We start from the raw sequence: 115,343 nt of genomic DNA, 5'->3' as shown, positions 1-115,343 counted from the left end.
AGGACTCCCGAGGACATGCGGGCTCTCTACCGAAATTTCCCGTGGAGGGCGAGGCGTCGTTTTCGGCCGTCAGTTGGTGAGGCCGATCTCGCGCATCTTGACATAGACGATCTCGTCGGGCTCGCCGGTTTGCGGCAAGCCGAACAGCGACTGGAACTCCTTGATCGCCGCCTTGGTGCGTGCGCCGACGACGCCATCCAGTTGCATGTCGTCATTGCCGAAGGCCTTCAGCCCGGCCTGGATCTTGACGATGCGGGGGTCAGGCCCCTGCAAAGCGGCATTCGCCTGTGCCTCGTTGGTCTGCAGGGACACGGGAACGGCGGCTGGCGGCATGTCAGGACGGGGTTGCGGTTTCGGCACGGCAGCCGTCTTCGGCGTTGCACCCAGTTGATCCAGGAGCAGCGCGTCGATCTCGCCCGATGCGTTCAGTCCGACCTTCTGTTGATAGGCCTGTATGGCCTTGCGCGTGTTCGGGCCGGAGATGCCGTCGACGGTGCCGGAGTAGAAATCAAGGTCCTTCAATATGCCTTGCACCTGCTCGACCACCGGGTCGCCCTTTATCGGGGCGGGCGCGGCATTGGACCTCACGATGTTGATTGTCGTCTCGGGCTCGTCCGCGCCAGCGTGCGGAAAGCCCTGGAAATTGCGTGTGGCGAAAAACGCCCCGGCGTGCGGGAAAGGCTGATACCATAGCGCATTCGCCGAGACGTAGAACAGCGTCACCAGGAATGCGGTCGATCCTCCCACCAGGACAGGATTGCGCGAAATCATGCCGCCGACGGCGATGGCGCCGTCTTGAAAGGCATTGCCGCGGCGTTTGACCGCCTTAGCCTGTTTTGCGGAGCGAGCCATTTCCGTCCCCTTTCGCTCTCGTCACCGGCATTGTCAGCACTCCGGTCGGGTTGGCGGGGCGCCCCTTCGGCCCGCCGACCGGCAGGCTAATGGTCACCGTGGTGCCCTCGCCCGGCATGCTTTCGATCGACATGGTCCCTTCATGCAAGGCCACCAGCCCCTTCACCAGGGAAAGGCCAAGACCCGTGCCCTCGAAACGGCGGGTATAATCGTTCTGGATCTGCGTGAAGGGTTTGCCGAGATTGGCGAAATCCTCCTCGGCAATGCCGATACCGGTGTCCCTCACCCAGAAATGCAGACGTGAGCCGATCCGCTTGGCGCCGACGACGACATCGCCACCGTCAGGGGTGAACTTGATCGCGTTGGAAACGAGGTTGATGAGCATCTGCTGTACGGCACGGCGATCGGCATTGATATCGCCGGCGTCAGGGGCGATCTGCGTCTGCAGGTCGATATTCTTGGCCTGAGCCTGCAGCCGCATCATCGACTGGCACATGTCCACGGCTTCCACGAAACGGAACGGCTCCGGCTCGGTGGCGTAGACGCCCGATTCGATCCTCGATACGTCGAGTATGGATGTCACGACTGCCAGCAGATGCTGGCCCGAATCCCGCACCAGACCGACATATTCCTTCTGGCGCGGATCCTTGAAGGCGCCGAACATCTCGTGCAGCAGCATGTCGGAGAAGCCGATGATGGCGTTCAACGGCGTGCGCAGTTCATGGCTCACGACTGCCAGGAACCGGCCCTTGGCCACTTCGGCGGCGGCCGCCGTCTCATTGGCTTGCGCCAGTTCTTCGCGCAGTCGCGCCATCTCGTCATTCTGGCGCAGGACAAGCGTGAAGACGTCGCCTTGTTTCTCGCCACGCACCAGTTCGAGCGCGAATTGCTGGTAATTGTCGGCCACAAAGCCGTTTCCGTTGTGGGCGCCGTTGCCACTCTGGGGCAGCCTGATGCGCAATTCGAGGCGGCGCGACCGTGCACCGTCACGCATGTCGGCCAGGGCGCTGAGATAGGAGACACGGTCCGACAGGTGGACCCGGTCGAAGAGGCCCGTTCCAGATAACAGCTCAGGCGGCAATTTCAGAAGCGTACGCGACTTGGCGGATGCAGCCACGACTTCGCCGTGGCGGGCGACCCGCAAGACCACCGCGTCGATGATGTCTTCCAGTCGGTCACCCGAATGGAGCGTATCGGCCGCGCCGGAAGTGCCGCGAAAGGCCGATGCGCGCGGGATGAGGGCCAGCGCCCAGGCCAATGGCACCAGCCAGTGCCAGGCGGCGATGTGCGCGTCCGCGAATGGAAGGAAGGCAGCCGACAACGACGGAAGGGCGATGGCGATGACGGCTGTTGCGCCCCCCCATAATGCCGAACGCCGTGACGCGCCGATCCACCAGGCTTCGAATGGCAGCGCCAGGGCAAGCATGGCGACAGGTGAACTCAATCCGCCGGCGGCACCGATGAGACCGGCAAGGGCAATCGCCGCCATCGCCAGGGCGACCGGCCCCGCGGCAGCCATCTTGCCGGTCGCGGCTACCAGCAGGGCGACGAACCAGCACAGGCCGAAGGCCGCGAAAATGGCGGCCATGGTAACCGCGGCGCCCATCCCCGATGTAACCAGCGTGACCGCGGCACCCGCGGCAAAGAACGGCGCGGCCAGCATCACCCCGATGAAACGGCGCTGGCGCTCGCGGTCGCTCCGTTCGAGAACGCTGGGATGAACCATGCGCTCACAACCGGCCGCCATTGCACCAGGCAATTCAGCGTATCTGGCCTCGATCGGCATCAATTCAACGCACTCGCACTCGTCGTGAACAGCTCTGCTTTTGCAGATTGTCTTGATTGGCTTTGAAACTCGCATCCAGCGTTTAAGGAATGGATAAGGCAGGGCCGACCAAGGCCCGCCCTGCGGCAAATATCGGGATGGCGGCGGCCGAAAACCCGGTCAAATGCAGCCATAGTAAACGGAGGGTTATCCCGGCAGGCCTGTCATGGGACCGCCGGCCAAGTCACCGAAGCCGCTTTGTTTCATCAAAGACACAATTCATTCAACGGGATAGATGGTTATCGAATGGTGAGGAGAATCGTCCCGATATGAAACAAATCCGCAGCAAAACGTTTCGTTTCGAATTTGCCTAAAATTTGAGGAAAATTCTCGGCGATCATGCAAGCCGTCCTTCGTGCCTCTGTGCCAACATCCTGCCCATAAAAGAGGTCATGCCATATGATGCATGATCCGGTCACGACGAGAGGCAAGGCATGTTCTTCCTGATAAGAATGGCTTTCTGGTTTTCACTGGTGTTGCTGGCGCTGCCGCTGGGTGTCGGGTCCGATGAAACGGGCCAGGAAAGCGTCGGGCCGATCCAGGCTCTGTTCGCGGCGCGAGATGCAGTCGGCGACATCGCCGGTATCTGCGAACGCAAGCCCGATGTCTGCGAGACGGGTAAGTCGGCGATGCACACCATCACCGCACGCGCCAAGGAAACCGCCAAGATCGCGGCTGCCATGCTGGACGACAAATCCGCCGGTCCCGACACCTCGACAATGACGGGCAGCGTACCGGAAGTGGTCCTGCCTGAAACGGTCAACCTGCGGATAGACAATTAAGCCGTCTCGACGGCGCACCGCGGGCAGTCTGCCCTCTCGACGCCCGCGGTGTCCTTGTTTTTTCCGTGACGTGGCGCCGCCGCGTGACTATATCCGGGTCATGACGACCACGATCCAGACCATCCGCGACGACTTCTCGTTCCTTGACGAATGGGAGGATCGTTATCGTTACGTCATCGAACTCGGCGAAGCGCTGCCGCCCTTTCCCAATGCGGAGCGCAACGCCGCTAACAAGGTGCCAGGTTGCGTCAGCCAGGTCTGGTTGACCACCGAACGGGGTCCGGGCCCCGACCCCGTCATCACCTTTACCGGCGATTCGGACGCCCATATCGTGCGCGGACTGGTTGCGATCATGCTGGCGCTGTTTTCCGGAAAGACGGCCAGCGAAATCCAGAAAACCGATGCGGAAGCGACGCTGAAGGCACTCGGCCTCGACGAGCACCTGTCGCCCCAGCGTGCCAACGGCCTTCGCTCGATGGTCAAGCGCATCAAACGCGATGCCGAGATGGCGCTCGCCCAGACTGCCTGACCGACCGGTCGATCTTCCACCCACCCCCTGAAATCAAACGGCGCCCGAAGGCGCCGTTTGATTTCAATCCAATCTGGCAAGTAGCGACTACCGCGCCGCCTTGCGCTTGCGGCCGAGACCCATCTTCTTGGCAAGCTGCGAGCGGGCCGCCGCGTAGTTCGGGGCAACCATCGGATAGCTTGGGTCCAGGTTCCACTTTTCACGATACTGATCGGGCGTCAGATCGTAGTGGGTCATCAGGTGACGCTTGAGCGACTTGAACTTCTTGCCGTCTTCAAGACAGACAATGTAATCGTCATGAACCGAACGCTTCGGGTTGACAGCCGGCTTCTGCTTGTCCGCAGGCGCCTGTTCGACGATTCCGCCCACACGCCCGAGGGCGGCATGGACATCGGATATCAGGTTCGGCAGTTCGCCGACCGGCACGGGATTATTGCTGACATAGGCTGCCACCACATCGGCGGTGAGCTCGATCAGCGCGTCATTGTTTCTGGAAGGTGTTTCGACAATATCCATGGTCTTCAGGCCCCAACAAGAGTTACGTCGGTCTGTGCCCCTTTTTACAGGCAGGGCATCGCACGAATTTGCGCACATAGAGCTGCTGCGATTCGTGTCACGGGGACATCAATGCGGCCGCAGGTCAAGTAAGTCAATTCGCTGTGTGCATTATATTTGTGAATGTTGGTCAACTATTACGCGATCAGCTTCAATCTTTCGTGCATCATGTAATTTTTCGATATTTCGCCCGCCAAACCGACAAAGCCTGACGTAACGTCAGCCCACCATTACATTCGGGATAACTCACAAATCAGGTTTCAATGCTCTCGTTTGCTTTGCCGTCGCTTCGGCAAACTTGGTTGTTCTCATCTGTCCTCAAAACCACAGGTTGCCGCTCATCTCTGTCGGGCGGGCAACTAGGCGACATGCCCGCCGGCCGAACCCGTCGGGGCCAAAATCGGTGGTGTTCAATACGGGATAATGTATCTGCCATAGGCCCAGCCGGTCACGAAGGTGCCGTTCTTGGCCGGCTCATGCCAGATTTCGCACCAGCGATAGCGAACCGTCTGCTGCTGTTTCCATGCCGGTTGATTGGCGATATCGAGCAGGTTTACGCCGCCGGTGCATCGCCCGGTCATCTGCAGGACGGTCCCGTTCGGATAGGCGGCCTGCTTCTGGGATGTTCCCGACGGATATTTGCGCACATTCAGCGTGTCGCCGAACGGCACATTGGCCACTTGCCAAGCCGAAAATACGGTCGCATGAGACTGGCCGGCAAAGGCCAGACCTAGCGAAGCGACGGCGAAAACCGCAGCAATACGAGACCGAATGCTCATCTTCTCTCCTCCCGGCCGTCACATGGGCCGACACCACCTCTACGCCACGGCTCTTGAACCTGCCCTGATCGGCGTGTTCATTCGTCATTCAAGATATTTCCAGAGCGAGACGCAATGACCAGGACTTCCCGATTTCCAATCGCCAGCGCCCCTGCCCCCGAGAAAAGGCCCGTCTCGGACACGCATCACGGCATCACGCGAACCGATGAATATGCTTGGCTGCGAGCAGATAACTGGCAAGAAATGTTCAGGGATCCTTCCTTGCTCGATCCTCGGATCCGCGCCGAACTCGAAGCCGAGAATACCTATCAGTCGACGCTGATGGCCGACACGTCAGATCTGCAAAAGCAGCTTTTCAAGGAAATGAAGGGCCGCATCAAGGAAGATGATTCTTCCGTTCCCATGAAGGACGGGCCTTATGCCTACGGCTCTTCCTTCAAGCTCGGCGGCGAGCAGCCGCGCTATTTCCGAACGCCGCGCGGCGGCGGACCCGAGCAGATCCTGCTTGACGGCGACGCCGAGGCCGAGGGCAAGGCCTATTTCCGGCTTGGCGGCGTCGATCATTCGGCCGATCATAGCAAGCTCCTGTGGGCCTTCGACGACAAGGGTTCGGAATTCTACACGCTGCGTGTGCGCGACCTTGCCGACGGCAAGGAACTGGCGGACCAGATAAAGGCCACCGGCGGTTCGGGGGTCTGGGACGCGGGCAATGACGGGTTCTTCTACACGCGTCTCGACCCCAACCACCGGCCGTCGAAGGTGCTGTTCCACGCACTGGGGCAGACCCCTGAAAACGACCGGCTGATCTATGAGGAAACCGACCCCGGCTTCTTCATGAACGTCGACGGGACCCGCAACAATCAATGGATCATGATCGGCATCAACGATCACGAGACTTCGGAATACCGCCTGTTGAGCGCCAGCGATCCATTTGCCGAGCCGAAGCTGGTTTCGGCGCGCGAGACCGGCCTTCAATATGAACTTGAGGAAGGCGGCGACATTTTCTTCGTGCTGACGAACGCGGACGGTGCCAAGGACTTCAAGATCATGACGGCGCCGGCGAGCGACCCGGTCCGCGCCAACTGGCAGGAACTGGTGCCGCATGAACCGGGCCGGCTGATCCTGTCGGTGATCGGCTTCAAGGACCACATGGTCCGGCTCGAGCGCAAGGAAGGCCTGCCACGCATCGTCGTGCGGGATCGGGCCAGCGGCGAAGAGCATCTGATTTCCTTCGATGAGGAAGCCTTCTCGCTCGGCCTTTCAGGGTCGCTGGAATACGACACCGAGATGATGCGTTTTTCCTACTCGTCGATGACGACACCGTCGCAGATGTTCGACTACAACATGCGCACTCGTGAGCGTGTGCTGCTCAAGACCCAGGAAGTGCCGTCCGGCCACGACCCGCATCTCTACGTCACGAGGCGGCTGATGGCGCCAGCGGCCGACGGCGAACTGGTGCCGATCTCGCTTCTGCATCACCGCGACACGCCGCTGGATGGCTCCGCGCCATGCCTGCTCTACGGTTACGGCTCCTACGGTATCACCGTGCCGGCGGCCTTCAACACCAACTGGTTCTCGCTGGTGGACCGCGGGTTCGTCTTTGCCATTGCCCACGTGCGCGGCGGCAAGGACAAGGGATATGGCTGGTACGACGACGGCAAGCGGGCGCGCAAGATGAACACCTTCACCGATTTCATCGCCTGCGCTCGTCACCTCGTTGCCGAGCGCTATACCGTGCATGACCGGATCGTCGCGCAAGGCGGCTCGGCCGGCGGTATGCTGATGGGCGCCATCGCCAACATGGCGCCGGATTGCTTCGGCGGCATCGTAGCCGAGGTTCCCTTCGTCGATGTACTCACCACCATGCTCGACGCAACCCTGCCGCTGACCCCGCCGGAATGGCCGGAATGGGGCAATCCAATCGCGTCGGCCGACGATTACCTTACGATCGCCGCCTATTCGCCATACGACAATGTCGCCGCGCTCGACTATCCCCCGATCCTGGCGCTCGCCGGTCTCACCGATCCGCGCGTCACCTATTGGGAGCCGGCCAAATGGGTTGTGCGGCTGCGCGACCGCAAGATCGGCGACAATCCGGTACTGTTCAAGATCAACATGGATTCCGGCCATGCCGGTGCCTCCGGCCGGTTTTCACGCCTGGAGGAGATCGCCTATACTTATGCCTTCACGCTGAAGGTTACGGACAAGGCATAGCTCACGGAGGAACGCCGCGATGATCGATCTGTCCACAGCGATAGCCTACATGGCGGTTGTGTTCGGCTTTGTCTTCATTCCGGGCCCGGCCACGCTGTTGACGATCGCCCGCGCAACGAGTTCGGGGACGAGGGTCGGGATAGCCACCGGCGGTGGGATCGCGGCCGGCGATGTGTTTCATACCGTCATGGCGATGGTCGGGATCTCGGCGATCATCGCCACATCGGCGACGCTGTTCAGCATCGTAGAGTATATCGGCGCGGCCTACCTCGTTTACCTCGGCATTCGGGCCATCATCGAGAAAGTGCCAACCGATCCGACCGCCGGCGCGCTTGCAACCTCCGCCGGCAAGGCGTTTCGACAGGCTGTCCTGACCGAGGTGCTCAACCCCAAGACCGCGCTTTTCTTCCTGGCGTTCCTGCCTCAGTTCGTGCGGCCCGAAAACGGATCAGTGATGGTTCAATTGGCCGTATTTGGGATCATCTTCGTCATGCTGGGGCTTTTCAGCACGGTCGTGTTTGCCGTGAGCGCAGGGCGGCTCGGCGGTTTCCTGCGCCGAAATCCGACAGTGCTGAAATGGCAAGGCAAGGTTGTCGGCGGCATCTACTGCGCCCTGGGTGTCCGCCTCGCCTTGCAACAGCGCTGAGGTCAGGCGACCCACGTCGGCATGATCATCATTTTTGAATTCCGCGCGGCTCATTTCCGCTCGCAATTGCGACGGTCGCGCGCTACCCAAAGCACGATTTTCCCGGGCACGACGCCCGCACTTGCACAAGGGTCCACTATGCTGCTCGTCGACGTCTATCTCGACAAATCGCCGATCCAGGGCATCGGTGTGTTTGCCAAGAACCATATTGCCAAGGGCACGCTGGTGTGGAAGCTCGACCCCCGGTTCGATCGGATCATCGACGTCGAGACCTATGAGGGCGAAACCGGGCCGGTGAAGAACTATCTCGACCGCTATTCCTACCCCGACCGTCGCGATCCGGCCTATATCGTCTTCGAAGCCGACGACGCCCGCTACATGAACCATGACGATGAGCCGAATTGCGATGTCTCGTCGCCCGAGGAGACCTACGCCTTGCGCGACATCGCGCCTGGCGAGGAGATGACCTGCAACTACAACCTTTTCTTCGAAACGGGCTTCGATTTCCTCGGCGATCGCCACCTGCAGTCCGAGGATTAGTTCGTACTTTTCTTGCGCGCCGGATAGCCGTTGGGATGCGGCGGCACCGCCTTGAGATAGGCAGCAATCGCCGCACGGTCCTCCGCCGTCAGCTCGGCCATGTTGCGCTGAACGTCCACCATGGCGCCGCCGACGGAATCGAAATCCGGCGTGAATCCGGTTTCGAGGTAATTTGCGATGTCGGACGCGGACCAGCTGCCGATACCTCCCTCGCCCGAAGTGATGTTCGGCACGACGCCCGAGCCCTCGGCGGCCACCGCACCGGCCAGCCATTCGCTTTTCCTGGTGCCGCCAGCCAAGTCGCGCGGCGTATGGCATTCGCCGCAATGACCCGGCCCTTCGACCAGGTAGCGGCCTGACATCACAGGGTCTGACGGGCCATCAGGCAGGGGCACGACAGGCTTGTCACTGAGATACAGCCGCTTCCACAGACCAATGCCGCGCCGGATGCTGAACGGGAACGCCAGCGAATTGCCTGGCGCCTTGCCGGCGACGGCGGGAAGCGTCTTCAAGAAAGCATAGAGGTCGGCGACATCTGACGGTTTCATGCGAGCATAGGAGGCATAGGGGAATGCCGGATAGAAATGCTCGCCCGAAGGCGACACACCTTTCAGCAGGGCGTTAGCGAGATTCCCGACCGACCATGCGCCGATGCCGTCCTTGGGATCTTGCGAAATATTGGGCGGAACAAAGGTGCCGAATGGCGTCTTGAGTTCAAGCCCGCCTACGAGCTGAAGGCGTGCGTCGCCCTGCGACCCGGGCTTGGCATGGCAGGAGGTGCAGCCGCCGGCATAGAAGATACGCTTGCCCCGGGCAACATCGCCTGGGCCGAGTTGCGCCAGGGTCGCCGCATCAAGCGTGACCGGTGCCGACAGCAGCCACCCCGCCGACGCGCCGGCGACGCCCAGGACGAGGGCCGCGCCGACGAGTTTCTTCAGCCATGCCATGGCTGGCGATCAGCCCTTTTTGACCCTGTAGCCCTGGTGGCAGGTACCACAGTCCGAGCCGATGGTGCCGATCTGCGTCTTCAGTGCATCGACGTCGGCCGGAGCCGCCGCGACCGCAGCCTTGACATCGGCGAGATACTTATCCTCGGCCGCCTTGAAGCCAGCCATGTCTTCCCAGATTTTTGGCGACGCCGTGGTGTCGCCGCTGTCGGTGCCCTTCGGGAACAAGGCCTCTACATCGAACTTCTCGGCATTTGCCTGCAGTGCCTGCAACTGGGTCAGCACCGCGGCGGCGTCAAAGGGCTCCTCGCCCTTGACCACTTTCGACAGGCCGCCGACGATCTTTCCGCGTTCCTTCATCAGAGCCTGCCGGTCGAGGATCGGATCGGCAAAGGCCGCCGATGCGGCGAGTGCGAGCATGGAGATGGCGATGACAAGCTTTCTCATTCATTTGGCTCCGTGGTGAGGCATTTCAGGACACGACGTTAACGGATGCGGAGGTGGAATATTCCCATTCTCCCGCATGAAATTGCACGACCCTTGCCGTGGGGTTCGAAACGAAAAGAAAAGGCCCGGGGGTGCCGGGCCTTTCGGAAGACTGATCAGGCATTCGCCTTTTCGTAGAGTTCGAGCACGTGATCCCAGTTGATAAGGCTATCTACGAAGGCCTCGAGGTATTTCGGCCGGGCGTTGCGATAATCGATGTAGTAGGAGTGCTCCCAGACGTCGACGCCGAGGATCGGCGATGCGCCATGAACCAGCGGGTTCTCGCCGTTCGGTGTCTTCGAGATCGCCAGCTTTCCGTCCTTGACCGAAACCCAGGCCCAGCCCGAACCGAACTGCGTGGTGCCGGCGGCAATGAAATCAGCCTTGAACTTGTCGTAGCCGCCGAGATCGCTCTCGAAAGCCTTCTGCAGCGCGCCAGGGAGCTTGTTGCCGCCGCCGCCCTTCTTCATCCATTTCCAGAAATGGATGTGATTGTAGTGCTGGGCGGCGTTGTTGAAGAGACCGGCATTCTTGCCGAACGATTGCTTCACCACCTCTTCGACCGAAAGATCCCCAAGGCCGGCTTCGGCGGCGAGCTTGTTGCCGTTGTCGACATAGGCCTTGTGATGCTTGTCGTGGTGATACTCCAGCGTCTCTTTGGACATATAGGGCTGCAGGGCCTCGTAGTCGTAGGGCAGAGCGGGCAATTCGAAAGCCATGGGTAGTACTCCCTCGTGGAAAATCCGGTGTGGATACCGGAGTAAGATAGGTCGGGATTGAGCTGGAGCAACTCCGGAAGTGAAGCGCCGGTTCCCTTTCTAAGCGGGTTCCCCGGAACTGTCACACGCTTTTCCTGCGACCAGCCGCGCGGCGACAAAAAGGCCGGCTATCTCAGCCAGCCGAGGTCGAATGCGCCCACTCCCAATAGAGTTCACGTGCTTTCTTGGCCACCGGGCCGGGTTGCAGATCGCGGCTCTCCATGCGGGTGACCGGCACCACCTTGGAGTGGTTGCCGGTCGAGAAGATTTCGTCCGCTTCGAGGAAATCCCGCACCGACAGCGTCTTTTCAGTCGTCGTGAACCCATAGTCGCCGAGCAGCGTCATCGTGCGCGCGCGGGTAATGCCGGACAGGAAGGTTCCGTTCGGCGCCGGCGTCAGCACATGGCCGTCCTTGACCAGGAAGATGTTCGAGCTTCCCGTCTCCGCGACATTGCCCAGCATGTCGAGCACAAGCGCGTTGTCGAAGCCGCGCGCCTTGGCCTCTAGGATGGCGCGACCGTTGTTGGGATAGAGGCAGCCGGCCTTGGCGTTGGTCGGCATGGTTTCGATGGTCGGGCGCCGGAATGGCGACACGGTCACCGAAAAGCCGGTCGGCGAGATCATCGGCGATTCATAAAGGCAAAGGCAGAAACGGGTCGAGGCGGGATCGGCCGGCACGCCCATGTAGCCGCCATGCTCGGCCCAGTACATCGGCCTGATGTAGACCGCCGTCTTGCCATCGAATCTCTTCAACCCGTCCCAGGTCAGCCCGACGATCTGCTCGGGCGTCATGTTCGGCGCCAGCCCAAGCGCGATCGCCGAGGCATTGACGCGTGCGGCATGAAGTTCGAGATCGGGCGCCACGCCTTCGAACCAGCGCGCCCCGTCGAACACGCTGGTGCCGAGCCACATGGCATGGCTGCGCGGCCCGAGAATGGCGACATTGCCTTCGTTCCAATCGCCATCGACGAAAGTCCATGTCGCGGATTGCGCCGCCGCCGCCAGTGTCATCGCGTTTTCCCGTTCCGGTCAATCTTGTGTGACAACATTGGATGATGCTTTGACCGCCGCCGTCAACCAGCATTGGGGAGTTTTGTTGAGGCCAGCGACGGGTGCGCTGCAATCAAGGCTTGCACCTTGTCCCGCCTCGCCTCAAAACTGTTGCCATGCAATACGCCGCCTACGTGTTCGATGCCTATGGCACGCTGTTCGACGTGCACGCCGCCGTGCGCCGCCATGCGGACGCGATCGGCCCGGACGGCCAACTCCTGTCCGAAATCTGGCGCGCCAAACAGCTCGAGTATTCCTGGGTTCGCACGCTGATGGGCGCCTATGTCGATTTCTGGCAGCTGACCGAACAGGCGCTGGACTTCGCCTTGCGCAAGGTTCCTTCGGCCGATCCGAGCCTCAAGGCGAAACTGCTGGAAGCCTATTGGCGACTGGACTGTTATCCCGAAGTGCCCGCCGTCCTGAAAGCGCTCAAGGCTTCGGGCGCCAGGCTGGCGATCCTCTCCAACGGTTCGCCCGAAATGCTGGAGGCAGCGGTCAAGTCGGCGGCACTCGACCAGGTCCTGGACGACATCTATTCGGTCGATGCGGTGCGTCGCTTCAAGACCGATCCTGTTGTCTACGACGTGGTCGCCACCGGATGGCGCCTCTACCCCGGCGCGGTCTCCTTCCAGTCCTCCAACCGCTGGGACATTGCGGGCGCCACCAAATTCGGCTTCCGCACGGTCTGGATCAACCGCTCCAACCAGCCGGAGGAATACCAGGACTTGCCACCGGCCCTGATCCTGCCATCGCTGGAGGCCCTCGTATCGGGCGCCTAGCTGGCCTGTGGCCCCAGCGCCACAGTGGCGGCGCAGTCACAGCTTCGCCTTTGTTTGTCCACGTTCGGGCCAGAATCGGAACCGCCTATCGCCTCAGGTGTTGTCAGGCACCCGCAGCGAACGTCGGCGTGTTGACGCTTTGTTGCTATTTGAGTCTTAAAGAAGGCAGCCATGTCCATAACCGAAATCGAATCCTATCGCCTGAGCCGTCGCGGCTTCCTCAACGCCGCAGCCCTGGGCGCCGCCTCGATCGCGGTTTCCGCATGCGCCACTACCGGACCGGGGCCAGCCGAGCCGCCGCCACCAACCTATGTCGAGCCTCCGCTCGCCGACTATGCGTCGATGTACGCGGCGGTCAACGATGGCGGCTTCGATCTGCCGGCCATCCCCGTCGACAGGATCGATCCGCAGTTCCTGCGCCAGATCGTCCCCGACCCGACCGGGCAGAAGCCGGGGACCATCGTCGTCGATACGACAGGCCACTTCCTCTATCTGGTTCGCCCGGGCGGCCAGGCCATTCGCTATGGGGTCGGCCTTGGTCGCGCCGGCTTCGAATGGTCGGGCGACGCCGTCGTCCAGTGGAAGCAGAAATGGCCGAAATGGACGCCGCCGGATGAGATGATCGCCCGCCAGCCGGAATTGAAGCAGTACAGCGCCGACAATGGCGGCATGCCTGGCGGCTTGAAGAACCCGCTCGGCGCACGTGCGCTCTATCTCTTCCAGGGCAATGTGGACACGCTCTATCGCCTGCACGGCTCGCCGGAATGGCGCTCGATCGGCAAATCGGTGTCGTCGGGCTGCGTGCGCCTGATGAACCAGGACATTATCGACCTTTATGACCGCGTGCCCTCGAAAACGCCGGTCATCGTGACCAGCGACGCTCGCCAGCCGATGGTGGCGACGGCCAACCACAAGGCGATCCCGATCGATGCCGGCGTGCCGGATGGATCGGTGCTGCTCGGCCCAGTCAAAGCGGTCACGAACGCGATCTTCTGAGTTTCAGGGGACAGCGGCGTTGCCGCTGCCCCGATCTACCGCCCCCGCGACAGGCTGCCCAATATTCCGCGCACAATGGCACGTCCGACCGACGAGCCGACCGAGCGAACCACCGACTTGATCGCCGCCTCGGCCACTGTCTGGCGATTGGAGGGGCGCGGCGCCGGCGCGCGCCGGCCACCGGACCGCGGCGCCGGATCGTCATTGCCGAAGCCTGGAATGGTCCAGCGCGAGCCGCCGGTGCCGGTCTGCTGCGCCTGCGCCTCGGCGTCCTGCGCCTGCTTGGCCTTCTTCTGCAGCATTTCGAAAGCCGATTCGCGGTCGATAACCTGGTCATACTGGCCGGTGACCGGGCTTTCCCCGATCAGCTTCTGCCGCTCGGCCGGGGTGATGGGTCCAAGCCGCGATGACGGCGGGCGGATCAGCGTGCGCTGGACCATGGACGGAATGCCCTTGGCCTCCAGGGTCGACACCAGCGCTTCGCCGGTGGCGAGTTGGGTGATGGCGGTGCCGCAGTCGAAATCGGGATTGGGCCGGAAAGTTTCGGCCGCCGTCCTCACCGCCTGCTGCTCGCGGGGCGTGTAGGCGCGTAACGCGTGCTGCACGCGGTTGCCGAGCTGGGCCAGGACCTTTTCGGGGATATCCAAGGGGTTCTGCGTCACGAAATAGACGCCGACGCCTTTCGAGCGGATCAGGCGGACCACCTGCTCGACCCGGTCGATCAGCACCTTCGGCGCCTCGTCGAACAAGAGGTGCGCCTCGTCGAAGAAGAACACCAGCTTCGGCTTGTCGGGGTCGCCAACCTCGGGCAGTTCCTCGAACAGCTCCGACATCAGCCAGAGCAAGAACGTCGCGTAGAGGCGCGGATTCATCATCAGCTTGTCGGCGGCCAGCACGCTGATGGCGCCGCGCCCGTCCCGGGTGGTGCGCATGATGTCGGCAATGCGCAAAGCCGGCTCGCCGAAAAAGTTCGCCGCGCCCTGCTGCTCAAGGACCAGAAGCGTGCGCTGAATCGCCCCCACCGACGGCTTGGTGACGTTGCCATAACGGGCGCTGATTTCTTCGGCTCGCTCCGCGATGTTGGCGAGCAGCGCCTGCAGGTCCTTGAGGTCGAGGAGAAGAAGGCCCTCTTCATCGGCAATGCGGAAGGCAATGTTCATGATGCCTTCTTGCGCGTCGGTCAGGTTCATCAGCCGCGACAGAAGCAGCGGTCCCATTTCCGAAATGGTCGCGCGGATGGGGTGGCCCTGCTCGCCGAACAGGTCCCAGAAGATGACGGGAAATTCCTGGAAGTCGTACGGGTCGAGCTTGACCTGTTCTGCCCGCTTGACCAGGAAATCCTGGGCGGTGCCCATCATGGCGATGCCGGAAAGGTCGCCCTTGATGTCGGCGCAGAAGACCGGCACGCCGGCGTTGGAAAATCCCTCCGCCAGGATCTGCAAGGTGACGGTCTTGCCGGTACCGGTGGCGCCGGTCACCAGGCCGTGGCGATTTCCGTATTGCAGCAGCAGGTTTTCGGCGCGCTGATAGCTGTCGTCGGGTTTGCGGCTGGCGCCGATGAAAATACTAATGTCGTCAGCCATAGGTCGGGTCTCCGCAAAACTGATGTGGTCCAAAGCCAGCCTTTGCCCGAAGGTATAGTGAGGCCGCCGCACAGCGACAATGACAATTGTCCAAGGCGGGGCCAATCAGCCAATCAGGGCTATCGTCCAAATCGGACCAGTCGCCAAAATCGGATTTTGGAACTTGCGGATTTCGATGGTGTTTGGCAATCGTTCATGGTCCGTCCAGGCAAGCGACCTATATCAGGTGGATCGAATATCAGGTGGGTCGAATTCAAGCCCTGGGCGTGCATTGCGATAACTTGCCGGGAACCGTAGATTGAGCTGCCCGGGCTGGTGCGGCCATATAGAACGAGGACGATGAATGGGCGCCGGAGCCTTGACCAGGGATGTTGAGCCAACGAATGCGGAGCGTCAGCGATGGCTGACCCTGGCGGAAAAAGCATTGGCCGGCGCAACCTTCGAGGAAAAGCTGGTCTCGCATACCGACGACAGTATCCGCGTCGAGCCGCTCTATGAACGCGCGACCGGAACGGAACCGATCGTGCGCGCCAATCCTCAATTGCCGTGGATCGTCAGCCAGCGCGTCGACGACCCCGATGTCGAACGCGCCAAGAGCCAGGTCCTGGAAGATATCGCTCAGGGCGCGACGGGATTGTCGCTCGTCTTCGAGGGTGCCCCGAACGCGTTCGGCTACGGCCTGCCGAGGACGGCGCAGGCGCTCGAGACGGTGCTGGAGGGCGTGCCACTCAACCGGGTCCAGATCCGTATCGACACCCACCCCTGGAGCCGCCCCATGGCCGACTGGCTGGTGGCGTTCCTGAGCAAGCGCCGTTCGGATCCGGCAAAGCTCAACCTGTCCTTCGGCATCGATCCGGCTGCTATCCTCGCCGGCACCGGCCGGCTGCGCATGTCGATCGAGGCGCTGCAGGAATCCATGCCGCAATCGCTGGCGCATTTCTTCGCGATGGGCGTTCCGGGTGTGCTTCTGGAGGCGGACGGTCGCGTCTTCCACAATGCCGGCGCCACGGAATCGCAGGAACTCGGCATTATGCTGGCCTCGGCGGTCTCGTATCTGAGAATGTTCGAGAAGGCACGGCAACCGCTCGTCTATGCCGCGCCTCATATCGGTTTCGCGCTCAGCGTCGACCAGGACCAGTTCCTGTCGATGGCCAAGGTGCGAGCCCTGCGCAGGCTGTGGGCACGCGTGCAGGAGGCCTGCTCGATCCCTAATTCCACGGCCAACATCCATGCCGAGACATCTTTTCGCATGATGACGGCATTGGATCCCGAAACCAACATCCTGCGCACGACGATCGGCTGCTTCGCCGCGGCGGCGGGAGGCGCCGATTCAATCTCAATCCTGCCGCATACGATGGCGCACGGCCTGCCGGCGGCGTTTGCCCGCCGCGTCGCGCGCAACGCGCAGTTGATCATGGCCAATGAAAGCCATGTCGATCATGTTGCCGATCCCGCCCATGGCTCCGGCGCCGTCGAAGCGCTCACCTCAGACCTTTGCGAAGCCGCGTGGGCCGAATTACAGGCCATCGAGGCTGAAGGTGGCGTGCTGTCCAGCCTTCGGGACGGACATATCCAGCAGCGCGTCCGCAACGCCGCCGCCCATCGCGCCATAGCCTTCAAGTCAGGCGAGCGGGCCATTGTCGGCTGCACGCTTTATCCGTTGAAAAGCGAGCGGCCGGTCGAGACGCTGGACGCAGAGAAGCGGCCTGCCTTCACCGAGGGCGTCGTCCTGTGCGAAGCGTTGTCTCCGGTCCGCATCGATCAATCCATCGGGGCTGCTTCTTGATTCCGGATTTCAGGCAGATCGGCTGGGTGCCGCCGCGCCGCGCGCCTGTCGAGGTCAAGGGACAGCGAACAACGCCGGAAGGCCTTGTTGTCAAGCAGCTGTACAGTCAGGGCGACCTCAAGGGATTGTCGCATCTCGACACCTATCCGGGCCTGCCGCCCTTCGTGCGCGGCCCCTACCCGACCATGTATGTCCAGCAGCCCTGGACCATCCGGCAATATGCCGGCTTTTCGACCGCCGAAGAATCCAACGCCTTCTACCGGCGCAACCTTGCCGCCGGCCAGAAGGGCTTGTCGGTTGCCTTCGATCTCGCCACGCACCGCGGCTATGACTCAGACCATCCGCGCGTCGCCGGCGATGTCGGCATGGCCGGCGTGGCCATCGATTCCATCCTCGACATGCGGCAATTGTTCGACGGCATTCCGCTCGGCGAGATGACCGTGTCGATGACGATGAACGGCGCGGTGCTGCCGATCATGGCGCTCTACATCGTGGCGGCGGAAGAGCAAGGCGTCGCGCAGAAGGATTTGGCCGGGACCATTCAGAACGATATTCTGAAGGAATTCATGGTCCGCAACACCTACATCTATCCGCCGAAGCCCTCGATGCGGATCGTCTCGGACATCTTCTCCTACACCTCGAAGAACATGCCGAAGTTCAATTCAATTTCGATCTCCGGCTATCACATGCAGGAGGCCGGCGCGACCGCCGACCTGGAGCTCGCCTATACGATCGCCGACGGCATCGAATATGCCCGCGCCGGCGTCGCGGCGGGGCTCGACATCGACCGTTTCGCGCCGCGCCTGTCGTTCTTCTGGGCGATCGGCATGAACTTCTTCATGGAAGTGGCCAAGCTCAGGGCCGCACGCCTGTTGTGGGCAACGCTGATGAAAAAGAACTTCGCGCCAAAGGACGAGCGGTCGCTGTCCCTGCGCACCCATTGCCAGACCTCCGGCTGGTCGCTGACGGCGCAGGATCCCTACAACAACATCATCCGCACCATGATCGAGGCGATGGCCGCGACCCAAGGGCATACCCAGTCGCTGCACACCAACTCCTTCGATGAAGCAATGGCGCTGCCGACCGACCATTCGGCGCGCATCGCCCGCAACACGCAACTCATCTTGCAGAAGGAATCCGGCACCACACGCATCATCGATCCTTGGGGCGGTTCGGCCTATCTCGAGCGGCTGACACACGATCTGGCGGCGCGTGCGCTCGCCCATATCGAGGAGGTGGAGGCTCTCGGCGGCATGGCGGCGGCCATCGAAAAGGGCATACCCAAGCTGCGCATCGAGGAAGCCGCGGCCCGCACGCAGGCGCGCATCGATTCAGGCGAGCAGATGCTGGTCGGCGTCAATGCGCATCGCCCCGGGACCGATATCGCGGTCGACGTGCTGAAGATCGACAATGCCGAGGCCAGGGCCCGGCAACTCTCGAAGCTGCAACGGCTGAAAGGCACGCGTGAGGTCGCCGCAGTGGAAAGCGCGCTCGATGCACTGACTCGTGCCGCACACAGCGAGGACAACCTCCTGGAGTTCGCAATCCGCGCCGCGCGCGCCAATGCCACTGTCGGCGAAATCTCGTTCGCCCTGGAAAGAGCCTATGGCCGCCATGTGGCCACGGTGCAGACCATTTCCGGTGTCTACGGCAAAGCGCTTGGCGACAATCCGGTGGTCGACCGCCTGCAGGACAAGCTTGATGCGTTCGAAAAGAAAAACGGCGGCAAGCCGCGCATCCTGGTGGCCAAGATGGGACAGGACGGCCACGACCGCGGGCAGAAGGTGATCGCCACGGCCTTCGCCGATCTCGGCTTCGACGTTACCGTCGGCGCCATGTTCCAGACGCCGGAAGAGATCGCGAAACTGGCTGTCCAGAACGACGTCCACATCATCGGCGCCTCATCGCTGGCAGCGGGTCACCTGACGCTGATCCCCGAATTGCGCGACACGCTGAAGAAGCTCGGCCGCGGCGACATGTTGATCGTGGCCGGCGGCGTCATCCCGCCGCAGGATTACGATGCGGTGCTGCAAGCAGGCGCAGCGGAAATCTTCCCGCCGGGCACGGTCATTCCGGAAGCGGCTGAGCGGCTGCTGGATCGGCTGCTATCGTTTTGACGAAACTATTATAATATCTGTTGCAACATCCAGCGCACTGAAGACCGGTGATCAACTCCAGATCGTCGAAACGGATAAGGGCACTGCCCTTGAGCCGGTGGATGACAGTTTCGAACGGCAGATGGAAGCTGCTCGCAAGGTCATGGACAAGTACAAGGTCGCGCTTCAGAAGCTCGCCGAATGAGTTGGGAGTTCCTGACCCGGCGCACAGTCGAAGCGATGCATGCAGAGCAATTGCGCAGGCACGGCGGAGCACAAGGTCTGAGAGATGAAAATGCTCTTGAACCGGCGCTTCCCCGNTGCAGAGCAATTGCGCAGGCACGGCGGAGCACAAGGTCTGAGAGATGAAAATGCTCTTGAACCGGCGCTTCCCCGTGCCGAAAACAAGGCAAACTACGGGGAGCCTTCGGTCGAGGACCTTGCAGCCGCCTACGTCTTCGGCATTGCCAGGAACCATGCCTTTGTCGACGGCAACAAACGGACATCGATCGTCGCCGCCGGCGCATTTTTGATCGTGAACGGCCATGTCCTGGTGGCCGACAACGGCACGCTCTACGAATTCGTCATGGCCGTCGCTGCCGGCGAGATCGACGAAGCGGGTGAGGCCGCGCTTTTCCGCGACCATGTCGTCAAGCTTGAAGACTAGCTCTCCGAGAGCTTGACGATCTCCCACTCCTTGCCGTTGACGCTGGCCACGTCGCCAACCTTCTTGCCGAATAGCGCAACCGCCATTGGCGAGACATGCGAAATGCTGCCCTTGGCCGGGTCGGCTTCGTCCTCGCCGACGATCTTCCAGTGCACCTTCTTGCCGTCGTCACTTTGCAGCGTGACACCCATGCCGAAGCGGACGACATCACTGCCGGGCTCCGGCACGGAAAGCTCGGCACTCTCGCGCCGCGCGGTCCAGTAGCGCAGGTCGCGCGACACGACCGCAATGCGCTCGCGGTCGGCTTTCCGCTCCGCTTTCGCCATGATATCGCGCAGATCGGCCAGATTGTCCTCGATCTGCGCCATGCCGCGCTCCGTCACTAGGTTGCGGTGCGTGCTGATCGGCCGCTCGCCAACACCGGCGATGGCGTTTTCGCTGTCTTCTTCGCGGGTGAAAGCTCGGCTCATCCCCTGAACTTAGGCGCCGAGTGGCTGCCCGACAAGTCATTGCCGCCGAGAAGAGGCGTGTTGAACGTCTGGCATGATTCCTGCGGCGCCGGGGCTGAACACTGGGATTCTGTGCCGATGTTGAACAGACGAACGCTGCTGAAGCAGACCGCCGGCTTTGCGGTCATGGGCCTCGCGCTCGGCAAGGCGGCGGCCGCCAGCCTGACCGGTATCGAGAAAGCCTCGATGCGCGGCTCGATCAACGCCACCGAACTTGGCGTCCAGCCCGGCACGTTTGACGACCAGAGCAAGGCTTTCGCCAAGCTGCTGCGCGACGCGAATGGCCGTGACATGCCGGTCTTCCTGCCGCCCGGCACCTATGTGGTGTCCAATCTCTCGCTGCCTGAGCGCGTGCGTCTTTCCGGCGTGCCGGGCGCGACGCGGATCGTCTATGGTGGCGACGGCCATTTGTTTATGGCCGAACAGGCCGACCATATCGAACTCAGCGGACTGGTTTTCGACGGCGCGAACCGCTCTATGGGCAACTATGCGCAGGGGCTGCTCGATCTGCGCCGGGTGGCGCACCTCGTGGTGGACAACTGCCAGATCACGGGCAGCGGCAAGAACGGGCTGGCGCTGGAACATGCCGCGGGCCGGATCGAGCGTTCGGACATATCCGGGGCGGCGGACGCCGGCATCTATTCGGTGGAGGCCGCAGGGCTGGCAATCACCGGCAATACCGTCTCCGATTGCGCCAATGGCGGCATTCTGGTGCACCGTTGGCAAGCGGCGGAAGACGACACCATGGTCACCGGCAACCGCGTCGAACGCATTGGCGCGCGCAGCGGCGGTACAGGCCAGAACGGCAACGGCATCAATGCCTTCCGCGCCGGCAATGTCGTCATCTCGGGCAATGTGGTTTCGGACTGTGCCTTCTCGGCGATCCGGGCCAACAGTTCCAGCAATTTGCAGATATCGGGCAATACCTGCTCGCGCTCGGGCGAGACCGCGGTCTATTCCGAGTTCTCGTTCGAGGGTGCCGTCATCTCCAACAACATCGTCGACGGTGCCGCCAACGGCATCTCGATCGTCAACTTCAACGAAGGCGGCCGCATGGGTGTCTGCTCCGGCAACATGGTGCGCAATCTGTCGACATCAGGCCCCTATACCGCGGATCCACCCGGTTTCGGCGTTGGGATCGCCGTCGAGGCCGACACCGTCGCTTCCAACAACGTCATCGAGAACGCGCCGCTCTACGGCATGTCGATCGGCTGGGGGCCGTATCTGCGCAACGTCGTGGCCACCGGCAACATCATTCGCAAGGCAGGCACCGGCATCGTCGTCAGCGTAGTCGAAGGTGCCGGCACGGCCGTCATCTCCGACAACGTCATCGACGGCGCGTCGAACGGAGCGGTTGTCGGCCAGCGCTGGGCCGAGCCGGTGACATCAGACCTCACCCAGACCGGCAGCAGCGGCTATGCGCACCTGACCGTCGAGCGCAACCGCGTCAGCTGATTGTTGCTTTCAGTTCAAGGCCGGCGTCGGCGTCAGCGCCCCGACCTTGGCGCCAATCCGGCTTTCGATGGGCGGATTCGCCAATTGGAGCAGTCTCGCGGACAGGCCCTCGTCCGCATGCAACAACCTGGCAAGCACGGCGGCGGCGATTGCATCGCCGGCGCGCGCGGCACCGTCATCGCATTTCACGGCGATGCCGAGGCCGAGTTCGGGAATTGCGGCACAGTGGACGCCCTCGGCCCCGCCTTTGGCGAAAATTCGTCCGGGAGCGGCTTGCATCAGCAACAGATCGGCGCGGCCGGTGCCGGCGACGAAGAACGGCTCCGCCATGCAGGCCGAAAGCAGCCGCTTCGCGGCCTTCGCCCGCTCCGGGCCAAAGCCGTGGGCCGCGGCCATGCGGGCAAAGCCGAGCGCGAAACTCCTGAGCGGCACCGCATAGGTCGGGATCGAGCAACCGTCGGTCGCGCGTTCCTCGGGGCCGTGCACAGCGCCGGTGACTGCCTCCATGGCGTCGCGCACCATTTCCTGCATGGCGTGATCCGGTCTGACATAGCCGCGATGCGCGATGCCCGAATGGACGCAGGTACAGAGGAAACCGGAGTGCTTGCCGGAACAGTTGTTGTGCAACGCATTCGGTAAACCACCGGCACGCGCGAGCGCAATCTCGGCGTCATGGTTCGAGGGCCAGTGGACCCCGCATTCGAGCGCAGACCCGTTCAGCCCGGCCCTGGCCAGCATGGACCGCGCCAGTTCGGCATGCGCCGGTTCGCCGGAGTGGGAGGCGCAGGCCAGCGCCAGTTCGCGATTGCCGAAGTCATAGGCATCCGCGGCACCCGTTTCGACAAGCGGCAGGGCCTGGATCGCCTTTACGGCGGAACGCGGAAAGACCGGCTTGGACGTATCGCCGATCTCCAGCACCGGCTTGCCGTCGGCATCGAAGACGGCAACGGCGCCGCGATGGGCGCTCTCGACAATGGCGCCGCGCAAAACTTCGATCAGAACCGGATTTGCCATGCTACCTCCCACGAATGCCGGGGCGGTTTACCTGATCCGGTCGAGAATGGAAACGTAGTTGGCGACCGCCGCACCGCCCATATTGAAGATGCCGCCGAGTTTCGCGCCCGGCACCTGGATGCCGCCGGCTTCGCCGACAAGCTGCATGGCGGTCAAAACATGCATGGAGACGCCGGTGGCGCCGATTGGATGGCCCTTGGCCTTCAGCCCGCCGGAGGGATTGACCGGCAGGCGGCCGTTTTTTGCCGTCGTGCCATCCAGCGCCAGTTTTGCGCCCTCACCGGGCTTGGCCAGTCCCATCGCTTCATACTCGATCAACTCGGCGATGGTGAAGCAGTCATGCGTCTCGACGAAGGAGAGATCGTCGAGCGTTACGCCGGCATTCTTCAAAGCGCGGGTCCAGGCCTGCTCGCAGCCCTCGAAGGTCAGGATGTCGCGCTTCGACATCGGCAGGAAATCCTGCACATGCTCGTTAGCGCGGAAGGCGACCGCGCGGCGCATCTTCAGCGCCGTTGCCGTGTCGGCAAGGACAAGGGCAGCGGCGCCGTCGGAGACTAGCGAGCAGTCGGTGCGTTTGAGAGGACCGGCGACGAACGGGTTTTTCTCGCTTTCCTGCCGGCAGAAGTCATAGCCGAAATCCTTGCGCATCTGCGCATAGGGATTGTCGACGCCATTCTTGTGGTTCTTGGCAGCGATCATGGCTAGCGCATCCGACTGGTCGCCATAGCGCTGGAAATAGGCCTGCGCGATCTTGCCGAAGACGCCGGCGAAGCCGGCTGGCGTCTCGCCGTCCTCGGGCAGATAGGAAGCCTTAAGCAAATTCTTGCCGATTTCGGGCCCGGGCGTCGTCGTCATCTGCTCGGCGCCAACCACCAGCACGATTCGGGCGGCGTTCGCATCAATGGCGCGGACACCTTGCCTGACGGCGGCCGAACCGGTGGCGCAAGCATTCTCGACGCGTGTCGCCGGCTTGAAGCGCAACCGGTCGTCCGCCTGGAGAACCAGACTTGCCGTGAAATCCTGCGCCGAAAAGCCGGCATTGAAATGGCCAAGCACGATCTCGTCGACCTCGTCCGGGCCGATGCCGGCATGGTCGAGCGCGTCCGTCGCGACCTTGACGATCAGGTTTTCGAGCGTCTCGCCCTCAAGCTTGCCAAAGCGCGAATGCGCCCAGCCAACGATGCATGCGGTCATGGCGGTCTCCATCTTGGCGCCACCGCCCACGGCTCGTGACGCACTTCGCCTTTATTGTTCAAATATAAACATTCTCACCGGAGCCGTGAAGGGCCGCAACGCGAAAATCGCTTGGTACAGGTCGCGTCGAGGTCGATTTTTTATTGATTGACGCGTCAATAAAAAATAATCTCCCGCAAAAATCGGGAACGGCATGCCAAAAGTCGGAATGGAGCCATTGCGCCGCAGGGCGCTCATCGACGCGACGATCTCGGCGATCGGCGAGCGTGGCTCGCTTGACGTGACCATGTCGGAGATCGCCGGACGCGCCGGTGTGTCTTCTGCGCTTGCCCACCACTATTTCGGCGCCAAGGACGAGCTGCTGTTCGCGACGATGCGGCACATTCTGGCCGAACTGACCATCGATATGCGCCGCGCCCTGCAGTGCGCCGGCACCGCGCGCGAGCGCGTCTCGGTCGTGGTCGCCGTCAACTTCTCCGATGTCCAGTTCCGGGCCGAAACCATCGCCGCATGGCTCGCTTTTTATGTCGAGGCGCAGCAATCGTCTTCGCTGCGCCGGCTGCTCAGAATCTATGCCCGGCGGCTGCATTCCAACCTGATGAGTGGATTGACCGGCATCCTGCCGAGGACAGAAGCCGATCGCGCCGCGGAAGCGACGGCGGCGATGATCGACGGGCTCTACATCAGGCGCGCGCTGAAGGATGGCGTGCCTGACGCCGCGACAGCGATCGCGCTGGTCGAGGATTATCTCGAAACCAAACTTGGCGGACGGCACAAGCAGTGACAGCGAAGCGACCCAATTTCCTGATCGTCATGGTCGACCAGCTCAATGGGACCTTGTTCCCGGATGGGCCGGCGGAATTTCTGCACACGCCGCATCTGAAGGGGCTGGCCGCGCGTTCGGCGCGCTTTGCCAACAACTACACCGCCTCGCCACTCTGCGCGCCGGGCCGCGCCTCCTTCATGAGCGGCCAGTTGCCGTCGCGCACCGGTGTCTATGACAATGCCGCCGAGTTCGCCTCGTCGATCCCCACCTTCGCCCATCATTTGCGTGCGGCCGGCTACTACACCTGCCTGTCGGGCAAGATGCATTTCGTCGGACCGGATCAGCTGCACGGCTTCGAGGAACGGCTGACCACCGACATCTATCCGGCGGATTTCGGCTGGACGCCGGACTACCGCAAACCCGGCGAGCGCATTGAGTGGTGGTATCATAATCTGGGTTCGGTGACCGGCGCCGGCGTTGCGGAAACAACCAACCAGATGGAGTATGACGACGAGGTCGTGTTCCTCGCGTCTCAGAAGCTCTATCAGCTTTCGCGCGAACAGGACGATGCGAGCCATCGGCCCTGGTGCCTGACCGTCTCGCTCTCGCACCCACACGATCCCTATGTCGCGCGCAAGCAGTACTGGGATCTCTATGAGCATTGCCAGGTGCTGGATCCGGAAACCGGGTACATCGCTGAAGACGAGCAGGATCCGCATTCTCGGCGACTGTACCATGCCAGCGACTATCCCTCTTTCGAGATCACGCCCGAAGAGGTGCGTCGTTCGCGCCGCGGCTATTTCGCCAACATCTCCTATGTCGACGACAAGGTCGGCGAGCTCCTCGACGTTCTCACGCGGACGCGTATGTCCGACGACACGATCATCCTGTTCTGTTCGGATCACGGCGACATGCTCGGCGAGCGAGGCCTGTGGTTCAAAATGAGCTTCTTCGAAGGCTCGGCGCGGGTGCCGTTGATGATCGCCGGCAAGGGCATTCGTGCCGGGCTGATCGAGGCGCCGGTCTCCAATCTCGACGTGGCACCAACACTTTGCGACCTTGCCGGCATCGACATCGGGGCGATCGCGCCGTGGACCGACGGCCAGTCGCTGCTGCCGCTCACCAAGGGCGGGCAGCGCACGGCACCGGTGCTGATCGAGTACGCGGCGGAGGGGTCCTATGCGCCCTTGGTGGCAATCCGCGAAGGCAGATACAAATTCGTCCATTGCGAACTCGATCCGCCGCAATTGTTCGATCTCGAAGCCGATCCGCTCGAGCGGGACAACCTGGCCGACGACCCCGCCAATGCGGGTCTTGTGGCGGCATTCCTGGAAAAGGTCCGGGCGCGTTGGGACATGGCCGGCTTCGATGCCGCCGTGCGCGAAAACCAGGCACGCCGCTGGGTCGTCTATCCGGCGCTGCGCAACGGCGCCTACTACCCCTGGGATTTCCAGCCCTTGCAGAAGGCGTCAGAGCGGTACATGCGCAATCACATGAACCTGGACAATCTCGAAGAGAGCAAAAGGTATCCGCGAGGCGAATGATGGCAGACCTTCTCGTTCCCACTCTCGACCATCTCAGGCAGGCCTATGCGGTAACGTCACGGGCGACACAGGTCACGCCGCTGCTGGAATCNGTACATGCGCAATCACATGAACCTGGACAATCTCGAAGAGAGCAAAAGGTATCCGCGAGGCGAATGATGACAGACCTTCTCGTTCCCACTCTCGACCATCTCAGGCAGGCCTATGCGGTAACGTCACGGGCGACACAGGTCACGCCGCTGCTGGAATCGGCGGCGCTCGCCAGGGAGACCGGCGCGTCTCGCGTCTTCATCAAGCCGGAATCGCTGCAATGGGCCGGATCCTTCAAGGTCCGCGGCGCTTATTGGCGGCTGAAGCGGCTTTCGCCCGACGAGGCGAAGAAGGGCGTCGTCGCCTATTCCTCCGGCAATTTCGCGCAAGGGCTGGCTGCGGCCGGCCAGGCGCTTGGCATTCCGGTGACCATCGTCATGCCGATCGACGCGCCGGCCGCCAAGCGCGATGCTACCGCAGGCTATGGCGCGCGCGTTGTGCTGACAGACCATGGCGATCGCGCGCGTGAAGAGGTCGCGGCGGCCAAGGCGCGCGAAATCGCTGAAACAGAAGGGCTAGCGCTCCTGCATCCATTCGACGATCCCGAGATCGTCGCGGGTCAGGCAGGTGCCGGCCTCGAGGCGCTCGACCAGCTGTCGGCTAGGGATGCCAGTGCCGATCTCCTGTTCTGCTCGGTCGGTGGCGGTGGGCTGATCGGCGGCGTTTCGCTCGCCTTCCACTATCTGTCGCCGGCGACCGAGATCGTCGGCGTCGAGCCCGAAGGGTTCGACGGCATGGGCTCGTCGCTGGCGCATGGCAGCATCGAGACCATGCCGATCGGTCCTAAATCGATCTGCGACGGACTGATGTCGCGCCGGCCCGGCGACGCGCCGTTCGCCGCGGTCAAGACCGCTGGCGTGCGCGGCATCACGGTCGACGATCAGTCGGTGCGGCGCGCGATGCGGATCGCTTTCGAGCGTATGAAGCTGGTGCTCGAACCGTCAGGTGCGGCGTCGCTGGCGGCATTGCTCGGTGGCAAGGTGGATGTGGCGGAAAAGACCGTCCTGGTGGTGGTTACCGGCGGCAACGTTTCGCTCGCCGATTTTATGGCGCATATGAACCATGCTTGAAGCGGATTTCGTCATCATCGGCTCCGGGTCCGCCGGTTCGGCCATGGCCTACCGCCTGTCGGAAGACGGCAAGCATTCGGTCATCGTCATCGAATTCGGCGGCACCGATATCGGGCCGTTGATCCAGATGCCTTCGGCGCTGTCGATACCGCTCAACATGAGCCTCTACGACTGGGGCTTCGCCAGTGAACCGGAACCGCATCTGGGTGGCCGCGTGCTGGCGACGCCGCGCGGCAAGGTGATCGGCGGCTCGTCCTCGATCAACGGCATGGTCTATGTGCGCGGCCACGCCCGCGACTTCGACCATTGGGCCGAACAGGGCGCGACCGGCTGGGGCTTCGCCGACGTGCTGCCCTACTTCAAGCGCATGGAGGATTCCGACGGCGGCGAGGACGGCTGGCGCGGGCACGGCGGCCCGCTGCATGTGCAGCGCGGCTCGCGGCGCAATCCGCTCTATGGCGCCTTCGTCGAAGCGGGCCGCCAGGCAGGGTTTGAACTGACCGACGACTACAATGGCGCCAAGCAGGAAGGCTTCGGCCCGATGGAGCAGACCATTCTGGGCGGCCGCCGCTGGTCGGCGGCATCAGCCTATATGAAGCCGGCCCTCCGGCGCAAAAACGTCAGACTGGTCAAAGGCTTCGCGCGCCGGGTGATCATCGAGAATCAACGCGCCATCGGCGTCGAGATCGAAGCTCACAAACAGATTCAGGTCGTTAAGGCGCGACGTGAAGTGATCGTCGCGGCGTCGTCGATCAACTCGCCAAAGATCCTGATGCTGTCCGGTATCGGCCCGGCCGGGCATTTGCGCGAAAACGGCATTGCCGTCGTGGCCGACCGGCCTGGAGTCGGCGGCAACCTGCAGGACCATCTGGAGCTCTACATACAGCAGGAATCGACCAAACCGATCACGCTGAATTCAGTGCTGAACCCGTTCTCCAAGGCGATGATCGGGGCGCGGTGGCTGTTCTTCAAATCGGGCCTTGGCGCCACCAATCATTTCGAGGCGGCCGCCTTCGTGCGCTCGCAGGCAGGCGTCGACTATCCCGACATCCAGTACCACTTCATCCCGGCGGCGGTGCGTTATGACGGCAAGGCGGCGGCGAAGTCGCACGGCTTCCAGGCGCATGTCGGACCGATGCGCTCGAAGTCGCGCGGCTCGGTGACGCTACGCTCGCCGGATCCGAAAGCGAAGCCGGTCATCCGCTTCAACTACATGTCGCATCCAGACGACTGGGCGGAGTTCCGCCACTGCATCCGCCTGACCCGCGAAATCTTCGGCCAGTCGGCCTTCGATGCCTATCGCGGACAGGAACTCTCTCCGGGCAGCCATGTCCAGTCGGACGACGATCTCGACGTGTTCATTCGCGATCATGCCGAAAGCGCCTACCACCCCTGCGGCACCTGCCGAATGGGCCACGTCGATGATCAATCGAGCGTGGTCGATCCGGAATGCCGGGTTATCGGCGTCGACGGATTGCGGGTCGCCGACTCCTCGATCTTCCCGCGGGTCACCAACGGCAACCTCAACGCGCCATCGATCATGACCGGCGAAAAAGCGTCCGATCACATCCTTGGCCGCACACCGCTCGCGCCGTCCAACCAGGAACCATGGATCAATCCGCGCTGGCAGGCGTCCGACAGATAGGCCATGATCCGCCGATAGAGTGAGCCGCCCGACAGGCGCCCGCCCAATAGCCGTCGCTTGGGCCAAAACGATTTGGAGACTTCCCATGCGCGCCCAGCCCACGGCTTCGCACTATGTCAACGGACGCTATATCGAGGACGAAGGCGGCGCGCCGCTGCCGGTGATCTATCCGGCTACGGGTGAGACCATCGCCATGCTGCGTTCGGCGACGCCGAACGTGCTGGAACTGGCGGTCGAGGCCGCCCGCGCCGCACAGCCGGCCTGGGCGCGCCTCAAGCCGGTCGAGCGCGGCCGCATCCTGCGCCGAGCCGCCGACATTTTGCGCGCCCGCAACGCCGATCTTGCCCGCATCGAGACGCTCGACACCGGGAAGGCGATCCAGGAGACGCTGGTGGCGGATGCACCTTCCGCCGCGGACTGCCTTGAATATTTCGCCGGCGCGGTCGCTGTCTTCAACGGCGAAGCGGTCGACCTCGGCGGGCCATTCGCCTATACGCGCCGCGAGGCGCTCGGCGTCTGCGTCGGGATCGGCGCCTGGAACTATCCGATCCAGATCGCCGGCTGGAAATCCGCACCCGCACTCGCCATGGGCAACGCCATGGTGTTCAAGCCATCGGAAAACACGCCGCTTTCGGCGCTGGCGCTGGCCGAGATCTACTCGGAAGCCGGCCTGCCCGACGGGCTGTTCAACGTCGTGCAAGGCTATGGCGACGTCGGCGCCGGCCTTGTTGGCCATGATGTCGTCGCCAAGGTCTCAGTGACCGGCTCGGTGCCGACCGGGCGCAAGGTGCTGTCGCTGGCGGGCTCCAGGATGAAGCACGCGACGATGGAACTCGGCGGCAAGTCGCCGTTGATCGTCTTCGACGATGCCGATCTAGAAAATTCCATTGGCGGCGCCATGCTCGGCAACTTCTATTCGACCGGCCAGATCTGTTCCAACGGCACGCGCGTCTTCGTCCAGAGCGGTATTCACGACCGCTTTGTCGAGCGGCTGGTCGAGCGGACCAAGAAAATCCGCATCGGCGATCCGCTCGACCCGGAAACGCAGATGGGCCCGCTGGTCTCCAAGGCACAGCAAGACAAGGTCGTCGGCCATATCGAGGCCGGCAAGCTGGATGGGGCGACGCTGGCCTGCGGCGGCAATGTGCCGTCGCTGCAGGGCTTCCAGGGCGGCTTCTTCGTCGAGCCGACCGTGTTCACCGGCGTCACCGACACGATGCGGATCGCCCGCGAGGAGATTTTCGGCCCGGTCATGAGCGTGCTGAAATTCGACAGCGAGGATGAGGTGATCGACCGCGCCAACGACACCGAGTTCGGTCTTGCCGCCGGCGTTTTCACACGCGACCTGCCGCGCGCCCATCGCGTCATCGCCGAGTTGCAGGCCGGAACCTGCTGGATCAACGCCTACAATCTGACGCCGGTGGAAATCCCCTTCGGCGGCGTCAAGCAATCCGGCATCGGGCGCGAGAATTCGCTGGCGGCGCTGGCGCTCTATTCGCAGCTGAAGTCGATCTATGTGGAAACCGGGGACGTCGCCAGTCCGTACTGATCCCGCCTACTTCTCCGCCGTTCCATCCAGATACTGCGTCAGCGCACAGACCAAATGGTAGAAGATGCTCGCCGGCACGTCAGTTGCCAGCGAGCGGCCGCGTTCGTCGATGCGATCGATCCACAGGCCGAGCGGCGCCGGGTCGACGTGCCAGCGGAACAGCCGGCCGACCCTCGCCTCGATCTCCGGCTTCAGATCGGGACCGCCCGAGCCATCCAGCGCGATCGCCGCCTTGAGCGCCTCGGCCTGCGGCCAGCTGCGCGAGATCAGGTCGAGCGGCAGTCCTTGCCGCGAGACTGCGCCATAAGCAAGGCCAGTGGCCCGGTTGAGGCCATTGGCGACTGCCGAGGCGTAGAGTTTTCGGGCAAAGACGCTCAGTTCGGCCTGGCCGCTGCGGCCGGCGAAATCGACCAGCAGCGATGCCCATTCGAAGTGATGGCCAGGTTCGGTCCAGGTCCCCTTCTCTCCCGGTACCGGTTTCCATTCTGCATCGAAATACTCGCCGAGTGTCCAGCTCTCAGCGTCGAAGAAATGGCTGCGGAAGAGCTCGATGATGCGCGCCGCGCGACGCAGATGCGCACGCTCACCGGTTGCCTGGTGCCAGGCCAGGAAAGCTTCGAGCAGATGCATGTGCGGGTTGGAGCGTCGCTCGCCCGCTCCGTCCGAGGTGTCGAGGAAGCCGGTCATGCGGCTGTCCTCCAGATGCGCGTCAAGGAAGGCGAAGGTCTCTTCGCCGAGCCGCAAGGCGTCGGCATTGCCCGACATATGCGCATGCGCCAACGCCAGCAGAATGCAGGAATGATCGTAGGCGTCCTCGACCGGATCGGCGACGGAGCCATCGACATTCAGCGTGCGCACCCAACCGCCTCGTTCGGTGCGGCCCTGCCCCGCCATGAAGTCGATGCCATGCGCGATCAGCCGGTCGGCCGGCCCGGTCCAACCGCGCTCCTTGGCAACCGCGAAGGCATAGACCTGCCTGGCCTGGGTGCGCATGCGCTTGGGCTTGACAAGCGGCTTGGTGTCGAAACCCAGCGCCTCGTGAAAGCCACCGTGCCGCTCGTCGACGCCTGATGTCGACCACAACGGCAAGGTCTCCTGGAAGAGCCAGTGATGCACGCGCCGCCGCCAGGCGCCACTTTCGATGACGCGGTCATGCGCCGGCGTGAATCTGGTTTCCAGCCGTCCTGATTTTTCGAGTTGTTCGACGATCTTCTTGACGTGCTGGCTGTGGCTCACCGGGGCAACGAAAGTGGCATCCGCCGTCGAGACGATGGCAACGTCCTTCATGCCGATCGCCGACAGCAGGCGGCCATCGCTGCGGATATAGGAATTCTCGCAATCGATGGCGACGACATCGCCGACAACGACGTTGCCCCGGTCGTCGGCGGGACCGACATCGAGGAGCGATTGCCAGGAGCCGAGATCGTTCCAGCGGAAGCCGGCCGGCACCATGGCTATGTCTTTTGCCCGCTCCATGATGGCATAGTCGATCGAGTTCGACGGGATCGCCGCGTAGAGTTCCAGCGGCATATAGAGGCCGGACAGGTCCGTTGTGGCCGCCTCGTAAGCCGCTTCGGTAGCGTGCCAGATGTCGGGCTGGAATGTCTTGAAGGTGTCGCGCATGGCACCGGCCCGAAACAGGAAGATGCCGGTATTCCAGTAGAAATTTCCCGCCTTGAGATAGTCGTTGGCCTTCGCAAGGTCGGGCTTCTCGACGAAACGCGAAACGTCGAACACCCCGCCCCTCTCGGCCGATACCTCGATATAGCCGTAACCGGTTTCCGGCTGGGTCGGTTTGACGCCGAACACCACCAGACGGCCGGCGCGCGCCGCCTGCGATCCCGCCTCGATACTTTGCCAGAATTGCCCTGCTGTCGCTATTTCATGATCCGAGGGCACCACCAGAACCAGACTGTCGCCGAATTCCGACAGCGTGCGCAGGGTCGCCAGTGCGACGGCGGCGGCCGTGTTGCGTCCCGCGGGCTCGAACAGGGGGCCGCCGCCGGCAAGATCGAGACCGGCCAAGTCGGCATGGACACGATCGGCATGACGCTCCGAAGCGATCAGGAAGATCGGCGTTTCGCCAGCCGGTCTCGCCGTCAGGCGGCGCAAGGTCTTGACGAGCATGGAACCGTCGCCCGACAGATCGTGGAACTGCTTGGGATTGTCCTCGCGTGACAGCGGCCATAGCCGAGAGCCGACGCCGCCGCTCATGACAAAACTGACGATGCGCTGGCCCATGGATGCCCTGTCAAAAAGTCTGGTTGTAAGCGCCGACTTCCGGACTGCGGCGCAACACGGCGTCGACGGCATCGAACATCTGTCGGCGACGCTCGGACGAGACCGGACTTTCGACGACCACGACCAGTTCCGGCTTGTTCGACGAAGCCCGCACCAGCCCCCAGGTTCCGTCCTCGGCAACGACGCGCACGCCATTGACGGTGACGAGGTCGCCGATCTTCTGGCCGGCAAAACTGGAGCCATCACGCTTCAGAGCCTGAAAATCGGAGACCACCCGTTCGACGACGCCGTACTTCACATCGTCCGCGCAGTGGGGGGACATGGTGGGCGTGCCGAAGGTCAGCGGCAGGCCCCGGTAGAGATCGGCCATCGAGCTGGCCGGGTTACGCTCCAGCATCTGACAGATGGCGATTGCCGTGACCAGTCCGTCGTCATAGCCGCGCCCGATCNTCACGCTTCAGAGCCTGAAAATCGGAGACCACCCGTTCGACGACGCCGTACTTCACATCGTCCGCGCAGTGGGGGGACATGGTGGGCGTGCCGAAGGTCAGCGGCAGTGCCCGGTAGAGATCGGCCATCGATCTGGCCGGGTTACGCTCCAGCATCTGACAGATGGCGATTGCCGTGACCAGTCCGTCGTCATAGCCGCGCCCGATCGGGGGGTTGAAGAAGAAGTGGCCTGATTTTTCGAAGCCGGCGGCCGCGCCGAGTTCGGCAACCCGGCGCTTGATGTAGGAATGGCCGGTCTTCCAATAGTCGGTTACAGCGCCATTGGCGCGCAGCACCGCGTCGGTGTTGAACAGTCCGGTCGACTTGACGTCGACGACGAAGGTCGAACCCGGATACTGCCGCGAGATATCCCGCGCAAGCATGACGCCGACCTTGTCGGCAAAGATCTCGTTGCCTTCATTGTCGACGACACCGCAGCGGTCGCCGTCGCCATCGAATCCCAACCCGACATCGGCNGCCGCGAGATATCCCGCGCCAGCATGACGCCGACCTTGTCGGCAAAGATCTCGTTGCCTTCATTGTCGACGACACCGCAGCGGTCGCCGTCGCCATCGAATCCCAACCCGACATCGGCGCCGGTCTCCAGCACCTTGTCTCGGATGGCATGCAGCATCTGCATGTCTTCCGGATTGGGATTGTAGTTTGGAAATGTATGATCAAGCTCGACATCGAGCGGGATCACTTCGCAGCCGATCCGTTCCAGCGCTTCAGGGGCAAAGGCGCCAGCAGTGNTCAAGCTCGACATCGAGCGGGATCACTTCGCAGCCGATCCGTTCCAGCGCTTCAGGGGCAAAGGCGCCAGCAGTGCCATTGCCGCAGGCGGCAACCACTTTGAGCTTTCGTGTGATGCGCTTGTCTCGGGTCAGATCGTCGAGATACGTCTCTCGAAAGTCGGAAACGAGATCATAGGAACCGCCGCCAACAAGGTCGAAATCGCCGGCCAGTACGATCGCCTTCAGCGCGCTCATCTCCTCGGGGCCGAAGGTCAGCGGCCGCGCCGCTCCCATCTTGACGCCGGTCCAGCCATTTTCGTTGTGCGAGGCGGTAACCATGGCCACCGACGGCGTATCGAGCGCGAACTGCGCGAAATAGGCCATCGGCGACAGCGCCAGACCGATATCCTTCACCCGCGCGCCGGCGGCCATCAGCCCCGAAACCAACGCCAGCTTGATGCCAAGCGAATAGGAACGGAAATCATGCCCGGTGACGATGTCGGGCCCGACGCCGAGACGGCGGATNGCGTATCGAGCGCGAACTGCGCGAAATAGGCCATCGGCGACAGCGCCAGACCGATATCCTTCACCCGCGCGCCGGCCGCCATCAGCCCCGAAACCAACGCCAGCTTGATGCCAAGCGAATAGGAACGGAAATCATGCCCGGTGACGATGTCGGGCCCGACGCCGAGACGCCGGATCATCGTGCCGAGCCCCATGCCAAGCGCCTGGACGCCGATCAGATTGAGTTCTGGCGGCACTGTCGAACCGGGATGGCCGAACCACCAGCGCGCGTCATATTCACGAAAACCGGATGCCTTGATCAGCGCCGCGGTTTCGAATTCGAAGCTGTTTGGCCAAGCTTCGCCGACGATTTTTAGGGGCAAGACGGCAGGGCTCCAAGCGGCAGAAATACGATGCATCAATGCAGCGGCTTAGCACACAAGGCTTTAAACCGCGTTTATCCCGACCGAAATTCGGGCCATCCGGCAATGCCCGCGGAAAGCGTACGAAATGCGACAGAAGGGCTGCCATTGCCGCTTGCAGGAACGAAGTGTGGCGGCTATAAGCCCGCGATCTGGTCACGGAGTGTAGCGCAGCCTGGTAGCGCACCTCGTTCGGGACGAGGGGGTCGCAGGTTCAAATCCTGCCACTCCGACCAGAAATTCAGTATGTTAGCGCATCCCGACCTTGGCGCCCCACCCGAGATTCACCAGAGATAGAGCCTTGCCCAAGATCATGCCTGTTCCTTGGGAACGGACGCGAGATTCGTTCCTCTTAGGGGCATGGGCCACGAAGTCCCTGCCACCGTGTGCAGGCGTCTAGCGGAGGCCGAAAAAGCTCAATACCGCTATGACGACGACCACCGCTCCCACCAGCCAAATAATGTTGTTCATAATCTCACTCCTGTTGCCCGGTGAAGCCCGCGCCTCTGGCGGAGGACGCGGGCCGATCAGCCTTTGCCTGCTGATCTTCAGCGGACACCAAACCGTGATGTCTGCTGCGGGAAGAACTGTTAGGCCGGCCTAATGTTCCGTCGCCTGACGGGATCTGGTGCCAGGTGGGCGAATTGTCTTCACATTTGCGGCAGAGCGTTCCTCCCTAGCAGTGACAGAACGCGAGTGGTGTTTGCCACCGCCGGCGCAGATGGCCGGAAGCAAGCCCCTCTTTTTCAAATCGTGGCGACGCGATAGCCAGCCCTTCGATGCTGCGTCCGGCTGTCCCGGGGAACCGGAACCAAAGGGATCAACAGCAGTTGTATCCAACGAAGGGCTAATCAAAGCAGTTGGAGAACTTGCAATGAAAACAATGATCATGTGCGCTTTGGCGCTTTCGATGGGATTGCCCGCTTTGGCTTCGGCAGCCGAGGCTGACGTCGTCATCAGGACCCACCATCGGCACCACCACAACGTCAGGATCATCAACGAGGAAGGCCAGCGCCTGCATTACCGACACCACGGGAGGGTAGCGTTCTATGACCATGGCCGTCGCCATTGGCATCACCATCGGAATACAGTCGTCGTCACCGGCTCCGTCTCCACCCACCACCGTCACCATCATCCGGTGGTGATGGAAAACGGCGGTTACTGATGCCTGACTGGTGGCCCGGCTCTCGCGAGCCCGGCCACCAGGTGACTTTGCCCAGCACGCTGCGCGGCGCGTTTCATGCAAATGGCTTCGAGTTCTCGCCTGAAATACAGCCATGCGAAGCGGATCGTTTCAACCCCGAATATCTCACCCCACTCGGAAGCAAGTCGCGAGAATTCTGCGGTGAAGTGAACTGGCCACCAAGACTTGAGGGTTCGCCGAATCCATGCTCGCTTGCACTTGCATGCGACGGACGAAGCCTATCGACCTACGAAGGAACTTGGCTGAGCCAATGTGCTAAGGGATTAGCTGAGGACTATTCCAGCCACCATGAAGGTGATGGCCACCGCGAAAATCGGTGCGAGCAACCAGCGCGCCTGACCAACACTCTTTTCCATCAAACTTCTCCCGTAATTTGCAATCAGACAACGGTGATAAAGAGCGGCTGTTCCGGCCGGCCGGCTTGGCAAGACCAATGCGTTCTAGGCTCAGACTTAGGTCCGACATCCACCCGACCGAAGCCCTGCGCCGGGAACGTTTCCACTCGGCCCAAGTTCGAGTTCGGGCGCGGAAAACCAAGCGAAGCGGGAACGGATGAGCACCACAATGTCCAACCATGAGACTGTAACATCCCATGTATTGGGGATGCGCATAGATAGCCTCAAAACCAGAATGCAACACGCTCAGATCACCGAGGGTGAAATGAAGACCTTCCAAAAAGTAGCGGCCGTGATCGAAGGCGGCCGAGGCCGCATCGACGGGGACGATCTGATCGCCGCATCGTTCGTTACCGACACGCTGACGGACGCAACGTCCGAGTGACCATGCCAACAATCAGTAAGCTTTTCGAATCCCATGCCGAAGCGGCGCGGATCGCCGGGGACCTGTTGGCGGCCGGGGTCCCGCGCGTACAGATCGCCATTATCGGGCCCTATCGTGACGAAATCGATGTCCTGAGGTCCCCGGGTGTCATGCTGGCCGCTGCCGCCGGGCTGTTGGCGTGGCTCGGCGCCGTCGCTGTTTACGACATCAACCTTTTCTCGACCGGCCTGTCGGCAATAGCCCTGGTCAGCGTGTTCTGCGGCGGCCTCGGCGGATTACTCGGAGCCATGGTCGCGGCCACCAGAACACCCGAGCGGCTAAGTATCGGCGAGGGGATTGTGCTGGTGACGGCGCATGTAGACGACAATGCGGCCGACATTGCCCAGATTGTGCTCGGCGGTGGTTGCTCCATGACCGAATTGGCCGCCCAAGCAGCGTAAAAATTCCGACAGCGATAAGCGGGCCGATAGCCAAGTGCAGAACGCGAGCACTGGCCGGCCGGTGAAACTTTGACGAAATGGGTATCAGCGCTAGGTTGATCGATGAAGATCAGGGAGGCGGCAAAACGGCCGGGCCGGACGCGCGCATGAGTTTGATTTCAAGGACAAGGTCGGCACCCGCTCTTCTGGCTGTGGCCTTCCTGGCTGCCGGATGCTCATCGATCGGCAGGACGGCCGATCCGGCCAAATACGAGAGCCTAAGCTGTAGCGAGCTGAACAGTGCGCTGGGAAGTAGCGCGCGCGACATCTCGCAGACGGCGATCACCCGAGGCAAGGTCGCCAACACCAGCGTGCCGCGTTGGCTGCTGGGCGGATCGCGCGTCAAGACCGCGGTCGCCAACCGTGAAACGGCCAGGATCGACCGGCTGAAGCAACAGCAGGATGCCATTGTCGCTGTGCGCGCACGCAAGTGCGCGAGCTGAGCGACAGAAGACGCCGCGATAATTGCCCCTACCGGCGCTTTACGCGCTCAGTCGAAACCGAGTGACGTCGATCGCGGCGTTCATCAGCGTCTGCGTATAAGGCGCCCGTGGATTCCTGAATATCTCTTCCGTCGGCCCCTCTTCGACGATCTTGCCTTGCTTCATGACGATGATGTAGTCGGCCAAGGCGCGCACGACCGACAGATCGTGGCTGATGAAGAGATAGGACAGTTCGTGGTCGGCCTGCAGCTTGCGCAGCAGTTCGACGATCTGTTTCTGCACCGAGCGGTCAAGCGCCGATGTCGGCTCGTCCAGCACGACCATCTTCGGCTTCAGAATCATGGCGCGGGCAATGGCGATGCGCTGCCTTTGTCCGCCGGAAAATTCGTGCGGGTACCGGTTGCGTGCATTGGGGTCGAGGCCGACCTCGCGCAGGGCCTCGACCGCGCGCTGGTCGCGCTGCTTTCCTGAAAGGTTGGGCTCATGCACCAGTAGCCCTTCGGTGACGACCTGACCGACGGTCATGCGCGGCGACAGCGAGCCGAACGGGTCCTGGAAGACGAGTTGCATCTGGCGCCGCAGCGGCCGCATCTGCCGCCGGTCGGCAGTGGAGATATCGCGATCGCCGAACCGAATGAGCCCATCGCTTGGCAGCAACCGCAGCAAGGCGCGGCCGAGCGTCGACTTGCCCGAGCCGGATTCGCCGACAATGCCGATGGTCTGGTTGCGCTGCAGCCGGATCGAGATGTGATCGACGGCCCGCAGCATCAGCGGTTCGCCGGCCAGAAACCCACCGCCGATCCTGAATGTGACTTCGACATTCCTACCTTCGAGCACCACCGGCGCATCGGCTGGCGGCGGCGACTTGGTTCCCGTCGGCTCAGCCGCCAGCAGCATTTTGGTATAGGCGTGCCGTGGATTGGCAAAAATGGCTTCCGCCTCGCCTTCCTCGACCACCTCGCCCTGGCGCATGACATAGACACGGTCGGCAAAGCGCCGGACGATACCGAGGTCATGGGTGATGAAGACGATCGCCATGCCGAGCTTGCGCTGCAGTTCGGCCAAAAGCATCAGGATCTGCGCCTGGATGGTCACGTCAAGCGCCGTCGTCGGCTCGTCGGCGATCAGGATGTCGGGGTCATTGGCAAGCGCCATCGCGATCATCACGCGCTGGCGCTGGCCGCCGGACATTTCGTGCGGATAGGATTTCATCCGCCGTTCCGGATCGGGAATATGCACGAGCCGCAGCAGCTTGAGCGCCTCTTCATGCGCTGCGGCGGCACTCAGGCCACGATGCCGCCGGATCGGCTCGATCAGCTGGTTGCCGATCGAATAGAGCGGATCGAGCGAAGTCATCGGCTCCTGGAAGATCATGCTGATCTTGCGGCCGCGGACCTTGTTCAGCTCGGACTTGCTCAGGGTCAGCAGGTTGCGGCCGCGATAGTCGACATGGCCTGACGCTTCGCCATTGGAGGCCAGCAGGCTCATCGCCGCCATCATCGTCTGGCTCTTGCCGGAGCCGGACTCGCCGACCACGGCAACCGTTTCGCCCGCGTTGACGTGGATGTTGATGCCCTTGACCGCTTCGACCGCACCGTCGAGCGTGCGGAAGCGGACGCGCAGGTCCCTGACGCTGAGGATCGTTTCGGAAGCAGCCATCTCAGCGGTCCCCATCTTTATCGATCCCCATCTTTATCGATCCCTTGGGTCGAGCGCGTCGCGCAGGCCGTCGCCGACGAAATTCAAGGCGAACAGCGTCGAGACCAGAAAGAAGGCGGGAAACAGGAGCAGCCAGTTGGCGGTGCCGATGTTCTTGGCGCCGACCGAGATCAGCACGCCCCAGCTGGTCATCGGCTCCTGGATGCCGAGCCCGAGGAACGACAGGAAGCTCTCCAGGATGATGACCTGCGGCACCAGCAGCGTCATGTAGATCACCACCGGGCCAAGCAGGTTCGGGATGACATGGCGGATCAGGATGCCACCCTGGCCAATGCCCATGGCTTCCGCCGCCTGGACATATTCCTGCCGGCGAATCGACAGCGCCTGGCCGCGCACGATGCGCGCCATGTCGAGCCACAGCACGGCACCGACCGCCAGGAACATCAGCACGAAGTTGCGGCCGAAGAACACCACCAGCATGATGACGAAGAAGATGAAAGGCAAGGAATAGAGCACGTCGACGATGCGCATCATCACTTCATCGACCTTGCCGCCGGAAAAGCCGGCGGCGGCGCCGTAGATCACGCCGATCACCACCGCCACGACACCGGCAAGCAGACCGATGGCCAGCGATATGCGCCCCGCCATCAGCGTGCGGGAGAGAAGATCGCGGCCGGTATTGTCGGTGCCGAACAGGAAATACTGCTGCTTGACCGACGCGCTCATCGTCACTTCGAGGCCGTCGGGCGACTTGTTTTCGATCTTGGTGTCGTCGAAGGCATCGGAGCGATCGAGGTAGCGGATGTTGCGGTCGTCGATCGGCTTGGTCGACTTGACCGTGACGAAGACCTGGCTCCCCTCCTGGTGCCAGTCCTTGATTTCGACCCGCATGCGTTTGATCGCTTCGGTAAGTGCCGTCTCGATCATATCGGGTTTCGGATAGGCCGAGAGGCTTGGCGGCATGCGCACATAATCGGCGTAGATGGTCGTGTATTGATGCGGCACGAACCACGGGCCAAAGACGCTGATGACCCCAATTAGGGCGAGGTAGTAGAGGCTGAACATGGCGGCGCGGTTTGCCTTGAGGCGCGCCCAGGCATCGCCCCAAAGCGAGCGACCAACGATTGCGGGGGCCGTGGCTGCGATGTCAGTCATAGCGCACCCTCGGGTCGACGACCGCGTACATGACGTCGACGATCAGGTTGAAGACGATGGTAAAAATGGCGATCACCACCACCGTTCCCATCACCAGCGTATAATCGCGGTTGAGCGCGGCATCGACGAAATAGCGGCCGACGCCCGGAATAGAGAAGATCGTCTCGACGATGACCGAGCCGGTCAGCAGTGCCGCCGCCGCCGGGCCGGTGAAGGAGACGATCGGCAGGATGGCGCCGCGCAGCGCGTGCTTAACCACCACCGACCAGTCGGAAAGGCCGAGCGCGCGCGCCGTTCGGATATGATGGGATCGCAGCGACTCGATCATCGAGCCGCGCATCAGCCGGGCAACGATGGCGATTTGAGGCAAGGCAAGTGTCAGCACCGGGCCGACCTTGTTGATGAAGGCGCCGTCGCCCCAGCCGCCGATCGGCAACAGCCTCCAGGTCAGCCCGAAGACAAGCTGGATCACCGGCGCGATGACGAAGGTCGGGATGGTGCTGCCGGCTGTCGCCAAGGCGATCACGGTATAGTCGCCAAGCTTGTTCTGGTTGAGCGCGGCAATGGTGCCGAGCACGCTGCCGAGCAGCAGCGCCAGGATCAGCGCCGAGGCGCCGAGCTGAACGGAAATGGGCAGGCCCTTGGCAAACAGTTCGGTGACTGTGAAATCCGGCATGTTGTAGCTCGGGCCGAAATTGCCACGCAGCAGATTGCCGAGATAATGGACATATTGCAGCCAGAGCGGGTCGTTGAGGCCGAACTGGGCTTCCAAGTTGGCCTTGATCTCAGGGCTCAGCCCCCGCTCCTGGTTGAATGGACCGCCTGGCGCGACGCGCATCAGGAAGAACGCCATCGTCACGATGACGAACAGCGTCGGGATGGCGGTCAAAAGCCGCCGGAATACGTATCGCAGCATCGGCGCCCCGCTTGATCCGGAGCATGCTCGTCCACTCGGGCGATTGCGCTCCAGCCTTCAAATCTTCGCACCGGATGTTCTGAAAATCGATTTCCGCTTCCCGGGCCGATGCGATGGCAAACCAGCGCCGCCGCGCATCAGTTGCGCGGCGGCTTGGCCAGGGATCAGTCCTTGCTGACGAAGCGCGACGGATGCACGTCCATCACATTGTCGACGAAGCCATGCAGCTTCGAGGAAACGATGTCGTGGTAGCTGTAGTAGAGAAGCGGGATCTGGCCGACATCGTCGATGAGGATGCGCTCGGCCGCTGAGAGGTCCTTCATGCGCTCTTCGGGCTTGCCGCCGGCGGCCGCGGCCTTGTCCATTGCCGCTTCGTATTGCGGGCTGTTGTAGTTGGAATAGTTGTTGCCGCTGGCCTTGCGTGTGATGCCGAGGAAGGTCTCTGGATCCTTGTAGTCGGCAATCCAGGCGGCACGCGCCACGTCATAGTCGCCCTTCTGCTCGAGGAAGGAGTAGTGGGTCTTGGTGTCGGTGTTGAGCAGCGTGACGTCGACGCCAAGCGGCTTCAATTGTTCCTGGATCGCCACTGCCGTGTTCTTGTGGTTTTCCGAGGTGTTGTAGCGGATTTCCATCTTCAGCGGATGTTCGGGGGTGTAGCCAAGCTTCTCGAGGATCTTCTTGGCCGCGTCCTCGCGGTCGATCTGCGGCATGTCGGCATATTTGGCCATTGCGGGCGTGTAGCCCTCGATGCCGGGGGGCACCATCGAATAGCCGGGCAGCATCGAATTCTGCCAGACCTTTTCGGCGATGAAATCACGGTCGATCGCCATCGATATGGCATTGCGCAATTCAGGGTTGTTCCACGGCGCCTTGTCGGTCTTGATGGCATAATAGTAGGTGCCGAGATACGGCCCGACATGGATCTGGTCGCCGAACTTGGTCTTGAGGTCGGCGAGCTGTTCGGTCGGCAGATCGTCATAGCTGTCGAGTTCGCCGGCCTCGAAGCGCTTCATCGCCGATGAACGATCCTCGGTCGGAATGTAGTTGACGACGTCGAACTTGACGGACCCGGCGTCCCAGAATTTGGGATTCTTGACCAGTTTCATGTGGTCGTTGGGAACCCATTCGGCCAGCGTATAGGCGCCGTTCGAAACCAGATTGCCCGGCTTGATCCAGTCGGCGCCAAGCTTTTCAATCGAGGCCTTGCTCACCGGATAGGTCGCCTGATGGGTCAGCATCTCCAGGAAGTAGGGCGTCGGCGCCTTCAGCGTCACCTCCAGGGTGCCGGCGTCGATCGCCTTGACACCCATGTCCTCGGGCTTGCCCTTCTTGGTGTTGACGTCCTCCGCGCCCTTCACCGGATACAGCATCGAGGCGTATTCGGCCCCGGTCGCCGGATCTTCCAGCCTGTGGAAGGCATAGACGAAGTCGTCCGCCGTCACCGGGCTGCCGTCCGACCACATGCCGTCCTTGCGCAGCTTGAAGGTGTAGACGGTGCCGTCATCCGATACCGTCCAGCTTTCGGCGGCGCCCGGAATAAGCTTCGCCTTCTCGTCCTGCATGACCAATCCCTGGAACAGATCACGCAGCACATTGGCTTCGTAGACCGTAGAGGTCTTGTGCGGATCGACCGATTCCGATTCAGCGGCGGTGCCCCTGTTATAGACGGTCTCCGCGAAAGCCGGCGTGTAGAATGCGCCGGCGGTTACAGCCATGGTGGTGGCGAATACCGTCGCCTTCAGCATATTTGTCAGCATGAAGTTCTCCCTGTCGGCGCTGCCATCGGCGCGCCTTTACGTGTTGACGCCCCGGAGCCGATGTCTGGCTCCTTCGGGCGTGCCGTCGGTTCCCTCCGGCGGCTGGTGGCAGGAGACTAGACAGGAGGTAAGCTCTTTTCAACCGAGTACTGATTGACCCTAAGTCAATCCCATTGCCGAGAAAGCAACGGCTAAATTAGAGATTCGTTTTCAATCGACCGCACCCTTTGGTTGTGCCCAGAGTTTTCGCTTTCTGCATGCGAACTTGGGCATGCTGGTGCTATGGTCCACAACCTCATTTCCAAGGCTCGAAGGCGCCAGTTCCGATCAGACAATTCGGCAACATCAGCGGTCGAGTTCGCCTTGCTGTCACCGCTTTTCATCCTTCTTCTGCTCGGAATGGTTGCATACGGCATCTATTTTGGCGCCGCCAATTCGATCCAGCAAATTGCAGCCGACGCTGCCCGGACAGCCATCGCCGGGGTGAACCAGACCGAGCGGCGGACGCTCGTGGCCAGCTATCTCACCAACAATGCCGGCGGCTACCCCTTCGTGGACGCCAGCAAACTGACCTACCAGGCCAATGACAGCGTCGCCGACGGGAGCCAGTTCGTGGTGTCCATCTCCTACGATGCCCGCAACCTGCCGATCTGGAATCTGTTCCCTGGCATAGCGATGCCAGGGACGACCATCAAGCGTCAGTCGACGATCAGGGTCGGGGGTATCTGAATGCTGCGGCGGGCGGGCAAGGGTATCGGTCGGCTTGCACGGTCGATGATGGGAGACAGGAAGGCGAACTTCGCCGTCATGACCGCATTGAGCGCGCCGGTTGCATTGGCGCTGGCAGCGGTGGCCATTGACGAAGCGTCCATCTACACCGAGCGCCGGGAAGCCCAGGCGATGGTCGATCTGGCGGCGATTACCGCCGCCTCGAACATCAACAACGTCAACACCGCGGTCGTCACCACGCTCACCGACAACGGCATGCCGGGCGTCGTCGTTCAAGCTTCGGGCCAGACCATTGCCCCGGCCGCCGGCAAAACGGTGGTGACGGTCACGCAGGGCCGATATGCCTCATCGACCACCAATGTCACCCAGCGCTTCCAGGCGGGTGTGACGCCTTACAACGCCGTCCGCGTCACTTTGGCAAAGATTCCGAACCGCTATTTCGCAAGTTCGTTGATCCCCACTCCCGTCATCGGCACCCAGGCCACGGCCAGCATGACGCCGCTGGCGACGTTCTCGGTCGGATCGCGGTTGCTCAGCGTCAACGGCGGCATCCTCAACGCACTTTTGAGCGGACTTCTCGGCGGCAACATCTCTCTCAGCGTCATGGATTACAACGGGCTGGTCTCGGCGGATGTGAGCGTGCTTTCCTTCATCAGTGCGCTCGCCACGCAACTGAACATCACGGCCGGAACCTATTCCGACGTTCTGGCATCGAAGGCGACGGTCGGCCAGATCGCTACCGCCATGGCCAATGTTCCCGGCCTCGGCAATACGGCCAAGGTCGCCCTGCAGACCATCGCCTCCAAATCGACCAGCACCGCCAAGATCCCGCTCAGCAGCCTTGTCGACCTTGGTTCGGTCGGCAGCCTGGGCCTCGGGCAACAGCCGTCCGGGCTCGGGGTAGACGCAAGCGCCATGGGCATGCTGACGGCAGCCGCCGTGCTCGCCAACGGTACCAACCAGGCCGCGATCGATCTCGGCGCCACCATCCCGGGGCTGCTCTCCACCAAACTCAGCATCGCCATCGGCGAGCCGATGCAGTCCTCGCCCTGGCTGGCGATCGATGGTATCGGCACCGTCGTGCGGACCGCTCAGACGCGCATCAAACTGACGGCCTCCGTCGGTATCGGCACGCCGGGCCTCGCCGGCGGCATCAGCCTGCTCGCTGTTAACCTGCCGCTCAATGTGGAAGTCGCCTATGCCGAGGCCAAACTGACCGACATAACCTGTCCGACAGGGCCTTCCAGCATCAGCGTTTCCATCGCCGCGCATCCGGGCGTTGCCCAGCTAAACCTGGCCAACAGCAACAATCCCTCCGGCTTCGCCGACTTCAGCCAGCCGCAGACCTTCACGGATGCAGACATCGCCGATGTGAGCCTCAGGCTCCTGCTGATCAATATCCCGTTGATCCAGGTGATGGGTTCGGCCGCGACGGCAATCACCAACAACAGTCCGCAGACCCTGACCTTCAACGCGACCGACATCGCCAACAAGACGGTGAAGACGGTTTCGACACGAAACATCTCGCAGTCGCTCACCACGTCACTGGTCAACAATCTGTCGCTTTCGGCCAATCTGCTTGGCCTTGGGATCGATGTGACCGCCCTGCTCGGAACTGTCAAACCAGCAGTGGTGGCACTGCTCAACACTGTAACGGCGCCCGTCGACGACCTGCTCTACAATGTGCTGTCGGCCTTGGGCGTGGGCGTCGGCCAGGCCGACGTGCGCGTCACCGGCGCGACCTGCGGCCGAGCGGTGCTCGTTCAGTAGGACGGCCTAGCCACGACCGAAGTGCCAATCAGTCGAGCCGACCGAGAAAGCAGCCGAGAGTTGGCAGCGAGAGGGTGTTTCCCTCGATAGAAGCGGTCCCGCCGAAGACAGCCGTGACGGGTCCGATATCAACCACCAACGGCCAGGTCGCCGGCTCCTCAGCGAAATTGAAGACACAGAGCAACCGCTCCTCGCCACCTTCGCGAATGAAGGCGAGCACGTCGCCCTCGGTATCGAGAAAGCGGATCGAGCCGCCGACCAGCGCCGGATGCTGTTTGCGCAAGGCAAGCGCCGAGCGGTAGGCCGACAGCACCGATTGCTCTTCGCCGTTCTGCATATCGACCGCGCGGGCGCGATGGCTTGCCGGCACAGGCAGCCAGGGTTTTGCTATGGAGAAGCCCGCATTGTCGGCCTCGGCCTCCCAGACCATCGGCGTGCGGCAACCATCCCTGCCCTTCACGCCTGGCCAGAAGCGGATGCCGACCGGATCGCGCAGATCCTTGTAGGCAAGCTCCGCCTCTTCAAGGCCGAGTTCCTCGCCCTGATAGAGGCAGATCGAGCCGCGGAGGCAGGCGAGCAGCATGATCGAGAATTTGGCCACAAGATCGGGATCGCCACCAGGCCGCATCCAGCGGCTGACATGGCGCACCACGTCATGGTTGGAAAACGCCCAGCAAACCCAGCCGTCGGCCACCGCGCTTTCGAAGGCCTTGACGCAGCCGCGCACATGCGCCGCCGAAAACCGCGAACCCAGCAGGTCGAAAGTGTAGCTCATCTGAAGCTTGTCGCCGCCGGAGGTGTAGGCGGCAAGCGTCTGCAGCGAGCGACCCTCGTCGCCGATTTCGCCGACGGCGGCGCGGTCGCCATATTCGTCGAGCAACGCGCGGAAGCGCCGTAGGAACGCCAGGTTTTCGGGCTGCGTCTTGTCGAACAGATGCTCCTGATAGAGGTATGTGTTGGTCTCTGTGTTGGTGCCGGCGACGCTCGACGCCAAGGGCGGATTGCCGCGCAGCCAGCGGTCGTGGACATAGTAATTGACCGTGTCGAGCCGGAAGCCGTCGACACCGCGATCGAGCCAGAACCGCACTGTGTCCAGCAACGCATCCTGGACTTCCGGGTTGTGGAAATTGAGGTCTGGCTGCGAGGCGAGGAAATTGTGCATGTAATATTGGCGGCGGGTCGCGTCCCATTCCCAGGACGGTCCCCCGAAGACCGATAGCCAATTGTTGGGCGCGCCGCCGTCGGGCTTCGCATCGGCCCAGACGTACCAGTCGGCCTTGGCATTATCGCGGCTGGCGCGGCTTTCGATGAACCAGTCATGCTTGTCGGATGAATGCGACAGCACCTGGTCGATGATGATTTTCAGGCCGAGCCGGTGGGCTTCGGCCATCAGCGCATCAAAATCGGCCAATGTTCCAAACATCGGGTCGACGTCGCGATAATCCGACACATCATAGCCCATGTCGGCCATCGGCGACTTGAAAAAGGGCGACAGCCAGACAGCGTCGACGCCGAGCGAGGCGATATAGGCGAGCCTCGACGTAATGCCGCCGAGATCGCCGCTGCCATCACCGGTAGTATCCTGAAAAGAGCGCGGATAGACCTGATAGATGACGCAGCCGCGCCACCATTCGGCTCCCTGTCCCAAACTCTCGCCGGTCATCGCGAACCCTTCCTGGCACCACCGTCTCCGGCTCGGCTCTCGATCATGAAATTGACGCTACGCCCCGGCAGTGGGCGCGCAAGGTCGGTTGCCTGCGTTTCGATCGCCGGATGCCATCGAAAACCTTCCCGCGCCGGTAAGGTGAAGACGCATTGGCGACGGTCGCCATTGATCAGAACGGCAAGCCGGTTGTCCTCGCCGCCAAACAGCATGACGAGGCGATGCCGGCTCGTGTCGTTCCAATCGGTCGCGTCGAGCAGCTCACCGGTCTCGGTCAGCCAAGCGACGTCGGGAACGCCTGAAGACTCAATCGGTTCTCCGGTCAGGAAACGCGTGTCCGACAATGCGGGCACCGCCTGGCGAAGGGCTCCGAGCGCCCATGCGTAACGCTCCAGCGCCTGATCGCGGCCTGCCCAGTCAAGCCAGGTAGTGAGGTTGTCTTGTGCGTAGGCGTTGTTATTGCCCTTCTGGGTGCGACCGAATTCATCGCCTGCGGTCAGCATGATGGTGCCGTGCGAGGCGAACAACGTGGCGAGCAGAGCGCGCTGGTCTTCGAAACGGGCCGTGACGATCGCCGCGTCGTCCGTCTCGCCTTCGACGCCGTTGTTCCAGGACAGGTTCTCGTTATGGCCGTCGCGGTCCTGCTCGCCATTGGCCGCGTTGTGCTTGCGCTCATAAGCGACGATGTCAGCCAGCGTCATGCCGTCATGGGCTGCGATAAAATTCACGCCGCGGCTTGCCGGCTCCCCTGCCCTGTTGAACACGTCGGACGAACCGGCAAGGCGCGTTGCGAGAGCACCGACCATGCCGGCATCGCCGCGCCAGAAGCGTCTGACGTCGTCGCGATAGCGGTCGTTCCACTCAAGGAATGGCGGCCGGAAATTGCCGAGTTGATAGCCGTTTGCCCCGATGTCCCAAGGCTCGGCGATCAGCACGCGGTCGTAAAGCACCGGATCATGGGTGATGGCCTGGAGCAGCGGCGCTTCCGGATCGAAGGCACCGTCGACCCGACCCAACACCGGAGCCAGATCGAAACGGAAGCCGTCGACGCCGGCCTGGCGAACGAAGTGACGAAGTGTGTCGAGCACCATTTCCCGCATCGCCGGATGGTCGCAAGCGATCGTATTGCCGGTGCCCGTGTCATTGACCAGCCCGCCATCCGGCCGGTGCCGATAGTAGGCGTTATTGTCGAGGCCGCGCAGCGAGAGCGTCGGCCCCAGCCTGTCGCTTTCGCCGGTGTGGTTGAAGACGAGGTCGAGAATGGTGCCGATGCCGGCCCGGCGCAACGCGGCGACAGTGCCCTGCAATTCCGTCAGGCCGCCGGGCGCGAGGCGCGGGTCGAGCGCCATGAAGGTCACGGGATTATAGCCCCAGGCGTTGCTCAGCCCGAGCGGCGGCAGATGCCGCTCGTCGATGGAGGCCGTGATCGGCATCAGTTCCACGGCGGAGACGCCGAGCCTTTGCAGATGCTCGATGATGGCTGGATGGGCAAGAGCAGCGATCGTACCGCGCTTTTCTTGCGGTACATCCGGATGCAGCTTGGTGAAGGCGCGGACGTTCAGTTCGTAGATCAGGCCGCCCGGGCGAAACAGCGGCGGCAGGGTCGGTGGAGCCGTGGGCAAGGCCCTGGTCACGGTCTTGGGCATCAGAGACGCGGTGTCGGCGCCCTCATTGCGCCGCGCGGCGAGCCGCCAGTGATAGGCGTAGGCCCGGTCGATTTCGACGGCGTAGGGATCGGTGAGCAACTTGTCGGGATCGAACCACAGCCCCCGCTCGGGCGCATAGTCGCCATCGGCGCGCAGGCCATAGCGGGCGCCCGCGGCCAAGCCGGAGACAAAGAGTGAATGCACGCCGTTGCCTTCCGACGCCAGCTCGAGACGATCGAGTTCGCGGTTTCCCTGCTCGTCAAAGATCGAAACCCAGAGCCGTCTCGCCGACGAGGACCATGCGGTGAAGCGGATGCCTTCGCTGGTGATGGTGGCGCCGAGCTGGGTCAAGAGCGCTCCATCGCCCTCAAGTTATGACGCTCGGCTTGTTGCGCCCGGTGTGGCTCTTGATCCCGGCAATGTCGTCGGCCGCCGAAATCAGGTCGGCGAGCGCCTCCTGCGTGTCGAGGTCGTGCCTGGACTTGTCGGGCTCGTAGCGCTCGATATAGACGCGCAAGGTCGCGCCAGACGTACCGGTGCCCGAAAGCCGAAAGACCACGCGCGAGCCGCCTTCGAACAGCACCCTTATGCCCTGGTGCTCGCTGGTCGAGCCGTCAACCGGGTCGTGATAGGCGAAATCATCGGCATTGGCGATCTTCAGGCCGCGCACGCTGGTGCCCGGCAGCGAGCCGAGCTTGGCCCTGAGTTCGTTGACCAGCGCATTGGCCCGGTCGCTCTCAACCTCCTCATAATCGTGGCGCGAGTAGTAGTTGCGGCCATAGGTCTCCCAATGCTCGGTGACGATGTGCTTGCAGCTTTCGCCGCGCGCGGCGAGGATGTTGAGCCACAAGAGCACCGCCCACAGACCGTCCTTTTCGCGGACATGGTTCGAGCCGGTGCCGGCACTTTCCTCACCGCAGATCGTCGCCATGCCGGCGTCGAGCAGATTGCCGAAGAACTTCCAGCCGGTCGGCGTCTCGTAAATCCCGACACCTAGCTTGTGAGCGACGCGGTCGGCCGCGCCACTGGTCGGCATCGAACGGGCGATGCCTTTCAGCCCATCCTTGTAGCCCGGCGCCAGGCGGGCATTGGCGGCGAGCATGGCGACCGAATCCGAAGGGGTGACGAAAATGCCCTTGCCGATGATCAGGTTGCGGTCGCCGTCGCCATCGGAGGCGGCGCCGAAATCCGGCGCGTCCGGACCCATCATCTCGTCATAAAGGTGCTTGGCATGGACCAGGTTGGGGTCCGGGTGATGACCTCCGAAATCGGGCAGCGGCTTGAAATTGCGGCAGGTGCCGTTCGGTGCGCCGAGGCGGTGTTCGAGGATTTCCTTGGCGTAAGGCCCGGTCACCGCATGCATGGCGTCGAAGCGCATCCGGAAGCCCGACTTGAACAGTTTGCGCAGCGCGTCGAAATCGAACAGGCTCTCCATCAACTCGGCATAGTCGGTAACCGGATCGATGATCTCGACGGTCATGCCGGCAGCCTCGACTGCTCCGACCGTATCGATGTCGATCGGGTCGATGTCGGCGATCTTGAAGCTCGAAATCGTCTTGGTCTTGGCAAAGATGGCGTCGGTCAGCTTTTCCGGCGCCGGGCCGCCATTGCCGGCATTGTACTTGATGCCGAAGTCCTCGTGCGGGCCGCCGGGATTGTGGCTGGCCGAGAGGATGATGCCGCCGAAGGTCTTGTATTTGCGGATGACATGCGAGGCCGCCGGCGTCGACAGGATGCCGCCCTGCCCGACCATCACCTTGCCGAAGCCATTGGCGGCCGCCATGGCGATGGCCTTCTGAATGACCTCCCGGTTATAGAAACGGCCGTCGCCGCCGATCACCAGGGTCTTGCCCTTGAACCCGTCGAGCGCATCAAAAATCGACTGGATGAAGTTCTCGGCATAGTGCTCCTGCTGGAACACGGGCACCTTCTTGCGCAGGCCCGACGTGCCGGGCTTCTGGTCGGAATAGGGCTTGGTGGGAACGGTGCGTGTCATGGTTCAGGCAACCCTTTTCGAAAGCAGCAGGCGATAGAGTTCGACGTATTTTTCGGCGCTTCGATCCCACGACACATCGGTCTTCATGCCCTGGCGCTGGATGGTTTCGAAGATTGCGGGACTGGCGTGGGCGTCGGCCAGGCGTCGGATCGCGTGCAGCAGCGCGCCGCCATTGCTGGGGGCAAACTGAAAGCCGGTCGCCACGCCGGCGGCAAACGCTGCTTCATTGGCGTCAATGATGGTGTCGGCCAGGCCGCCGGTGCGGGCGACGATCGGCACGCAGCCATAGCGCAGGCCGTAAAGCTGCGTCAGCCCGCAAGGCTCGAAGCGCGACGGGATGACGATGGCGTCGCAGCCGCCCTGCATGGTGTGCGACAGCCCCTCGTCATAGCCGACGACCACGCCGATGCGGCCACGATGGCGTGCGGCCGCGGCCAGCAGCGCGCCTTCGAGGCCGGCGTCGCCCGAGCCAAGGATGGCCAGCCTTGCGCCTGTCGCGACGATGCCGTCGACCACCGTCGCCAATATGTCCATGCCCTTCTGCCAGGTCAGCCGGCTGACGACGCAGACAATGGGACTGCCGTCACGGTCAAGGCCGAAACGGTCCTCGACGGCGGCCCTGTTCGGCGCGCGGGCCTTCAACGTTTCTGCCGTATAGGTCGATACCAGATGCTTGTCGGTTGCCGGATCCCAGATGGAGGTGTCGATGCCGTTGACGATGCCGTGGAGATCGCTGGAACGCATGTTGATGAGACCGTCGAGCCCCATGCCGAATTCCGGTGAACGGATCTCCTGCGCATAGGTCGGGCTCACCGTGGTGATCGCCCAGGCGGCCTGCAGGCCAGCCTTGAGGAAGCCGACGCCGCCATAATATTCGACCCCGTCAAGCGCCATCGCCGCGGCCGGCAGGCCGAGCTCGCCGAAGATGCCAGCCCCGAACTGGCCCTGGAAGGCGAGATTGTGGACGGTCATCATCGATGGTGTGCCGACCGCCTTGCCATAGCGCATATAGGCTAGCGTCATCGCCGACTGCCAGTCATGGGCGTGCACGATGTCTGGCAGGTAGCCTGAGATGGCGCCCCCGGCGATATCGGCACCGGCCTGGCTCAGCGCCGCGAAGCGCCGCCAATTGTCCGGCCAGTCCGCGCCCGAGGCGTTGCCATAGGGGCCGCCGGGGCGGTCAAACAGATGCGGTGCGTCGAGCACGAACAAATCGAGCCCGGCGACCTGGACAGCATGGACCGCGGCCTTGCCGCCCTGCAGCAAGGGATACTGATAGACGGCCTTCTTTTTCTTGAAGGCGCCCATCACCACGGGAAAGCCAGGAACGAGCGTGCGCATGGTGACGCCCTTGGCCGCGAGCGCAATGGGCAGCGCGCCGGCTACGTCGGCAAGCCCGCCTGTCTTGATCAGCGGGAAGATTTCGGGCGTGACCGACAGAACCTGCATGCGCTTAACGATCCGCTTCCCATCCATGCCGCCCAAACCGTGTGCGGTTTGGACCACGACATGCACAACACCCTAAAGTGACAGCTTTTTGATCAACCTGTTCAGGTCGACAACTTGTTGATCAACCTGTTCAGGTTGACAACTTGTTGATCAACCTGTTCAGGTCGACAACTTGTTGATCATGTCCTGTGTGATCAGGCAGATACCCTTTTCCGAAACCCGGAAGCGCTTGGCATCGAGGACGGGATCCTCGCCGACCACCAGCCCTTCGGGTATCCTTACACCGTGGTCGATGACGACGCGCTTCAACTTTGCGTTCCGGCCGACATGAACGTCGGGCAGCATGACAACCTCTTCCAGCGTCGAATAGGAATTGATGCGCGCGCCGGTGAAGATCAGGCTTTTCTTCAGCGAAGCGCCCGAGACGATGCAATCGCCCGACACCAGCGACGAGATCGCGGAACCGCGCCTGCCGTCCTCGTCATGCACGAACTTTGCCGGCGGCTTCAGTTCGGCATAGGTCCAGATCGGCCAGTCGCGGTCGTAGAGGTCGAGTTCAGGCGTCACGTCGGTCAGGTCGATGTTGGCCTCCCAATAAGCGTCGACCGTGCCGACATCGCGCCAGTAGGCCTCGTTCTCAGCGGTCGAACGCACGCAGGACTTGGTGAAGCGGTGCGCGATCGCCTTACCGTGCGTGACGATATAGGGGATGATGTCCTTGCCGAAGTCGCGGCTGGAGCCCGGCTCGGCGGCGTCGCGGCGCAGTTGTTCCATCAGGAACTTGGTCTTGAAAACGTAGATGCCCATCGAGGCCAGGGCCAATTCCGGGTTACCCGGAATGCCGGGCGGGTCGGCGGGCTTTTCGACAAAGGCGATGATGTTGTCCTTGGCATCGACATGCATGACGCCGAAGCCGGTCGCCTCCATGCGCGGCACTTCGAGGCAGCCAACCGTGACATCGGCGCCGGCATCGACATGCTGGCGCAGCATCAACTCGTAATCCATCTTGTAGATGTGATCGCCGGCCAGAATAACCATGTATTCCGGGCCATAGGCCTCGATGATATCGATGTTCTGGTAGACGGCGTCCGCCGTCCCCTCATACCACTGCGTTTCCGACACACGCTGGCTGGCCGGCAGGATGTCGAAACTCTCGTTTCGTTCGGGCCGCAGGAAGTTCCAGCCCCGCTGCAGGTGGCGGATCAGCGAATGCGCCTTGTATTGGGTGGCGACGCCGAGGCGGCGGATGCCGGAGTTGAGCGCATTGGAGAGCGCGAAATCAATGATGCGCGTTTTGCCGCCGAAATAGACCGCAGGCTTGGCCCGTCGGTCGGTCAGTTCCTTGAGGCGGCTGCCGCGCCCGCCGGCCAACACGTAGGCCATGGCGTCGCGGGCCAGCGGCTGGGTTCTTTTCAAGTCTGCCATTTATACCCTCCCAAGTTACTCGTATCGATGCGCTAACCAGCCTTAACGAGTTCAGTCGGCAGCGAGTTCAAGCATGATCGTCGACAGCGGAGGCAAAAGCATTGTTGCCGAGATGCTCTTGCCCTCCGCCCTTGCCTCGACCATCCCGCCATTGCCCATGCCGGAGCCGCCATATTCGGAAGCGTCGGTGTTGATGATCTCGCGCCACTTGCCGGCCTTCGGCAGCGGCACACGATAATTGTCGCGCGGCACCGGTGTGAAATTGGAGATGACGGCGACGGGATTGCCGCCGGGAGCGCTGCGCACCCAGGCGAAAACCGAATTCTGGCTGTCGTCGACGATCAGCCAGGAAAACCCTTCCGGCTCGCAGTCGCGGCCATGCAGGGCCGGGCGTGAACGATAGAGATAGTTGAGGTCGCGCACCGTCTGCCAGACGCCGCGATGCGTGCGGAAATCGAGCAGGTCCCAATCAAGCGCGCGCGCTTCGCTCCATTCGCGTCGCTGCGCGAATTCCTGGCCCATGAACAGCAGCTTCTTGCCGGGATAACCCCACATGAAGCCGTAATAGGCACGCAAGGTCGCGAATTTCTGCCAGTCGTCGCCGGCCATCTTGCCCAGCAGCGTGCCTTTGCCGTGCACGACCTCGTCATGCGAGAGCGGCAGTACGAAATTCTCCGAGAAGGCGTAGGTCAGGCCGAAGGTCAGCTCGTTGTGGTGATGCTTGCGGAAAATCGGCTCCTTGGAAAAATACTCCAGCGTGTCGTGCATGAAGCCCATGTTCCATTTGAAGCCGAAGCCCAGCCCGCCTTCATGGACAGGCGCCGAGACCTTTGGCCATGACGTCGATTCCTCGGCGATGGTCATGACGCCCGGATGGTGGCCGTACACCTCCTTGTTCATCTTCTGCAGGAAGCTGACCGCCTCGAGGTTTTCGCGCCCACCCTTCTCATTGGGGATCCATTCGCCGGCCCTGCGCGAATAGTCGAGGTAGAGCATCGAGGCGACCGCGTCGACGCGAAGACCGTCGACATGGTATTTTTCGGCCCAGAACAGCGCGTTGTTGACCAGGAACGACACCACCTCGCGGCGGCCGAAATTGTAGATCGCGGTGTTCCAGTCCGGATGGAAGCCCTTGCGCGGGTCGGCATGCTCGTAGAGCGCGGTGCCGTCGAAATGGACCAGACCGTGCTCGTCGACAGGAAAATGCGCCGGCACCCAGTCGAGGATGACGCCGACGCCGGCACGGTGGGCGCCGTCGACAAAGCGGGCAAAGCCGTCCGGATCGCCGAAGCGGGCCGACGGCGCGTAGAGGCCGGTTGTCTGATAACCCCAGGACGGGTCATAGGGATGCTCGGAGATCGGCAGGAATTCGATATGGGTAAACCCGGTCTCGATTACATAGGGGATCAGCCGGTCGGCCAGCTCATCCCATGACAGGAAGGTGCCGTCATCGCCAAGCTGCCAGGACCCGGCGTGCACCTCGTAGATCGAGATGGCCTCGCGGCGAGGGTCGGCGTTGCGCCAGAAACCGCGATGAGCCTCGTCACCCCATGCATGCGCCGGCGGCACCGCGGTCACCGAGGCGGTTGCCGGGCGCAGCTCTGATTTGAAGGCGAACGGATCGGCCTTCAGCGGCAACCTCACGCCATCGGGACCGATAATTTCATATTTATAGGGCCGGCCGGCACCGATATCGGGAATGAACAGCTCCCAGATGCCGGTGTCGCGACGGTCGCGCATCGTGTGCTGGCGGCCGTCCCAGTCGTTGAAGTCACCGACCACCGAAACGCGCCTGGCATTCGGGGCCCACACAGCGAAATGCACGCCGGAAGCGCCTTCGTGCTCGATGACATGCGCGCCGAGCTTGTCGAACAGCCTGAGATGCGAACCCTCGGCGATGTAGTAATCGTCCATCGGCCCGAGTACCGGACCGAACGAATAGGGATCGGTCAGCCACCAGTCGCCGCCGGCATTGCGGGCGTGGTAGCGCAGCGGCTGGCGCTTCTTGATCGACAGCTTGCCTTCGAAGAAACCGGCCTCGTCGCGCCTGGTCAATTCGCCGGCCTCGATGCCACTCAGAGTATAGGCGGTAACAGACTGCGCGTGCGGAACGAAACAGCGTGCGAACAGGCTCTTGCCGGCCTCCTGGACACCGAGAACCGCAAAGGGGTTGCCGTGCGTACCGGCGACAATCGCCTCGACATCGCTGGCTGGCGCCAGTCCGTCCGGCCCGCTTGTCGCAGCGGTCGCGCGCGGCTTCCTCATCAGGCGGTCGCCCTCCCCGGGCACCAAGTGTTTGTTTTTGCGGCCATCGTTCGTGGCCTTATGCAATCATATCAGACGGGTACGTTCCAGATTTCTTTCGCATATTGGCGGATCGTGCGATCGGAGGAGAACCAGCCGACCCGCGCGACGTTGCGGATGGCGCGCGCGTACCATTCGGGGCTGTTGCGCCAGACGGCGTCCACCTCGCGCTGGCAGGCGGCATAGGCGTCGAAATCCGCCGCGACCATGAACCAGTCGCTGTCATAGAGGCCATTGATGAGGTCGCGGTAGCGATTGGGATCATCGGGCGAGAAGACGCCCGACGAAACGGCCGCAACCGCCTGCGCCAGTTCGGGGGATGCCTCGATGACGCCGCGCGGATTGTAGCCATTGTTGCGCCGCTCGGCGACTTCTTCGGTGGTGAGGCCGAAGATGAAGATGTTGTCGTCGCCAACATGCTCCTTGATCTCGACATTGGCGCCGTCGAGCGTGCCGATGGTCAGCGCGCCGTTCAGCGCGAACTTCATGTTGCCCGTGCCAGAGGCTTCCATGCCGGCGGTCGAGATTTGCTCCGAAAGATCGGCGGCTGGCATCAGCACCTCGGCCAGGCTGACATTGTAGTTCGGCACGAACACGACCTTTAGCAGCCCGCGCACCGAAGGGTCGCTGTTGATCACTTTGGCGACGTCGTTGGCCAGTTTGATGATCAGCTTGGCGTTGTGGTAGCTGGGCGCGGCCTTGCCGCCGAAGAATTTCACGCGTGGCATCCAGTCGCGTTCGGGATGCGAACGGATCTGGTCATAGAGCGCGATCGCTTCGAGGATATTGAGCAGCTGGCGTTTGTATTCGTGGATACGCTTGACCTGAATGTCGAAGAGCGCCGAAGGATCGAGCTTGATGCCGAGGCGATCGGCGACCAGATTGGCAAGCCTCACCTTGTTCTGGCGTTTCACGGCGGCGAATTTTTCGCGAAAGGCGGTGTCGTCGGCGAGAGGATCGAGCCCCTTGATCGCTTCGATGTCATCCATGAAGCGGTCGCCGATCGCCTCGCGGGCAAGCGCGGTGAGGCCTGGATTGCACTGGATGAGCCAGCGCCGCGGCGTGATGCCGTTGGTCTTGTTGTTGATGCGATCGGGATAAAGTTTGTGGAGGTCGGCGAAGACCGTCTCCTTCATCAACTCGGTGTGCAGCGCCGACACGCCGTTGATCGAATGCGAGCCGACGAAGGCCAAATTGCCCATGCGCACCCGGCGGTCGCCATTCTCCTGGATAAGCGAGATACGGCTGATCTGCTCGTCCGAGAACTGATCGGTGGCGCGGGCTTCGAGCAGCACCTGCGCGTTGATGGCGTAGACGATCTGCATGTGGCGCGGCAAAAGCCGCTCGAACAGCGGCACCGGCCAGCTTTCCAGTGCCTCTGGCAACAGCGTGTGGTTGGTGTAGCCGAAGGTGCGCTTGGTGACATCCCAGGCGAGATCGAAATCCATGCCATGGACATCCATCAAGAGCCGCATCAGCTCGGGCACGGCGATCGCCGGATGGGTGTCGTTGAGGTGGATCGCCGCTTTGTCGGGCAGAGACTTGAGATCGCCATATTGGCTGAGATGGCGCTGCAGGATGTCCTGCAGCGAAGCGGTGGAGAAGAAGTATTCCTGGCGAAGCCTGAGCTCCTGCCCGGCCATGTGGGAATCGGCTGGATAGAGCACCCGCGACAGCGCATCGGCCTTGTTGCTTTCGGCCAGCGCCCCTATGTGGTCGCCGGCGTTGAACTTGTCGAGCCGGATCGGGTCGATCGGCATGCCGGACCACAGGCGCAGCGTGTTGACGCGCTTGGCCCGCCAGCCAGCCACGGGCGTGTCATAGGCGACCGCAAGCACATGCTCCCTCGGCTTCCAGACATGGCGTTCGAGGCGGCCGTCCTTCGAGGTGATCGATTCGACCGAACCACCGAAACCGACTTCGAAGGAGCGCTCGCGCCGCTCGAATTCCCAGGGGTTGCCGTGGTCAAGCCAGGTCTCGGGTAACTCGACCTGCCAGCCATCGTGGATTTCCTGGCGGAACATGCCGTTGGCATAGCGGATGCCGTAGCCATGCGCGGGGATGTCGACGGTGGCCATGCTTTCCATGAAGCAGGCGGCGAGCCGGCCAAGGCCGCCATTGCCGAGGGCCGCGTCCGGTTCCAGCGCCGCGATCAGGTCGAGATCGACGCCGAGCGACGACAGCGCCTCACGCATGTTCTCCATCAGGCCGAGATTGGAAAAGGCGTCGCGCATCAGACGCCCAATCAGGAATTCGAGCGACAGGTAGTAAACGCGCTTTTCCTGTTGGTCGTAAGCTTCCTTGGTCGCCTGCATCCAATGGTCGACGACGCGGTCGCGCACGACCTTGATCGTGGCGGTCAGCCAGTCGTACTGGGTCGCGACGGTGGTGTCCTTGCCGACCCGGTACTTGAGCGACATCAAGACTTCTTCAGCAAGCGTCTTGGGATCGGGATTGTCGAGAGCGGGGGCTTCGATCGTCATGGCGGATGTCATATCGCCTCTCGTTCGGTTTGGCCTGATCATACCGGCTTTCGCCGTTTCTCCCAGCCCATCCTAGTGCATTGCAACATGTTTTCAATCGATTTAGAGAACGCCCCCGTCTGCTTACCCCGCGGCAAGTTGGCAGTCAGGCCGCCAAAGCCGCCTCCGGGGGTGCTTTTGCCCCGGTCATGAAGGCAACGGCGTCGGACATGGTATATTGCTTGGGGTCGATGACGCACAGTCGACGGCCCAGACGGTGGATGTGGATGCGGTCCGCCACCTCGAAGACGTGCGGCATGTTGTGCGAGATAAGCACGATCGGCAGGCCGCGCTTCTTCACGTCGAGGATCAGTTCGAGCACGCGGCGGCTCTCCTTGACACCGAGCGCCGCCGTCGGCTCGTCCATGATGACCATCTTCGACCCGAAGGCGGCGGCGCGGGCCACCGCCACGCCCTGGCGTTGGCCGCCCGACAGGGTCTCCACCGCCTGGCTGATATTCTGGATGGTCATCAAGCCGAGTTCGGTGAGCTTGTCGCGGGCACGCTTTTCCATTGCCGGACGGTCCAGCATGCGAAGCCACTGGCCGACGAAGCCGGGTTTGCGGATCTCGCGGCCAAGGAACATGTTGTCGGCGATCGACAGCGCCGGCGACAAGGCCAGGTTCTGGTATACGGTTTCGATGCCGGCTTCGCGAGCTTCCATCGGCGACTTGAAGGACACGGGTTTGCCTTCAAGCCGGATTTCGCCTTCGTCCGGCACGGCCGCGCCGGAAATCGCCTTGATGAGCGACGACTTGCCGGCGCCGTTGTCGCCGATGACGGCGAGGATTTCGCCGGGGTAAAGGTCGAAATCGGCATTGTCGAGAGCGGTGACGCGGCCATAGCGCTTGACCAGACCGCGTGCGGTGAGGATGGGTTCCTGGGTCATGCCGAAACCTTTCTGATCCATTGGTCGATGGCGACGGCGCCGATGATCAGCACGCCGGTGAGCAGTACTTTCCATTGCGGATCGGCGCCCAGCATATTGAGCCCCATCGAGACGACGCCGACGATCATCGCGCCGAACAGCGTGCCGAGGATGGAGCCGCGGCCGCCGAAGAGAGAAATACCGCCGATCACCGTCGCGGTGATCGCCTGCAGATTGTAGTCGGTCACAGCGGCGGACGGCGAGATCGAGCCGTTGCGGCCGATGGAGACCCAGGCCGCGAAAGCGGCGATCAGCCCGGCAAGGGTGTAGACCGTCATCAGCACCTTCTTGGTCTGGATACCCGACAGCTTCGCCGCCTCCTGGTCGTCGCCGACGGCGTAGACATGACGGCCCCATGCCGTATGGTTGAGCACGTACCAAAGAACCATCACGAGCACGACCGTGGCGATGACGCCGAGCGTCAGCACCGCCGTGCCGACCTTGAAGCTCAGGGCAAACAGGTGCAGCAGCGGTGCCTGGTTGTCGACGTCGGTGTCGCGGATCGTCTCATTGGCCGAATAGATGAAGTTCGTGGCCATGACGATGTTCCAGGTGCCAAGCGTCACGATGAAGGGCGGCAGCTTCATATAGGCGACCAGCAGCCCGTTCAGCAGCCCGCAAGCCGCACCGGCGGCAAGCCCGATCGCCACGGCGAGCACGCTCGGCATGCCGTAGCTGACCGCGCAATTGCCCATGATCACCGCCGAAATCACCATGATCACCCCTATCGAAAGGTCGATGCCGGCGGTCAGGATGACCAGTGTCTGCGCGGCCCCGAGAATGCCGACGATGGCAATCTGCTGCAGGATCAGCGTCAGCGTGTAGGACGAGAAGAACCGCCCTCCGATAGTGATGCCGAAGATGACGATCGACAGAAGCAGCACGATCAGCGGCACCGCCGCGGGCGTCGAATGCAGAAAATGCTGGATGCGCTTGACGGCTGATTTGTGCTCGTCAAAAGCGGCTACACTTGTATCGCTGGCCGAGAGAACCTTCTCGAATTCCTGAGCTTGAGCCATGTTTTCTCCCCGTAGGGCTTCAGCCACGCGCTGACGCCGTCCACGCCTCCGGTCTGTCGCCGGGATTATCTGCGTTTACAGTGATGCATCGTCCACCCGATGCGGCCGGGGATCAAGTCCCCCGGCCGCGTCGGTTCCGTTGCCGGTCAGGCCAGTATCAGCCCCAGCACTTGGCGAGGCCTTCCTTGGTGTCGATGGACTTGACGCCCGTCGCCGGCTTGTCGGTGACGAGGTTGACGCCGGTGTCGAAGAAGTTCTTGCCCTCGGTCGGCTTCGGCTTGGTGCCGTCCTTGGCGAAAGCGGCGATCGCCTCGATGCCGAGTGCGGCCATCTGCAGCGGATATTGCTGCGAGGTGGCGCCGATCACGCCTTCGGCGACCGACTTCACACCGGGGCAACCACCGTCGACCGAGACGATCAGCACCTGGCTTTCGAGGCCGACAGCCTTGAGCGCCTGATAGGCGCCGACCGCGGCCGGCTCGTTGATAGTGTGGATGACGGTAATGGTGTTGTCCTTTTGCAGAAGGTTTTCCATCGCCTTGCGGCCGCCTTCCTCGTTACCGTTCGTCACATCATGGCCGACGATGCGCGGATCGGTCTCATCGCCGATCTTGTTGGGGTCCTTCACGTCGATGCCGTAGCCCATCATGAAGCCCTGGTCGCGCAGAACGTCCACCGTCGGCTGCGAGGGTGTCAGGTCGAGGAAGCCGATCTTGGCGTCCTTTGCCTTGTCGCCTAGCGTGGCGGCCGCCCAGGCGCCGATCAGCTTGCCGGCCTCCAGATTGTCGGTGGCGAAGGTCGCGTCGGCGGCGTCGATCGGATCGAGCGGCGTGTCCAGCGCAATCACCAGTAGGCCCGCATCGCGCGCCTTCTTCACCGTCGGCACGATGCCCTTGGTGTCGGACGCGGTTATCAAAATGCCCTTGGCGCCGTCGGCGATGCAGCTTTCGATCGCCGCCACCTGGCTCTCGCTGTCACCGTCGATCTTGCCCGCATAGGTCTTGAGATCGACTCCAAGTTCCTTGGCCTTGGCGGTCGCGCCCTCCTTCATCTTGACGAAGAACGGATTGGTGTCGGTCTTGGTGATCAGGCAGGCGCCGACGCCGGCGGCGGACGCAGACGAAGCGAACGCCATCAGACCCAGCGCGGCCGCCGCGAAAACGGTGGACTTCAACAGTTTTGTATTGGTCACGATTTCCTCCCAGTGGAACATTTTCGAATGCCGGCCAACCGGCACCCGCACGGCATCCAGGCGACTTCTCCCAGCGCGGATGCCCCCTCAAGGAACACCACGCCAGGGCATCTGTCAATAATTAAATCACTCTTATTTATTATTGACAGCATTGCGTCGTTCACTCATTCTGACCCAAAAGCATTGTGGGGAAACGACGGGAGGAACAGGGTGGAGACGGCCACTGCGAGGCATGGTTCGCCCGAAGCGAACGAGAGCCTCATTCACCGCGGCACCAACCAGAGCGGCATGCGCGACCACAACGAGCGCCTGGTGCTTTCGCTGGTGCGCCAGCACGGCAGTCTGGCGAAGTCCGACATTGCCCGCATGACCGGACTTTCGGCGCAGACGGTCTCGGTCATCATGCGCGAGTTGGAGGAAGAAAGCCTGCTCGTGCGCCAAGCGCCGTTGCGCGGCAAGATCGGCCAGCCCTCGATCCCCATGGCGCTCAACCCCGAAGGCGCCTTCTTCATCGGCCTCAAGATCGGCCGCCGCAGCGCCGAACTCGTGCTGATCGATTTCCTCGGACAGGTGCGCGCGATGCTGCAGCATTCCTACCGCTACCCTGCCCCACGCGAGACGGTCGAGTTCGTCACTTCAGGCATGAAGACGATGCGTGGCGAGCTGACGCCGGCACAGGACAAGCGCATCGCCGGACTTGGCATCGCCATGCCGTTCGAGCTCTGGAACTGGGCCGACACCGCCGGCGCCCCGCGCGACGTGATGGACGAATGGCGCCATCGTGACATCAGGACCGACATCCAGGCGCAGTGCGACTTTCCGGTCTATCTGCAGAACGATGCCACCTCTGCCTGCGGCGCCGAACTGGTCTTTGGCCAGACGGGCGCGGCGCGGGATTTCGTCTATTTCTACATCGGCGCCTTTGCCGGCGGCGGCATCGTGCTCAACGGCCGGCTGTTTGGCGGGCCGACCGGCAATGCCGGCGCACTCGGCTCCATGCCTGTGCCGGGGCCGGATGGAAAACCGACCCAGCTGATCGACGTGGCCTCGATCGCCATGCTCGAAAAAAAACTCAATGCGCGTGGCGTCGAGGCATCCTATCTGTGGACCTCACCCGAGGATTGGGGGGAGATCGGCGCCGCGCTCGACGAGTGGATCGCCAGCGCCTCGCAGGCGCTCGCTTACGCCATCGTGGCAGCGTCCTCGGTCATCGATTTCGAAGCCGCGGTGATCGACGGCTGGATGCCGAAGGCCGTGCGCCAGAGGCTGGTCGAGGCGGTCGTGACGGCAATCGGCGCCATCGACGGCGAAGGGCTGAAACTCCCGGCCGTCCGCGAGGGAAGCGTGGGTATCCATGCCCGGGCGCTCGGGGGCGCCAGCCTGCCGCTTTCCGAACGCTTCCTGATCGGTTCGACGACGATCTCCAGGGGCGCGTGAAATGCTGATCGGGATTCCGGCGCTGCTTGGTCCGGAGCTTCTGGCGACGTTGCGCGCCATGGGCCATGGTGACGAGATTGCCCTGGTCGACGGGAACTATCCGGCACAGGAGCAGGCAAGGCGCCTCATCAGGACCGATGGCCATGCCCTCATGCCCGTACTCGACGCGATACTGACGCTGCTTCCGGTCGACGATGTCGTGCCGGAGGCGCTGTTTCGCGCCTCGGTGAAAGGCGATCCGTCGCGTGCCGACCCTGTCCATCGTGAAATGGAGGCGATCTGCGCCAAACGCGCGCCGGGCCGCAAGGTGGTTGCGCTGGCCGGCGCCGACTTCTATGCACGGGTCAAATCGGCGCATGCCATCGTCGCGACAAGCGAGCCGCGGCTTTACGCCAACATCATCATCCGCAAGGGCGTGATCTATCCGCCGGAGACCGAGAAGCCATGATCCTCTGCTGCGGTGAAGCCTTGATCGACATGCTGCCGCGCACCACCACGGAGAATGAGCCGGCTTTTGCCCCCTATGTCGGCGGCGCTGTCTTCAACACAGCGATAGCGCTCGGCCGCTTGGGCGCGCCGGCCGGCTTCTTCTCGGGCCTGTCGTCGGACCTGTTCGGCGGTCAATTCAGGGACGCGTTGGGGGCGAGCAAGGTCAGTTCCACCTACGCACACACCTCGCCCCGACCGACGACCCTGGCGTTCGTGCGGCTGAACAATGGCCAGGCGACCTACACCTTCTATGACGAGAACACGGCCGGGCGCATGCTGACCATCGAAGACCTGCCGCAACTCGGCAGCGAGATCGAGGCGATGCTGTTCGGCGCCATCAGCCTGATCTCGGAGCCGGCTGGGTCGGCCTATGAGGAATTCATGCAGCGCGAGCATGGGGCCCGCGTGATGATGCTCGATCCCAACATCCGGCCGAACTTCATTCCCGACAAGGCCAAGCACCTCAGGCGCATCCGGGAGATGATGGCGATGGCCGACATCGTCAAACTGTCGGACGAAGACCTCGACTGGTTCGGCGAAGCCGGCTCGCACGAGGATGTCGTGCGCAATTGGCTCGACCGCGGCCCGAAGCTGATCGTCGTCACGCATGGCAGCGAGGGTGCCGTTGGCTACAGCAAACAGCATCGTGTCACCGTCATGCCAGACACAGTGAAGGTGGTGGACACCGTCGGCGCCGGAGACACGTTCAACGCCGGCATCCTTGCCTCCCTGCATGAGCAAGGCCTGTTGACGAAGGCGGCGATTTCCAGCCTGTCCGAGGACGCTATTCGCAAAGCATTGGCGCTCGGCGCCAAGGCGGCGGCAGTGACGGTATCACGAGCCGGCGCCAATCCCCCCTGGCGGCACGAGATCGGCTGATCGGCTCTCCTGCGCGATCACTTTATGTTTCCAGGCGCCGGAAAACCTCGATAAGAATGAGCTGAATTGTACCGCCAACCCCGGATTCCCGGCTTTGTGGGACAATATGCCGGCAAAATGTGGTAACGGGCTGCGACACTTGCACCAAGTCCCCGATCCGCAGCCGGCTTTTTCAGCCGCGCCAAGTCTGGTACCAGCGGGCCGGTTATTGGCAGGTATTGAGGCCGACATGCAATTCATCGATCTTGGCGCGCAGCGCGAACGAATCCGCGACCGGCTGAAAGCCGCGATCGATCACGTGGTCGAGGATGGCCGCTACATCCTTGGTCCCCAGGTCGCTGAATTCGAGAAGAAGCTCGCCGCCTATGTCGGGGTAAAGCACGTGATTGCCTGCGCCAACGGCACCGACGCACTGCTTTTGCCGCTGTTCGCCGCTGGCATCGGCCCGGGTGACGCGGTGTTCGTGCCGAGCTTCACCTTCGCCGCCACGGCGGAAGTGGTGGCGCTGGCCAAGGCCGAGCCGGTTTTCGTCGATGTCGATCCGACAACCTACAACATCGACATAGCCAGCCTCGAGGCGGCGATCGCGGCCATCAAGAAGGAAGGTCGATTGAAGCCGAAGGCGATCATCCCTGTCGACCTGTTCGGTCTTGCCGCCGACTATGAGGCGCTCATGACTATTGCCAATCGCGAAGACTTATTGGTGATCGAGGACGCAGCCCAGTCCATGGGTGGCTCGCTGGAAGGCAGGATGTGCGGCGCGTTCGGCCATGTCGGCTCGACCAGCTTCTATCCGGCCAAGCCGCTCGGCTGCTATGGCGACGGCGGCGCGATGTTCACCAATGATGACGCTCTGGCCGACGCGCTCAGATCGTTCGCCTTCCACGGCAAGGGCGAGACGCAGTACGACAACATCCGCGTCGGCATCAATTCACGGCTCGATACGATGCAGGCGGCGATCCTGCTCGAGAAGCTCGCCATCCTCGAGGAAGAGATGGTGGCGCGGCAGGTGGTGGCCCAACGCTACGCTGAAGGTCTCGGCGACATCGTCACCGCAGCCCGCAACCTGGATGGCAGCCGCTCGGCCTGGGCGCAATACGCGATCGAGACGCCGAAACGCGACGGGCTTAAAGCGCATTTGAGCGAAAAGGGCATTCCGTCCGTCATCTACTACGTCAAGCCGCTGCATGAGCAGATCGCCTATCGCGACTACCCGCGCACGCCGACTGGTCTTGCCGTTTCGGAGGACCTGCCGAAACGCATCCTGTGCCTGCCGATGCACCCCTATCTCGGCGAGGCCGACCAGGACCGGATCATCGAAACGATCCGCAATTATATCGGCTCGAACTCGGCGCAGGCCGCGGCCGAATAGGCGTCGGGCACGGGATAGCTGACCAACACCTCCTTGGCATAGGGCGCCGACGGCCGCAGGCGGTTCGCTTCGCCCGTTAGACTAGCTTGAGGAGGCCGCCGCGTGTCTTGTGATCCGGTCCTTCATTTCCGATCGGGTCACGGAACGGCACTGCACTATGCAGATGCCCGCCGCGAAGACCAAAGTGCCCAACACCCATGACAACCAGATCCGATGGTCTACCGAGAGTTCGACGACAGCTATCATCAGGTAGCAGCTGGCTATGAAATGGCAGGGGCCGCTCAAACCGCCGATCATTCTTATGATCGCCGCCAGGAGCACCCCATACACGATGATGCCCAGCGCTCCCAGTTCGTACCACAAATCGAATACGATATTATGTGCGCTTGGGAGATCCGCCTGCGCATAATATGTGGGACTCACGACAACTCCGGCCGCGTTTCTCATCGTATTGGCGCCATGGCCGAGGATCGGCTGCTCCGCGATGTGGGGCGAAATCATCTGCCATAGATCAAGCCGCGCTGCGAAGGTTCCTGGATAAAAAACCAGCCAACTCGTTGTTTTGAGGTAGGCGAACAGCGGCGCGACGACGAAGGGGGCGATCAGGGCAAGAGACAAATAGACGGCGAAAAATCCAACCAAAACGTGTTGGCGGTATTTCGCGGGCATGACAAACATCACCGCCACGAAGACAATCGCCAGATTGACGCCGGTCGATTGGCCGTGGAGCAATGTCAGCACGGCGAAGAGAGCCGCAAGCCCTTTCCAGACCAGCCTCGGCTGGGCGAGAAATATGACGGCAAAAAAAACCCCGTAAACCGTGATCTTGTGGAGGGTGAAAACGTTCTCCACAAAGCGTGGATCTTCGGTCAAAAACGCAAAATACAGTTCCCAGCCCATCACCGATACGACGCCGATCAACATGCCGGCCAATGACACCCGCGCGAGCCGCTCGCGTTGAGCGCTCGCAAGCGCGAGGATGCCCTGAAACAGCATGACAGCGGCGATCGAGTAGCCAAACACGTCCCTCGCCGCCATGAGAGAGCGGCTCACATCGACCGACCACAGGGCGCTCGAAAGGACAAAGCCTGACAAGAGAGCGAGAGCAACTGCGAGGCCTGTCGTGCCTCTGCCAAAACGCGCACGCTTCGTCAAAAGGGCGAGAGCGCCCATGAGTGCCCCCACAAGCGCCAAGACCGTTGGAGACATTTCAACGAAGGCGAAAAGGGCGGGAGAGAGGGCGTAGAGGCCCAGCAACATCCTGAAGACTATTTCATCACGATTGCTGGTCCATGCGGGAAAGCCGCCCAAAATGACGGCATGGCATTTCTGAAACAACGACATTCACTTACCGACTCAGGGGACGTCGATAAAGGATAAGCCATCGACGAGGATTTTTCACCTCAACAATCGATGCGTCCTCGGGTTGCAGCCTTGCCGCTGGCGATGAAATGGGGGTTGGCGAAATCCGCGTCATCGGCCTGGTTGCGCTTGCCATAGGTCAAGGGCTTGCCGTCCAGCGTCCGCGTCGTGCCGCCGGCGGCACGTAGCACCGCGTCACCCGCCGCGGTGTCCCATTCCATGGTGCGACCAAAGCGCGGATAAACATCCGCCTCGGCATTGGCGAGGAGGCAGAATTTCAGTGACGAACCTACCGAGACGATCTCGGCGGCACCAAGGTCGCGAATATAGGCTTCGGTTTCCGGCGTGTTGTGCGAGCGGCTGGCAACCACGGCCAGCGGCGTCGCGGCCGTTCTCACCGAAATCGGCCGGCGGGAAACGATCCGGTAGTCGTCATCGACTTCGAGTGCTTCCGCCCTGCCCGGCCGGCCGGAAAAAAACCGGCCGCTGCAGGGCGCGAAGACCACGCCGACTTCCGGCACGCCATGGCGGACAAGCGCGATGTTGACGGTAAAGTCGGTGCGCCGGTTGACGAATTCCTTGGTGCCATCAAGCGGATCAACGAGGAAGAAGGTCTCGCCAAGTTGGCCCGGCATGACGCCGGCCGCCGCTTCCTCCTCGGCCACGCACGGAATATCCGGGAATGCGGCGCGCAGGCCTGCAAGAATGATCTTCTCGCTCTCGCGGTCCGCCTCGGTCACCGGCGAGGCGTCCGACTTGCGGTCGACCGCGCAGCCAGCGTGGAATACGCGCATCACCTCGCGCCCGGCCGCCAGCGCTAGCCGCTCGAAGATTTCAAGCATCGACGTGTCGTCAGATGCCGCCGCCATTGTCATATTGGTCTTCGGCAATGTCACGCTCGTTCAGCCAGTGTTCCAAGGCATCTACCATCTCTTCAGCCGATCTGCCGAGCGTCTTCAGATGGATCTCCGGTTTCTCCGGTGCTTCGTACGGCGAATCGACACCGGTGAAATTCTTGATCTCGCCATTCAGCGCGCGGGCATAGAGGCCCTTCGGATCGCGCCTTGCGCATTCCTCGAAAGGCGTATCGACAAACACCTCGATGAACTCGCCATCGGCCATCAATTCCCTGGCCATCCGCCGCTCGGCGCTGAACGGGGAAATGAAGGAGACAATGACGATCAGCCCGGCGTCGGCCATCAGCTTGGCCACTTCGGCGACGCGGCGAATGTTCTCGACGCGATCGGCATCGGTGAATCCGAGATCCCGGTTGAGACCGTGGCGGACATTGTCGCCATCGAGAATGTAGGTATGACGCCCGGTGGCGAAAAGCTTCTTCTCGAACAGGTTGGCGATGGTCGACTTGCCGGAGCCCGAAAGCCCCGTGAACCAGAACACGGCGGGCCGCTGGTTCTTCATGTCGGCACGCACGCGCTTGCCGACGTCGAGCGATTGCCAATGGATGTTTTCGGCGCGGCGCAGCGAGTGTACGATCATGCCTGCGCCAACCGTGGCGTTACTGATGCGATCGATCAGAATAAAGGCGCCAGTGGTCCGGTTCTCGCCAAACGGATCGAAGGCGATCGGCGCCCGGGTCGAAATGTTACAGATACCGACCTCGTTCATTTCAAGCGACTTGGCCGCCTCATGGGCAAAGTCGTTGACATTGATGCGGTACTTCAGGTCGGTGACGGTGGCGCTGGTCTGATCGGTCTCGGTGCGCAGGATATAGGAACGGCCCGGCAGCAGCGCATGCTCGTCGAACCAGACGATGTTGGCGGCGAACTGGTCGGCGACCTGCGGCCGTGCGGACGGGGAAACCAGCATGTTGCCCCTGGAAACCTCGACCTCGTCGTCGAGAACGAGCGTTATGGCCTGGCCGGCCACCGCCTGTTCGAGATCGCCGCCATGGGCGACGATGCGTTTGACATGCGAGGACTTGCCCGATTTGGCGACCACGACCTCGTCGCCTTGCGCAATAATACCGGACGCAATGGTGCCGGCAAAACCGCGAAAATCGAGATTGGGGCGATTAACGTACTGAACCGGAAAGCGGAATGGCAGCTCGGCCGTGGCTTCCTCGACGGCGACGGTTTCGAGATGCTCGATCAATGTCGGGCCGGAATACCAATGCGTGTTTTCGGAGCGGCCGCTGACATTGTCGCCGTAGCGGGCTGACATCGGAATCGGCGCGATGGTCTGGAAGCCGAGGTCGCGTGAGAACTGCCGGTAGTCCTCGACGATCCTGTTGAAGACCGCCTGGTCAAAACCGACGAGATCGATCTTGTTGACCGCCAGCACGATGTGGCGGATGCCGAGCAGCGAGGCGATGATCGAATGGCGCCGCGTCTGGCGCAACACCCCCTGCCGGGCATCGATCAGCACGATCGCCAGGTCGGCCGTCGAAGCACCTGTCGCCATGTTGCGGGTATATTGCTCGTGGCCGGGCGTGTCGGCGACGATGAACTTGCGCTTGGGCGTGGCAAAGAAGCGGTAGGCGACGTCGATGGTGATGCCTTGCTCGCGCTCCGCCTCGAGGCCGTCGACCAACAGCGCGAAGTCGACGTCGTCGCCCGTCGTGCCGTGCTTGCGCGAATCGCGTTCGAGCGCGGCGAGCTGGTCCTCGAAAATCTGCTTGGTGTCGGAGAGCAGGCGTCCGATCAACGTCGACTTGCCATCATCCACCGAACCGCAGGTCAGGAAGCGCAGCAGCGACTTCTTCTCCTGCGCGGCCAGATAATCGCGAACGCCGTCGGTTGGAGCCAGGCTCTTTGCCATGATGTGGCGCATGGTCAGAAATACCCCTCGCGCTTCTTCTTTTCCATCGAACCGGCTTCATCGCGGTCGATCAACCGACCCTGCCGTTCGGAGGTGCGTGCCGTCAGCATCTCGCCAACGATGGCTTCGAGTGTGTCGGCGTCGGATTCGATGGCGCCGGTCAGCGGATAGCAGCCGAGCGTACGGAATCGCACCAACCTGTCCTGCACGACCTCGCCGGGCAGTAGCTTCATGCGATCATCGTCCTTGAGAATCAGCATGCCATCGCGTTCGACAACCGGGCGCCGCTTGGCGAAATAGAGCGGCACGATCGGGATGTTTTCCTGCAGAATGTACTGCCAGATGTCGAGCTCGGTCCAGTTCGACAGCGGGAAGACTCGTATCGATTCACCCTGCGCGATACGTGTGTTGAAGATCTTCCACATTTCAGGCCGCTGGTTCTTCGGATCCCACACATGCTGGGCATTGCGGAAAGAGAAGATGCGCTCCTTGGCGCGCGACTTTTCCTCGTCGCGACGGGCGCCACCAAAGGCAGCGTCGAAGCCGTATTTGTCGAGCGCCTGGCGCAGCGCCACGGTCTTCATCACATGGGTGTGGGTGTTCGAGCCGTGATCGAACGGATTGATGTTGTCGCGTACCCCGTCTTCGTTGACATGAACCAGAAGGTCGAAACCCAGCTTCTGCGCCATCTGATCGCGAAATGCGATCATCTCGCGAAATTTCCAGGTGGTGTCGACGTGAAGAAACGGGAATGGCGGCTTGGCCGGATAGAACGCCTTCATCGCCAGATGCATCAGCACCGACGAATCCTTGCCGACGGAATAGAGCATGACCGGCTTGGTGAAGGCTGCCGCGACCTCGCGGAATATGTGGATGGACTCGGCTTCAAGCCGCTGCAGATGCGTAAGAGCTGGTATCATGGTCCGTGGGCGTTCTCTCATGCCTTGCAACAGAAGATCCTGCGTCAAATCATCGAGCCTTTTGCGCCCGGTTCAAAGCTTCGCTTCTGGACAAGTGTTTCGTGCGGGCGTTCTAGCAGATCGTCGCGGCCCAGAACAATGCAAGACGAGCCGGTCAGCCATTCGTTCGGGAATGAATTTTCCACGCTTGCGCCAACACCCGGAAATTTCTGCTCGGAAAGCCTCCAGCCGGGAAAGGGCTGGAAAAATATTGCCCGAGAGAGCGCCTGGGATGCTGCAGGGTCAACCGCTGCCGACCGCGCGTTTAAGGGGCAATCGATCAGGGCGCACTATCGAAACAGCGGCCCAGCCGCTATACGCTTTGTGAGAGCGGGCAAGTGCATGATGAAGCATGGGCGGTTTCGAGGCGAGCGCATTCGGTTTGACCAAATGTGCCGCATAAAGTTTCTCGAGAATAGCGGGTCCGAAAATTGAACCGGCTTTCATTCATAAGGCAGCAAATCACGCCTTCGCGGATCAATGTCTATTTCTCCATTCTCTGCTTCTTTTGTCCACCGATCCTCGGATCGGCGGTCAGCTTCGTGTTCAATGGCGGCGGACTATGCTCCGTCCTGTTGATCGCCTTGAAGAGAAGGCACTTCAATGTCGACCGCGCGATGATGGCGCTGACGATCGCGATCTACGCCTATTGCGCGAGCAATGTCCTGGCGTCCATCGTCAACCACGCGATCGTCAAGGACGCACGGCACCTTGTCCCGCTGATCACCTTTCTGTTTTTTCCCATCTCTTATTCGACCTGGAGCACTACGCAAAAAAAAACGCTCGTCCGCATCATTGTGTTGGCCAGCATGGCGGCTTGTTTCGGAGCGCTGCTGCTGGCGGTCTATCAGCAATATCGACTTGGTATGCGCGCCGAGGGCGGGGCGGGGAATGCGATCGTTTTTGCTGAGGTCCTCTGCCTTGCCGTGGTGATCTGCGTGGCCGCTGCCCTATCCGGTATAGAGAAATACAGGATCGCCCTCGCCTGCGCCGCACTCGGCGGAACGATCGCCGTCATCTACTCCGGTACGCGCATCGTCTGGCTGGCATTGCTGATTGCCGGCGTCGCCGTTCTGTTGATCAACCAGCAGAAGCTAAGAGGGAGAGATGCCGTTCGCGTGCTTTTGCTGCTGGCCGCGATTGCGGTCGCGATTGCGTTTTTCGGGTTCCAGACGATAGCGGGGCGTGTCTCTTTTCTGCACTCCGACTGGGATGCGCTGGCGGCCCATGGTGACCACACGACTGCTTTGGGACTACGTGTCGCGCTTTGGGATATCGGCCTGAAGGCGTTTCATGAGATGCCATTGTTTGGACATGGGGTGGGTGCCACCAGGCTCTTGATCAAGCAGGGCTTTCAGGATCAGTTCGGGATGGATGCAGGTTTCAGTCACTTCCACAACGGCTTCCTGACCGCCTTGGTGCAAGCGGGAATCCTGGGTGCGGTGACACTGGCGGCGATCTTTGTGGCTGCCGCCAGAAATGCAGCCCTGGTCCTTCGCGACAGCAACGATCCGATCGAACGGTTCGGCGCCACCATGATCGTCGCGGTCGTGATCACCTATTTGACTGCCGGCATGACAGGCATCCTGATCGGCCATGACATTCTGGACTCGGTCTTTATGGTCTTCCTGGTGTCGGGAACATATCTTGCTTGTGGGCGCCAGGCCGCGTTGGTGGAAAGGCAGGCCCTTCCGCCAGTGGTGGGAGCCCAGGCGATGTCACTACCGAAAAGCCAAGCCGCTCCATTAGTGACGGAAGCCACTCCATCAGACCTGGCACCTCCGCCGGCCGCCCGATAGCCGGTCCGGGCAAGACAATGAAAGTCCTGGTTACGGGCGCGACGGGTTTCATTGGCCGCCAGGTGGTCCATCTGCTTCGTGAGGCCGGTGTCGAACTTCGCCTTGCCTCCCGCCAGCCGGAGAGACTTGATACGGGGCCCGACACGATGCGGATGCCGGGGTACGATGCACCTGCCGAGGCTTTCCTGGCGCTGACCAGGGATGTTACGGATGTCGTCCATTGCGCGGGTCTGAACAATGATCAGGGCAATGCCGCCGAAGCCGATTTTCGGGCAGCCAATGCGCAATTGAGCGCACGTCTGGCGCATGCCGCCGCCACGCAGGCAAGCGGACGGTTCATCCATCTTTCCTCGATCCGGGCCGTGATCGGCGCGCGTGCCAGCGCAACGATCGACGAAAACACGATCCCCGACCCACAAGACGCCTACGGGCGCTCGAAACGCGAAGCAGAAATTGCCGTGTTGGGCGCCTATGCCTCGCATGGCCGTGCCGACGCGGCCATATTGCGGCTGCCGCCAGTCTACGGGATCGGCATGAAAGGAAACCTGGCGACGCTGATGCGGCTCGCCAATACGGCTCTGCCGATGCCGACAGGCGCATTGACGGCGAACCGTTCGCTGCTGTCATCGCAATCCGCCGCACGGGCGGTGTGGCATCTGCTTTGCCATTCCCAGCCACTTCGTCCGATCTATCTCGCCAGCGACGAGCCGCCGGTGTCCGTCGCTGCCGTCATCGGTGCCTTTCGCCGTGGCTTGGGGAGGCCAACGCGCCTGATGACCGTGCCGGCTGGCCCAATGCGGACGGTCGCCACACTGCTTGGCAAGCGGATGTTCTGGGACAGCCTAACGGCGACGCAAATATGCGACCCTTCGCTGCTTGCCTCGGAAGGCTGGGCGCCGGAAACCAGCACGCTGGAGCGGCTGACCGAGATAGCGCGGCTCCGAGACCCCCGACGCCCTGTTTGATCCCTGCCAAAGACAGTTTCCGCTTCTGGAGCGGGGCTGCTCAGCCGCGATAAAGTGTTCCAAACAGGATCCGAAGGTCGAGCCAGAACGACGCGGTCCTGAGATAGGTGGCATCGGTTTCGGCCAGAAGTTGCGGGTTCGACATGTCGATGCCCCGGATCTGGGCCAAGCCTGTCATCCCGGGCAAAGCCTGCAAAACGCCCAGCTGCCTGCGGCATTCGATCAGTTCCGTCTGGCTCGGCAGGCAAGGACGCGGCCCGACCAGGCTCATTTCGCCACGCAGGACATTCCACAGCTGCGGCAACTCGTCGAGCTTGAATTTCCGCAAGCCCCTTCCAACCGATGTCACGGCGCTCACCGGGGTCTCATGCGAGGGCAAGGATGGCGTTCCCTGGTACATCGTCCGCAACTTGTGGCAGCGAAAAAGCACACCTTCGCGGCCAATCCGCGTTTGTGAAAAAATCACCGGACCGGGCGAGGATACCCGGACGGCAACAATGGCCAGCAATAGAATGGGAGAGGTTGCCACCAGCAGCACAGCCGCACCGGCGAGATCGAAGATCTTCTTGGCTGTCTTCATGTGGCCGATAGGACTCCCTGCCAGGCTCTACGCGATAACCGCGAGCGAGGCCCGTCAATCCGGCCGGCGTAGCATGAGGTCGCCTTCCCAACCAAGCGCGCCGCGCGGTTCGCCATTTTCAGATACGACCCAGGACAAAGGCGAGATAGAGCCCAAGGGTGCCGGCAAAAGTCTGTCGATAGACGCCGCTTTTGCGCAGGGCGCCCAGGCGTTGGAAAAGGGAACCTCGCCGACCGTTCGCGAACAGGTCGAGGCACGCCACCGCATCCTTCGTAAGGAGATCGCGATTGACGGCAAGGCCGGCAAGATTGAGATCGGTCCAGTCCGCGAACTGACCCTTGAAGAGGCGGCCCAGCCGCGAGATCCGCGCCTGCCACGATGCATTGGCGCCGACCAGATCAAGCACTCAAGGTCATTTTCTGCAGGGCCTAAGTCGCCTGCCCAGCCGTTTTCGGGATCACCTCTTGAGGCGTGGCCCCCCTCGCCTTCTTGGCGCGGTCAAGACCGGCAAGCGCGGCAAGCGAAGCCGCCTTGTCCTGGCTCTTCATCTCCTGCTGAAGCGCCGCAAGTGCTGTCTGGACATCCGACCACTGCGCGACATCGGTGCTCAGGCCGAAGATCTTGGCAATGCTGAGTTCCACCAGTTCCTCGTCCTCGCCGTGCAGGGTCTCGTGGAGCTTTTCGCCCGGGCGGATGCCTGTGAAGCGGATTGGAATGTCCGTATAGGGGCTTTTTCCCGCCATGCGGATCATCGTCTCGGCCACTTCGACGATCGGCACGGGCTTGCCCATGTCGAGCATGTAGACGGCGTAATCCTGGCCAGCCGGCCGCGAGGCGGCATCGGCCGCCGACATGATGACGAGATCGACGGCTTCGGCGACAGTCATGAAATAGCGCGTCATGCGCCGGTCGGTTATGGTGACCGGCCCGCCGGCCTCGATCTGCGCCTGGAATATGGTCGCCACCGAGCCATTGCTGCCGAAGACGTTGCCGAAGCGCACGGCGATGAACTTGGTGGAGGCGCGACGCCCGCCCGGTTCGCCGACCGGCGTGCCGTGCAAGGCGCTGACGATCTGTTCGGCGGCCCGCTTGGTCATGCCGAGCACGGAGGTCGGATCGACGGCCTTGTCGCTCGAGACCATTACGAATTGCGCCACCCCGCATTTGGCGGCGACCTCGGCGCAGACAAGCGTGCCGAAGACGTTGGTCTGGATGGCCGATTCCCAATTCTCCTCCAGCAGCGGAACATGCTTCAACGCCGCTGCATGGAAGATGATGTCAGGTTTGAATTCCGTGACGACGCGCGTCATCTGGCGCCGGTCCGCGACATCGACAATGCGGACCTTGAGGCGGTCATGATGCTTCTCGTCGATATACTGGCTCAACTGGAAGATGCCGAATTCGGAATTGTCGGCGACCAGCACGGCCTCGGCTCCAAGCTCCAGCGACCGCTTGACCAGCGTTCGCCCGATGGAGCCGGCGCCTCCCGTGACAAGGACGCGCTTGCCACCAACGAAGGCGCCGATGCGCTCGATGTCGGACGGCACAGTCGGGCGGCGCAGGATGGTTTCCATCTCGACGGCATCGAGAACGAGCTTTCCTTCCTGGCCCAGCTGCGAAAGGCCAGCGAACTGCACGACCGCAATGTCGCCGTGACGCGCGACGCGGACCAGCTCCGAATATTCCTCGATCTCATGCTCGGCGCCGCTGCCGAAGATCAGGAGATCGAGGCTCTTGGTGCCGGTCGCATAGTCTTCCAGGACATCGATCAGACGCGGCCGGGTCGCCACCACCGGAACTCCTTGAATGCGCGTGCCCAGCGGTGCGCCATGCTCGGTAGCCATGATGCCGGCGATGGTATGGTCGGCGGGTTGCGCCGTGCGCGTGAAACGAATGATCAGGTCGGCCTCGCCGAGCCGGCCGACGAACAGGGCCTGCTTGGTGCGCGCCGTGTCGGCCTTTCCGCTGAGAACACCCCAGCTCGCCCCGTCACGCAGGAAGCGGTAGAACAGCCGGGGCGCCGAGATGATGGTGAAGGAGACGAGCAGGAAGACGATGAACTGGCGCTCGTTGAGCCCCGCGACAGGCTGAAAGGAACGTACGACCAGCGAAACGGCGTAGAGCACGAACGTCAGGATCGCGCAGCTCTTCAGAATGTTGAAGAAATCAGGCGTCGAGGCGAAGCGCCAGACCGTGGTGTAGAGGCCGCAATATCTGAACAGCAGATGGCTGATGACCACGATGCCGGCCCAGGTGACAAGGCCCTCCGTGGAGAGCGCCCCAAAGGAAAGATCCGACCGCGACAGGACAAGGCTAAGCGCCACGGCGACCAGGACCATGAGCACGTCCTGAACCATGATGAAGGCGCGCCGCGTCTGTGGCCTGAGCCCGAACACAGCTTCTATATGGGATACCATCGGGTAGCACTGAACTCCGGACGTGAGAACTTCAACACCAATGCGGCGCCAAGTCTTATCGCATAGCGTGAACGTGAAGCCATCTCCAGGCATTTTTTCACGGCGTCTTAAGAACGACCGCGTTGATGAATATCATATAACAGCGATTGGAAAAGTAGCTTCCGCTGATAAACACTCTCGCGCGACGCGGGTAGATTACGAGACCGGCCGAAAAATTGGAATTTCGGCGGATTTGAGCCGCCTTTCTGCTCAATGCTCACGGAGTCTCGCCCAAGGAATTACCGATGCACTATTTGGAAGAGCCCGAGGAACACTGGACGGCTGGCCAAACGATTTCCGGTTGACAGATGGGCGCACTGCAATATTACGAGCTTCCCTTTCACCAGCCGAAGTGAAGTGATGAAGTTTGGATCAAGTGGCCTTCGAGGGTTGGCTTCAGAACTGGTCGGTAAGCCCAGTGGGCTTTATACTGAGGCTTTCGGCTCGCGCCTGGTTGCCGGTGGAGTCCAGCCGAAGGCCAAGGTGTTCATAGGTCGCGACTTGCGCGATAGCAGTCCTACCATTGCAGCCAACTGCATGGCTGCTTTGGTGGCTGGTGGATTTCAACCGATCGATTGCGGTGCCATTCCAACACCAGCTTTGGCGTTGTATGCTCGGCAGCATGGCGCAGCGGCGCTTATGGTGACCGGTTCGCATATACCCGCTGACCGCAACGGCATCAAATTCTATAACCCGCAGGGCGAGATCAGCAAGGCCGACGAAGCCGCTATGGCACGCTATGCCGCCGAAAGGTCAGAGGCTTATAACGCCCCGCCGGCAATAGGAACGGCCTTGCCAGGACATCATGACCAGGCGATTACCGCCTATCGCGCGCGCGCTAACGACATCCTGGGGCCTGAATCCCTTTCCGGCATGAGGCTTGGCATCTATCAGCACAGTTCGGTCGCGGCGGACCTTCTCGTGCATATTCTCCAATCTTTTGGCGCCCATGTGATACCTGTCGGGAAATCCGATACCTTCGTACCTGTCGACACCGAAGCCGTTGACCCGACCACAATTGCAAAGTTCAAGGGTTGGGCTCGAGAATTCAAGCTCGACGCTATCGTGTCGACCGACGCCGATGCCGATCGACCACTTATCGCCGACGAGAATGGCGATCTTTTTCGCGGAGACCTGATCGGGCTGGCCACGGCTTTGTTCTTGCATGCAGACATTGTCGTGACGCCGGTGACCTCCAATTCGGGCATTTCCGAAACCTTCGGCTTCGAGGTCGTGCGCACAAAGGTCGGATCCCCTTTTGTCATCGAGGCCATGGAAGCGTCATCCCATGCCGGTCGCATCGTTGTTGGCTTCGAGGCCAACGGCGGCGTTCTCCTGGGGTCGGATTGTTTCCTGCATGGAAAGACATTGACGGCATTGCCGACACGGGATTCGTTGCTCCCTATCCTCGCAGTCCTCGGTCTGGTTGCATCGACAGGACATGCGCTGTCGTGCCAGCGCGAGCTGTGGAGCCTTCCTGCGTGTGCTAGCGAACGGCTTGAGAACTTCCCCGTGGAACGTTCGCGTGGCTTGATGCGTCGATTCGCGGACCCGGATGCGCTGCAGCAATTTCTTGCGCCTTTTGGGACTGTTGCCGAAATTGACGAGACCGACGGCTTGAGGACACTAATGCTGAACGGCGAGATCATCCATCTGCGGCCATCAGGCAACGCGCCGGAGCTTCGGTGCTACTCGGAAGCTGCGAACCACGAAAGGGCGAAAGCGATCGTGGAGCTGACGCTTGAGAGGGCGCGGGCAATCTCATCCACTAACGAAACAGAGGTCGTTTAATGAAAGTGGTTCCCGTCATCATCAGCGGTGGAGCCGGATCGCGACTATGGCCCGCCTCGAGGCAATCGCACCCCAAACCTTTCCTCAAAGTGGCTGACGGACATTCTCTTATTCAGCACACGGTGTTGCGCGCAGCTTCGATAGAGCATGTCGTGGAACTCGTCGTGGTAACGTCCGGAGAACACCTGTTCCTGACGAAAGACGATTTCGACGAACTGGATTCCGTGATGTTGCCGCGCACATTTCTGCTCGAACCGGAAGGCCGAGATACGGCCNCGCCGCAGTGGCGGCGGCCGCTATCCATGCCAAGGCAACGCAGGGTCCAGAGGCAATTCTATGTGTCTTCCCGGCGGATCACATGATTGGCAACCTGCCTGCTTTTCTAGCCGTGATGGGCCGGGCCATCGAACACGCGCAACTGGGGCGGATCGCCACACTGGGCATCAGCCCAACCAGACCGGACACTGCATTCGGTTATATCGAAGCGGATGGTGAGAAAGTCGTCCGTTTCGTTGAAAAACCTGATCTCGAGACGGCCAAGGCCTATGTCTCATCCAAGCGCTTCTTCTGGAACGGCGGCATCTTCTGCTTCAGCGCACAAACCATGCTCGACGAAATGGCTTTGCATTGTCCCGCGGTGATCCAGGCTGTCTCGGACAGCTATGAGAATGGCCACTTCAGTCAAGGCGAAGGCTTTGCCAAGATCGAACTCGCGCCCGAGCACTTTGGCTCCGCCCCGCGAGTCTCGCTTGACCACGCGGTCATGGAGAAGACGAACAATCTTGCCGTGGTTCCCTGCGACATGGATTGGAACGACATCGGATCCTGGAACGCAATGGCCGATCTGATCGCTCCCGATGCAAGCGGGAACAGGATACGCGGCGATGTTCACATGATCGACACAACCGGGAGCTATGTGAGCTCCGATAGGCGCGTCATCGGCACGGTCGGCGTCAGCGACTTGGTCATCGTGGATTCCCCAGACGCATTGCTTGTCGCATCCCGCGACCGTGTTCAGGACGTCAAGAAGCTGTTTGACGACCTCAAGGCTTCTGGACATGAAGCGCACCTGCTTCACAGCACGGTGCACCGCCCGTGGGGTACCTATACAGTTCTGGAGGAAGGCGAGCGCTTCAAGATCAAACGCATCGAAGTGAAGCCCGGTCGGCGGCTGAGCCTGCAAATGCACTATCATCGTTCCGAGCACTGGGTGGTGGTCAGCGGCTCTGCGAAAATTGTCAACGGCGACCAAGAGTTGTTTCTGGCGACCAACGAGTCGACCTACATCCCTTGCGGTCATAAACACAGACTGGAAAATCCAGGAAGAATTGACTTGGTGATCATCGAAGTGCAAAGCGGCGATTATCTCGGCGAGGATGACATCGTGCGCTTCGACGACATATACGGCCGCAGCTGACAACCCATTGACTCGCGGTGCTTGGCGAGCCCACTAGATAGAACCGAGAACATTGATGACAAAGAAAGCCTTGATCACCGGCATTACCGGGCAGGACGGCGCCTATCTGGCAGAACTCCTGCTTGCCAAAGGATATGAGGTTCACGGCCTTGCGCGGCGTTCAAGCACGGCCGATGTGAACACCACGCGCCTGAAGTGGCTCGGCATCAAAAAAGACGTCCAGGTCGTGGACGGAAACCTGACGGATCTGTCTGGCTTGGCTAGAACGATGCGCGATGTGAGGCCGGATGAAGTATATAATCTTGCCGCTCAATCCTTCGTCAAATCGTCGTGGCAGCAGCCGATCCTGACAGGTAACGTCACCGGCATAGGCGTGACCAATGTGCTCGAGGCAATCCGCCTCGAATCGCCCGAAGCTCGTTTCTATCAGGCCTCGTCCTCGGAAATGTACGGCCTCATCCAAGAGCCTATTCAATCCGAGACAACACCTTTCCACCCCCGCTCTCCCTATGCGGTGGCGAAACTCTATGGGCATTGGATCACGATCAATTATCGTGAAAGTTTCGGCCTGCATGCATCGAGCGGCATCTTGTTTAACCATGAATCCCCGCTTCGCGGCATCGAGTTCGTTACCCGCAAAGTCACTGATGCGGTCGCGCGCATCAAGAAAGGCATGGCAAAGGAATTGCGGCTTGGGAACATCGACGCCAAGCGTGATTGGGGTCATTCCAAGGACTATGTCCGCGCGATGTGGCTGATGGTGCAGCAGGACCAGCCGGATGATTACGTGATCGCGACAGGCAGGACGACGACAGTGCGCGACATGTGCCGGATTGCATTCGAGCACGTCGGGCTTAATGTTGACGACCACCTTGTCATCGATCCCGACCTGTTCAGGCCGGCGGAAGTCGAAATCCTGCTCGGCAATCCAGCCAAGGCAAAGGCGAAGCTGGGCTGGGAAGCGACGATCTCGCTGGAAGAGATGATCCGCGAAATGGTGGATGCGGATCTCGAGCGTCACGCGGACCTAGTCAGACGTTAAGCTGGGCGGGAACCCTTTTTGCCTCATGGTCGGTAATTTGAAGCATCGTATCCTGATTACCGGGGCAAGCGGATTTGTCGGCTCTGCACTGTTGCACCTCCTGGAACACAGTTCCTGCGAGGTATTCGCGTTTGGTCATGGCGAAGGCCAGCGAAACGTGATCGACCTGCTGGACCGGGATGCGGTCGACGCTGCGGTGCGGGAGGTCCAGCCCACCTCGCTCATTCATTTGGCCGCGGTTGCAGCACCTTCCGATGCCCGCAACGCCCCACGGCATGCCTGGAACGTCAACTTCACGGGAACGATGAACCTTGGCGAATCGGTGATGCGCCACGCGCCGAAGGCCCGGTTCGTTTACATTGGCAGTTCGGAAGCCTATGGGGTTTCGTTTGCGAGCGTGGCCGGCCCGCTCACGGAAGCTGCGCCGCTTCAACCGATGACGGTCTACGGCGCCACCAAGGCGGCTGCGGACCTGATGATCGGGCAAATGGCCTATGACGGCCTGCGCGCGGTGCGCTTTCGCCCGTTCAACCATACAGGCCCTGGCCAGTCGGACGCCTTTGTGGTTTCCGCCTTCGCGCGGCAGATTGCCGAGATCGTATCGGGAAAAAGCGAGCCGGTCATCCGCGTCGGAAATCTCGAAGCCGAGCGCGACTTCCTCGATGTTCGCGACGTGGTGCGCGCTTATGCGAGTGCGGCATTTCTGGATCTGGATGCCGGGCCCGACCAGGTCTATAACATCGCATCAGGACGACCGCGGAGGATCCAGCATGTACTGGATATGCTCATAGCGCAGTCGGGCATCGACATCGAGGTGCGTACCGACCCGGCCAAATTCCGCCCCAATGACATTCCTGTCATGTGCGGTGATGCGGCAAAAGCACACAATAGGCTGAATTGGACGCCTTTGGTGCCGTTCGAACAGACAATTGCCGACGTTTTCGGATATTGGCACCGGCTATGTAACGCCCGCTGACATCACCACCGCAGCGCACAAAAAGGTTGAGCAAAATGTTCCGAAGCCTATGGCAATATCGCCATTTCATCGTCTCTTCTATCAGAGGAGATTTGAAAGGGCGTTTTGTGCGGTCACGCCTGGGCGGCCTGTGGTTCATCCTTCACCCTCTTGCGCAGGCGATCATCTTCTCCATCGTGCTTTCGGAAGTGCTCAAGGCGCGGCTTCCGGACACGGATAGTCCCGCAGCCTACCCAATCTACCTTCTGTCCGGCATGGCGGCATGGACGCTGTTCAGCGAAATTCTCACGCACAGCATGACCGTGTTCATCGAACAGGCGCCAGTGATGAAGAAGATTGTTTTTCCGCGCCTATGCCTGCCGATCATCGTCGGCGGCACCGCATTGATCAATCACCTTCTGCTGTTGGTCGCTCTTTTCATCATATTTATCTTCCTCGGGCATCTGCCGGGCCGCGCGTTGATCCTGTTGCCGGTCGGTATCATTCTGATCGCAGCAATCGGGTTTGGCCTCGGCGTCATCCTTGGTGTGATGAACGTGTTCATCCGCGACGTCGCGCAGGTCATGACAATCGTGCTGCAGCTCTGGTACTGGCTGACGCCAATTGTCTATCCGGCCAACGTCTTGCCGGAAAAATACTCCTTTTTGCTCAATCTCAACCCCATTGTGCCGTTGGCGGCGTTGTATCAGGACGCACTGCTGTTCAACCGCTGGCCAAGTCCAGAAAGCCTGATTGTGCCTGCGGTCTTGGGGCTGGTGAGCATGGGCTTTGCGATCGTGTTCTTTCGGCGCGCCAGCCCTGAACTCATCGACGGGCTATAGTTATGATCGTCCTATCCGTCAGTCACCTGTCGAAGCGCTATGCAAACTATGTAAGCAACCTTGTAAGGTTTGCGGGCTGGTTTGGCGCGCCAGTCAAACCCACCGAGGAATTCTGGCCAGTCAGAGATATCTCGTTTTCCCTCTCGGCTGGGGAAGCGCTCGGGCTCATAGGGCAAAACGGCGCCGGCAAAAGCACTCTTCTAAAGCTGATCACGGGTACCGTGCGGCCGACCGAAGGTACGGCGCATGTCGGCGGGCGCATTAGCGCCATTCTCGAACTCGGGCTCGGTTTTAATCCCGAATTCACCGGGCGACAGAACGCCTTCCATTCCGGCGGGCTGATGGGCCTTTCACAGGCACGCCTGAACGAACTGATGCCGCATATCGAAGAATTCGCCGAGATCGGGGAGTTCTTCGATCAGCCGCTTCGAACCTATTCGAGCGGCATGCAGGCGCGCCTGGCCTTTGCCCTCGCCACCGCCGAACGGCCGGAGGTGCTGATCGTCGACGAGGTGCTTTCGGTTGGCGACAGCTATTTCCAGCACAAGAGCTTCGACCGGATCCGCAGTTTCAGGACTGCGGGCACGTCGATCATTCTTGTCACTCATAGCCTGGGCGACGTGAGAGCGCTTTGCGACAGGGTGATCCTGCTGGACAAGGGGCGTGTGCTGAAGGATGGGCAGCCCGACGAGGTGGTCGACTATTACAACGCCCTGATCGCGACCAAGGAGAACAAGAAGCTCGCCGTGGAGCAGCAGCGAAAGAAAGACGGCTGGGCGTTCACTAGGTCGGGAACATTTCAGGTCAGGGCATCGACACTGGAACTTCTCGATGCCGAGAGCCGAGAGTTGGTGAAGGTCGCGCAAATAGGACAGTCTCTGATGTTGAGGTTAGTCGCCAAAGCAGAGGCGGATGTTTCTCGCCTGGTGCTAGGCTACATGCTGCGCGACCGCACTGGCCACGTCATTTGGGGCACTAACACATGGCATACAGGCCAGGCCCTTCAGCATGTCAAAGAAGGCGAGGAGATTGAGTTCCAGCTGCCCTTCACCTGCACTTTGGGCCAAGGCTCATATTCCTTCTCGCTGTCTCTGGCCAGTTCGGACACACATCTGGAGAATAACTACGAGTGGCAGGACAACGCATTAGTTTTCGACGTGATAAACGCAACCCATCCGTTTTTCACAGGAACGTCTGCGCTTGACGCAAGGTTCGTTATACGGGGGATTGCGGTTTGAATGAGCTCGAACGAGCCATAATGACGAGCAGTTGCGCCGACTGCGCTGGCATCGCGAAGGTACGGGAAGCAGGGCGCATCCGGGACACGCCGACCGGCCCTATTCAGGTCATGCATAACGGCTTACGGATGAAGGCGGGCGGATATCATGGTGACTGGATGGCACAGATCATCCGCGCGCTACGGGGCCATCACGAGCCGCAGGAAGAGCTGGTTTTCCATCATATTCTACGCTACGTCCGCCACAATTCCCTGATCGTAGAGCTAGGCTCGTTCTGGTGCTACTATACTCTGTGGTACTTACATGAAATTGCCAATGCATCGGCAATCTGCATTGAGCCGGATCCAAAGAATCTTCAACTAGGCAAGAACAATGCGAGCCTGAACCGGCTCGAAAGTCGCATCAGTTTTCACAATGGCTGTGTCGGCGGCGAGAGCCTCGAAGGCCTTGAATTACGTTGTGAGTCGGACGGACTAGTTCGGACGGTGCCTTGTTTCGATATGGCTGCGGTATCCCAGTTGGCGAATAGGAATATCGAGATCCTGCACATGGACGTGCAGGGAGCAGAGCTGCCCTTCATTCGCTCAATGGCAGCAGCGGTAGAAGGCAGGCAGGTGCGGTTTGTGGTCGTGTCGACGCACCATAGCAGCATTTCCGGCTCACGAACGACGCATGCGGATTGCAGGGATGCGCTGCTGGATTTTGGTGCCGTCATCCTGGCCGAGCATGACGTGCAGCAATCCTACAGCGGTGATGGACTAATTGCGGCGAGTTTCTTTCCTGAGGACCGGCGCATCGAACTTCCGCCGGTGTCGCTAAATAAAGCCTCTCTTTCGTTGTTTCCTGAACGCTGATGTTTACCTCCTACGCACAAAATTTCGAAGACGTCATACTGTGGCGTGCCTTAAAGTCGGTTGAGCGCGGGTTTTACATCGACATCGGGGCCCAGGATCCGGTCCAGGATTCCGTGAGTCTCTCCTTTTATGAGCAAGGCTGGCGCGGGGTACACGTTGAGCCTGTCGCCGCGTATGCCGCCAAGATACGTGCAGCGCGACCGGACGAAGAGGTGATCGAGGCAGCAATCGGTACGGATACAGGTCACCTGACTTTCCATGAATTTCCGGGAACGGGCCTCAGCACCGGGGACGTTGCCATTGCTAAGCAGCATGTCGAAGCTGGATTCGAGATGAAAGAGCGACTAGTACCGCTCGTCAGCCTTCAGAACCTCTTGGACCGGCACGCCGAGAGGGTGGTTCACTGGCTCAAAATCGATGTCGAGGGCATGGAATCTGTGGTCATTGAAAGCTGGGGGGCTTCCGCGGTGCGCCCTTGGATTGTCGTGGTGGAAAGCACCTTGCCGCTTTCGAGGGAAAGGAGTCATGCGGAATGGCAACCTCATCTCAAAGGGTTGGGCTATGATTTCGTCTATTTCGACGGTTTGAATCGCTTCTACGTCAGCGAAGGACATCCAGAGCTGAAAGGTTCATTCGGACCAGGGCCGAACCATTTCGATCAGTTCGTTTTTCCGGCTTCTAGCACATCCGACATGCTCGCTCCGATGCGGCAGGAATTGGCTATTAAAGAAGCTTACGTCGAGGAGCGTGATGCCGAAATTGCTCGCCTCCACCAACATATAGTTGACGCTGATGCCACAGCCGCGAAGCAGTTGGCTGATAGAGAATCGGCTATTGAGGAGCGGGATACTGAAATATCTCGCTTGGTCTCTAATGCATTGGAAAATAGCCGTACTATATTAAATTTGAAACGGGAGTTATCGGCAGAAGAATTGCGCACTCACGAATGGTGGCTAAAATCCGAAACTCTACAGAAGCAAATCGAAGAGATTTATCAAAGCAGATCGTGGAAACTGATGGGCCCCTATCGGCGAACGGGTAGGATGTTTAAGCGCGGTTTTTCTGATTTTACTTTGCGTTCCTTGAAATCGAAGAGAAATTCTCTTGCTATTTTTGCGATCCGATTTGTTATCAAACGACCCAGATTAAAGGCGTTTTTATCTGAACAGCTAAGACGCTACCCACCTTTGTTTAATCTCTTTCGCGATTTCAGTATAGCCAAGATTGTCTCGGATAATCACTCACGTATTAAATTTTCCGGAGGTTCGAATTCTTCTAAATCCTATTTGCATAGATCTCGACACAACCTTGATGTCGATGAACGGATATTAAGATCCTCTGATGCCAACAGAATTTTTCTTGACCTTGAGCAATCTTTAGAGAGAAGAAGAGAAATCTAATGCGAATTGCTCTAGACCTACAGGGGGCGCAAACTGAAAGCCGATTTCGTGGGATTGGCCGTTATACCATTTCGCTCGCAGAAGCGATCTATCGAAACCGTGGCCATCATGAGGTATGCTTTATCCTAAATGGAAACATGCCGGACTCGCTTGATTTTGTATTTGATTCTCTAGGCAATGTGGCGCCGCATCATTCCTTTCACGTTTGGAACGGCGCTAATCGCCGCCTCGGTGACGACTGGTATGATGTCGGCTGGCGGAAGTCAGCCAACGAAAAGATTTTCGAAGCCTTCACCGAGTCGCTTCACGCGGATGTCGTCCACATAAGCAGCTTGTTCGAAGGATTCAGCGATCATTCTGCTTCAAGCATTCGTCAACTTCCGGGATCATCTCTGATAGCTACCACTCTGTATGACTTGATCCCCTATATTTACAGAGATATGTATCTCCCCTCCGGTTCGCCATCGGAGAAATTCTATTTCGAAAAGATTGATTATCTAAAAAGATCAGACATCTGTTTGGCGATATCCCAGTATACGGCCGAAGAAGCTGTTTCACTTCTTTCTCTGGACAGGGATAGGGTATTTAATATGTCTGGATCTACCTCTGATGAATTTAAACAGATCATCCAGCTTGATAAAGATGAAGCGACCAGAAGATTCTCCCTGAATCGAGAACTGGTGTTATATACCGGCGGCATTGATTTTCGTAAAAATATAGACCGTTTGCTTGGTGCGTTTTCTGCTCTTCCGCTTGATATTCGTCGTCAGCATATTTTGGGAATTGCTGGCAAGGTAGGGGAAATCCCTGCGATTCAGTTAAAGGCCAAAGCTTACTCCTTGGGCTTAACCGACGAGGATTTCCGACTCTTTGGATATGTGAGCGACCGGCATCTTGTGGAGCTTTACAATATTTGCCGACTCTTTGTGTTTCCGTCTTGGCACGAGGGCTTCGGCCTGCCCGTCTTAGAGGCGATGAAATGCGGTGCACCAACCATCGCTGCGGGAACAACCAGTATTCCGGAAGTGATCGGTTGGGATGAGGCACTTTTTGACCCAATGGACGAGCGGTCCATTTCCGCCAAGATGCTCGCCGCTCTCACTGACGATGGGTTTCGCGCGGAGCTGTCGCGACGGGGATTGGATCGGGCACATCAATTTTCCTGGGATCAGTCTGCGGGAAAAGCGATCAGGGCATTCGAGAGCGTATTGAGCCATTCAGACCGAGCCGTTGGGAGGGCTGGGACTGGCGCCGGATATCGGGCTTTGATCGACTCTATCGCTTCAGTCGACGGAGCTACAGACGACGACCTTCTGCGTACGGCAGAAGCTATAGAGAACAGTTTCCGAGATACAAAAAAGTCTCAAGCATCTCTCGATCTGTCGAAAGAGCTAAAGTGGCGTGTCGAAGGACCGTTCGACAGCAGCTACAGTTTGGCGCTGCTCAATCGAGAAACAGCGCGCGCGCTATCAGATCTAGGCCACGACGTTGCGTTGTTCTCGACAGAGGGGCCCGGCGACTTTCTACCAAATCGAGATTATCTAAGGCAGAACCCGGACCTTGATGCGATGTGGATTCGATCGCAAGAACTCGGCCAACGCGATGCCGACGTAACCAGTCGAATCCTCTATCCGCCACGTGTCGACGACATGGCAAGTCCGACCAACATGCTTCACCACTATGCCTGGGAGGAATCCGGCTTCCCTCTAGAATGGGCGGGAGAGTTCAACAAGCATTTGCAGGCGATCACCTGTCTGTCGCCTCATGTGGAAAAAATTCTAATCGACCACGGCGTCACCGTACCATTGTCGGTTTCCGGGTGCGGCATTGACCATTGGGACCGCATAGTCGCGGATTCGGCATTTCGGTTGTCACAGACAGGCTTCAAGTTTCTACACGTTTCATCTTGCTTTCCTCGAAAAGGCGCAGATCTGTTGTTGAATGCCTACGGGAGAGCTTTTTCGTCTCGTGACGACGTTCTCCTAATCATAAAGACGTTCCCAAATCCGCATAATGAGATTGATCGCTGGCTTAGAGAGGCGATCGGCCATCGCGGTGATTTCCCGAGAGTTGAGATAATCATGGAGGATTTTGATAGTTCACGCTTGAAAGCGCTGTATGAAGCTTGCGACGTTCTGGTTGCTCCAAGTCGTGCCGAAGGGTTTGGGCTTCCAATGGCTGAGGCGATGATGTCGGGGCTCCCTGTGATTACGACAGGTTGGGGAGGACAACTTGATTTTTGCAAACCTGAAATAGCATGGTTGGTGGACTATCAATTCGAACGAACACAAACCCATTTTGGCTTGAGTGATTCCGTCTGGGCCACCGCGGATGTCGGACATTTGGCGGCTACGATGCGTGACGTCTTCGAACTTCCGAAGCAGGAATTGAAGCGACGCGCGGCCCTCGGCCGGAAAGAACTCCTTCGCGAATTTCGATGGACAGGGGTGGCTCAGCGGCTCGTAAAAGCTGCAAGGCGATCCTTAATCAAGGTTGAAGAAGAATCATCAGTCGGCTGGATGTCGACCTGGAAAGCGACCTGCGGCATTGCAACGTACTCAGAGCATACGCTGGCGGAATTTTCGAAAATGCCGGTTATCTTTTGCACCCACGAAACCCCTGCCAATTTTCAAAATGAAAAGGTAATCAGCTGCTGGTCTCAAAGCGGCGAATTAAGAAGCGCTTCGCAGATAATTCATGATAATCCCGTAGATGTTTTGGTTATCCAATTTAATTATAGCTTCTTTGACTTCGGTGAATTTAACCGATTTTTAAAGATACAAATAGGAAGGGGGATTACTGTGGTTTTGATGCTTCATTCGACGCAGGATCCTCCCTCTTTGCCGGACAGGAGACTAAGAGACATTGCCAAGGCTCTGTCATGCTGCCACAGAATTCTTGTTCACTCCATAGCAGATATGAATCGCCTGAAGGACATTGGATTGGTCGACAATGTCACTTTGTTCCCGCATGGGTTGATCGAGAGTTCTGTAGCATCTCAGGAAAATTCGGTAGCACCTCGAGAAGCGGCACGCGGCGATGCCAAAGGGCCTTATCTCCTCGCCTCATATGGATTTTTTCTACCTCATAAAGGGCTTCATACCCTTATCCGAGCTGTAGGCCTGCTTCGGAAAAATGGCGTTGATGTGAAGTTGCGCATGGTAAATGCTGAGTATAATGTTGCCCATTCAAGGCTACTTATACAAAGAGCTCGTGAATTGATCGCCGATTTAGGGCTGGATCAGCATGTAGAACTTCATACCGATTTCCTGGACGATCAAGAAAGCTTCGCACTTTTGACTGAGGCGGATCTAATTGTCTTCCCATACGAAGACACCGGCGAGTCCGCAAGCGGTGCCGTTCGTTATGGAATTGCGGCTAAGCGACCTGTGGCTGTTACTCCGCTTCCGATTTTCGATGACGTTCGTGAAGCGGTATTTGAATTGCCGGGTCAAGATCCAGACTCGATTTCTATCGGGATTCAAAACTTTCTTGCCGAGCTTTCTATGAATTCTGAGTTGGCCAGACGAAAGGCCAGCGATGCGGAGCGCTGGCGCACAGCGCATCAACAAAAACGACTGTCTGCTCGACTGGAGCTAATGCTCAAGGCGCTCCATATCAAGCACCATCACCACAGCTGGTTTGCTTCGTGAACCAGATTGACCAGGTCAACGAAGCCTGACACTTGTGTGGGAAGGATGAAGTTTGTTTGCTATCAAGGCCGAGATGTGCGAATTCGCCCACAGGGGTCTCGGGTATGAACCGTGACATTTCAGAGGCAGCGGCTGGCAAACCCATTGGCTGTCGCTTCGGCTGGCCGCTGCTATTACGCTACTTGGGAGGATCATCCATCTTGATGTGGAAAAAAATGCAATCTCCTGCACCTGCCGACTTCTTCCAGAAGGGCTTTCATGAAGTAGAGGGTTGGGTTCATGAGCGGATGCGCGACGTCCTTGAGCTCATTGCTGAAGTTCATGAAAGGCTTTCCGTTAGGGGATGCCATGTAGAGATAGGCGTTCACCACGGGCGCTTTTTCATTCCCTGCCATAACGTCATGCAGCCGGGTGAGCCATCCATCGCAATCGACATTTTTGAAGACCAGCACCAAAACATTGATCGTTCCGGAAACGGAAACCGGGAGACCTTCTCGGAAAACGTCAAAAAATATTGCCACCGACCATCAGAAGTACACGCTATAAAAATGAATAGTCTCCAGCTCGACGGTGCTACTTTAGTCGAGATGGCCGGAAAGTTCGGCAACGCTAGGTTGTTCAGCATAGACGGATCACATACTGTTGATAATACTTTCCACGACATCAAAACAGCGATGGCGATGATTGAATACGCGGGCGTTATTTTCGTTGACGACTATTACAGCCCACATTGGCCAGGGGTCCATGAGGCTGTGGGCTTGCATTTCGCTTTCAGTCGCCCTAAGGTTGCACCGTTCTTGGTCGGGTTCAACAAGATGATGCTAACCACCGTCGATGCACACCACGCCTTCTATGAAGCTGCTCGCGAGAAATTTTCTGCAGATCCCTCGTTCAAGGAAGTGGCGATGTATGGACATCAAGTGGTAGCCATTTGAGTGTTTTGTGCGATATCGGCGCGCATGTGTTGCCGTGGACATCTCCTACATGGGAACTTTCAAGGTCGGCCCGTCCAGTGGACTTTGACCGGGCTGCTTTAACCGCCAAGACTTAAGATGCCAGTCCGTTCTCCGAGATTGCCCTTCCGGAAAGCCAGGGGCCGATCAAGATCGACGCCGCCGACCGGCCGCGCTACACTTCCGCAGAACAATGGTGAACGAGTGCACTGAAGGGCCATCGTTCGGAACCACGTGTCTACTCCTTCCGAGTTGGCAGGACGTATGGTAGGGCTGCTCGCAATGCCTTCGTCGGCTGATCATCTTTCAAGTGCTTGACTTGCACAGGTGTCCGGAATCCCTTGCTTATGCGTTTCCTGAGAAGACATTGAAAATCGGGATCGACGCCAGGAATCTCGGATCGGCCACCGATGGGATTGGCAGATTCGTGCACAATTCGGTCAAAACGCTGGTGGCGCTCGGCGCCGATGTGTTTGTCTATGCGCCGAGCAAGATCAATGCGAGTTATGGTATTCCGCCTGGCGTTTCCGTCCAGGTCGCCAACCTCAATGGTCCCTACGCGAGGGTGTTCTGGGGACAGGCAGTCCTGCCCTCCTGGGCTTTGCGCGATCGGGTGGATATCGTGTGGGGGCCATCTCATCGCCTGCCCTTCATTCTGAACGGCGGGATTGGACGGGTGGTGACCGTCCACGACCTCGTCTGGCTGTACGCCGCACAGACCATGCGGACCCGAACCTGGCTGGGCGACCGCTTGATGATGAAGCCCGCGCTGAAATCCGCTGATGTCGTGGTCGCGGATTCGACAGCAACGGCCACCGCCCTGGCCGCCGAGTTCCCCTGGCTGAAATCGCCGATCAAGACGGTCGCACCCGGCACAACCGCGCTGCCGGCTCCGCGCGATTTTTCGAGTTTGGCGCCCCTCGGCATTACCAAGCCCTACGCGCTTTTTGTCGGCACGCTCGAGCCCCGCAAGAACCTCGGCAATCTGATCAAGGCCTATAGCCTGCTGCCCGCCGGCGCCCGCTCCACCTGCGACCTTGTCATCGTCGGCGGCAAAGGATGGAAACAGACGCGCCTAGCCGAGCTGGTGCGCAGAGATGGACTCGAGACTAACATCAAGTTTGCCGGCTTTGTCGACGACCGCGTACTCGCCACGCTCTATGCAAATTGCCTGTTCCTGGCAATGCCGTCGCTCTATGAAGGTTTCGGCTTTCCGATCATCGAGGCACAATCTTTCGGCAAACCGGTGCTGACGTCGAACACCTCGTCGATGCCTGAAGTGGCGGGAAACAATGCTGTGCTCGTCGACCCGGAAGAGCCGGCGGCAATCGCCGCTGCATTCAGTCGCCTCTGTACCGATGTGGAATTCCGGAACGGCATCGCCGCGGATGCGAAGAAGAATGCCGGGCGCTTCACCTGGGAGAACCACGCCAAGGGCATGCTGCAGATCTTTGAGCAGGCCATCGAGCAAAGACGGAAGACCCGCGTTTGAAAGTCCTGCACTTCTTCAAGACATACTGGCCGGATACGTTTGGCGGCGTGGAGCGGACGATCCATGCCATCGCGCAAAGCACGGCCCGCCACGGCATCGAAACCGAAGTGCTTTCATTGAGCCGAAGCCCTGGCGAGAACACACGGGCTTTCGATGGGCATATGGCCCGCAAGGCCAAACTGGATTTCGAACTGGCATCGACCGGTTTTTCACGCGAGGTCTTTCGGGAATTCGCAACGCTCGCCAAAAATGCCGACTTGATACATTGCCATTTTCCATGGCCGTTCATGGACATCGTGCATTTTCACGTCCGTCACGGCAAACCGACGGTCGTCACTTACCATTCCGATATCGTCAAACAGAAACTTATCCTGCCACTTTATCGACCGCTGATGCTGCGCTTCCTGAAGGACGTCGATGCTGTCGTCGCGACATCTCCGGACTATTGGAGATCGAGCCCCATTCTCAGAACCTTGAAGGGCAAATCGAAGATCATTCCCATCGGCATAGATGAAACGGCTTATCCCACGCCGACCGAAGCCGACAACAGCTGGTGCCAAGCGGCAGGGGCGGAGCCTTTCGTGCTATTCGTCGGCGTCTTGCGCTATTACAAGGGGCTGGACGTGTTGATTGAGGCAGCCGACAGGATCAGGTGCAAGATCGTTATTGCCGGGTCGGGGCCCATCGAACAGAGCCTCAAGCTTCAGGCCAAGAGGCTGGGCCGCAAGAATGTGATGTTTCTCGGTGAGGTCACGGAGCAGCATAAGATGGCTCTGCTGCGCAACTGCCTCGGCTTTGTTTTTCCGTCTAACCAGAGGTCGGAAGCCTACGGGCTTTCACTGGTGGAGGCTGCCATGTGCGGCAAACCGATGATTTCGTGCGAAATTGGGACGGGAACAAGTTATGTGAACAAAGCCGGCGAGACGGGGCTAGTCGTTCCGCCTTCAAATCCAGCACGCCTGGCCGAAGCCATCAACCGGATCGTCGATTCGCCCGTCGAAGCAGCGAGTTGGGGGCAAGCTGCCCGTGATCGCTACATCAGGCTCTTTACAGCCGAGAGGATGGGAAAGGCTTATGCCGATCTCTACCGCCAGCTCGATAGTGGCCGCCGCTGAAGCGGCTTTGCGCCGCGACAACCCTCCACTGGCCGCTGCTTGGTCATGCAGTTAGGGACCGTTGGAGACCCCGCTTACGAGACGATGGACCACTTCTCGCGCCGACTTCTGCCAGTCCGGCGCCGTCCATCCGAATGCTGCGCCAAATTTCGCGCTCGATAGCCGCGAGTTGACAGGGCGGCGCGCCCTGGTTGGGTAATCCATCGTCGTGATATCCCGTACCCGCGCCCAAGGACCACCAAACTTCAGGCTTGTGTCGAGGATGTGGCGGGCAAAGCCGCTCCAGCTGGTCTCGCCACTGCCGGCCAAATGATAAGTGCCGAACCGGGCGAAGCTCTTGTCGCCATGCAGCACCGCAGCCGCATGCAGGATCGCGTCGGCGATATCAAGCGCCGATGTCGGGTTTCCCCATTGATCCGATACCACCGATATCTCGTCGCGGTCGGCGGCGAGCCGCAGCATGGTCTTGACGAAATTCTTGCCGAACGGACTGTAGACCCAGGCGGTGCGCAGGATCAGGTGGCGCGGATTGGCGGCGGCCACCGCCTGTTCGCCGGCAAGCTTGGAGGCGCCATAGACGCCGAGCGGCGCCGTCGGATCCGTATCGACATAGGCGCCGGCCTTACTGCCGTCGAAGACATAGTCGGTCGAAAGATGGATGACAGGAACGCCGAGCCGCGCCGCGGTCTCCGCCACCTTGCCGGGTCCGGTCGCGTTGACCGCAAAGGCCAGATCGGGCTCGTCCTCGGCCTGGTCGACGGCCGTGTAGGCGGCGGCCGACACGACGATATCGGGCTTGGCACCCGCGATGACGTCGATGATGCTGTCGGGCCGTGCCAGGTCAAGCTCCGGGCGGCCGATGGCGGCGACCTCCACGCCCGCGCGCGCCTGGCCGGCCGCGAGCAAGCTTGCCGCGACCTGGCCGTCGCGTCCGGTGACGAGGAGCCTCACGCGCCCACCTTGCGGGCTTCGCCCAGTCTCTCGCCGGCATAGCGCTGTTCGCGGATCGGCCCCCACCACCATTCATTGTCGAGGAACCAGTCCACGGTCCTGGCCAGGCCGCTGTCGAAATTCTCCCTGGGCGTCCAGCCGAGCTCGCGGCCTATCTTGGTGGCGTCGATGGCGTAGCGGCGGTCGTGGCCGGGACGGTCGGTGACGAAGGAGATCAGCTCGCGATAGCGCCTGCCGCGGGCGCGAGGACGCCTGGCGTCAAGCAGATCGCAGATCGTCTCGACGACGGCAAGGTTGGTGCGTTCCGAATTGCCGCCGACATTGTAGCTCTCGCCCGGATGCCCTTTCGTGGCGACGAGCTCCAAGGCGCGCGCGTGATCCTCGACGAACAGCCAGTCGCGCACATTGGCGCCGGCGCCATAGACCGGCAGCGGCTTTTCGTCGAGCGCGTTGAGGATGACGAGCGGGATCAGCTTCTCGGGAAAATGATAGGGGCCGTAATTGTTCGAACAGTTGGAAAGCACGACAGGCAGGCCGTAGGTCTCGTGCCAGGCGCGCACCAGATGGTCCGAGGCCGCCTTCGAGGCGGAATAGGGCGAAGACGGCGCGTAGGGCGTCTCCTCGACGAACATGCCGCCTTCGAAAGGCAGGTCGCCGAACACCTCGTCGGTGGAGACGTGATGGAAGCGGAAGCGGCTTTTCCTGTCGTCGGACAGGCTACGCCAGTATTCCAGCGCGGCGTTAAGGATCTTGTAGGTGCCGACGATGTTGGTCTCGATGAAGGCGCCCGGTCCGTCGATCGAGCGGTCGACATGGCTTTCGGCGGCCAGGTTCATGACGATATCGATGTCGTGCCGGCGCAGAAGGTCGAGCACCGCCCTCTCGTCACAGATGTCGGCCTGAGCGAAGCTGTAATTATGGGCGTTCTCGATCGGCCGCAGCGACGCCAGATTGCCCGCATAGGTCAGCTTGTCGAGATTGGTCACCCGGTATGCCGGGTTGGCGCACAAATGCCTGCATACCGCCGAGCCGATGAAGCCGGCACCGCCCGTCACCAGAAAATTCATACCCCGGTCCTCACGCAAACACCCATCAGGCGAATACCTCGGCGACGGCGAGCAGCGGCGCCTTCAGGTCCTTGTCAGAAAGCTGGAAGCCGCCGGCCAGCGACGGCCACTCGATGCCGATGGCAGGATCGTCGAAACGGATCGACCGATCATGCTCGGGCGAATAGGTGTCGGTCACCTTGTACAGCACCTCGGTGTCGGGCACGAGCGTGACGAAGGCGTGCGCGAAGCCGTTTGGCACCAGGATCTGGTTGCCTTTTTGCGCCGACACTTCGAGGGCGGCCCATTTTCCGAAGGTTTTCGAGGTGCGGCGGATATCGACCGCGACATCGAGAATGCTGCCGCGGATCACCCGCAGCAGCTTGTCCTGGGCACGCGGCGCTAGCTGGTAATGGAGCCCGCGCAGCACGCCCGCGGCGGCGGAATAGGAGTGGTTGTCCTGCACGAAAACCAGGTCGATGCCGGCCCGCGAAAAGCGCTCGGCATTGTAGGTTTCCATGAAGAAACCGCGCGCGTCGCCATGTCGCTTCGGCACGATCTCCAGCACGCCGTCGAGGCCAAGGGGTCTCACCTCCAGCATCTACCCCTCCAACAGGTCGGCGACCCGCCGGCGCAGATAGCTGGCATACTCGTTCTTTCCCAGGCGAGCTGCACGATCCAGCACCATGTCCGCCGTCAGCCAGCCCTGCTCGAAGGCGATTTCCTCCGGACAAGCGACCTTGATGCCCTGGCGGTGTTCAATCGTGCGCACGAAGGAAGAAGCTTCATGCAGGCTATCATGCGTGCCGGTGTCGAGCCAGGCATAGCCGCGTCCCAACCGGTGAACATGAAGCTGGCCGCGCTCGAGATAGATATTGTTGACCGCCGTGATCTCGATCTCGCCCCGCGCCGAAGGGCGGATGGTCGGGGCGATGTCGACGACGTCATTGTCGTAGAAATAAAGACCCGTGACGGCCCAGTTGGACTTCGGGCTTTGTGGCTTTTCCTCGATCGTCAGCGCGGTCCCGGTCGCCTTGTCGAAGGACACCACGCCATAGCGTTCGGGATCCTCGACATGGTAGGCGAACACCGAAGCGCCTGTCTGGCGCGATGCAGCGGCGCGGCAAAGCTGCGACAGCCCGTCGCCAAAATAGATGTTGTCGCCCAGGATCATCGACACGCTGTCCTTGCCGATGAAATCGCGGCCGATGATGAAGGCTTCCGCGAGGCCATTGGGCTGAGGCTGCTCAGCGTAAGACAGCGCCAGCCCGAAGTCCGATCCGTCGCCGAGCAAGCCACGGAAAGCCGGCAGATCACGCGGCGTCGAAATGACCAGGATCTCTCTTATTCCCGCGAGCATTAAAACGCTCAGCGGATAATAGATCATCGGCTTGTCGTAGATGGGAAGAATTTGCTTAGAGACTGCTAATGTTAGTGGATAAAGACGCGTTCCACTGCCTCCAGCAAGGATAATTCCTTTCAAGAAGCTCTCCTCGACATGCCAAAGCCCCCCGGCCCTGAGTGCCTGTGCTTAGGTTTCATGCATTGGCTTGTCAATGCGGTACACAACAAACGCATTGCCCACGCACCGGCAATCGGCTGGCGCCTCCCGCTTCGGCCGAACCTACCCGGTCCTACGTGGCCGATGCCCTGACCGGAACAAGCAGATTGCCCTCATCACGGCGGCTGGCCTTACCCTGTTCATCCCTCAGGTCGAGCCGATCGGCAAAACCGCAGTGAAAGACAATACCGTTCAAACAGGCAAACGTCATCGCAAGGGCGGCGGTTCGCAGGGGATAATCGACGAGGGANTGAACGAGCAGAAAAGCTAGCGACAGAAAAGCCGCCTTCTGCAACGGCTCTCCGCGAATTACGGCGGACGATGCGGACAGCAGCACTGCATAGGCAACCATCAGCAAGATAACTGGCAAGCCGCCCTCCAACGCCAATTCCAGATAATCGTTGTGCGCATGATTGACATAAGACTTGAAGATCATGCTGCCTTTTTCATGGATCTGGTAAACCTTCTGAAAAGCACCAAATCCGACACCGGTGGTCCAATTCTGTTCAATTCCCTCAATCGTGGTCCGTGCGAATTCGGCTCGTCCGAAGGCCGGGTCGACCACTTTGGCATCGATCTTTGCCCACGCGCCGATCGTGTAGATCGAAAGACCGATGAAAACCGCGAGGATGCCATAACCACCAACCCTCGAACGCGCGGACAGGAAGACAACGGAGATGGCGGTGATCACCAGCCCGATCAAAATGCCAGCCCGCGAACCGGCGGCGAGAAGAAGCAGCAGGAGGGTTACCAGGCCGAGCGCTCCTGAAAGAAGATGGCCGCGGAACAAGCCATAATAAACCACGAACGGGATCGAGACGAAGAGCAAGGCCGAGAAATGGTTCTGGTTGGCAAAGAGACCCGCGTTGATGGTAAACGGCAGCAGTCCCTCAATGGCCACGGTATCGGAGAGCGAATACTGGATCGCCGCCGCCAGGCTGTTGCAGATCACCCCCATGAAAAAGAACGGCAGAAGACCGTAGACCTGCTCGGCGCGCAGGCGCAGGACGGCGAGGAAGAATACCGCGGCCGCGACAAAATAGAGCATGCACTCGACAGTGCGCCCCACTCCGACGCTGACGAAGCGCAGCCGGCTTCCGCCATCCAGCCATGGGTCCGCAAGCAGCACCCCGGGCCGCACCCCTTCGAGCAGGGTCGCTGGCAGCGGCACGACCTGAAAACAGAACACCGCAACCACGAGAGCAAGCAACCACAAGACGACGCGGGGAATTGCCTGTTGCGACGGCCTCGAGAGGATCGCCGCGGCGGAGATGAGCGCCGCAATCTCGATCAGCGTCTCGGTGTACAGACCGCTCGCGGTGCCGCCACCAATCAGCAGGGATAGAAAGAGCACCGAGCCAAGCAGATATTTGTCCCAGTGCGTGGGCTGTCGCGACCGTTCTCTCACGACGATACTCTTTCAATGCTCAATTTGTGCATGACCAACGTCCCGACATACCGAAACCGCCAACTCTGTGCGATCGCGTCCGTTTCCAGTCTCAGCAACTGCATCGGGCACGCCGCCGACTCAACCGCGAAGTCCAGGCTCAGGCTTCGCCTGTTGTAGGTGCCTTCCGGTATGTTGAAGCGCGCTATTTCGCGTGAGGGAGCGACGCACCTGAGAGACCAGAACAAATCCCTCGGCAGTTTGAGATTCGTGGCCGAAGCGTTCAGGGAAATCCTGTAGGAGCCAGGAGGAAGTTTGATAAATTGCTGAAGCGCCGCGTTCTTGACGGGCGTGTTCAGAAATCGAATCTTCGCTCCGCGGTCGCTTTCACCTGCATCCCGCGACCCGGCGAAGGTGATCTCCATACCCGACCGGTCGTGTATCACCCAGTCGAATGGTTTGCCGCTCTGGACCGGTTCGAAGCCGCCGTTGAAAATGTAGCCGCCCAGTTTCCGTTCCTCGTCGGACAGGCTGAAGAGAAAGAGCCGATAGGCCGGGTCATATTGCCTTTGCTTGATGTAGCCATCGATCACGGCCGACAATTCGTTGGACGTTGGAGGCGTCGAGGACCCCGCGAGATCGAGCAGCAGTTGGTTTGCGGCCGCCAAGCCCTGGTGGTTCTGGCCAAGGGTCGAAAAAAGCTTGCCCCGCCATGGCGCCTGCGCCCGGATGGCGGCGAGCACGGCCCCGTACCCGTCGGGATTGGCGAGAATGGCCGGCCAACCGACGGCCACGGTTGAAAATTGATCAGGCCACCGACGCAGCAAGATATCGATTTCGGCTACAGCCCTTACCAGGTTGCCCGTCTCGACGGAGCGATCGATGGATCTCTGCAATGCGTGTATTTCGGTCTTGGACAGCATTCGAGCCCGATCAAAGAGTTCGAACGCCTGGTCCTTCTCGCCCTGGCGATACTTGATCTCACCGATCAGGCTATAGAGGCGTGCATCCGCGACATTGAAACGAAGCGCATTTCGAGCCTTTACGGCCAATCCATCGAGGTCGGCACCGTCGTTCGTCTGGTTCAGTTTGCCGGCGATCTCGCCTATCAAAGCATCTACGTTCAACGGATCCAGCGCGAGAGAGACGCTTGNCACCGATCAGGCTATAGAGGCGTGCATCCGCGACATTGAAACGAAGCGCATTTCGAGCCTTTATGGCTAATCCATCGAGGTCGGCACCGTCGTTCGTCTGGTTCAGTTTGCCGGCGATCTCGCCTATCAAAGCATCTACGTTCAACGGATCCAGCGCGAGAGAGACGCTCGGCGTTCCAGTCTCAAGAAGACGACTTAGCCCGATCGACGAAGCTATCAACACCAGAACGGAGGCGACGAACCAAACGCCTGAACGCAGGAGACTTTGCATACGCGGGCTGGTCTGCTGCTCCACCATCGACTTTGCCCTCGATTTTCTGGGTATTCGTGCCGTATTCGTAATACTGGTAATTCATATATTTGTAGGCGTAGTTGTAGTCGAACTTGTTCACCTGGAATTTCGACATCGCTGCCCCGATGACATTCGCTCCGGCTGCTCGTAGACGCTTCAGAGCCGTTTTGGCGGATTTGCGGGTTACCTGGTTGGTGGAAATCACCATCAGCGTGCCTTCGGCAAGCCGGCCGAGGATCGGCGCATCCGAAAGGCCAACGACCGGTGGCGCATCGATGATGACCAGATCGAAGCGCTTGCCGAGATTGGTGATGATCAGCGCCATCTTGGGCGAAGAGAGCAGGTCAGCCGGGTTCGGCGGTATCGTCCCCGATGTCAGAACAGTCACATTGGGATATTTCGTCGCTCTGAAGATACCGGCTAGATCTTCCTTGCGAACGGTGTTTGTCAGGAGATTGCTCAAGCCGATCGCGTTGTCGAGGCCGAACAGTCGATGCAAATTGGGTTTGCGCAAATCACCGTCGACAAGTAGAATCTTTGCGCCGAGAGCGGCAAAATCCTGGCTAAGCTTGAACGATGTGGTCGATTTACCCTCCGACGGTTCGGAGCTGGTCACCAGCAGCGAACGCGGCGCCCCTTGCGCTCCTGAGAATTGCAGCGACGTCCGCAACGAACGATAGGCCTCCGAAAGCCCCGATTTCTGATCGGCTATGCTGGCTATGAGTTCCCGGTCGTCGACGAGCGGCAAGATGCCGAGCATGGCCAATCCGAGCTCTTTTTCGATCTGCTCCGGATTTGTGAAGGTGTTGTTGAGCAATTCGACGATATAGATGATCGACGCACTCAAGGCCATGAAGAGCGCCAGGGATATTGCAAGATTGATGCTGAGGCGAGGAGAATAAGGGCTCAAGGGCCGGGTCGCGAAATCGACAATGGCAGCGCTTTGCGTCTTAAGTTCAGAGCTCACGCCGACTTCGTTCAGCTTGGCGATCAGGCCGTCATACTGCGACCGGTTGGAATCGACCTCGCGCTTGAGGATGGTGTATTTGATGTTCTTGTCGTTGAAGACGATCTGCTGCTTTTCCAGTTCCGTAAGCTTGGCCTTGAGGTCGGCTTCCTTGTTCTGCGCTTCCTGAAATTTCAATCGTAGCGAGTCGGTTATCGCCAGCACGCCATTGTTGTAGAGCCGCTGCAGCTCCTTGATCTGCGACTGCAACTGCTGCATCTCCGGAAAGCCAGGTTTCAGGACGCCTAATTTCTGCTGGTATTGACTTGTGAGGTCCGCGAGCTTTTCACTGAGCTTCTGCAGGCCTTCGCTTTCCAGAACCGGACCGAGACTGGCGCCACGCCCCTTGTCTATCTGGCCCACCATCCGCCCGGCATCGAGACGCTCCTGGATTGCGGTCGCGAGTGCCGTGTTGAGGGCCTCGATGTTTGACCCGATCAGCGATTTGTCGCCGCCGGTGACGGTTATGCCGGCATCCTTGGCATAGGCGACCAGTTCCTCCTCGGACTTCTGCAGCTTCTGTTTGACCTGCAGGACCTGCTCCTGAATGAACTGCCTTGCCAGATCCGACGTCTCGCTGGTCTGGTCGAGACGCTGATCGATGAAGCTCTGGGCGACCTGATTGGCGACATCGCTCGCATATTTCGGCTTTTGGTCGACAAAGGTGATCGACAACAGGCTGGTGTTCGTCACCAGATTGACCGTGAGGTCATCGAGGACGCGCTTGATCGCCATGCCTTCCCGCTCTTCGGGGGTCTTTTCCTGGATCGAGGGCGATTTGGAAATTCCGAAGGCGCGGTAGAAGATGTTGCCGATTGAAAAACTCGGAGTCGGAAACAGGAAGTCCGGCTTTTCGGCTAGGCCCAATTGAAAGACCACGCGCTGCGCCAAGGCCCTGCTCTTCAATTTCTCCCGGGCGGTTAGAAAGGCCCGGACGTCACTGTTTTCGGAAACCACTTCAATGTCCTGGAAGACCTTTGCCGAAGGGACCAGAACCTCCAACTGCGTCGTCGCTTGATATTTGGGTGTCTGCATCATCGTCACAATGCCACCGGCGACGAGGCCCGCCACTGCCGTCATGACGATCAGCCAGCGATACTGGATGACATAGAACAGCAAACGGAGCGGATTGAAGCCCTCGTGCTGGGCGGCATAGTCTCGACCATACGGGCTATAATTTTGCGCCGCATCGTAATAAAGATCCGCGGACAGGCCTTGGCCATGTCCGGAGCCGGCAATTTGGGGCTGCCTGTTGCGATCGAGCATGGCGCAAAGTCATCCTGGTTTGTCCGTGGCCCGCCTTGCCTGTCTTATGGAATGACCGCGATGCGGGCCGCGCTCGAGGCGAGACCCAAGGCGTCCTTGAGATTGTTCATCGCGATTTTCGACTTCGAAGCGAAAACGACGATCACGTCGCCGCCGTAGATGCGCGGGTTGCGATTCTTGCCTGCGCGAATTTCCTCGACATTGTAGTTGGCGACCAGCCTGCTCTGGCCAAAATTGCGATAGACGAACACCTTGCCGCCGTCGCCGACAGCATTGAACCCTCCGGCGAGCGCGATCGCATCCAGCAAGGAAGCGCTGCTGGACACCGGATAGATACCTGCCCTGTTGACTTCGCCGTCGACCGTAATGCGCTGGCCTACCGATTCCTTCACGAAAATCGTCACGTCAGGCGATTGCAGATATTTTGCGCCGTACGCGGTCTCGATTTCCTTCTCGAGCTGACGAACGGTCTTGCCGGCGGCGATCATCGCGCCAATGAGCGGAAGGGAAATCTGGCCGCTGGCATCGACCTGAACGGTCCTGTTCAAATTATCGACCTGGAAGACGCTGACTTCGAGCACGTCGTTGGCTGACAGCGGCTGCTCGCTGCCATTTTGCGTGTTTTGCGGCGCCGGCAGGTCTTTCACCACCTGCAGCGCACCACCGCCGGCAAGGGCCCTCAAAGACGATGTCGGTTGCAACGCTTCGACCGAGGCCGTTGATGATGTCGAAGAAGAGCTCGCGCAAGCAGAGAGTGCAAGCAACGCGGCCAGCGTCGGCATACCTGCATTGTTTCTGGCAAGATCGAAAATGTTCATCCCAGAGACCCGCTCTTGAACAGCCGACCCAATCCGCCGAAACGGCCCGCGCTGCCGGCATACAATTTCTTGGTGCTCACTTTTCCGATGGGCGCGAGCAGCCGATTCTGCAATACCGCGACCGGCCGTTTTACCGCCATATTGTAGGCTTCATCTTCGCCCCACCGATTTGCTATAGCGACCACGGCCTGGGAAAGCCCCGGCCGACGCCTCGACAGGCCATGCGCATCGGATGCGATGATGTCCACCCTGCCTTCGTCGAGCAGCTTTTCCGAGTAGTAGAGAGCGGTCCGGCCAAAGGCTCCCACGACCGAATCCGCCGTGAGCTGGATAAGGCAGCCCAATGTGTTCAATCGCTCGACTACGCCATAGTTCGATTTGATCCAGGTCAACCGTTCAGGATGGGTTAGGATCGGAATATAGCCAGCGCCAACGAGGCGGGAAGCGAGTTCCTCGAGCCGCGGCGGCAAGATGTGATGCGGTGGCTCGAAGAGGAAATAGCGCGACCCGTTCAACGTCGGCACTTTGCCGAGCTTTAGCCGGTCGGGAAGATCAGGCGAAACATGAACGTCGGCGCCGACGTAGAGGACAAGCGGGATGCCGGCGCGAGCAAGTTCCCTGACCAGCGCCTCGACTGCCTGGGGAATGTTTGTCGTGCCGTTCTCATGGACGCCAGGCATGACGTGCGGGGTGCACACCATATGCGTTGTCCCATCAGCCACTGCCAGCCGCGCCATTTCGAGCGATTCAGCCAGACTGGAAGAGCCATCGTCGAGACCAGGCAGAATATGGGAATGCAGGTCGATCATTGGCGTTTCTGTCTGCATGGAGGCAAAGCGACGCCACAGCCTCGACAAAATACAAACGCATCACCCGCATGGCGGCGAATGACGCATTTCACAAGCTTACTCAGAACAGGAACGCTGGGGGCCGACTAGCGGCTGACGGCGTCATCGTCATCCTGCAGGCCGAGAATAAGGGCCGCGCCACCGCCAGTCGCACCGGCACCGAGGAGAACCGGCAAAACGCCGGGCTCGGAACCGGCCGGCACGACAGCGGCTTGCGGTGCATCGAACGACACGCACATACCGCCCTCGACAGGGTCGATCTGGACGGTCACATTCGCCGGAACGTTGAACGCGCAATTGGTGCCCACAACCAGGGAAGCCGAAGCCTGCGCCCCTGTCATGATGCGTGCGCCCGAATAGACCGACGCCTCGCCATTCACACCGGCATAACCGCCAGCCTGTGACATCCGCACGTCACCTTGGACATTGGTCAACTGGCCGACCACACTTCCCGAAACCGGTATGGCTGCAAGGCAGGAACACTGCGCTGCCTGTGCGAAAGCCGCGGACCCGGCAAACAAGGCATTTCCCGCTGCGAGCGCTACAAAAGCAATAACAACTCCAACTCGACCCGTCATTTCCGCCCCACCGAAACAGCTATTCCCTGCCAGGAATCGCCCACACTATTTCAACAAGTACTAATGCAATATGGTTTAACGAACCCGTCTAAAGACACTATCGGCGCGCCGCGGCCAATCACGGCAGTGGGCCACAGCCTTCAACAGCTGACAGCGCTGTCGTCGTCCTGCGTGGCCGCAAGCACGCCGGTCGCAAGAAGCCCACCAGCAAAAATTCCCTCGGGCGGACCGGAACCGCCGACCGCTCCGCCAGACTGCTGGATGGCGGCGGTCTGCTCGGAGCCAATCAGCTTGAGGCAGATGTTGCCCTCGACAAGAGAGATATCCAGGCTCGAATTCGCCGGCACATCCAGGTTGCAGCCGCCCAGGGCCACGGACGCCGACCCCTTGGCGCCGACCACCACACGACCGCCGGAATCAAGCGTATTTCCTGCCTTGGCCGGGCTGTAGCCGGCGGCCTGCGACACCATCACATCGCCCTTGGCGGAAACAATGGATCCAACCGGATTTGACGCACCATGATAGGCAGTCGCGCAACTGCAAGATGCTTTCTGAGCAGACGCGGAAACGGAACCGAAACCGAAACCGACTGAAACAACAAATCCAACCACCACAGTTCTGACGATGAGATTCATTCGTTTTCCCCTTCTCTCGAAGCCGCTCCTTGGAATTTGCCAAATCAAAAGTTCATGACATCAGCGCGTAACAGTTTCTTGCCACGATTCCAACCTGTTTCGCGCTGGCGCTAGAATTTTGACTTGCTCGTGCCTTTGGGATCTCACCACTTTAGCAATTGCGCATGAACAGTTCTGACTATCGCCGACGAATTTCAGATTACCCGACAAACAATTGAGGTTTCATTTTCCCCGTAACTGCGCGCGAGCGCTCCTGATCAGACTTGGCGGACGGGGACGGTGGTTCACCATCACCGATGAAGCCACGGCAGCTTGCGCCTGGTCGGACAATCGTGGACTGGCAGGGGCTCAATGAAGCCCCGGCGATCGGCCGCTAAGACGGAACAGATCCGGTGTCGGCCGGATCACTGCCGAGAAGCGGAAGGCGATAGCCGCTCATCACATGGCGGCAGCCGTGAGCTTCTCTATCTGATGCATGTAACTCTCGACGACGATCGTTTCCGAAAACTGCCGTTCAACCTTTTTCCGGCTCTCGTTCCCCATCGCGTCCCTGGAGTGACCGTCCATCGTCACGAAATCGATCATCCGTGCGGACAGGTCGCTGGCATCCCTGACCTTGCAAAGGAAACCGTTGACGGCATGGTCCACCACCTCCTTGCAGCCGGGCACGTCCGCGGCGATCAGAGGTTTGCCCATCGCGGCCGCCTCGAGCAGCGAGCGCGGCGTGCCCTCCCTGTAGGAAGGCAGGACGACGCAATCGGCGGCACCCAGGAAAGGGCGAACGTCGTCGGTGGCACCGAGATACTCGACCAAACCCTCGTCGACCCACTGCTCGATTTCAGCGCGGCTGATCGCGGTTCGGTTCTCGACATCGAGAAAGCCAAGGAGTTGGAAGCGCACCGCAGGCGCTTGGCGACGGACGAGGCGGGCAGCTTCGATGAACTCACCGACACCCTTGTCCCATAGCAGCCTGGCCACCAGCAGAAATACGACGGCATCGGACGGCGCGCGCTGGCGCGGCGACGGCGAGAAGCGCGCGAGATCGACGCCTGAGCCGGGCAGCATCGCGGTCCGTTCCTTGCGCACGATGCGCGCGCCGACGAACAGCATCCGGTCGTCGCCGTTCTGAAAGAAGACCACCTTCGAACGGGCCAGCGCCAGGCGATAAAGGGCTTTGGCGATTCCCTGGAGAAGGCCGCCCTGGACGAAGACAGTGCCGAGCCCCGAAATATTGTTTATGACCGGAATGCCATTCAGGTTTGCAGCCATAGAGCCGAACACGTTGGGCTTGATGGTGAAGCCTACGAACGCCAGCGGCTTCTCGCGGCGCAGGATAAGCCAGTAGCGCCACAGAAGCGCAAGGTCGCGAAAAGGCGAGGTGCCGGAATTGTCGATTTCGATGTCGACGTGGCGGCAACCCATCCCTGGGATCAAGGATGAATACTCGTCCCTCGGCGCGACGATGACGACATCATAGCCGCGCCGCCGCAACGCCTCGATCAGGCCCTTGCGGAAATTGACGACGTTCCAGGACGTGTTGATCGAGATGACAATCTTCCTTCCCACTTCCGACCCCACTCCCCGCCCCTCCGGATATGCATCAGCCCATCGTCTCGCACAGCCGCACGGCGTGCGGCCGCAAAGTCTCGAACAGCCGCAAGATCACATCGTCATCGGCAACTGAAGAAATGCGCGTGAAGCATGCGTCTCTTGCAAGCCTGAGGTCCTCGGGCCGGGCAATAAGCCCGGCAACCGCGCGGGCGATGTCTTGCGGGTCGTCTGGATCGAAGTCGAACCCGGAACCCGGAGGGAGGTACTGCCTCGTGCCGCTGTCACGCGACATCAATACGGCACATCCCGCCCAGGCGGCCTCGACGGGAGATACCGCGGCAGGTTCGGTACGCGAGGGCAATATCAAGAGATCATGGCTGGCATAGATCGAGATCATCCTGTCATGAGCTACGTTGTTTTGAAACCGAAGTCTGTTCGCCAGTCCAAGCGCTTGGGCCTCTTGCCGCAAGGCCTCACAAAAAGCCGTATCGGAATGCGTCGCCTCCTCGCCGCACAACGTTATGGAGAATGGTGTGGACGCCGAGATCACCGCCAGTGCCCTCAGAAGTAAACTGTGCCCCTTTCGCTCCCGGTATTTTGCCACCATCAAGATTCGGGGCGGCGAATGCAACGGCCTGCCTCGCAGCCCTCCGATCTGGATCGGCTCGAAGGGATTTCCGAATGGCAGGGGCATGGCGCCTCCCGCACCGATAGGGCCAGGATTGGACGGAAGCCGTGACGTGAAGTGCGCAATCCCGAGTTGCCGAAAGACAGCTCTGCGTAACCATGTGCCGCTCCATGCCTGAGGCCTGACATCCTCCTGATCGTAGATAACCAGCTTGCGGCCTTGCAAAATCGCGCACAACGCGGCGATCCTGCAGAACCATCGCGTCACGCCGCGCACGATCACCACATCGGGATTCTCGACCCGAAGATGTCTCCAGTAGGAAACAAGACCAGGAAAGGAAAAGGGCGAGTTTGGGATACCGCTCGGATCCATGTGCATAACTCTTCGTGACAGCGCCGATGGTGCCACCACATTGGGAGAAACAAGTATGTGGTTCTCCGTCGCCCCTGTGTCGACGACGTCGACTGCAACATGATGCCCGGCCGAGGTCAGTATGCGCACCCAAGGCACAACATTGGTGTGATATCTTGGTAGGCAAAACAAGTATCTCAAACTGTCAGACCTGGGATATTTTCCGTGATTCGGATCTGCTTTTTCAGCAACAATTGCGAAACCAGCATCATTGCCGTATAGACCAGCGCCGATGCGATCAGACCTGCCCATGCAATACCCGGAATTCCGATCCAGCCCGACAGGACGAACGAAAGCGGCAGGTAGACGATGAATGACGACGCCATGATCTTGAGAAGCGGTTTTGTTCCGGCCAGAACCTGGATCAAAGGATTGAAATGCATTCCGGCCAGGCCGAGGCACTCGGCCGCGAACAAGATAGCGAAAAGCAGCGAGGCATCGGCATAGGCCGAGCCGGCGGCCAGAACCACGATGAATTTTTGCAGCACGATACCGCCAGCCGCCATGCCCGCGGCGACACATGCCGAAATCATCGTGATGCGAGCGTTCAACCTGTTTAGGCGGGAAGGAGATTCTTCGTTGGACACTTTCGCCATTTCGGGAAAGATCACCTGGTTCAAGGGGCCGGTCAGCCGGGACATCATCGTCGCCAGACGCGACGCTACGGAATAGGCGCCGGCGGCAACATCTCCTAAAAGACCGGCGACAAGGAACAAGGCTACATGTCGTCTAGCACTCACCAGTGTCGACAGCACACCGGTCCCAGTAGCCATGACAAGGAATGTCCAAAAGAAACGCCGCCTGGAACGGGAACGAAGCGGATTGAATAGTTTGATGTTCTCGCGTCGGGCATAGACAAGCAGCCGGACGAACAGCGTCAGATTGTAGAGCGCACCGATCGCCGCCAACACAGCCACATAGGCGATCAGAGGCGCTTCGATGGCCCAGAGGACGAGCGCGGCAACAACCACGGCAGCCCCCTGGGCGAGTTGATTGCCGGCAATGACGTCGTACCGCCCATTCAGGCGAAGCACCCCCTTGGGTGTGCCCGCGAGGCTGGCCAGCAAGGTGAGACTGTAGATCAGCGCCAGAAGCCGATCCTGGTGGGACACGCCGATCGACTCTCCAAACAGCAGGACCCCACCGGCCGCCACCGCAGTGGCGACAACGGCCGCCGAAACGTCGAGCGCGATCCCGCATGATGCTGCCCGGCCAAGACGCGAGCGCGACCTGGCGGACAGCCTGATGACAGGCTGCCAACTCTCGAACGTAGCGAGGCCGGAGATGAACGTGACATAGGCCTGGATTACGGCGAGGGTGCCAAAATCTCCGGGGCCGAGCGAGCGTGCATTGAGCGCCAACGCGATGATGGAACACAAAGCCGCCACCCCACTTGAGGATGTGGTCACGGTGACGTCCCGGGCGACCCTGCGTGCGCGTATCCATCCAGAAGGTTTGGCTATCGCCGTCATGTCGTCAGCCATGGTCCCGGCGCAGGCCCCGCACTCCCGCTTCCATCGCAGGCGCTTGCGGGAAGCACTTTCGATGGAGATACACCAGCCCGAATACGAAAACCGACACAAGGATGACCCGCTTGGCGGAGATGAACGCGGCGAGCAGTTCCTTGCGCTGGATGTAGAAGGTAAGGTGGATGATCGCCACGATCAGACCAGACTTGAGCGTCGCGCTGCGCACGTTGCGGATTATTGCTTCGATGGCGACACAGACCAGGGAAAGAATAATGACGAGCAGCGGAAATCCGGCGTATCCGAAATTTGCATAGAACTCCGCCCAGATATTTGCCGCCACACCGCCACTGTAGCCTGGAAAGAGCAGCGGCTGGACCTGCTCGTTGTAAGTGCAGCCATCCTTGCCGAAGACCGCATCCGAGAATGGAATGAAAGAAAGCGGCACCAACCAGAGATTGGAACAAGGCAATGTGTAGTTATATTTTACGATGAGATCCAAATGAGCCAATGTCACGAACTGCTCCAACCCGACAAGGGTGGAATCTGACAGCTGGTCGAATTTCATTTTCTGGCCGACAAGCTCGAAATTCCCCGCCTTCACCGCAGAGTAGACAGACTTGTACATCGCCAGAAAAAATAATGCTGAAAGCCCGCCGATTACATACCGTTTTCTTATCATTATCAACGGAACATTCCTGCATCTTACATACAGCAGAGATAGAATAGTTATCGCAACTGGGGATCGATGCCCAATATAGAGCGTCAAGATTAGCCCAAGGCAGCTCAGGGCAATAACAAGCTTGGATTTCCTCCACCCGGCCAGACCCCCAAAGACCACGCCGATGATACAAGCATTGTAAAATATATACTGTAATCGACCAGTTGACGATAAAACATCAACCTTAGAAGCGGAGAAAAGTGCCGGGTTCGCAATTGAAATTCCGCCGAAAATAATGATCATCGCGATTATTACCAACGACTCTCCTTGGCTATCTCCCTCAATTTCGAAACTCTGGCGTCTCGGAACGAAGCCAACCATCGCCGCGACGATGCAAGCCATGGAAACGGCGATGGCATACCCCGTGCCCAAATCATATGTGAAATCATACTTCCTTCCGCCAACGTCAACATACTGAAAGCCGCCGGCAAGAAATGGAAAGAAATAAAGCAGGCTCGATATAAGCAAAAGCATTTGCGGCGTAAGCACAAAGGGCGAGACCAGGTAATCTCTTCTGACGTCCCGCACCATCACCCTCGTGCCTAGCTCCCAATATCCTCGCGCCCTGCGGCTCACAAATCCGGCTGGTGTGGCGCTGCGAATGCCTTGCAAGTGCGGTACGGCGGGCAACATGTCGTGCGGAACGGGCCCGCCGACACCTAGACCTCGGCCATGATTACATGGGCCTGAATTTTAGCGGCGACTTCGCCGCCGCCGTGTCTTTCTGCGATGGCGGATGCCGCGTAATCGGTTGCGGCGTCCAGTTTTCCAGCGCCCCTGGCCTCGATTTCGGTGCGAAGAACAGTGCCTTGACAGTAGGCAACGGCCGGAAGACGTGCCGAGGATGCGCGGCTCTGTTCGGCTCTCGTCTCGATCACAACACGGGAGAAACCTGCATCCTCCAGGTCGCGACGGATCAGCACCTTGTCGTGATAGCCGTGCGGCGTGCGTGCCAGGAAGCGCGGGGGATCGTCGGGAAAGATCCGTGCGAGAGCGTTGGTCACGTCATCGGCGAACACATTCTCCTCGATGCGATCCCACACGTTGAACAAAAACCGTCCGCCGGGCTTCAGGACCCGCCTGGCTTCGCGATAGGCAGACGTGCGGTTCGGAAAGAACATCGCACCGAACTGACAACAGACAAGATCGAAGGCCCCATCTTCAAATGGCAGCGCCATGGCATCCGCTTGGCGCCACTCGATGCGGCTGTCAGGAGTTTGTCGCGAAGCCGCGTAGTCGAGCATCGGCTGGTTTAGGTCGGTCACGACATAGCTTGCGTCGGGCGACAGTCTTGGCGCCAATACGCGGGTGACGACCCCGGTGCCCGCGGCGATTTCCAGGACCGCAGCGGGCGATAGAGCCGCGGCTCGTCGTGCGATATCCGCGGCGAACGGCTCAAAGATCAAAGGCACCATGTAGCGGTCGTAGTTTTCCGGAATCGAGCCTGCGAACAGCTTGTCGGTTTCCAACACGGCAATCCCCACCGTCTGCCTGATGACTCGCGAGGTTACCATATAATTGTCTGTTCCTGGTCGTTTTCCGTGCGCAAGTCCTTGGCGGACAATCTCTCCCATAGCGCGCTGTATGCCCTTGCCATCCGCTCAAGTGAAAAATCGGAGGCGACGCGGTTGCGGCATGCCTGCTGTCTGGTCTCCCAGGATGGCGAGTTGCGGTTTTCCACAGCCATGTTTGTAATGGCGCGAGAAAGCGCGTCGGGATCCTGGCTCGGAACAACACATCCAGTGTTGCCGACAATCACGCCGATATCGCCGACGTCCGTCGCCACGCAAGGCGTACCGCACGCCATGGCTTCGGCGACCACGTTAGGGAATGCCTCGCGCCTCGAGGCAAGCACATGGATGTCGAACGCACTCATGAGAGCGGCGACACCGTCGCTCGGACCAAGCAGCATCACCTTGTCGCGAACGCCGTAACGGTCCAGCAGTCCGGCAAGGTCGTTATTTTCAGGAGAGATTCCGGGGCCGGCGAGAATACATTTGAAAGGGAACTCGGCGCGCGCCGACAGCTTGGCCAAGGCAGCGGCGAGATTCCTGTGATCCTTGTCGGGATGCCAGCGGGCGACGCTTCCGATGACGAATTGGCCTTCATCTATCGACCAGGCCCGACGCAGCCGACTGCGCGCCCTCTCATCCGGCTCGAAGACAGCCAGGTCATAACCGTTCGGAATTATCGTCCAGTTCGAAGCCGAGTAACCCGCACTGATATGGCGCCGTGACGCCTGTTGCGAACAGCTCACGATCTGGGTCGGGACCATCCGGGACATGAGCGCGCAGGCCCGGTCCGCCATCCGCGTGGCCAAGGGGGCGACAAGCGGATCCAGACCGGAATTGTGCATTCCCCAAACCACCAGCCGGATACCCGCAAGCCGCGACAGCACGCCACCAACCAGATTTGCATGGTACATCCAGCACTGGACTATATCAGGCCGATGGGCTGACAAGACACGCCNATCCGCGTGGCCAAGGGGGCGACAAGCGGATCCAGACCGGAATTGTGCATTCCCCAAACCACCAGCCGGATACCCACAAGCCGCGACAGGACGCCACCAACCAGATTTGCATGGTACATCCAGCACTGGACTATATCAGGCCGATGGGCTGACAAGACACGCCGAAATGCCGCGAGCCCGCCGAGGCTTAGCCTTCCCTTCGGCATCGACAGACAGGCCAGGGGCACCCCCGCCTCCCGAAGCAGCGGGCCATATTTTCCTTCGTCGGAAAGCGAGACCACTGCGGGCGAATGAGTGTGCTCGGCCATGCACAGACGGAACAAAGCCGCCTCAGCACCGCCATTGTGCAGCCCGGTGATGACATGCAGGACTTTAATCCTGGAACTCCTTTCGGGTGGCGCTCGCCAGGCCCATACCCATCGCGAGCAGATACGCGTCAGCCACTTTTTCGACACTGAAATCCTGGGCCCGACGTCTGACATCGGGTGGGCTGGCATCATCCAGCCCGGCCAATATCGCGGCCGCGAAGGCTTGCACGTCGCCCACCGCGACAAGCCGCCCCCACTTGCCGTCCTCCAGGATTTCCGCTGGGCCGCTTTCGCAATTCGTGCTCACCACCCTAGCTCCGCAGGCCATCGCTTCGATAATCGTATTGGGAAAGCCCTCCCTTCGCGACGAATGGAGAAACAGCGCGGCGCGGCGCATCCACGGATACGGATTTTTCGAAAAGCCGATCAGGGCGACCGAGGAACGCAACTCGAGTTCATCGATCATCGTCTGCAGCGACGCCCGCAGCGGCCCTTCCCCAATAATCGCCAGTTTGACCGGTCGTTTCCTTACGACCCGTGAAAAGCTGCTAATCAGAGTGGCATGGTCCTTTGCGAAATCGAGGCGACCGACGGCGACCAGCAGGGACCTGCCGTCCTCGTCCGCGAACGGATGATCAATGGGCGCGCTGGCCTGTGCCCGAATGTGTTCGACATCCAGTGGGTTGTGGATTGCTTCGACAGAATTCGGGTCGAGCCCGATGCCCCTGATCAGATCGTCCGCAACGCCATGTGAGACGGCTATTATCCTGTCGGCGTAACCATATGTCATTCGCATGAGGAACGGCAGAAATCTCTCACGGACCAATTTCGTATCCGCAAGGGTCCTGGACAGGTTGCTTCTCTCGGATATGACCGTACGCACCCCTTGCCGTGACAGGAAGGACGACACTATTGCCAGGATGTTCGCGTGAGGCAGCGCCGACAGCATCACCCGCGGCTGCTCCGCCTTGACGTAGCGAATCAGGCCGAACAGGGAAAACAGCATGCGAGACGCTTGCAGATCCACTATCCTTATACTGTCTGGAACCAGTGGAAGATATTCCCCTGTCGCACATCCAAGTACGAGATCCGTCACCAACCCGCGCCGGTCGAATTCCCGGGCCAGGGTAAGCATCGCGCGCTCGGTGCCACCTGCCCGCAGCGAGGGGATGAAGACGGCGATCCGGGCATCCGGATCGCCCGACGACTTTCCATCTTTCCCCGTTCGCTTCATCCGATTCGAAGTCCGGCCGCCGCCATACCGCCTCGTTCGGCTCTTGCTCCCCCGTTGGAGAGCAGGCGCAACCGGAAACGGGCCAGGACCGGCGGAGAATATCTTCGACGGATCACTGTTTTCGCCGAAAGACATAGGCATAGGTCTCCGCCGCATCCTTGCCGAGCAAGAGAGCGGTGATACCAAGCCAGAGGCGCCAGGCGACGAAAGCCGGCACGAAGGAATAGAAGTATGAACTTCTCCAGAACAGGCGCCGCTGGACAAGCTCCAACCCATTTTGGGCCGCGATCCTTTCCACCTCGCTTGGCAGGCATTTGTCGTAGAAAACCGGAAATCCGTCGTGACCCCTGCCTTTGTCGGGATAGATGGCAAACAGCAGCCGCCGCTTGATCCTCTCAGGCAAAATCAGGTTCAACCTGGCGAAAACGGCATTGCGTGATGGCGAGAAAATGGCAACCAAACCGCCCGGCTTGACGCAACTGGCGATGCCGCGAAGCGCGCCCTCTCCATCGCGAACATGTTCCAGGGTCGCCTGGCATATGACCAGATCAGCATCCTGCCTTCCCTTGAACACGGTAAGGTCTGCCTCGATCTGCTCGTCATAGAGTCCATCGGGAGCCTTGGACAGTTCCTCGGCGGCGAGATCAAGCCCTACCAGGACGAGCCCGAGGCGCCGCTTCTGCGGCAGGCTGACGAGCGGTCTTGCGCCTCCACCCAGATCGTAGACCAATGCGTCCGGAGACAGCAGCGCCGGCGCGATTTCGGTTGCGAACGTGTGATTGCCGTCCGCGCGAAGGCGTGGCGGCAAGGCCCTGTCAAGATATTCAGAGACCGCCACGTTCGCGCGTACAAACACCCTCAGCAACGACACTGCCTCCCTTATCGCTTCGCGCTATCCCCGCCCAAAATAATCCTGGTACCACTCGACGAACCTCCCTACCCCCTCGGTGACGGAGGTGCGGGGGCGATAGCCGACGGCCGCCTGCAGCGCCGAAGTGTCGGCGAAGGTGTCGGGCACGTCGCCGGCCTGCAGCGGCAGCAGCTCGATCAC

92 protein-coding genes, 1 tRNA gene and 6 pseudogenes are annotated in these 115,343 nt (G+C 60.7%); 41 read left to right on the top strand and 58 right to left on the bottom strand.

The window, feature by feature from the left end:
* Window positions 1–69: 69 nt before the first annotated feature.
* Entirely contained in the window at window positions 70–852 is a 783-nt protein-coding gene (locus tag X742_RS0136555; RefSeq protein WP_023794930.1) for a peptidoglycan-binding protein, read from the bottom strand.
* Window positions 827–2,578 carry a HAMP domain-containing sensor histidine kinase gene (locus X742_RS159040; RefSeq protein ID WP_031247806.1) on the bottom strand — a complete coding sequence of 584 codons (1,752 nt, stop codon included), beginning with the start codon at window positions 2,576–2,578 and terminating at the stop codon, window positions 827–829. Before X742_RS159040 ends, X742_RS0136555 begins: the two co-directional genes overlap by 26 nt.
* Before the next feature lie 533 nt (window positions 2,579–3,111).
* On the opposite strand from X742_RS159040, the gene X742_RS159045 reads away from it, so the two are divergent.
* Together X742_RS159045 and X742_RS159050 are read left to right on the top strand one after the other, a co-directional pair.
* A complete protein-coding gene (locus tag X742_RS159045; protein ID WP_023771560.1) occupies window positions 3,112–3,459 on the top strand; it encodes a DUF5330 domain-containing protein in 348 nt (115 codons plus the stop codon).
* A gap of 100 nt (window positions 3,460–3,559) precedes the next feature.
* Window positions 3,560–3,988, top strand: coding sequence for a SufE family protein (locus tag X742_RS159050; RefSeq protein ID WP_023771559.1), 429 nt, complete (start codon window positions 3,560–3,562; stop codon window positions 3,986–3,988).
* Window positions 3,989–4,075: 87 nt separating this feature from the next.
* Here X742_RS159050 and X742_RS159055 read toward each other — a convergent pair whose 3' ends face one another.
* A complete protein-coding gene (locus tag X742_RS159055) occupies window positions 4,076–4,504 on the bottom strand; it encodes a MucR family transcriptional regulator (protein WP_023771558.1) in 429 nt (142 codons plus the stop codon).
* Window positions 4,505–4,953: 449 nt separating this feature from the next.
* Entirely contained in the window at window positions 4,954–5,322 is a 369-nt protein-coding gene (locus X742_RS159060; RefSeq protein ID WP_023771557.1) for a hypothetical protein, read from the bottom strand.
* A 114-nt stretch (window positions 5,323–5,436) separates the two neighbouring features.
* On the opposite strand from X742_RS159060, the gene X742_RS159065 reads away from it, so the two are divergent.
* The 3 genes from X742_RS159065 to X742_RS159075 all read left to right on the top strand — a co-directional run bounded on the left by X742_RS159065 (window position 5,437) and on the right by X742_RS159075 (window position 8,722).
* The gene (locus X742_RS159065) at window positions 5,437–7,536 is read left to right on the top strand and encodes a S9 family peptidase (RefSeq protein ID WP_023771556.1); all 2,100 of its coding nucleotides are present in this window, start codon (window positions 5,437–5,439) and stop codon (window positions 7,534–7,536) included.
* 19 nt (window positions 7,537–7,555) lie between these two features.
* Window positions 7,556–8,182, top strand: coding sequence for a LysE family translocator (locus tag X742_RS159070; RefSeq protein ID WP_023771555.1), 627 nt, complete (start codon window positions 7,556–7,558; stop codon window positions 8,180–8,182).
* A 138-nt stretch (window positions 8,183–8,320) separates the two neighbouring features.
* The gene (locus X742_RS159075; RefSeq protein ID WP_023771554.1) at window positions 8,321–8,722 is read left to right on the top strand and encodes an SET domain-containing protein-lysine N-methyltransferase; all 402 of its coding nucleotides are present in this window, start codon (window positions 8,321–8,323) and stop codon (window positions 8,720–8,722) included.
* Here the strand turns inward: X742_RS159075 and X742_RS159080 are convergent.
* From X742_RS159080 to X742_RS159095, 4 genes are all read right to left on the bottom strand, one after another.
* Window positions 8,719–9,669 (bottom strand): cytochrome c, encoded by a 951-nt coding sequence (locus tag X742_RS159080; RefSeq protein WP_023771553.1) that lies wholly within the window; start codon window positions 9,667–9,669, stop codon window positions 8,719–8,721. The genes X742_RS159075 and X742_RS159080 overlap by 4 nt on opposite strands.
* A gap of 9 nt (window positions 9,670–9,678) precedes the next feature.
* Complete coding sequence (locus tag X742_RS159085; RefSeq protein ID WP_023771552.1) at window positions 9,679–10,116, bottom strand: cytochrome c; 438 nt, start codon at window positions 10,114–10,116, stop codon at window positions 9,679–9,681.
* A 155-nt stretch (window positions 10,117–10,271) separates the two neighbouring features.
* Window positions 10,272–10,874, bottom strand: coding sequence for a superoxide dismutase (locus tag X742_RS159090; RefSeq protein WP_023771551.1), 603 nt, complete (start codon window positions 10,872–10,874; stop codon window positions 10,272–10,274).
* Window positions 10,875–11,046: 172 nt separating this feature from the next.
* A complete protein-coding gene (locus X742_RS159095) occupies window positions 11,047–11,925 on the bottom strand; it encodes a branched-chain amino acid aminotransferase (RefSeq protein ID WP_023771550.1) in 879 nt (292 codons plus the stop codon).
* Window positions 11,926–12,080: 155 nt separating this feature from the next.
* Here X742_RS159095 and X742_RS159100 point away from each other — a divergent pair, with 155 nt between their 5' ends.
* The gene (locus tag X742_RS159100; RefSeq protein WP_023771549.1) at window positions 12,081–12,743 is read left to right on the top strand and encodes a haloacid dehalogenase type II; all 663 of its coding nucleotides are present in this window, start codon (window positions 12,081–12,083) and stop codon (window positions 12,741–12,743) included.
* A 171-nt stretch (window positions 12,744–12,914) separates the two neighbouring features.
* On the top strand, window positions 12,915–13,739 hold the full coding sequence (locus X742_RS159105; RefSeq protein ID WP_023771548.1) for a L,D-transpeptidase: 825 nt from the start codon (window positions 12,915–12,917) through the stop codon (window positions 13,737–13,739).
* 35 nt (window positions 13,740–13,774) lie between these two features.
* Here X742_RS159105 and X742_RS159110 read toward each other — a convergent pair whose 3' ends face one another.
* Window positions 13,775–15,322 (bottom strand): helicase HerA-like C-terminal domain-containing protein, encoded by a 1,548-nt coding sequence (locus X742_RS159110; protein ID WP_023771547.1) that lies wholly within the window; start codon window positions 15,320–15,322, stop codon window positions 13,775–13,777.
* Between the two features lie 343 nt (window positions 15,323–15,665).
* Here X742_RS159110 and X742_RS159115 point away from each other — a divergent pair, with 343 nt between their 5' ends.
* From X742_RS159115 to X742_RS159130, 3 genes are all read left to right on the top strand, one after another.
* Complete coding sequence (locus X742_RS159115) at window positions 15,666–17,108, top strand: methylmalonyl-CoA mutase subunit beta (protein ID WP_023771546.1); 1,443 nt, start codon at window positions 15,666–15,668, stop codon at window positions 17,106–17,108.
* A complete protein-coding gene (gene scpA / locus X742_RS159120) occupies window positions 17,105–19,225 on the top strand; it encodes a methylmalonyl-CoA mutase (protein ID WP_023771545.1) in 2,121 nt (706 codons plus the stop codon). The genes X742_RS159115 and scpA overlap by 4 nt, the downstream gene beginning before the upstream one ends.
* 274 nt (window positions 19,226–19,499) lie before the next feature.
* Entirely contained in the window at window positions 19,500–19,871 is a 372-nt protein-coding gene (locus tag X742_RS159130; RefSeq protein ID WP_245275530.1) for a type II toxin-antitoxin system death-on-curing family toxin, read from the top strand.
* Here the strand turns inward: X742_RS159130 and greA are convergent.
* A complete protein-coding gene (gene greA, locus X742_RS159135; protein ID WP_023771542.1) occupies window positions 19,868–20,341 on the bottom strand; it encodes a transcription elongation factor GreA in 474 nt (157 codons plus the stop codon). The genes X742_RS159130 and greA overlap by 4 nt on opposite strands.
* A gap of 117 nt (window positions 20,342–20,458) precedes the next feature.
* On the opposite strand from greA, the gene X742_RS159140 reads away from it, so the two are divergent.
* Window positions 20,459–21,835 (top strand): TIGR03808 family TAT-translocated repetitive protein, encoded by a 1,377-nt coding sequence (locus X742_RS159140; protein WP_023771541.1) that lies wholly within the window; start codon window positions 20,459–20,461, stop codon window positions 21,833–21,835.
* Window positions 21,836–21,844: 9 nt separating this feature from the next.
* Here the strand turns inward: X742_RS159140 and X742_RS159145 are convergent, their stop codons facing one another.
* Together X742_RS159145 and X742_RS159150 are read right to left on the bottom strand one after the other, a co-directional pair.
* Window positions 21,845–22,849: an asparaginase gene (locus tag X742_RS159145; protein WP_023771540.1), complete on the bottom strand. Its 1,005-nt coding sequence runs from the start codon at window positions 22,847–22,849 to the stop codon at window positions 21,845–21,847.
* Between the two features lie 27 nt (window positions 22,850–22,876).
* Window positions 22,877–24,043, bottom strand: a complete 1,167-nt coding sequence (locus X742_RS159150) for an acetyl-CoA acetyltransferase (RefSeq protein WP_023771539.1) — start codon at window positions 24,041–24,043, stop codon at window positions 22,877–22,879.
* A 193-nt stretch (window positions 24,044–24,236) separates the two neighbouring features.
* Here X742_RS159150 and betI point away from each other — a divergent pair, with 193 nt between their 5' ends.
* From betI to betB, 5 genes are all read left to right on the top strand, one after another.
* Window positions 24,237–24,827, top strand: coding sequence for a transcriptional regulator BetI (betI, locus tag X742_RS159155; RefSeq protein WP_023771538.1), 591 nt, complete (start codon window positions 24,237–24,239; stop codon window positions 24,825–24,827).
* A complete protein-coding gene (betC, locus tag X742_RS159160) occupies window positions 24,824–26,353 on the top strand; it encodes a choline-sulfatase (protein WP_023771537.1) in 1,530 nt (509 codons plus the stop codon). Before betI ends, betC begins: the two co-directional genes overlap by 4 nt.
* Window positions 26,354–26,508: 155 nt before the next feature.
* Window positions 26,509–27,513, top strand: a complete 1,005-nt coding sequence (locus X742_RS159165) for a threonine/serine dehydratase (protein ID WP_031247804.1) — start codon at window positions 26,509–26,511, stop codon at window positions 27,511–27,513.
* Window positions 27,506–29,158: a choline dehydrogenase gene (gene betA / locus X742_RS159170; protein ID WP_023771535.1), complete on the top strand. Its 1,653-nt coding sequence runs from the start codon at window positions 27,506–27,508 to the stop codon at window positions 29,156–29,158. Before X742_RS159165 ends, betA begins: the two co-directional genes overlap by 8 nt.
* A gap of 85 nt (window positions 29,159–29,243) precedes the next feature.
* A complete protein-coding gene (betB, locus tag X742_RS159175; protein WP_023771534.1) occupies window positions 29,244–30,707 on the top strand; it encodes a betaine-aldehyde dehydrogenase in 1,464 nt (487 codons plus the stop codon).
* A gap of 6 nt (window positions 30,708–30,713) precedes the next feature.
* On the opposite strand, the gene X742_RS159180 is transcribed toward betB, so the two are convergent.
* From X742_RS159180 to X742_RS1000000171505, 5 genes and pseudogenes are all read right to left on the bottom strand, one after another.
* Complete coding sequence (locus X742_RS159180) at window positions 30,714–32,948, bottom strand: mannose-1-phosphate guanylyltransferase/mannose-6-phosphate isomerase (RefSeq protein ID WP_023771533.1); 2,235 nt, start codon at window positions 32,946–32,948, stop codon at window positions 30,714–30,716.
* Between the two features lie 10 nt (window positions 32,949–32,958).
* Window positions 32,959–33,396, bottom strand: a pseudogene (locus X742_RS159185) (phosphomannomutase/phosphoglucomutase); the annotation flags it as partial.
* A 4-nt stretch (window positions 33,397–33,400) separates the two neighbouring features.
* Window positions 33,401–33,913 (bottom strand): annotated as a pseudogene (locus X742_RS1000000172260) (phosphomannomutase/phosphoglucomutase); the annotation flags it as partial.
* 5 nt (window positions 33,914–33,918) lie between these two features.
* Window positions 33,919–34,663: pseudogene (locus X742_RS01000000169930) on the bottom strand (hypothetical protein); the annotation flags it as partial.
* Window positions 34,664–34,698: 35 nt separating this feature from the next.
* A pseudogene (locus tag X742_RS1000000171505) lies at window positions 34,699–35,058 on the bottom strand (phosphomannomutase/phosphoglucomutase); the annotation flags it as partial.
* A gap of 198 nt (window positions 35,059–35,256) precedes the next feature.
* Between X742_RS1000000171505 and X742_RS159190 the strand changes: the two are divergent.
* The 5 genes from X742_RS159190 (at window position 35,257) to X742_RS159205 (ending at window position 38,003) form a co-directional block, all read left to right on the top strand.
* A tRNA-Pro gene (locus X742_RS159190) sits at window positions 35,257–35,333 on the top strand.
* A gap of 638 nt (window positions 35,334–35,971) precedes the next feature.
* On the top strand, window positions 35,972–36,262 hold the full coding sequence (locus X742_RS0136525; RefSeq protein WP_023784612.1) for a hypothetical protein: 291 nt from the start codon (window positions 35,972–35,974) through the stop codon (window positions 36,260–36,262).
* 603 nt (window positions 36,263–36,865) lie between these two features.
* Window positions 36,866–37,081: a hypothetical protein gene (locus X742_RS159195; RefSeq protein ID WP_023771527.1), complete on the top strand. Its 216-nt coding sequence runs from the start codon at window positions 36,866–36,868 to the stop codon at window positions 37,079–37,081.
* Between the two features lie 2 nt (window positions 37,082–37,083).
* The gene (locus X742_RS159200; RefSeq protein ID WP_023771526.1) at window positions 37,084–37,521 is read left to right on the top strand and encodes a hypothetical protein; all 438 of its coding nucleotides are present in this window, start codon (window positions 37,084–37,086) and stop codon (window positions 37,519–37,521) included.
* A 146-nt stretch (window positions 37,522–37,667) separates the two neighbouring features.
* Entirely contained in the window at window positions 37,668–38,003 is a 336-nt protein-coding gene (locus tag X742_RS159205; protein ID WP_023771525.1) for a hypothetical protein, read from the top strand.
* Between the two features lie 39 nt (window positions 38,004–38,042).
* On the opposite strand, the gene X742_RS159210 is transcribed toward X742_RS159205, so the two are convergent.
* The 4 genes from X742_RS159210 to X742_RS159225 all read right to left on the bottom strand — a co-directional run bounded on the left by X742_RS159210 (window position 38,043) and on the right by X742_RS159225 (window position 43,490).
* The gene (locus X742_RS159210) at window positions 38,043–39,662 is read right to left on the bottom strand and encodes an ABC transporter ATP-binding protein (RefSeq protein ID WP_023771524.1); all 1,620 of its coding nucleotides are present in this window, start codon (window positions 39,660–39,662) and stop codon (window positions 38,043–38,045) included.
* A 33-nt stretch (window positions 39,663–39,695) separates the two neighbouring features.
* The gene (locus X742_RS159215; protein ID WP_023771523.1) at window positions 39,696–40,817 is read right to left on the bottom strand and encodes an ABC transporter permease subunit; all 1,122 of its coding nucleotides are present in this window, start codon (window positions 40,815–40,817) and stop codon (window positions 39,696–39,698) included.
* Entirely contained in the window at window positions 40,810–41,733 is a 924-nt protein-coding gene (locus X742_RS159220; protein WP_015318681.1) for an ABC transporter permease subunit, read from the bottom strand. Before X742_RS159220 ends, X742_RS159215 begins: the two co-directional genes overlap by 8 nt.
* Before the next feature lie 164 nt (window positions 41,734–41,897).
* A complete protein-coding gene (locus X742_RS159225; RefSeq protein ID WP_023771522.1) occupies window positions 41,898–43,490 on the bottom strand; it encodes a peptide ABC transporter substrate-binding protein in 1,593 nt (530 codons plus the stop codon).
* A 282-nt stretch (window positions 43,491–43,772) separates the two neighbouring features.
* On the opposite strand from X742_RS159225, the gene X742_RS01000000169920 reads away from it, so the two are divergent.
* Window positions 43,773–44,219: a TadE/TadG family type IV pilus assembly protein gene (locus X742_RS01000000169920; protein ID WP_023771521.1), complete on the top strand. Its 447-nt coding sequence runs from the start codon at window positions 43,773–43,775 to the stop codon at window positions 44,217–44,219.
* Window positions 44,220–45,989, top strand: coding sequence for a TadG family pilus assembly protein (locus tag X742_RS159230; protein WP_023771520.1), 1,770 nt, complete (start codon window positions 44,220–44,222; stop codon window positions 45,987–45,989).
* Between the two features lie 28 nt (window positions 45,990–46,017).
* Here the strand turns inward: X742_RS159230 and X742_RS159235 are convergent, their stop codons facing one another.
* The 10 genes from X742_RS159235 to X742_RS159280 all read right to left on the bottom strand — a co-directional run bounded on the left by X742_RS159235 (window position 46,018) and on the right by X742_RS159280 (window position 62,115).
* Window positions 46,018–47,652 carry an alpha-glucosidase family protein gene (locus X742_RS159235; protein ID WP_023771519.1) on the bottom strand — a complete coding sequence of 545 codons (1,635 nt, stop codon included), beginning with the start codon at window positions 47,650–47,652 and terminating at the stop codon, window positions 46,018–46,020.
* Complete coding sequence (gene glgX / locus X742_RS159240) at window positions 47,649–49,649, bottom strand: glycogen debranching protein GlgX (RefSeq protein ID WP_023771518.1); 2,001 nt, start codon at window positions 49,647–49,649, stop codon at window positions 47,649–47,651. The genes X742_RS159235 and glgX overlap by 4 nt, the downstream gene beginning before the upstream one ends.
* A gap of 16 nt (window positions 49,650–49,665) precedes the next feature.
* On the bottom strand, window positions 49,666–51,294 hold the full coding sequence (locus X742_RS159245) for an alpha-D-glucose phosphate-specific phosphoglucomutase (RefSeq protein WP_023771517.1): 1,629 nt from the start codon (window positions 51,292–51,294) through the stop codon (window positions 49,666–49,668).
* Window positions 51,295–51,297: 3 nt separating this feature from the next.
* Window positions 51,298–52,743, bottom strand: coding sequence for a glycogen synthase GlgA (gene glgA, locus X742_RS159250; protein WP_023771516.1), 1,446 nt, complete (start codon window positions 52,741–52,743; stop codon window positions 51,298–51,300).
* A 159-nt stretch (window positions 52,744–52,902) separates the two neighbouring features.
* Window positions 52,903–54,168 (bottom strand): glucose-1-phosphate adenylyltransferase, encoded by a 1,266-nt coding sequence (gene glgC / locus X742_RS159255; protein WP_023771515.1) that lies wholly within the window; start codon window positions 54,166–54,168, stop codon window positions 52,903–52,905.
* 51 nt (window positions 54,169–54,219) lie between these two features.
* Window positions 54,220–56,433: a 1,4-alpha-glucan branching protein GlgB gene (gene glgB, locus X742_RS159260; RefSeq protein WP_023771514.1), complete on the bottom strand. Its 2,214-nt coding sequence runs from the start codon at window positions 56,431–56,433 to the stop codon at window positions 54,220–54,222.
* 71 nt (window positions 56,434–56,504) lie between these two features.
* On the bottom strand, window positions 56,505–58,967 hold the full coding sequence (locus X742_RS159265) for a glycogen/starch/alpha-glucan phosphorylase (protein ID WP_023771513.1): 2,463 nt from the start codon (window positions 58,965–58,967) through the stop codon (window positions 56,505–56,507).
* 133 nt (window positions 58,968–59,100) lie between these two features.
* Window positions 59,101–59,883, bottom strand: a complete 783-nt coding sequence (locus X742_RS159270) for an ATP-binding cassette domain-containing protein (protein WP_023771512.1) — start codon at window positions 59,881–59,883, stop codon at window positions 59,101–59,103.
* Window positions 59,880–60,941 (bottom strand): ABC transporter permease, encoded by a 1,062-nt coding sequence (locus X742_RS159275; protein WP_023771511.1) that lies wholly within the window; start codon window positions 60,939–60,941, stop codon window positions 59,880–59,882. Before X742_RS159275 ends, X742_RS159270 begins: the two co-directional genes overlap by 4 nt.
* 157 nt (window positions 60,942–61,098) lie before the next feature.
* A complete protein-coding gene (locus tag X742_RS159280; protein ID WP_023771510.1) occupies window positions 61,099–62,115 on the bottom strand; it encodes a sugar ABC transporter substrate-binding protein in 1,017 nt (338 codons plus the stop codon).
* Between the two features lie 228 nt (window positions 62,116–62,343).
* Between X742_RS159280 and X742_RS159285 the strand changes: the two genes are divergently transcribed.
* The 4 genes from X742_RS159285 to X742_RS159300 all read left to right on the top strand — a co-directional run bounded on the left by X742_RS159285 (window position 62,344) and on the right by X742_RS159300 (window position 66,310).
* Window positions 62,344–63,570 (top strand): ROK family transcriptional regulator, encoded by a 1,227-nt coding sequence (locus X742_RS159285; RefSeq protein ID WP_023771509.1) that lies wholly within the window; start codon window positions 62,344–62,346, stop codon window positions 63,568–63,570.
* A gap of 1 nt (window position 63,571) precedes the next feature.
* Complete coding sequence (locus X742_RS159290; protein WP_023771508.1) at window positions 63,572–64,018, top strand: RbsD/FucU domain-containing protein; 447 nt, start codon at window positions 63,572–63,574, stop codon at window positions 64,016–64,018.
* Window positions 64,015–64,938, top strand: coding sequence for a carbohydrate kinase (locus X742_RS159295; RefSeq protein WP_023771507.1), 924 nt, complete (start codon window positions 64,015–64,017; stop codon window positions 64,936–64,938). The genes X742_RS159290 and X742_RS159295 overlap by 4 nt, the downstream gene beginning before the upstream one ends.
* A gap of 229 nt (window positions 64,939–65,167) precedes the next feature.
* On the top strand, window positions 65,168–66,310 hold the full coding sequence (locus X742_RS159300) for a DegT/DnrJ/EryC1/StrS aminotransferase family protein (RefSeq protein ID WP_023771506.1): 1,143 nt from the start codon (window positions 65,168–65,170) through the stop codon (window positions 66,308–66,310).
* 81 nt (window positions 66,311–66,391) lie between these two features.
* On the opposite strand, the gene X742_RS159305 is transcribed toward X742_RS159300, so the two are convergent.
* Genes X742_RS159305 through cysD form a run of 4 tightly spaced genes read right to left on the bottom strand, consistent with a single transcriptional unit; the run spans window position 66,392 to window position 71,370 of the window.
* Complete coding sequence (locus tag X742_RS159305; protein ID WP_023771505.1) at window positions 66,392–67,654, bottom strand: O-antigen ligase family protein; 1,263 nt, start codon at window positions 67,652–67,654, stop codon at window positions 66,392–66,394.
* A 59-nt stretch (window positions 67,655–67,713) separates the two neighbouring features.
* Entirely contained in the window at window positions 67,714–68,514 is an 801-nt protein-coding gene (gene cysQ, locus X742_RS159310; RefSeq protein WP_032924783.1) for a 3'(2'),5'-bisphosphate nucleotidase CysQ, read from the bottom strand.
* A gap of 10 nt (window positions 68,515–68,524) precedes the next feature.
* A complete protein-coding gene (gene cysN / locus X742_RS159315; RefSeq protein WP_023771503.1) occupies window positions 68,525–70,462 on the bottom strand; it encodes a sulfate adenylyltransferase subunit CysN in 1,938 nt (645 codons plus the stop codon).
* 2 nt (window positions 70,463–70,464) lie between these two features.
* Window positions 70,465–71,370: a sulfate adenylyltransferase subunit CysD gene (cysD, locus tag X742_RS159320; protein ID WP_023771502.1), complete on the bottom strand. Its 906-nt coding sequence runs from the start codon at window positions 71,368–71,370 to the stop codon at window positions 70,465–70,467.
* Between the two features lie 470 nt (window positions 71,371–71,840).
* On the opposite strand from cysD, the gene X742_RS159325 reads away from it, so the two are divergent.
* A complete protein-coding gene (locus X742_RS159325) occupies window positions 71,841–73,208 on the top strand; it encodes an O-antigen ligase (RefSeq protein ID WP_023771500.1) in 1,368 nt (455 codons plus the stop codon).
* 17 nt (window positions 73,209–73,225) lie between these two features.
* Window positions 73,226–74,173: an NAD-dependent epimerase/dehydratase family protein gene (locus X742_RS159330; RefSeq protein ID WP_023771499.1), complete on the top strand. Its 948-nt coding sequence runs from the start codon at window positions 73,226–73,228 to the stop codon at window positions 74,171–74,173.
* Window positions 74,174–74,213: 40 nt separating this feature from the next.
* Here X742_RS159330 and X742_RS159335 read toward each other — a convergent pair whose 3' ends face one another.
* From X742_RS159335 to X742_RS159345, 3 genes are all read right to left on the bottom strand, one after another.
* Window positions 74,214–74,753: a sugar transferase gene (locus X742_RS159335; protein WP_023771498.1), complete on the bottom strand. Its 540-nt coding sequence runs from the start codon at window positions 74,751–74,753 to the stop codon at window positions 74,214–74,216.
* Between the two features lie 118 nt (window positions 74,754–74,871).
* On the bottom strand, window positions 74,872–75,159 hold the full coding sequence (locus X742_RS159340) for a hypothetical protein (RefSeq protein ID WP_023771497.1): 288 nt from the start codon (window positions 75,157–75,159) through the stop codon (window positions 74,872–74,874).
* Window positions 75,160–75,181: 22 nt separating this feature from the next.
* Entirely contained in the window at window positions 75,182–77,170 is a 1,989-nt protein-coding gene (locus X742_RS159345; protein ID WP_023771496.1) for a nucleoside-diphosphate sugar epimerase/dehydratase, read from the bottom strand.
* A 399-nt stretch (window positions 77,171–77,569) separates the two neighbouring features.
* On the opposite strand from X742_RS159345, the gene X742_RS159350 reads away from it, so the two are divergent.
* The 12 genes and pseudogenes from X742_RS159350 (at window position 77,570) to X742_RS159390 (ending at window position 93,961) form a co-directional block, all read left to right on the top strand.
* The gene (locus tag X742_RS159350; protein ID WP_023771495.1) at window positions 77,570–79,000 is read left to right on the top strand and encodes a phosphomannomutase; all 1,431 of its coding nucleotides are present in this window, start codon (window positions 77,570–77,572) and stop codon (window positions 78,998–79,000) included.
* A pseudogene (locus tag X742_RS01000000169915) lies at window positions 79,000–80,417 on the top strand (mannose-1-phosphate guanylyltransferase/mannose-6-phosphate isomerase). Before X742_RS159350 ends, X742_RS01000000169915 begins: the two are co-directional and overlap by 1 nt.
* A 55-nt stretch (window positions 80,418–80,472) precedes the next feature.
* Window positions 80,473–81,459, top strand: a complete 987-nt coding sequence (gene gmd / locus X742_RS159355) for a GDP-mannose 4,6-dehydratase (RefSeq protein ID WP_023771494.1) — start codon at window positions 80,473–80,475, stop codon at window positions 81,457–81,459.
* A 25-nt stretch (window positions 81,460–81,484) separates the two neighbouring features.
* Entirely contained in the window at window positions 81,485–82,435 is a 951-nt protein-coding gene (locus tag X742_RS159360) for a GDP-mannose 4,6-dehydratase (protein ID WP_023771493.1), read from the top strand.
* Window positions 82,436–82,470: 35 nt separating this feature from the next.
* Window positions 82,471–83,256, top strand: coding sequence for an ABC transporter permease (locus X742_RS159365; protein ID WP_051407624.1), 786 nt, complete (start codon window positions 82,471–82,473; stop codon window positions 83,254–83,256).
* Between the two features lie 2 nt (window positions 83,257–83,258).
* Complete coding sequence (locus tag X742_RS159370) at window positions 83,259–84,494, top strand: ABC transporter ATP-binding protein (RefSeq protein ID WP_023771491.1); 1,236 nt, start codon at window positions 83,259–83,261, stop codon at window positions 84,492–84,494.
* Entirely contained in the window at window positions 84,491–85,348 is an 858-nt protein-coding gene (locus X742_RS159375; RefSeq protein WP_023771490.1) for an FkbM family methyltransferase, read from the top strand. The genes X742_RS159370 and X742_RS159375 overlap by 4 nt, the downstream gene beginning before the upstream one ends.
* Window positions 85,348–86,748, top strand: coding sequence for an FkbM family methyltransferase (locus X742_RS1000000171500; protein WP_023771489.1), 1,401 nt, complete (start codon window positions 85,348–85,350; stop codon window positions 86,746–86,748). Before X742_RS159375 ends, X742_RS1000000171500 begins: the two co-directional genes overlap by 1 nt.
* A complete protein-coding gene (locus X742_RS159380; protein WP_023771488.1) occupies window positions 86,748–90,401 on the top strand; it encodes a glycosyltransferase in 3,654 nt (1,217 codons plus the stop codon). Before X742_RS1000000171500 ends, X742_RS159380 begins: the two co-directional genes overlap by 1 nt.
* Window positions 90,402–90,505: 104 nt before the next feature.
* Complete coding sequence (locus X742_RS0136515; RefSeq protein WP_156939369.1) at window positions 90,506–91,336, top strand: class I SAM-dependent methyltransferase; 831 nt, start codon at window positions 90,506–90,508, stop codon at window positions 91,334–91,336.
* Between the two features lie 328 nt (window positions 91,337–91,664).
* The gene (locus X742_RS159385; RefSeq protein WP_280800189.1) at window positions 91,665–92,846 is read left to right on the top strand and encodes a glycosyltransferase family 1 protein; all 1,182 of its coding nucleotides are present in this window, start codon (window positions 91,665–91,667) and stop codon (window positions 92,844–92,846) included.
* Entirely contained in the window at window positions 92,843–93,961 is a 1,119-nt protein-coding gene (locus X742_RS159390; RefSeq protein WP_023771484.1) for a glycosyltransferase, read from the top strand. The genes X742_RS159385 and X742_RS159390 overlap by 4 nt, the downstream gene beginning before the upstream one ends.
* A 51-nt stretch (window positions 93,962–94,012) precedes the next feature.
* Here the strand turns inward: X742_RS159390 and rfbD are convergent, their stop codons facing one another.
* From rfbD to X742_RS1000000175620, 20 genes and pseudogenes are all read right to left on the bottom strand, one after another.
* On the bottom strand, window positions 94,013–94,912 hold the full coding sequence (gene rfbD, locus X742_RS159395; RefSeq protein ID WP_023771483.1) for a dTDP-4-dehydrorhamnose reductase: 900 nt from the start codon (window positions 94,910–94,912) through the stop codon (window positions 94,013–94,015).
* A complete protein-coding gene (rfbB, locus tag X742_RS159400; protein WP_023771482.1) occupies window positions 94,909–95,979 on the bottom strand; it encodes a dTDP-glucose 4,6-dehydratase in 1,071 nt (356 codons plus the stop codon). The genes rfbD and rfbB overlap by 4 nt, the downstream gene beginning before the upstream one ends.
* Before the next feature lie 25 nt (window positions 95,980–96,004).
* On the bottom strand, window positions 96,005–96,559 hold the full coding sequence (gene rfbC / locus X742_RS159405) for a dTDP-4-dehydrorhamnose 3,5-epimerase (RefSeq protein ID WP_023771481.1): 555 nt from the start codon (window positions 96,557–96,559) through the stop codon (window positions 96,005–96,007).
* A complete protein-coding gene (gene rfbA, locus X742_RS159410; protein WP_023771480.1) occupies window positions 96,560–97,441 on the bottom strand; it encodes a glucose-1-phosphate thymidylyltransferase RfbA in 882 nt (293 codons plus the stop codon).
* A 151-nt stretch (window positions 97,442–97,592) separates the two neighbouring features.
* Window positions 97,593–98,927, bottom strand: coding sequence for an O-antigen ligase family protein (locus X742_RS159415; protein ID WP_023771479.1), 1,335 nt, complete (start codon window positions 98,925–98,927; stop codon window positions 97,593–97,595).
* Window positions 98,924–100,033, bottom strand: a complete 1,110-nt coding sequence (locus X742_RS159420) for a hypothetical protein (RefSeq protein WP_031247796.1) — start codon at window positions 100,031–100,033, stop codon at window positions 98,924–98,926. Before X742_RS159420 ends, X742_RS159415 begins: the two co-directional genes overlap by 4 nt.
* Window positions 100,034–100,242: 209 nt before the next feature.
* The gene (locus X742_RS159425) at window positions 100,243–102,624 is read right to left on the bottom strand and encodes a polysaccharide biosynthesis tyrosine autokinase (protein WP_023771477.1); all 2,382 of its coding nucleotides are present in this window, start codon (window positions 102,622–102,624) and stop codon (window positions 100,243–100,245) included.
* A 44-nt stretch (window positions 102,625–102,668) separates the two neighbouring features.
* A complete protein-coding gene (locus tag X742_RS159430) occupies window positions 102,669–103,307 on the bottom strand; it encodes a polysaccharide biosynthesis/export family protein (RefSeq protein WP_245275526.1) in 639 nt (212 codons plus the stop codon).
* A 131-nt stretch (window positions 103,308–103,438) separates the two neighbouring features.
* Complete coding sequence (locus tag X742_RS159435) at window positions 103,439–104,251, bottom strand: CpsB/CapC family capsule biosynthesis tyrosine phosphatase (RefSeq protein ID WP_023771475.1); 813 nt, start codon at window positions 104,249–104,251, stop codon at window positions 103,439–103,441.
* A gap of 125 nt (window positions 104,252–104,376) precedes the next feature.
* On the bottom strand, window positions 104,377–104,697 hold the full coding sequence (locus X742_RS159440; protein WP_023771474.1) for a hypothetical protein: 321 nt from the start codon (window positions 104,695–104,697) through the stop codon (window positions 104,377–104,379).
* Between the two features lie 311 nt (window positions 104,698–105,008).
* On the bottom strand, window positions 105,009–105,503 hold the full coding sequence (locus X742_RS0136510; protein ID WP_031247794.1) for a hypothetical protein: 495 nt from the start codon (window positions 105,501–105,503) through the stop codon (window positions 105,009–105,011).
* Window positions 105,504–105,941: 438 nt separating this feature from the next.
* The gene (locus X742_RS159445) at window positions 105,942–107,069 is read right to left on the bottom strand and encodes a glycosyltransferase family 4 protein (protein ID WP_023771472.1); all 1,128 of its coding nucleotides are present in this window, start codon (window positions 107,067–107,069) and stop codon (window positions 105,942–105,944) included.
* 34 nt (window positions 107,070–107,103) lie between these two features.
* Window positions 107,104–108,054, bottom strand: a complete 951-nt coding sequence (locus X742_RS1000000174775; protein WP_198019195.1) for a glycosyltransferase family 4 protein — start codon at window positions 108,052–108,054, stop codon at window positions 107,104–107,106.
* Window positions 108,055–108,230: 176 nt separating this feature from the next.
* A complete protein-coding gene (locus X742_RS159455; RefSeq protein WP_031247792.1) occupies window positions 108,231–109,577 on the bottom strand; it encodes a lipopolysaccharide biosynthesis protein in 1,347 nt (448 codons plus the stop codon).
* Entirely contained in the window at window positions 109,570–110,811 is a 1,242-nt protein-coding gene (locus tag X742_RS159460) for an oligosaccharide repeat unit polymerase (protein ID WP_023771469.1), read from the bottom strand. The genes X742_RS159455 and X742_RS159460 overlap by 8 nt, the downstream gene beginning before the upstream one ends.
* 128 nt (window positions 110,812–110,939) lie before the next feature.
* Entirely contained in the window at window positions 110,940–111,752 is an 813-nt protein-coding gene (locus X742_RS159465; protein WP_023771468.1) for a class I SAM-dependent methyltransferase, read from the bottom strand.
* A gap of 35 nt (window positions 111,753–111,787) precedes the next feature.
* Window positions 111,788–112,876 carry a glycosyltransferase gene (locus X742_RS0136505; protein ID WP_198019194.1) on the bottom strand — a complete coding sequence of 363 codons (1,089 nt, stop codon included), beginning with the start codon at window positions 112,874–112,876 and terminating at the stop codon, window positions 111,788–111,790.
* A gap of 246 nt (window positions 112,877–113,122) precedes the next feature.
* Window positions 113,123–114,292, bottom strand: a complete 1,170-nt coding sequence (locus X742_RS159470) for a glycosyltransferase (RefSeq protein ID WP_031247789.1) — start codon at window positions 114,290–114,292, stop codon at window positions 113,123–113,125.
* Between the two features lie 112 nt (window positions 114,293–114,404).
* On the bottom strand, window positions 114,405–115,100 hold the full coding sequence (locus X742_RS159475) for a methyltransferase domain-containing protein (protein WP_198019193.1): 696 nt from the start codon (window positions 115,098–115,100) through the stop codon (window positions 114,405–114,407).
* A gap of 84 nt (window positions 115,101–115,184) precedes the next feature.
* A pseudogene (locus X742_RS1000000175620) lies at window positions 115,185–115,343 on the bottom strand (capsular biosynthesis protein CpsI); the annotation flags it as partial.

Origin of the sequence: Mesorhizobium sp. LNHC229A00 (assembly GCF_000502415.1) — a bacterium.
Classification (GTDB): Bacteria; Pseudomonadota; Alphaproteobacteria; order Rhizobiales; family Rhizobiaceae; genus Mesorhizobium.
This window is presented reverse-complemented; position numbering and strand designations above follow the sequence as displayed.

Coding starts and splice junctions, on each gene's coding strand:
- X742_RS159085 (WP_023771552.1), bottom strand. CDS start 10,116: ATGAGAAAGCTTGTCATCGCCATCTCCATGCTCGCACTCGCCGCATCG.
- X742_RS159235 (WP_023771519.1), bottom strand. CDS start 47,652: ATGACCGGCGAGAGTTTGGGACAGGGAGCCGAATGGTGGCGCGGCTGC.
- X742_RS159470 (WP_031247789.1), bottom strand. CDS start 114,292: ATGAAGCGAACGGGGAAAGATGGAAAGTCGTCGGGCGATCCGGATGCC.
- X742_RS1000000171500 (WP_023771489.1), top strand. CDS start 85,348: ATGTTTACCTCCTACGCACAAAATTTCGAAGACGTCATACTGTGGCGT.
- X742_RS159060 (WP_023771557.1), bottom strand. CDS start 5,322: ATGAGCATTCGGTCTCGTATTGCTGCGGTTTTCGCCGTCGCTTCGCTA.
- X742_RS159370 (WP_023771491.1), top strand. CDS start 83,259: ATGATCGTCCTATCCGTCAGTCACCTGTCGAAGCGCTATGCAAACTAT.
- X742_RS159245 (WP_023771517.1), bottom strand. CDS start 51,294: ATGACACGCACCGTTCCCACCAAGCCCTATTCCGACCAGAAGCCCGGC.
- X742_RS159090 (WP_023771551.1), bottom strand. CDS start 10,874: ATGGCTTTCGAATTGCCCGCTCTGCCCTACGACTACGAGGCCCTGCAG.
- X742_RS159150 (WP_023771539.1), bottom strand. CDS start 24,043: ATGACCGCATGCATCGTTGGCTGGGCGCATTCGCGCTTTGGCAAGCTT.
- betB (WP_023771534.1), top strand. CDS start 29,244: ATGCGCGCCCAGCCCACGGCTTCGCACTATGTCAACGGACGCTATATC.
- X742_RS159225 (WP_023771522.1), bottom strand. CDS start 43,490: ATGCTGACAAATATGCTGAAGGCGACGGTATTCGCCACCACCATGGCT.
- glgC (WP_023771515.1), bottom strand. CDS start 54,168: ATGGCAGACTTGAAAAGAACCCAGCCGCTGGCCCGCGACGCCATGGCC.
- X742_RS159460 (WP_023771469.1), bottom strand. CDS start 110,811: ATGGTGCGGGACGTCAGAAGAGATTACCTGGTCTCGCCCTTTGTGCTT.
- X742_RS159055 (WP_023771558.1), bottom strand. CDS start 4,504: ATGGATATTGTCGAAACACCTTCCAGAAACAATGACGCGCTGATCGAG.
- X742_RS159290 (WP_023771508.1), top strand. CDS start 63,572: ATGCTGATCGGGATTCCGGCGCTGCTTGGTCCGGAGCTTCTGGCGACG.
- X742_RS0136510 (WP_031247794.1), bottom strand. CDS start 105,503: ATGAATCTCATCGTCAGAACTGTGGTGGTTGGATTTGTTGTTTCAGTC.
- X742_RS159345 (WP_023771496.1), bottom strand. CDS start 77,170: ATGGTATCCCATATAGAAGCTGTGTTCGGGCTCAGGCCACAGACGCGG.
- X742_RS159070 (WP_023771555.1), top strand. CDS start 7,556: ATGATCGATCTGTCCACAGCGATAGCCTACATGGCGGTTGTGTTCGGC.
- glgB (WP_023771514.1), bottom strand. CDS start 56,433: ATGAGGAAGCCGCGCGCGACCGCTGCGACAAGCGGGCCGGACGGACTG.
- cysD (WP_023771502.1), bottom strand. CDS start 71,370: ATGATACCAGCTCTTACGCATCTGCAGCGGCTTGAAGCCGAGTCCATC.
- cysN (WP_023771503.1), bottom strand. CDS start 70,462: ATGCGCCACATCATGGCAAAGAGCCTGGCTCCAACCGACGGCGTTCGC.
- X742_RS1000000174775 (WP_198019195.1), bottom strand. CDS start 108,054: ATGGATCCGAGCGGTATCCCAAACTCGCCCTTTTCCTTTCCTGGTCTT.
- rfbC (WP_023771481.1), bottom strand. CDS start 96,559: ATGCTGGAGGTGAGACCCCTTGGCCTCGACGGCGTGCTGGAGATCGTG.
- X742_RS159200 (WP_023771526.1), top strand. CDS start 37,084: ATGCCAACAATCAGTAAGCTTTTCGAATCCCATGCCGAAGCGGCGCGG.
- X742_RS01000000169920 (WP_023771521.1), top strand. CDS start 43,773: ATGGTCCACAACCTCATTTCCAAGGCTCGAAGGCGCCAGTTCCGATCA.
- X742_RS159265 (WP_023771513.1), bottom strand. CDS start 58,967: ATGACATCCGCCATGACGATCGAAGCCCCCGCTCTCGACAATCCCGAT.
- X742_RS159045 (WP_023771560.1), top strand. CDS start 3,112: ATGTTCTTCCTGATAAGAATGGCTTTCTGGTTTTCACTGGTGTTGCTG.
- X742_RS159360 (WP_023771493.1), top strand. CDS start 81,485: ATGGTCGGTAATTTGAAGCATCGTATCCTGATTACCGGGGCAAGCGGA.
- rfbB (WP_023771482.1), bottom strand. CDS start 95,979: ATGAATTTTCTGGTGACGGGCGGTGCCGGCTTCATCGGCTCGGCGGTA.
- betA (WP_023771535.1), top strand. CDS start 27,506: ATGCTTGAAGCGGATTTCGTCATCATCGGCTCCGGGTCCGCCGGTTCG.
- X742_RS159205 (WP_023771525.1), top strand. CDS start 37,668: ATGAGTTTGATTTCAAGGACAAGGTCGGCACCCGCTCTTCTGGCTGTG.
- X742_RS159050 (WP_023771559.1), top strand. CDS start 3,560: ATGACGACCACGATCCAGACCATCCGCGACGACTTCTCGTTCCTTGAC.
- X742_RS159095 (WP_023771550.1), bottom strand. CDS start 11,925: ATGACACTGGCGGCGGCGGCGCAATCCGCGACATGGACTTTCGTCGAT.
- X742_RS159040 (WP_031247806.1), bottom strand. CDS start 2,578: ATGGTTCATCCCAGCGTTCTCGAACGGAGCGACCGCGAGCGCCAGCGC.
- X742_RS159295 (WP_023771507.1), top strand. CDS start 64,015: ATGATCCTCTGCTGCGGTGAAGCCTTGATCGACATGCTGCCGCGCACC.
- X742_RS159105 (WP_023771548.1), top strand. CDS start 12,915: ATGTCCATAACCGAAATCGAATCCTATCGCCTGAGCCGTCGCGGCTTC.
- X742_RS0136515 (WP_156939369.1), top strand. CDS start 90,506: ATGAACCGTGACATTTCAGAGGCAGCGGCTGGCAAACCCATTGGCTGT.
- X742_RS159215 (WP_023771523.1), bottom strand. CDS start 40,817: ATGACTGACATCGCAGCCACGGCCCCCGCAATCGTTGGTCGCTCGCTT.
- X742_RS0136555 (WP_023794930.1), bottom strand. CDS start 852: ATGGCTCGCTCCGCAAAACAGGCTAAGGCGGTCAAACGCCGCGGCAAT.
- X742_RS159165 (WP_031247804.1), top strand. CDS start 26,509: ATGATGACAGACCTTCTCGTTCCCACTCTCGACCATCTCAGGCAGGCC.
- gmd (WP_023771494.1), top strand. CDS start 80,473: ATGACAAAGAAAGCCTTGATCACCGGCATTACCGGGCAGGACGGCGCC.
- X742_RS159300 (WP_023771506.1), top strand. CDS start 65,168: ATGCAATTCATCGATCTTGGCGCGCAGCGCGAACGAATCCGCGACCGG.
- X742_RS159075 (WP_023771554.1), top strand. CDS start 8,321: ATGCTGCTCGTCGACGTCTATCTCGACAAATCGCCGATCCAGGGCATC.
- X742_RS159180 (WP_023771533.1), bottom strand. CDS start 32,948: ATGGGCCAGCGCATCGTCAGTTTTGTCATGAGCGGCGGCGTCGGCTCT.
- X742_RS159305 (WP_023771505.1), bottom strand. CDS start 67,654: ATGTCGTTGTTTCAGAAATGCCATGCCGTCATTTTGGGCGGCTTTCCC.
- X742_RS159270 (WP_023771512.1), bottom strand. CDS start 59,883: ATGACCCAGGAACCCATCCTCACCGCACGCGGTCTGGTCAAGCGCTAT.
- X742_RS159435 (WP_023771475.1), bottom strand. CDS start 104,251: ATGATCGACCTGCATTCCCATATTCTGCCTGGTCTCGACGATGGCTCT.
- X742_RS0136525 (WP_023784612.1), top strand. CDS start 35,972: ATGAAAACAATGATCATGTGCGCTTTGGCGCTTTCGATGGGATTGCCC.
- X742_RS159380 (WP_023771488.1), top strand. CDS start 86,748: ATGCGAATTGCTCTAGACCTACAGGGGGCGCAAACTGAAAGCCGATTT.
- X742_RS159440 (WP_023771474.1), bottom strand. CDS start 104,697: ATGTCACAGGCTGGCGGTTATGCCGGTGTGAATGGCGAGGCGTCGGTC.
- X742_RS159335 (WP_023771498.1), bottom strand. CDS start 74,753: ATGAAGACAGCCAAGAAGATCTTCGATCTCGCCGGTGCGGCTGTGCTG.
- X742_RS159230 (WP_023771520.1), top strand. CDS start 44,220: ATGCTGCGGCGGGCGGGCAAGGGTATCGGTCGGCTTGCACGGTCGATG.
- X742_RS159220 (WP_015318681.1), bottom strand. CDS start 41,733: ATGCTGCGATACGTATTCCGGCGGCTTTTGACCGCCATCCCGACGCTG.
- X742_RS159115 (WP_023771546.1), top strand. CDS start 15,666: ATGGGCGCCGGAGCCTTGACCAGGGATGTTGAGCCAACGAATGCGGAG.
- glgA (WP_023771516.1), bottom strand. CDS start 52,743: ATGCAGGTTCTGTCGGTCACGCCCGAAATCTTCCCGCTGATCAAGACA.
- betI (WP_023771538.1), top strand. CDS start 24,237: ATGCCAAAAGTCGGAATGGAGCCATTGCGCCGCAGGGCGCTCATCGAC.
- X742_RS159425 (WP_023771477.1), bottom strand. CDS start 102,624: ATGCTCGATCGCAACAGGCAGCCCCAAATTGCCGGCTCCGGACATGGC.
- greA (WP_023771542.1), bottom strand. CDS start 20,341: ATGAGCCGAGCTTTCACCCGCGAAGAAGACAGCGAAAACGCCATCGCC.
- X742_RS159350 (WP_023771495.1), top strand. CDS start 77,570: ATGAAGTTTGGATCAAGTGGCCTTCGAGGGTTGGCTTCAGAACTGGTC.
- X742_RS159065 (WP_023771556.1), top strand. CDS start 5,437: ATGACCAGGACTTCCCGATTTCCAATCGCCAGCGCCCCTGCCCCCGAG.
- X742_RS159455 (WP_031247792.1), bottom strand. CDS start 109,577: ATGGCTGACGACATGACGGCGATAGCCAAACCTTCTGGATGGATACGC.
- X742_RS159275 (WP_023771511.1), bottom strand. CDS start 60,941: ATGGCTCAAGCTCAGGAATTCGAGAAGGTTCTCTCGGCCAGCGATACA.
- X742_RS159330 (WP_023771499.1), top strand. CDS start 73,226: ATGAAAGTCCTGGTTACGGGCGCGACGGGTTTCATTGGCCGCCAGGTG.
- X742_RS159145 (WP_023771540.1), bottom strand. CDS start 22,849: ATGGCAAATCCGGTTCTGATCGAAGTTTTGCGCGGCGCCATTGTCGAG.
- cysQ (WP_032924783.1), bottom strand. CDS start 68,514: ATGCTTGAAATCTTCGAGCGGCTAGCGCTGGCGGCCGGGCGCGAGGTG.
- X742_RS159080 (WP_023771553.1), bottom strand. CDS start 9,669: ATGGCATGGCTGAAGAAACTCGTCGGCGCGGCCCTCGTCCTGGGCGTC.
- X742_RS159110 (WP_023771547.1), bottom strand. CDS start 15,322: ATGGCTGACGACATTAGTATTTTCATCGGCGCCAGCCGCAAACCCGAC.
- X742_RS159210 (WP_023771524.1), bottom strand. CDS start 39,662: ATGGCTGCTTCCGAAACGATCCTCAGCGTCAGGGACCTGCGCGTCCGC.
- X742_RS159195 (WP_023771527.1), top strand. CDS start 36,866: ATGTCCAACCATGAGACTGTAACATCCCATGTATTGGGGATGCGCATA.
- X742_RS159100 (WP_023771549.1), top strand. CDS start 12,081: ATGCAATACGCCGCCTACGTGTTCGATGCCTATGGCACGCTGTTCGAC.
- X742_RS159365 (WP_051407624.1), top strand. CDS start 82,471: ATGTTCCGAAGCCTATGGCAATATCGCCATTTCATCGTCTCTTCTATC.
- X742_RS159140 (WP_023771541.1), top strand. CDS start 20,459: ATGTTGAACAGACGAACGCTGCTGAAGCAGACCGCCGGCTTTGCGGTC.